The sequence below is a fragment of the Burkholderia sp. AU38729 genome (assembly GCF_020419725.1).
Lineage (GTDB): Bacteria > Pseudomonadota > Gammaproteobacteria > Burkholderiales > Burkholderiaceae > Burkholderia.
In genome coordinates, this window is the sequence record NZ_JAIZQO010000007.1 from 1 (window position 1) to 115,343 (window position 115,343).

The following is a 115,343-nucleotide window of genomic DNA, read 5'->3' on the forward strand; positions in this document are numbered from 1 at the left end:
TTCTTTCGCGATGCAGCAACAAGCGAAACGTGCCCAGGTGGCGGAATTGGTAGACGCACTAGGTTCAGGTCCTAGCGGTGGCAACATCGTGGAGGTTCGAGTCCTCTCCTGGGCACCATCTGTTTTAAAAAGGTCGGCTTCTAGCCGGCCTTTTTCATTTCCGGCCCAGGAAGCAAAGCGCCTGCGCGCTTTGCGCGAGGACTCGAAAGGCTGCGCTTGCAAGCGCAGCCGGGGTCGCGCTTGTGTGACCGAGTCCTCTCCTGGGCACCATCTGTTTTATAAAAAGGTCGGCTTCTAGCCGGCCTTTTTTCATTTCCGGCGCCGGAAACACACACCCCATCCCAGAGAGCAAACCAGTCGCTTTGGCTTTGCACACCGGTGCCAGCGAGCCCTAAGGGCATGATCCCGCAACAACCCGGCGCGACGCGCTCGGATCGCCCCACAAACCACTCTGCGCCCGATTTTCTCGATCTCCGCGATCCATCCCCGATTTCGAACACCCCCGCACCACCGTCCCGCCTCCACCGAAACCGGGATTTCCCTAGGCTGACACGCCGACGTGCGCGCGGTTAAATAAATCAACGTGATTTATTTAATGCGCTGCCGGACAGCGCACCATGGAAGGAGACGCCATGAGAAGCCCGCACTTCGGCCAGGGAAGCAACTCGGCCAACGTGCGCCGTTACAACGAGCGCCTGCTGCTGAAGACGCTGCGCCGCGCAGGCAGCGCGTCGAAGGCCGACCTCGCCCGCCTCGCGAGCATGACGGGAACGGCAGTCGGCAGCATCATCGCGTCGCTCGCCGATGCGAAGCTGATCGAATTCGCGGGCCGCACCGAAGGCCAGCGCGGCCAGCCGGCCTCGCTGATCCGCCTCGATCCGAGCGGTGCGTTCGGCATCGGCGTCCATCTCGACCGCATGCGCATCGAAACGGCGCTCGTCAACTTCGCCGGCGACGTGCTCGGCCGCCGCTCGCACGACACGCTGCTGCCGCCGCCCGCCGACGTGCTCGAGATCGTCCGCCACGACATCGACGCGATGCAGGCCCTGCTCCCCGACCACGAGCGCGCCCGCCTGACCGGTATCGGCGTCGCCCAGCCCTACAACCTCGGCGCGTGGATGCGCGAACTCGGCCTCGCACCCGACACGTTCCGCGCGTGGGAAGACGTCGATTTCGCGGCCGACCTCGGTCGCACGTTGTCGCTTCCGGTGTTCGGCGAAAACGACGGCAACGCAGCCGCGATCGCTGAGCTGTTCTACGGATACGGCCGGCAGTGCGACGACTTCGTCTACCTGTTCATCGGGCCGGCCATCGGCGGCGGCATCGCGATCGACGGCGACTGCCTGCGCGGCGTGACCGGCAATGCAGGCGACATCGCCGTGATTCCCGTGCCGCCGAGCCGGCTGGCTTCCGCGCCGCCGCCACGCGGCCCGTGGGACATCCTGCTCGCGCGTGCATCGCTGCATGCGCTGGTGCGCCATCTGCGCCATCACGGTGAAACGGTCGACAACCGGGCCGATCTCGAAGCGTGCATCGCCCGCGGCCTGCCCGCCGTCGACGAATGGATCGACGATTGCGTCGACGCGCTGGCGCCGGCATTGCGCGCGGTGCTGTGCGTGGTCGACGCGCCGGTGGTCGTGCTCGACGCCGATACCGACGCGGGCCTGCTCGACGCGGTCACGACGCGCCTGCGCGCCGCGCTCGTGGCCACCGCGCCCGAAGCGCGCGGCACGCCGGTGCTCGTACGCGGCACGTTCGGCGCCGACGCCGGTGCGATCGGCGCGGCCACGCTGCCGATGTTCTTCAACTTCTCCCCGCGGGCCGGCATCCTCAAGGGCGCCCGCACCGACTCGCAGGAGGTCAACCATGTCGCGATCTGAGTCGCCCCGCCCGTTGCTCGAGATGCGCGGGATCACCAAGACGTTCCCGGCCGTGCGCGCGCTCGACAACGTCAGCCTGACCGTCTATCCCGGCGAGATCCATTCGCTGATGGGCGAAAACGGCGCCGGCAAATCGACGCTGATGAAGATCCTGTCGGGCGCCTACCGTGCCGACGCCGGCGGCGAGATCCTGATCGACGGCGCCCGCATCGACATCGACGGCCCACTTGCCGCGCGCGATGCAGGCGTCGCGGTGATCTACCAGGAACTGTGCCTGTCGCCGAACCTCACCGTCGCGGAAAATATCTACATCGGCCGCGAACTGCGGCGCGGCAACCGGCGCTGGGGCACGATCGACCGCGCGGCGATGGCGCGCGGCTGCGAGGACGTACTCGCGCGGCTGGGCGCATCGTTCGGGCCCGACACGCTCGTCGACACGCTGTCGATCGCGGAGCAGCAACTCGTCGAGATCGCACGCGCCGTGCACACCCGCGCACGCATCCTCGTGATGGACGAGCCGACCACGCCGCTGTCGTCGCGCGAAACCGAGCACCTGTTCCGCCTGATCCGCCAGTTGCGCGAGGAAGGTCTCGCGATCATCTACATCAGCCACCGTATGGCGGAGATCTACGAGCTGTCCGACCGCGTGTCGGTGCTGCGCGACGGCGCATACGTCGGCACGCTCGAACGCGCATCGCTGTCGGCCGAGCGCCTCGTCGCGATGATGGTCGGCCGCGACATCTCCGGCTTCTACAAGAAGGAACACGCACCGTACGACCCCGGCCACCTGCTGCTGTCGGTCCGCGACATCGCCGACGGCGCACGCGTGCGCGGCTGCAGCCTCGACCTGCACGCCGGCGAAGTGCTCGGCATCGCGGGTCTCGTCGGCGCAGGCCGCACCGAACTCGCGCGGCTGATCTTCGGCGCCGAACCACGTGTGCGCGGCGACGTGAAGGTGGGCGAACGCACGTTCGGCGCGCACTCGCCGCGCGACGCGATCGACGCGGGCCTCGTCTACCTGACCGAAGACCGCAAGCGCCAGGGCCTGTTCCTCGACATGAGCGTGCGCGACAACATCAACATCTCGGTCTGCAACCGCGATGCGCGGCTCGGTGCCCTCGATCTCGCGCGCGGCGCCGAACGCGCGCGGGACGCCATTGCGTCGCTGTCGATCCGCGTGCCGAACGCGAACGTCAACGTCGGCGCGCTGTCCGGCGGCAACCAGCAGAAAGTGCTGCTGTCGCGCCTGCTCGAAACGAAGCCGCGCGTGCTGATCCTCGACGAGCCGACACGCGGCGTCGACATCGGCGCGAAATCCGAGATCTACCGGATCATCAACGAACTGGCCCGGGCCGGCGTGGGCGTGATCGTGATCTCGAGCGAACTGCCGGAGATCATCGGTGTCGCCGACCGCGTGCTCGTGATGCGCGAAGGCGAGATCGCCGGCGAACTCGGCGGCTACACGCAGACGCCCATCACGCAGGAAGCCATCATCGCGCTCGCCACCGGCTCGCAGGCCGAACTCGCCGACGCGCACTGAGCCGCGCCCTTTTCATTTCCTTCTTACATCCAGGTTACCGAAATGATCAACCCGACCAAGCAGCGGAACCTCGCTTCCGCGACGGCCCAGCCGGTGGCCACCCGTACGCCGCTGTTGCGCGGCGCCGATCAACGCGCCCGCATGCAGTCGCTGATCCGCACCGCCGGCATGCTGCCGGTGCTGCTGGTCCTGTGCATCGGCTTCGGCTTCCTGACCGACGGTTTCTTCACGCTGCAGAACCTGTCGATCGTCACGCAGCAGGCGTCGATCAACATCGTGCTCGCCGCCGGCATGACCTTCGTGATCCTGACGGGCGGCATCGACCTATCGGTCGGCTCGGTGCTCGCCGCCGCGGCCGTCGCGGCGCTGCTCGCGTCGACCATCCCGGGCTGGGGCTGGCTCGGCGTGCCGTTCGCGCTCCTCGTCGGCCTCGTGTTCGGCGCGATCAACGGCGGCCTGATCTCGTTCCTGCGCCTGCCGCCGTTCATCGTCACGCTCGGCGCGATGACCGCCGTGCGCGGCGTCGCGCGCCTGATCGGCAACGACACGACCGTGTTCAATCCGCAGTTGCCGTTCGCGTTCATCGGCAACGGCACGATCCTCGGCGTGCCGTGGCTCGTCGTGATCGCGTGCGCGGTGATCGCGATCTCGTGGTTCATCCTGCGCCGCACGGTGCTCGGGATGCGCATCTATTCGGTCGGCGGCAATCCGGAAGCCGCCCGCCTGTCGGGCATCAACGTGCGGGCGATCCAGCTGTTCGTGTATGCGGCGTCGGGGTTGCTCGCCGGCCTCGGCGCGGTGATGTCGGCCGCACGGCTCTATGCGGCCAATGGCCTGCAGCTCGGCCAGTCGTACGAACTCGACGCGATCGCCGCGGTGATCCTCGGCGGCACGAGCTTCGTCGGCGGCGTCGGCTCGATCGTCGGCACGCTGATCGGCGCACTGATCATCGCGGTGCTGACCAACGGGCTCGTGCTGCTCGGCGTGTCCGACATCTGGCAATACATCATCAAGGGGCTCGTGATCATCGGCGCCGTCGCGCTCGACCGCTACCGCCAGCGCGATTCGGCCCGCACCTGAGCCCCTGCCCGTCCATTCAACCTGGCGGCGCAGGCCGATCCCTGCGCCCGCCCGCCAAGCCACTTCACGGAGACACCACGACATGTTCAAGCACAAAGCCGCCCTGACCGCCGTCGCCTGCGCACTCGCCTTCGGCGCTTCCGCCGCGCACGCGGCCGACAAGCCGCTCAAATCGATCGGCGTCACGGTCGGGTCGCTCGGCAACCCGTACTTCGTCACGATCGTCAAGGGCGCCGAGGCGCGCGCCAGGCAGATCAACCCGAATGCGAAGGTCACGGCCGTGTCGGCCGACTACGACCTGAACAAGCAGTTCACGCAGATCGACAACTTCATCTCCGCGCACGTCGACATGATCCTGCTCAACGCGACCGATCCGAAGGCGATCGAGCCGGCGGTGAAGAAGGCGCAGGCGGCCGGCATCACGGTCGTCGCGGTCGACGTCGCCGCGGCCGGCGCGAACGCGACCGTGCAGACCAACAACGTGAAGGCCGGCGAGCTGGCATGCGACTACATCGCGAAGAAACTCAACGGCAAGGGCAACGTGATCATCGAGAACGGCCCGCAGGTGTCGGCCGTGATCGATCGCGTCAACGGCTGCAAGACCGTGCTCGCGAAAAGCGCCGGCATCAAGGTGCTGTCGAGCGACCAGGACGGCAAGGGCTCGCGTGAAGGCGGGATGAACGCGATGCAGGGCTACCTGACGCGCTTTCCGAAGCTCGATGCGGTGTTCACGATCAACGACCCGCAGGCGATCGGCAGCGATCTCGCCGCGAAACAGCTGAACCGCCCGAACATCGTGATCACGTCGGTCGACGGCGCGCCCGATATCGAGGTCGCGCTCAAGTCGAATACGCTCGTGCAGGCGTCATCGAGCCAGGACCCGTGGGCGATGGCGCAGCAGGCCGTCAACGTCGGCTACGGCATCATGAACGGCCAGAAGCCGGCCAATCCGATGATCCTGATCGAGCCGACGCTCATCACGCGCGACAACGTGAAGAGCTACAAGGGCTGGAGCACCCCGCGCTGATCGCGCCCCCCGTCCGCTCGCGCTACCGGGCAGTGCCGGACTGCGTCGCTGCATGCGACGGCCCGCACTGCCCGCCTTTTCAGATCAATCGCTGCATCGCCGCGCACACCACCGCGGCACAAGGTTTCGACATGACGACGACGTTTCCCCGCCTGATCGTATTCGGCGAAGCACTGACCGATTTCATCCGCGACGACGACCAGCACTGGCATAGCGTCGCCGGCGGCTCATGCTGGAACGTCGCGCGCGTCGGTGCGCGACTCGGCGTGCCGACGGCCTTCGCCGGCACGGTCAGCCGCGACACCTTCGGCGACGAGCTGATGCGCAAGAGCGCCGACGCGGGGCTCGACCTGCGCTTCATCCGGCAGGTCGACCGCGCGCCGCTGCTCGCGATGGTCGTGTCGAAGCAGCCGCCCCACTACTTCTTCATCGGCGAGAACAGCGCCGATCTCGCGTTCGATCCGGCGGACCTGCCCGCCGGCGCACTCGACGCGGCCGAGATCGTGCACGTCGGTTCGCTCGGTGTCGTGCGCGAGCCGCTCGCGTCGCGCCTGATCGACGTGGCGCAAGCGGCGCGCGCGGCCGGCAAGCGGATCTCGTTCGACCCGAACTTCCGCGCACCGATGGCCGCGCCGTCGTATCGCGACACGCTGCGCCGGCTGGCCGGGCTCGCCGACTGGATCAAGGTATCCGACGAGGATCTGCGCGGGCTGTTTCCCGAACTCGATGAAGCCGCCGCGCTCGCGCAACTGCGCGCGTGGGCGCCGGACGCCGCGATGCTCGTCACGCGCGGCGCATCCGGCATGCAGCTCCTGCATCGCGACCTCGTGCTGTTCCAGCCCGCGTTCCCGACCGACGTGGCCGACACCGTCGGTTGCGGCGATGCGAGCATCGGCGGCTGGCTCGCGAGCCAGCTCGCGCGTCCCGATGCATCCGCCGCCGAGCATCTGCGCTACGCAGCCGCCTGTGCGGCGGTCGCCTGTGCACAGGCAGGCGCCTATGCGCCGACGGCGGCCGAAGTGACCGACATGATCGATCGTTCCGCCGACGCCGCAGTGTCGCCATAGCACTCACCGGCGCGGCGCCCCCGCGCCGCCCCGTCACGCGGCGGTCGTGCCGTCGCTGCCGTCCGGCGGCATCCGGGCCTGCAGCAGTTGCAGGCTCTCGTCGACGCTCAGTTCGGACATCGCATCGTCGTGCAGCGTATCGTCGGCCGCGCGGCGCAACGCATGCAGCGCGTGCACCTTGAGCCGCACGATCGCGAGCCGCAATCCGCGCGCCGTGCATTCCGCCGCGAACGTGCGCAACGATTCGATCGTCGTGCTGTCGACATCCGGCGTTTCCTCGAGGCTCAGCATCACGGTATGCGCGTCCGGCGCAGCCTTCATCAACGCACGCACGCGGTTCAGCATCCGGTCCGCATTCGCGAAGAACAGTTGCGCCTCGGGCCGCACGATCAGCACGCCCGGCACCGGCTTCGCCTCGGCATGGCTCGCCACGTCGACGAAATCGTGACTGTCGCGCAGCCTGCCGAGCACGCTGACGTTCGGTTCGGACAGCTTGCGCAGCGTCAGCAGCAGGCTCACGCCGATGGCCGCGAGCAGCCCGTGCAGCACGCCGAGCACGAGCACCGCGAGCAGCGCGGCGATCACGACGAGCCGGTCGCGATGCCAGGCCCAGTACGGCCGGAATACCGACGGATGCAGCGAGTGGCTGACCGCGAAGATCACGATCGCCGCGAGCACGGGCTCCGGCGTGCGCGCGAGCTGCGGCAGCAGCAGCCAGACGATCAGCGCGACCACGCCCGCCGCCCACAGGCCGGCAAAGCGCGACTGCGCGCCGGCCGCTTCGTTCGCCGAGGTCGCCGAATAGCCGGCGCCGACCGGCATCCCGTGCAGCAGGCCCGACACGAGGTTCGCGCAGCCGAGCGCGACGAGGTCGCGGTTCGGCGACACGCTGTCGCCATGCTTCAGCGCGAAGTTGCGGATCGACCCGTACGATTCCGCGTACAGGATCAGCATCAGCGCGAACGCAAGCTCGATGGTCTGCATCCACGCGTTGCGGTCGAGGGTCGGCAGGCCGAACTCGATATGCTTGAAATCGATATGGCCGACGATCGCGATCCCGTATCGCTGCCAGTCGATCGCGTAGCCGGCCGCGATCGACAGCACGATCACGACGAGCGTCGCGGGCACGCGCGAGCTGCGCCCGAGCGTGAACAGCAACGCCAGCGCAATGGCGCCGAGCACGACGCTCGCGAGATTCGCGTGCGGCGCGCCGGTAATCAGGTCGAGCGCGACATGCGGCGCATCGCTGTGCTGCACCGAAATCGCGAGGATCTTCGGCAGCTGCTTGATGACGATCGTCAGCGCGAGGCCGAACGTGAAGCCGCGCAACACCGGCCGTGCGACGAAATCCGACATGCCGCCGAGCCGCGCGGCACCGGCCAGGATGAACAGCACGCCCGTCATCGCGACGAGCGCCGCCGCGAGCGCGAGTTGCGCGGCGAGCGCCATCCCCGATTCCGCGAGCACGGTCGCCGCAAGCACGGCAGCCGACGACGACGTCGACGACACGATCGCGAAGCGGCTGCTGCCGGTGAGCGCATAGACGACGAGCCCCGACAGCAACGCGATCAGACCGGCCTGCGGCGGCAGGTTCGCCAGCCCCGCGTACGCGACCGCCTCGGGGATCAGCAGCCCCGCGATCGACAGGCCGGCCAGCGCATCGAGGCCGATGCGTCGCGTGGGCGGCGGCGAGGCCGTGTCGAGCGCGGCGAAATGGTCGGCATGCTGCGGGCCGGCATCGGGGCGGATCGGGGCGGTCGTCATGAGGCGGTCAGGGCTTGACGGCGATGACGCCCGACCAGCCGGGCAGATAGCGTGCATCCTGGTCGTGCGCGCGATGCAGTGCGATGTCGAGCGCCTTCGCGAAGTTCTTGCGGATCTGGTCGAGCGACACGTGCTGGCGCAGGTAGTCGGCCCACAGGAATTCGCTGAACGGCGTCGCATCCTTCGCATAGCCGCCCGCCGTACGCAGCTCGCCGGCGAGGCTGCGGTACGGATCGTCCACGAGCCCCGTCAGCGCCTTCGGCAGATTCGCATAGTCACGGCGCGTGCCGTCCGCGCCGAACGGATGCACCCACTGGTTGTGTTCCATCATCCGCCAGAAGATCGTGTCGTCGAGCCACGACAGGTCCTTCAGCAGCATCGCGTTCACGCGTGCCTCGCCTTCCTCGATCAGCGCGAGGCCGAGGTGGTGGTGATCGGTGATGTAGTGCAGCCCGCCCGGGCCGAGCACGGCCGGGAACCAGTGCGATTCGATCGCGGCCTTGCGTGCCCGCTTGTTGAGCGCCTTCCAGTGCTTGCGCTTCGCCTTGACTTCGCGATAGCCGACCGTCATCTGCGTCGGACGCAGTTCTTCCAGCTTGACGGGAATCAGGTGAACATCGTTGCCGAGAGCCATGGTCGTACCCCATGTTGCGAAATTCCGGCAACGATACTCCTGATCGCGCGAGCCGTTAATACGTCATGACCTCGATACGCCTGCGGTTGACGATCTCTGACAACCGCCCGACGACCCGCCCACGCACGACGCCGCGCTACGCGCGCAGATCGTTGCGTTCGAGACGATGTCGAATGTAAGGAATGCCATCGTGCACGACACTCACGCGACGCATCCCGAGCTTGCGCGCGACATTCAGCGAGCCGCTGTTGGCCTCGGCGATATCGGCGATCACGCGCGGCAGGCGCACGGTGTCGAACGCGTGACGCACGACGGCCGCCGCCGCTTCGCTCGCGATGCCGCGCCCCCATGTCGCACGCACCAGCCGCCAGCCGATCTCGACGTCGCGCGCGCCGTCCACATAGTCGGGAATCAGCAGGATCCAGCCGACGAACGCATCGGGGGCGGCCTTCTCGAAGATCGACCAGTAGCCGAGGCCCGGCGGATACTCGCACGTGATCCGGTGCGTGACGAAGCGCCGATGCTCGACGGGATCGTGCCACGGGCCCGCGATGTGCCGCGTGACCTCGGGATCGCGATCCATCGCGACGCACGCGTCGAGATCGGCCAGCACACGCGGACGCAGCCACAGCCGCGCAGTCTCGAGCACGGGCAGCGTGGCGGCGGAACGTTCGGTCATCGGGACTCCTGATTCGGTGACGATGCGCATCGGGGCGCATTACAAAACAGCTACAAACAGCCTTCCGGAATGATACAGATGCCTGTCGCCGGCTTGGTGCGACGGCATTGCCATTTCCGAAACAGTTCATTTCCTAGGGATTATTCCCGATTCGACGTTATCGCGCCCCACATCGTCCGGCGCCGCCGCCTACACTCGATCCATGCCCCCGCACCGCGCGCAAGCCGGGCCGGCATCCGCATCCACAACGTGAGCGCGCAAGCCAACGAGGAGACCTCGGACATGAGCTGGACCCGCGAACAACGCAACGTCACGATCGCCGCCTACCTCGGCTGGACACTCGATGCGTTCGATTTCTTCCTGATGGTGTTCGTGCTGAAGGACATCGCCGCCGAATTCGGGTCGACGATTCCCGCCGTCGCGTTCGCGCTCACGCTGACGCTCGCGATGCGCCCGCTCGGCGCCCTGATCTTCGGCCGGCTCGCCGATCGCTTCGGCCGCCGCCCGACGCTGATGGTCAACATCGCGTGCTACTCGCTGCTCGAACTCGCATCGGGTTTCGCACCGAGCCTGACCGCGCTGCTCGTGCTGCGCGCGTTGTTCGGCGTCGCGATGGGCGGCGAATGGGGAGTCGGCTCGGCACTCACGATGGAAACCGTGCCGACCCATGCGCGCGGTTTCGTGTCGGGGCTGCTGCAGGCCGGCTATCCGAGCGGCTACCTGCTCGCGTCCGTCGTGTTCGGCCTGTTCTACCAGTACATCGGCTGGCGCGGCATGTTCATGGTCGGCGTGCTGCCCGCGCTGCTCGTGCTGTACGTGCGCGCGCACGTGCCCGAATCGCCGGCATGGAAGCAGATGGAAAAGCGCCCGCGCCCGAGCCTGGGCTCCACGCTGAAGCAGAACTGGAAGCTCACGATCTACGCGATCGTGCTGATGACCGCGTTCAACTTCTTCTCGCACGGCACGCAGGATCTCTATCCGACGTTCCTGCGCGAACAGCATCACTTCGATCCGCATACCGTGTCGTGGATCACGATCGTGCTGAACATCGGCGCCATCGTCGGCGGCCTGTCGTTCGGCGCGATCTCGGAGCGGATCGGCCGGCGTCGCGCCATCTTCATCGCCGCGTTGATCGCCCTGCCCGTGCTGCCGCTGTGGGCGTTCTCGAGCGGCCCGATTGCCCTCGCCGCAGGGGCGTTCCTGATGCAGATCTCCGTGCAGGGTGCGTGGGGCGTGATCCCGGTTCACCTGAACGAGATCTCGCCCGACGAGCTCCGCGCGACCTTCCCCGGCGTCGTCTACCAGCTCGGCAACCTGCTCGCGTCGGGCAACGCGACGATGCAGGCCTCGCTCGCCGTGTCGAACAACAACAATTACGGCTTCGCGCTCGCGCTCGTGGCCGGCGTCGTCGCCGTCGTGATCGCCGTGTTGATCCTGTTCAGCCGCGAGCGGCGCGGCATCGACATGACGCAATCGGTCAATACGCGTAGCACGGTCGGCTGAACCCGCGCATTGCCGCACCGCATCATCGCGCGTACCCCGTCCTGCCGAGGGCACGCGCGATACTTTCCGCATTCGCACATCGAACTAGAGGAATTTGTCCAGATTCCCCGCTTGCCCGCTCCGTCCGCGATTTTTTATCTTAATAAAAACGGCTGTTTGAATCAGACAAACAAATCACCAGTTCGCGGCCGGGCGACCGGCATGGGAGGCGGGACATGGCAGTAAGTCAGGAGGGGCGGCCATCCGCGGGACGGCCGTCCGGGGCACGGTCATCCGGCACGCGGCAGACCGGCGGGACGAAGGCGCGCATCCTCGATGCGGCCGAGGACCTGTTCATCGAGCATGGCTTCGAGGCGATGTCGATGCGCCAGATCACCTCGCGCGCGGCGGTCAACCTCGCCGCGGTCAACTACCACTTCGGCAGCAAGGAGGCGTTGATCCACGCGATGCTGTCGCGCCGGCTCGACCAGCTCAACCAGGAGCGCCTCGGTATCCTCGACCGCTTCGATGCGCAACTCGGCACGCACATCACCTGCGAGCACGTGCTCGGCGCGATGTTCATTCCGGCGCTGAAGGCCTCGCGCAATCCCGAACGCGGGGGGCCCGGCTTCCTGCGCCTGATCGGCCGTGCGTACACCGATCCGTCGCCGTTCGTGCGCAACTTCCTGACCGCGCACTACGCGAGCGTCGCTGGCCGCTTCTTCGACGCGTTCCAGCGCGCGTTGCCGCACCTGCCGCGCACGGAGCTCGGCTGGCGGCTGCATTTCGCGATCGGCGCGCTGTCCGGCGCGCTCGCGGGCGCCGAAACGGAAAGCCTGATCGACGAGTTCTCGCAAGGCCGCACGATGAACGACGTGCAGATGATCGCGCGACTGTCGTCGCTGATCGTCGCCGCGCTGAAAGCGCCGATGCCCGACAGCGCGCAACTGTCGATCTTCGCGGCCGTGCTCGACGATGCGGGGGCCAGCGAAGCGTTCGGGCTGCCGCAGTCGGCTGCGACCGCCGTCGATACGGCGACGCTGCATTCCACGAACTGAGCGCGCGAGGCCACGCGCGGCTTCCTGTTCACGATTTGATTGAAACGCGCGGTCGTGCGGGGCGTCGAGGCGCCCCGTCGATCGACCGTGCGGCACGAGGCACGGGCCGGCGCCGAAGCGCCCGCCCTCGCCGAGAGCAAAGACCGGAGACTCGTCATGTCATCTTCCGCAGCAACCGCAGCGGCCCAGCTTCCGCCGAACACCGACGGCATCTGGTACGCGTCATACCCGCCCGGCGTCCCGCATGAGATCGACGTCACGCAGTACGCATCGCTCGTGCAGTTCTTCGACGAATGCACGAGCCGCTTCGCCGAGCGCGTCGCCTACGTGAGCGCCGGCGCATCGATGACCTATCGCACGCTCGCGCGGAAAGTCGACGCGTTCGCGTCGTACCTGCAAGGCATCGGCATCAAGCCCGGCGACCGCGTCGCGATCATGCTGCCGAACACGTTCCAGTACCCCGTCGCGCTGTTCGGCACGCTGAAGGCCGGTGCGATCGTCGTCAACGTCAATCCGCTCTATACCGTGCGCGAACTCGCGCACCAGCTGAAGGACAGCGGCGCGCAGACGATCGTCGTATTCGAGAACTTCGCGCGCACGCTGCAGGACGCGCTGCCGGAAACGCAGGTGAAGAACATCGTCGTCACCGCCCTCGGCGACCTGCTCGCCGACGGCTTCAATGCGAAAGGACGCCTGATCAATTTCGTGCTGAAGCACGTGAAGAAGCTCGTGCCGGCCTACCACCTGCCGCAGGCCATCCGGTTGCGCTCGGCGCTTGCGCTCGGGGCGCGCGGCACGCCGCAGCCGGTGCAGATCATGCGTGACGACCTCGCGTTCCTGCAATACACGGGCGGCACGACCGGCGTCGCGAAAGGCGCGATGCTCACGCACGGCAACCTGATCGCGAACCTGCTGCAGGCGAAGGCCTGGATCGCCGACCAGGTCTCGGGCGACGTCGAAACCGTGCTCACGCCGCTGCCGCTGTATCACATCTATTCGTTGACGGTGAACGCCTTCATCTTCATGGGGCTCGGCGGGCGCAACATCCTGATCGCGAACCCGCGCGACATGACGATGGTGATGAAGATCATCCGCAACGAGACGTTCACCGGGATCACCGGCATCAACACGCTGTACAACGCGTTCCTCGACAACGAGGAATTCCGCAAGCGCGATTTCTCGAAGCTGAAGCTCGCGATGGCCGGCGGGATGGCGATGCAGCGCGCGGTCGCGGAGCGCTTCCAGCAGGTGACGGGCCGGCCGGTCGTCGAGGGTTACGGCCTGACCGAGTGCTCCCCGATCGTCACGATGAACCCCGTGGACCTGAACGACATGGCCGCGTTCAGCGGTTCGATCGGCCTGCCCGCGCCGTCCACCGTCGTGCGCTTTCGCCGCGAGGACGGCACCTGGGCGCCCGTCGGCGAACCGGGCGAGCTGTGCGTGCATGGTCCGCAGGTGATGCGCGGCTACTGGCAGCGCCCCGACGAGACGGCCAAGGTGATCGACGCCGACGGCTGGCTCGGCACCGGCGACATCGGCGTGATGGACGAACGCGGCTTCATCCGCCTGATCGACCGCAAGAAGGACATGATCCTCGTGTCGGGCTTCAACGTGTATCCGAACGAGATCGAGGAAGTGCTGGTGATGCATCCGGGCATCAGCGAAGCCGCGGCGATCGGCATTCCCGACGAGGTGCAGGGCGAACGGATCAAGGTGTTCGTCGTGCGCCGCGACCCGGCGCTGACGGTCGACGACGTGCTCGCGCACTGCCGCAAGAACCTGACCGGCTACAAGATGCCGAAATTCGTCGAGTTCCGCGACGCGCTGCCGCAGACGAACGTCGGCAAGATCCTGCGCCGCGCATTGCGCGACGAGGAACTCGCCAAAATCAAGGCCGCGAAGCAAGGCTGAACGATCCATCGCCCCGGGAGACGCCGTCGATGAACGAAGGAAAGAAGCGCCACGCGCGGCATGCCGCCGCCGTGGCAGTCGCGTGCATGCTGTCGCTCGCCCAGACTGGCCTGCATGCGCAGGAAGCGGCCAGCGCCGCGGGCGCGGCGCAGGAGGTCGCGCTGCCGGCCGATCTCTCGAAAGTCACCCGCGAACCGGTCGCGCAACAGGCGCGCTGGCTGCGCACGGCCGCGCAGCGCGGCACGCTCGCGCAACTCGATGACGCGACGCTCACCGCGCTCTTCAAGGCGCTCGATCCGCTCGCCGTGCCGCTCTATATCCGCAACGGTCCCAACGGCTATCCGTCCTACCAGTTCACGATGGTGCGCCAGGAACGCATCAGCGGAAAATGGTCCGATACGCCCGACCGCATGCTCGTGAAGACCACCCGCGAGCCGCTGCGCGTCTATGCGAAATGGCTGCCGGGCGGCGCGCACGCCGGACAGGAGACCATCTACGACACGACGCAGCGCAAGGACGAGATGTACGGCCACCTCGGCGGCCTGCTCGGCAAGATTCCGCTATGGACGGCCATCGACGGCGCACTCGCGCGCGCCCAGTCGAATCACCAGGTGAAGGATCTGGGCACCGAATTCATCACGAACCTGTACCTGACCGAAGGGAAGAAATATCTGGAAGCCGGCGTGCAGCGGCCGACCGATGTGGAAGCCAGAACGATCAACGGCGTGCGCGTCGTTACGCTCACCTACGAAACACCGACCGGGCGACCGCAGTTCTACGCGAAGAAGGAAATCTTGGGGCTCGACCTGCACGCGCCCTATTTCCGGACCGTCGAGTCGTATGACAACGACGGCAAGATCTTCGAGCGGATCGTCATCGAGAAAATCGCCCCGGCGACGCTCGACGACACCGCATTCGACCCGAAAAACCCCGACTACGCGTTCTGATGCGCGCGGGGCTGGCCTCGGGCTCAATCGTCATCGTCGTCGCCGTGGTGCCGGTGCCAATGCTTGTAATAGTGCTTGCGCCACTTGCGATAGCGGTCGTCGTCGTCATCGCCGTAGTAGCCGTATCCGTAGCCTGGATAGGCGACCACGGCAGGTTGCGGCGCCACATAGACCGGGGCCGGCTCGACATAGACCGGCGCGACCGGTACGCCGATGCCGACCGACAGGTCGACATGCCCCGCCATCGCACTGCCGGAAGCCAGCAACGCCACGCTCCCGACCCACGCTGCCCATCGTCTCTTGTTCATGTTCTGAATCCCTGATATGCCGGCCCGCCCGGCTCGCGCGACTAAAGTAAACGTCGCGCGCGAACCCAGGTGATACGGCCTTGCGAGAGTCGTAACGCGACGTAACGAAATGGCGTTAGCCGTTTGGCCGAATCGCGAAAATGCGCTGGAACGTCTATAGTGGGTTACGGTTCGACACAATCACGACTACGCGCTCCCCGATTGAACAGGGTAGAATCCCGCCAAACACCTTGTGGACGAACACGCCACACACACGCACAACATATTCTCTGACGCAGGCTCCTGCCGCACCTCAATGGTCAATCCCGCAGAATCCCATCCGCAAAACGACTTCATCAATTCGGCGCGCAAGGAACGTAAGCGCGTTGAAATCTATCTCGTCAACGGCATTCGTCTGACGGGGTGCATCGAGTCGTTCGACCAGTACCTGGTGATGCTGCGCACCCCCGTGGGTCTGCAAGGCATCTACAAGCGCGCGATTTCCACGATCCAGCTCGACACGGGCGGCTCGCGCCCGGGCGGCAGCGGCCCCCGCGGGCCGCGCACCGGCGGGCGCCCCGGCGGCCGTGAAGGCGGCGGTCACAGCCCGTACGGCTCGCACGGCGGCTCGCGTGAATCGCGCGGCGACGGCGGCTACGGCTCCCGCGAACCGCGTGAAGGCTATGGCTCGCGCGAACCGCGCGAGGGTTACGGCTCGCGTGAGCCGCGCGAAGGCTACGGTGCCCCGCGCGAACCCCGTGAACCGCGCGAAAGCTACGGCGCACCGCGCGACACCGGCGACGCATCCGGCAACGCCTCGCCGTCGGATGCCCGCGGCGGCAGCGGGCCGGTCATCGTGACGCGCCGCCGGCGAATCGTGCCGGACGGCCAGTAAAGCAAAAGGGCAAGCCAACCGGCTTGCCCTTTTTACTGGTGCGACCGGCGCGGCATGTCGCCGCACCGCCGCCGGGTTCAGCGTGCCGTCGTCGGCAGGCCCGCATCGGCCTCACGCTGCAACGAACGCACCTGCTGCTGCAACGCACGCAGTTGCGACTGAAGCTCGGCCTGCTGCGCCTGCAAGGCGGCCGTCTCGTTACGTACGCTCTTCTGGCGATCCGCGACCGCCGCCTGCTGCTGGCGGGCGATCGAGATATCGGCCTGCAGACGCCGCGCGCGATCCTGCGTGACTTCGATCTGCTTGTCCATTTGCGCCTTCTGCGATTCCAGCTTCGCCGCCCGCAGTTCGTTCACGGCCAGCCGCTCCGCCTGGCGCGAGAAATCGCGATAGATCGCTTCCGCACGCGTTTCGTCGTAAGTCTTGATGACGCGCCAGAACGCCTTCTGCTGGAACAGCGCGACGAAGTACCCACCGTCCTTCACGTTGAACAGCAGGCTCGCGCCGTAGCTGCCGTTGTAGCTCGTGCGCATTTCCGTGAGCGTGTGCGCCTGGATCTGGCGCTGCAAGTCGTCGACCGTGCTCGGCCCCGTCGACTCGCCCGCCTGCGGCTGCAGCGACGTCTGCGAATCGATCGCCGGAATCGCCGCCACCGGCGCCGATGCCTGCTGTACGACCGGCGCGCCGCTGTCCGCCAGACTTTGCGCGTACGCGCCCTGCATGCCTCCCGCCAGGGCGAGCAATACGCACGCCCTTCCCAACCCCGTCATATGGCTCATGAAGTTCTATTCCCGCCCGAGTCGTTGTAATTCAGCGCGATTTTATCTCATTAATTACTCGCTTTCGCGGGTCTCGGGTTCCTCGTCGAAGATCTGGTATTTGCGCATTTTTTCCCACAGTACCTTGCGGCTGATGCCAAGTTGCTGCGCCGTATCCTGACGCCGCCAGCCGTTTGCGTCGAGCGCCGCGATGACGCGATTGCGCTCGTTCATGTCCCACTTGCTGCGATCGACGAACACCTCGGCCGCACTCTCCGCCGGGACCGGCTGGGCCGAACTGCGCGCGTGCGCGATCAGCCGCTGCAGCCGCGCGGCATCCCACCCGCCCGTCTGCCGCACCGTCACGCCGACACGCTCGGCGAGGTTGCGCAGTTCACGCACGTTGCCGGGGAAATAGCTGTCCGCGACGGAATCCGTCAGCCAGTACGGCAGATCGGACAACTGAGCGAGCCGCTCCTCGCCGACGACCTGCGCGACGAACGACTTGAACAGCGCGATCTTGTCGACGGCGCCGCGCTCTTCCAGCGACGGAATGCTCAGCTCGATCACCGCGAGCCGGTAGTAGAGATCGGCGCGGAACAGGCCATCCTTCACGAGCTGCGGCAGCTTCTTGTTGCTCGCCGCGACCAGCCGGAAATCGACCTTGACCGGCGACGTCGCGCCGACGCGCAGCACCGCGCCATCCTCGAGCACGCGCAGCAGCTTGACCTGCTGGTATAGCGGCAGATCGCCGACTTCGTCGAGGAACAGCGTGCCGCCGGCCGCCTGCTCGAAATAGCCTTTATGCGCAACAACCGCACCCGTGAACGATCCCTTCGCATGACCGAAGAACAGCGATTCGAACAGGCCGTCGGGAATCGCGCCGCAGTTCACGGGCACGAATTCGCCATGCCGGTAACGCGAATGTTTTTCGTGCAGCAGTTGCGCGATGCGCTCCTTGCCGACGCCGGTTTCGCCGTGCAGCAACACGTTGGTGTCGCAATCGGCGAACGTATCGACTTCGTGCAGCAGGGCCTGCATCGATTCCGAGTGCGCGACGAGTTCGGTCGGATGCGACGTTTCGGCCGTATGCGCCCGCAACTGCGTGACGAGCTTGCCGATCATGCCGCGCAGCTCGGCACACGTGAAGTCGAGCGGCAGGATGTGCGAATACTCGGGCGGATACTGCGACGCGTCGTGATCGCGCGCCGCGCCGACCCAGACGACCGGCATGCCGATATTGGCCTGCCAGTCGCGCAGGAACGCGGCGCCGATTTCGATCATCGTCACGCTGATGATCGCCAGCGACGGCCGCAAGGCGGCGCGCTCGGGTGAGATCTCCGCGTTGTCGGCGCGGATCACTTCGACGTCGAAGCTCGCCATGCACCGGGCGACGCGGTCGACAATGTCCGCCTTGCCTTCCCAGACGTACAGGTCGAGCTCTTCGAATGCGGGCGTGGTTCTCATCGGGTGGTCTTGCTTCTCTAATTGCTGACTGTTTGCGCGACGCCGCAGGTCAGCGACATCTGATGCACCGTGGCGGCACCGAGCTGGACACCGAGCAGGTCCAGCAACGGATCGATGATACCGTCGAGCGCGGTCAAAAGCGGGCTCAGCACGGTGGTCAGGACCGACAACAGCGATGAAATGAAATTCGGCGGAATCGTGACCGTGACGATCCCGAACAGCAGACTCACGGTCGGTGTGATCTGGGCGTTTTGCAATCCCGTCAGCGCGTTGTTCACGGCCGAACCCAGCGCGTTCGTATTGGTTGTCCAGTAGTACGACGGATCGCTGCCGCCGCGCCCGTAGAACGTGTTGGTTGCGGGGCTGCCGGCCAGATTCACCGACACGTTGGAAACGGTCGCGGACACCTCCACGGCGCCGGCCAGAACCAGCACGTCGAGCACCTTGGCCGGCGTCGAGCAACTGTAGTTCGCCGGCAGGTTCAGCAGATTGCCGGCCGTGAGCGGCGGCTGGCCGATGCAGAGATTGGCGATGCTCGGCTGCGCGGTGATCGTCGCGGAATTCGGCGATGTCAGGCAGTTGGTCGACAGCAGCGTCGCACTGCCGGCACCCAGCTGCACGTAAAGCGGCAGATACACGTTCGCGGACACCACGACCGGCAGCGGATTCACGCCCAGGTTGACGACGAGATACAGGCCGACCTGCGCGTTCGTCGCAACCGTCCGCCACGCACCGTTCTTGTCCTTCCCGCCTTCGCCGACCGCAATGGTCGGCGGGCTGATGACCTGCGCCTGCAACTGGACGATCGATACCGAGTTGCCGTTCGGCAGCGTCAGCGGCACGTTGGCGCCGATCACCACGCCCGGCTTGCCGGCCTGCGAGATCTGCGCCATCGCCATCACGAGATCGAGCACGTTCACGGTCGCGTCGGCCGCCGCCTGCGTGTTCGCGAGGCCCAGCGTCAGCAGCGACGTCGCGCCCTGTCCGGTCAGGCTGGCGACCTTGAGCGCCGTGTTGCTGAGCAGGTTCAGGTTGGCGAGGGTGGTCAGTGCGCCGGTTGCGCTGGTCTGCAGCGTCGTACCCAGCGTGGTCGTCTTGTTGACGGCCGCCACCATCGCGTTGAGCAACGTGCCGACCGACGCGTTGGCATTGACCAGCCCGCCGATCGTACCGTTGCCGACCGACAGCGACTGCAGCGCGACGGCGATGTCGCCGAGCTTGACGTTCGCACAGGCGAGCCCCTGGTAGGACACGAGGTTCAGGTTCAGCGGCGTGCCGCCCTGCCCCTGCAACAACGAGCCCAGCAGCGCGTTCACCAGGCCGGGGTTCCCGCTCGGCGCGCCCGAGCAGCCGACGCCGCCCACCGCGGCCAGCGTCGCGCCGATCGAGAAGGTATCGATGTTGGTTGCCTTCGCGGTCGACGTGGCGGTCACGGTGCGGGTCGGCCCGAAGAAGAAATACGGCAGCGTCTTGGAGACCGTCACCCGCACGGCATTCAACTGCGTCGCGAGCGGCACCGTCGATTTCGACGAATAGAAGGAGCTCGCCGTCCCGGTCGCCGACGGCGCCCAGTAACCGCATTCGGCCGACAGCGACGTGGTGCCGCTGCCGTCCAGCGTGAAGCCGTTCGTCGTGGCGTTGCTGGTGGCCACGGAGGTCACGTTCGCACACGTGTCGTCCAGCTTCTGAACCGCGGCGAGCGCAGCAAGATCGGCCACGCGCTGCATGTCGCGGCGCGTGAAAAAGACGTTGCCGATATCGACCGAACCGAGAATCACCATCGACAGCAGGATCCACACGGCCGCCGTGACGACGACCGAACCCCGCTGCCGCCGCGGCGACGCGCGACCGGGTCCGGCCATCCGGTTCGATGCATGTCGAGCAATGCTCATCGCGGCTCCGCTCAATACGATTGCGATGAACCCTGCCCGCCGGACGATCCGTTGCCGCTCGAGCTGACCGGCGACCCCATCGATTCCGGAATCTTGTGCTTGAACGATTCGAGATAGCGTTGATAGGACAGCGACGCGGTATCGCCCAGTGCCGGCAACGCCGGCCCGGCCGCACGTCCGTCACGCTGGAATGCCAGCAGTGCGTTCGTTGCGTGACCGATTTCCGACGCGTCGGGCGCCGGCTGGTCGCTATACGCCGCGGTAGCGGCCCCCATGAGCACGAGAAGCGCGACACCCTGGCACACGCGTGCCACGCGACCGGAATTCTTGTTGTTCGTCATGTCAGTTCCCCCCAATGCCTTTTTTCATTGTGCAAACCGCTGCAGCAGCGGCGCAGTCGGATCGAATCCCTGGATGTTCGCCACCGGGGACGGACGCTTCGCGACATCCGAGCCCGACACGTCGACCACGCTCCCCGAACCGATCGGCGTGGCAACCGACGCCGAAGCCGGCGCCTGGGATGCGCGACGCCACGTGCGCGCCGCCGCGGTGATCCGCGCCGCGTCGTTGCGGATGTCGTTGCGAACGTCCGTCGACAGCTTCTGCTGCGCCATCAGCTTCTGCGCATCATGGGTCCGGCCGGATGCGAGCAGGTACAGCACCAGGTTGCTGATGATCTTCGGATTGCTCTGATCGAGCTCCGCGGCCTTCATCAATGGAATGCGCGCCCCGTCGACATCGCCGCTGCGCAGCTTCGCGTAGGCGAGATCCGAAAGCGTCGACGCATCGGTCGGCGCCAGCACGGTGGCCTGCGACAGCGCCTGCGCGGCGCGCGGAAAATCGCCCGCGCCGCCGGCAATCAGCCCGAGACCGCGATAGCCGCGCGCGGCGAGCGCCGTGTTGAGCAACTGCGTATACACCGCGGCGCTCGCGGCGGGCTGGTCCGTCATGCGCAACGCATCGGCGCGCAGCAGGATCGTCTGCGGCGATGCGCCGTACTGTTTTTCGTATGCGTCGATATGCGCCAGCGACGCGTAATACAGCCCTTGCGACTGCATCCGCTCGATCAGGCCGAGATACATGCCAGGCGTATCCGGCGCCGCCTGCTTCTGCGCCGCCGCGTCCATCAGCGCGGCACGCTCGGCCTGCGGACCGACGCCGTACCCGCTTTCCTTGAACGCCGAGCACGCGCCGAGCAGGCCCACCATTGCCAGCACGCCGGCCACTTTCACGATTTCATCGATGCGTCTCATCTTGCTTCCTTGGCTTCCCGGCATCAGGGCTGCGCCTGGCTCAGCGCGCGCAACACCGAGATCATTCCCGGCCCGGCCGTCACGATCAGCAGCGCCGGCAGCAACGTCAGGATCATCACGCCCGTCATCTTCACCGTCAGCTTGCCGATCCGTTCACGCAGCATCGCGCGGCGCGCCTCGCGCAACCGGTCACCGAACTGCTTGAGCGGCTCCTGTACCGCGCCGCCGTGTTTGTCGACCTGGATCAGCAGCCGCACGATCGCACGCAGATCCTCGTTCTCGAAACCGGACGACAGCCGCTGCAGCGATTGCTCGCGCGTCCGGCCGGCAGCGAATTGCCGCTGGGCGATTTCCATTTCCAGCGACAGCACGGGCATCATTCCCTTGAAGTCGTTCGTCACGACCTGGATGCTCTGGTCGAGCGACAATCCGACACCCTGCAGCAAGCGAAGCATGTCGACCAGCAGCGGCAGTTCGTCGATCACCGATTGCCGGCGCTGTGCAGCACGACGTCGCAGGTAGAGCTTCGGCAACATGAAGCCGGTGACGAGCGCGATGCCCCCGCCGGCCCGCCATTGCGCGCCGGTCAGGTGCGAGCCCATCAGCACGAGGAAAAGCAACGGCACGACGATTGCGCAGGCGAGCCGCGCGCTCAGGAACAGCCCGCGGGTACGCGTGTCGGCGTAACCGCACTGCTCCAGCAACAGCCGATCTTCGTCGGCGACGAGATACCGGCCCAGACGGGTATCGAGCAGGCGCGTCCCGACCATCGACAGGCGGTCCAGGCATTGCACGACGAACGACGGCCTGGCGCCGGCAGCGCGCTCGACCGGATTCGGCCGGGATTCATCGGACTGCTGTGCGGCCCGTGCGCCCGCTGCCTCGAGCGTCGCGGTGCGCCGCTCGAGCGCGCTGGCCAGCGTGCGATCGCTGCGCGTCTGCGCCCCCGCGCGGCGCACCGCGAGCCATGCCAGCAGCACGACGCCGAGTGCGCCGAGTGCCAATGCGAGCGAACCGAGTTGATTGGCTGTCATGCCGTCACCTGAGTTTGGCCATGTGGTACAACCAGATCCCGCCCGCGAACTGCAGCATGAAGGCGACGAACAACAGCTGACGTCCCGTGTAGTCGTTCCACATCGACTGGAGATAGAGCGGATTCGTCGCGATCACGAAACTGCCGATCGCGATCGGCAACATGACCAGCACCCACGCGGACAACCGCGTCTCCGACGACATCGCCGCCAGCTCCCGCTCGGCCTGCTCGAGGTCGCGCATGAACGTCGACATCCGGTCGAGCATGACGTCGGCGCGGCCGCCGTACCGGACCGAGAGCCGCAGCACCGAACCGACCAGTTCGAACTCCTTGGTCTGATAGACGCTCGCGATATGCCCCATCGCACGGTCGATCTCGACCCCGGTGCGCAACATCCGCGATACGTGGTCCAGACACCCGCGCAACGGCGCCTCCGTCGTCAGCAGCGCAGCCTGGAACGCCGCCGGCACGCTGTTGCCGAGCGTGACGAGACGCACGATGCCGTCGAGGAACGACGGCAACTGGCGCACGATCGCCAGGCGCCGCCGCTGAATGCGGGACACGAGCCAGAACACGAGCAGCGACGCGCCGCACACGAGCGCGGCGATGCAAGCGAGCCAGCCGCCCCGGTTACCGGCCACGAGCCCGACCGCGGCTAATCCCAATAGCGCGAGAAGCGCCTTGCCGCGTGCATCCTCGATCCCTGCACGACTCGCCAGGTTGGCGAGGTATTCCATCGCGATCTCGCGCCAGTGTGCCCAGCGCGACGCCGGCGCGGCGGATTGCGCGCGCGCCGCGCCGGACGCGGCCGCGACGTTCGGCGCCGGCCGCGCGTCGCGCTGAATCGCACCCGCCGCCCGCGCGGCCGGCTCGATGCGGCTGTCGATGAAGCGCTGCACGTCGGCTCGGCCGCGTTTCGCCTCGCCATGCCGCCACAGCATCAACGCGGCGGCCACGCAAAGCAGTGCCATTGCAAGCACGCCGGCCATCAGGCTATACATTGAAGCCCCCGCCCCCGCGCCCGAAGCCGCCACCGAAACCACTGCCGCCGCTACCGCCGAAGCCGGCGGCCTGCAGCGACTGGCGGAAGCGTGCGAGCTTCGGCGAATGCGGATGAATGCCGAGCGACTCCCAGTTGTCGACCTCTTCGCCCTCCGGCGTCACACGCGCCTCGTAGCGATACAGTTCCTGGGTCGCGATGATGTTGTCGGACAGTCCGGTCACTTCGGTAACCGAAAGAATCCGGCGCCGGCCGTTCGATAGCCGGCCGATCTGCACGATGAAGTCGATGGCATTCGCGATCTGCCGGCGCAGGCTCGATTCCGTTCCCTGGAAACCCGCGAAACCGGCCAGCATCTCGAGGCGATACAGACACTCGCGCGGCGAACTCGCGTGGACGGTACCCATCGATCCGTCGTGCCCCGTATTCATCGCCTGCAACATCTCGAGCACCTCGCCGCCGCGCACTTCGCCGACGATGATGCGATCCGGCCGCATCCGCAGCGTATTGCGCAGCAGGTCGCGGATCGTCACGACGCCGTTGCCGTCGAAGCCGCCCGGGCGGCTCTCGAGACGCACGACATGGGGGTGATTCAGCGAAAGCTCGGCCGTGTCCTCGATCGTCACGACCCGCTCGTGCTCGGGAATGTGAAACGCGAGCGCATTGAGCAGCGACGTCTTGCCGGAGCTCGTGCCGCCCGACACGAGGACGTTGCAGCGCGCCTCGACCGCCGCTTCCAGCAACGTACCGATTTCCGTATTGAACGTGCCGTTGGCGAGCAGGTCGGCCGGCTTCAGCGGATCCTTGCGGAATTTCCGGATCGAGACGACCGGCCCGTCGATCGACAGCGGCTCGATCACGACGTTGACGCGCCCGCCGTCCGGCAGCCGCGCGTCGACCATCGGGTTCGACTCATCGAGACGTCGGCCGATCGGCGCGAGGATGCGGCGCACGATCCGCAGCAGGTGCGCGTTGTCGGTGAAACGGATCGGCAGCTTCGCCAGGATGCCGTGGCGCGACACGTAGATGTCGTTGTAGCCGTTGATCAGGATGTCCTCGACGTGCGGATCGGCGAGCAGGTCCTCGATCGGACCGAACCCGGCGAGCTCTTTCGTCAGCGCCTCCGCAATCGCCCTGACCTCGGTCTCGTTCAGGGGAATGCGCCGCAGACGCACGAAGCTGTCGATTTCCAGATCGACGAACTGGTTGATCGCCTGGCGCGACCAACGGCCGAATTCGGCGCCGAGTTCCTCGATGCGCGTCAGCAGATGCTCGTGCGCGGCATTCTTGATGTCGTGAAACTGCTGCGACTGGGAGAACGGCGCTGCGCCGTCGGCAAATTGGATGTCGTGTGCCATCGCTTACGATCGCCTGGACGAAGGTTGAATGAAACGCTTCAGGGCGGACAAGCCCAATGCGGTGCGCTGGCCGGCGGAAACCGGGCCGGCCAGTCGATCTGCGAGCGGCTCGAGGGCACGCACATACGGATCGCGTTCGGCCGTATCGACGATCAGCCGCCCCTGGTTGGCCGCCTGGCCGATTGCCACGCGACGCGCCGGCAGCGTCGCCAGGTGCGAAATGCCGAGCCGTTCCGCGATCTGGGCCGGCGTCAGGCTCAGCGTCGCGTCGTACTGGTTGACGACGAGACGAATCTTGCCGATGTCGACGCCCGCATCGCGCAGCCCTTCCAGCAGGTCGACCGCCGAGACGATCGAGGCGACGCCCTGGTCGCACACGAGCCACGCCTCGTCGGCCACCGCCGTGATCTGCGCAACGAATTCATGGTTCGTGAATCCGCCGAGATCGATGATCTGCTGGTCGAAGAACGCGCGCAGCCGGTTCAACAGCCCGACGCATGCGGCGTACGACACGTCGCGCAGGTCGGCGAGATTGGGCGGCAACGTGGTCAGCGCGACGCCGCTCGCGTGGCGCGTCAGCGCGGTATTGACGAACGTCCGGTCGATGCGCCGCAGGTTGCGCACGGCTTCGACGAAATGGAATTCGCAGCGTGTGTTGAGGAACAGCGCACTGTCGCCCGCGGGAAGCCCGAGATCGACCAGCGCCGTCTGCCGCGCGTGAGGCGCGGCGACGCCGAATGCAGGCGTGCCGCCTTCCGGGTCGGCCGAACCCATGCGCTTGTGCAGCCACACGGACAGATTCGAGGCGAGCGTGCTGACGCCCATCCCCGCGCGTGCGCCGAGCAACGCGACGACTTTGCCGTGCCGGTTGGCCGGCTCGGTGCCGGTATGTTCCAGCAACCCGCGGGTGATCCGCAACGCATCCTCGGCACTCCCGGACACGTCGATGAAATCGCGTACGCCGGCCCGCAGTGCGGCCAGCGCGCTTTCCGGCTCCGAGAGCGTGCCGAGCGCGACGACCGGCAGGCCCGGATGGGCCAGCCGTACGGCAGCCGCGGCAGCGCTCGCCGCGCTGTGCGCACGGGAAAAATCGATGAAGACGATCGCGGGATTGAGCCCCGTGATGCGCTGGCTCAGCGCGCCCGGTTCGAGCGACAAGGCTTCCACCGTGCCGGCCGACACGAGTGTCTCGCCCAGCCAGCGGGCATGCTCGTCCTGCTGCGATGCGCACACGAAATAATCGGTCACGGCAGGCTCAGCCAACGATAGGGTTCTCGCGTTCATGTTGAACACCCCCGGTTACATATCGCGCGACATCTCGTCCCGCATTCATTTCGAAAATCCGGGCGCCGCATCGGGTGATGCGATACCGCCAAGATACGACCGCCACACCGGACCATCGCGCTGTTCGGACAATTCGCCCGGCGTGGTCGGCAACGGCGCGCCCTTCGCGATCGGCGCAACGAGATGCGGCGTCACGATGATCACCAGTTCCTTGTCGTTCTGCTGATAGTTCAGCGACTTGAAGAAGGCGCCGATGATCGGCAGGTCGCCCAGGACCGGCACCTTGTTGATGTTCGACATCGTTTCGCGGTCGATCAGGCCGCCGATCACGAAGCTTTCCCCGTCGCCGAGCTCGACCGTGGTGTCGGCGCGGCGAGTCGTGATCGCCGGCACCGAGACGCTGTTGATCGTGACGCCATGCTGGAAGTCGAGCTGGCTCGATTCGGGCGCCACCTTGAGTGCGATGCGGCGCTGGCTCAGCACGGTCGGCGTCAGGGTCAGGCCGACGCCGTACTGCTTCCAGTCGATCGCCGTCGAGCCGAGCGCCTGCGGCACCGGCACGGGAATTTCGCCACCGGCGAGAAAGCTGGCGCTTTGCCCGGACAACGCCACGAGGGTCGGCTGCGCGAGCACACGGGCCAGATTGTTCGCCTCGAGAATCGAAATATTGCCGAAAATGCCGCGCCCCGCCGAATTCACCACCAGGTTGAACGCGGACGCGATCGGAATGCCGCCCGTCGCCTGGAATGCCCCCGTCCCCCCGCCGGTCACCGACTGGAGACCGCCCGGCGAAAATGCGCCGAAAGCGAATCCGTTGCTCTGCTTGAAGAAATTCAGCCCCGCTTCCTTCAGCACCGAACGGCTGAATTCCACGACCCGGACGTCGACTTGCACGACGTTCCGATTGCCGACCGTCGACGCATCGATCACCGCCGCATCCTTGCCGCCCATCCGCTTGCCGACGGCAACTGCCCGCTCGTGCGCGTCAAGCGACGCTGCCGCGCCCGACACGACTGCCGCGCCGCCATACGCCCTCACGGACGGTCCCGCGCCGTCCAGCACGGCCTGTGCGGCTGCATCGACGACATTGACGTTCCACACGGTCGGCTCGTCGCGACCGCGCTCCCACAGCATCACATTCGTCGAACCCGGCGCCTTCGCAACCAGCAGCACATTGCCGGCGCGACTGCCCTTCATGACCAGCACGTCGACGACCGACGGATCGCCCACCGCGATCCGCTGCAGCGTGCGGCCGGTAGCGACCTGTCGCTGCGAGCCGACCGCCAGATCGATCGACCCGTTTGTGCCGGCGGCCCCGGACAACACGGCGAAGGTCATGGCCCAGATGGCAATCGCGTATGCAATCAGTTTTTTTGTCATTGTGTCGGAGACCGTCATACGGCCTTCTCCCTTCCGTTACTGCTGTCGATGACCGTGTTTAGGTTGTCAATAAGCGACCGTTTCGGTTCGCCCACCCCGAATCACTTCAATACTGCTCCCGCCTTCGCGCGCGACGATCGGTGCGCGCGGCGCACGCGCCGGCGCCTGCACGCGGGGCGTATTGCGTGCCCGCCCGCCTGAAAGTTCATCGAGCCACACGCCGGCGGCCGCCTGCCCGGAAGGCGTCAGGTCACCGGCCGTGCGGATCGCGACCGTCTGCGTCGCGACTTCGTCATCGCGCGGATTGCGCAGTGCCAGCGTCAGCCGGCCGCTTGCTTCCGCGAGCGTCAGCGCATCGACCTGTGCCGTCGGCACGGCGAGCACGGCGGTCCGTACCGCGCCGCCCGGGCCGCCGCTGCCGTCACGATCGGGCGTCGCGTCGCCGAACGACAGGATCCGCAGCTTCGACATCAGCAATCGCGCCTGTGAATTGGGAATTTCCGAGCCGGTTTGCGCCATCCCCGAGTTGTCGCGCCGCAAATTCAGGAACACGTCGACAAAGTTGCCGGGGCGCAACCGGTTTCCGACCGCATTCGTCTCGTCGACCTTGATGGCCACCGCCCGTTCGCCGGGCGCCACCTGGTTCGCCAGCCCCGACGTCAAGCCGCCCTCGACGACCGGCGCGGCGGCAAGAATGTCGTTCGCCGGAATACGACCGACAGGCAGCGACGGATCGCTGAAGCCGCCGGTCGGCATCATGGGTGCCGAAGCCAGCTTCAGGGCATCGGCCGGAATCGGTTGACCAGCCGGCAACAGACGCGTCGCCACGACCACCGGGACCGTCTGCACCATCGCCACGGCGGGCGCCGCGGCCGGCGGATGGGCCGGCGCGCGGCCAAGCATCCACGCATAGATTCCGAGCAGCACGGCGAGCGCAATCAGCAGCCCGGCGATGATCTTCGTCAAGTTGTTGCCCATGGTGAATGTCGAGTGCCGTAAATGTTGTTATGTCGATATGCGAACGCCGCTTGCACCTGTTACCGTGCGCTGCCCGGCGTCCGTTTCATAAAATGGTGGCCGGGTTGATCTGCACGGTTGCCGTGCCGGTCAACTGCGTCGGCGTAACGAGTCCGAGCAGGGGCAGCGACGGAACCAGCGGGTTGGTCTTGTACGGGTACGTCACCGTGACCGTCACACAATACATGGTTGCGTCGTAACTGCATGCCCCCGACACCGGCGTCGGAATCTGAACGTTGGCCAGCCACGTCGTGAGCCCGACCGCCGTCGACTGTGCCGCCTTCGCACGGTCCGTCAGCGCCTGCGCCCCCGACCCGTTGGACTCGTAGACATAATTCAGCGCCGTACGCGCGCCTTCGGTCGCCGCGAGCGTCAAGCCCTGCTGAACGGCGAAGATCAGCCCGTACGTCACGATCGCGTACATGATCAGGAAGAACAGCGGAAACACCAGCGCGAACTCGACCGCCGTCGCCCCCTGCTGACGCCGCCACGACCGCGGCCGGCACTGTCGCTTCATTGCCCCCCCCCGGTAACGACGAGATAGGCCAGCCATATCGCTGCAGGCGCGACGAGACAGGCCGCATACGGCGTCGCCCGCCGCGCACCGAGCGCGAACGTCGGCGAACCGCGCGACCACAGCGCGCCCAGCGGCGTATGGGACAGCGTCATCAGCGCGAGGACATGTATACCGGCCACCAGGCTGGCGACAACCCACAGCCACGGCAGTATCGACAAACCGCACCACGCGCCGAGAACCGCGAACACCTTCACGTCCGCCGCGCCCATCACGCGAAATGCAAAAAGCGGGAAAAAGCTCAAGAATCCGACGAGCATGCCGATCAATGCCTGCCCTACTGAAATACCAAACGGATTTGCATTGGCCAATGCACTGGCAAGCGCCACCAGGAGTCCGACGACGACAAGCGTATTTCGAACAAGCCGAAATCGAATATCACCGGCGGCAACGAGCGTCGCCCAGGCAAAAAAAATGCTGGTACTGAGAAGATGTGCCATATCGCGATCGACCGACCATGTCGACGTAAGGGCGAGCGGGCCGCGAAAACGGACCGCTCGCCACCCATCGAACTAACGAGGATCAGCCGGTCGGCAACGTATTGGCAATCGTGGTGAACAGCGCCGAGATCTTGGTACCGATAGTGGTGACGCTACCGATGATCAAGGCCGCAATCAGACCCGCAATCAGACCATACTCGATCGCGGTAACCCCGTCTTCTTCCCGAAGGAAGCGAATCATCATTGCTTTCATTTTATTCCTCGTGCCTGTATTTACGTTCTTTGGCCTTTTATACGTATACGTCCTCGCATATCTGGCCGGTTGCCCCGCTCTGTTCGCCACATCTGCTGTAGCGACAATCGGGTGCACTTTCTTTATAGATTGCCCCGAGGGGCATGGCTCAACATTTGATGCAAGTTAACATTCGCGATAGTGACCCTCCTCGAACGTTGTGTACCGAACCGTACATTTGCTTACATCTGCTGCCGATTCTATATCCGATCCCATTTAAATTCCAACCTATTTTAACGACACGGATCGAAAAAAATGACCAGGAGCACAACGTATTTGTACGGCGTTTCGGTACGACTTACACATAGGATTTACGATAGGTTAGATGTGCACACCTAATCCACCAGTAAAACAATTGCCTCGTCCACCAAGCCTGCACGCCCCCCACGTTACGCCGCACGCGTAACGCCAATGTTGTGACGTTACGTTACGAAACGCGCGAAACCGTTCTCATTCGTCTGTCCTTAAACAGATTCAACAATCTTTCAATTTCCATAACCTCCTTTTCCGACAAGGAATTGCCCCGTTTAAAACCTGTTGTCGAACCGTCGAGCATCGAAATGGCACGACAGTTGCAGAGTAGTCCGCGCACCACTCAACACAACGAAGTTCACAACACATTTTTAATGCGAGGACGAAATGGACATTAAGGTTATCCCCCATGGCGTGTTCCGGACGACTCTGATCGCGGCCACCGTTGCAGCCATGCTTTCCCTCTCCGCGTGCGGCGGTTCCGGCTCCATCAGCCAGGGGCTCGGCGGCGGCTCGAGCTCGGGCGGCGGCGATACGATCTCCACCTCCGGCACGAGCGGTACTTCGGGCACGAGCGGCACGAGCGGCACCAGCGGTACCTCGGGCACCAGCGGTACGTCCGGCACCAGCGGCACCTCGGGCACGAGCGGCACCTCGGGCACGAGCGGCACCTCCGGCACCTCCGGCACCTCCGGCACCAGCGGCACCTCGGGCACGAGCGGCACCTCCGGCACCAGCGGTACGTCGGGCACGAGCGGCACCTCGGGTGTGTCGTCGAACCCAGTGGGAACTGTCCTCGCAAGCAGCAGCAACATCCTCACGAGCGCCGGTGGAACCGTCTCGGGCCTCGGCTCCGTCATTGCCAACCAGTCGCTGCCGGGTGTCAACCCGGCCACCACGCAAGCCGCAGGCGGCGTCGTGCAGAGCGTTGGCGGCGCCGTGACCGCACTGGGCAACGGCCTTGGCAACGGTCTCGGCCAGCTTGGCGCGACGAAGGATCCGCTCGGCACCACGCTCGCCAGCACGGGCGGCGTGGTCAACCAGCTCGGCGGCGCGGTCACGCAGACGGGCAATCTGGTCTCGAGCCTCGGCAGCGGCCCGCTGACGCCGCTGGCACCGGTCACGGGCGCCGTCGGCGGCCTCGTGTCGACGCTCGGCGGCGCCGTATCGAACGGCGGCACCACCCTCACCAACGCGCTGTCGACCGGCCCGATCCAGCAAGTCACGCAGACGGTCAGCTCGGCCATCACGCCGATCACGACGATGGTCGGCCAGACGACCCAGACGATCGGCACCGCGACCGGCCTCGGCGCGCCCGTCAACACGCTGCTCGGCACGGTCGGCAACGGCCTGAACCAGGCCGGCGCCCTGCTCGCGTCGGCGGGCGGCAACCCTGTCACGACCGGCCTTGGCAACACGGTCTCGTCGACGGGCAACACCGTGAAGGCCGTCGGCGGCCTGCTCACGGGCGGCACCGGCGGGGTGACCAACCCGCTCGCACCGCTCACGGGTCTCCTCACGACGGTCACGGGTACGCTCGGCGGCGCAACGGGTGGCGCCAGCAGCCCGCTCGCCCCGGTCACCGGCCTCGTCTCCACGGTCACGGGTGCGCTCGGCGGCGCAGCAGGCGGCGGCAGCGGCCCGCTCGCCCCGGTTACCGGCCTCGTCTCGACGGTCACGGGCGCACTCGGCGGCGCAGCAGGCGGCAGCGGCGGCCCGCTCGCCCCGGTTACCGGCCTCGTCTCGACGGTCACGGGTGCGCTCGGCGGCGCAGCAGGCGGCAGCGGCGGCCCGCTCGCTCCGGTCACCGGCCTCGTCTCCACGGTCACGGGCGCACTCGGCGGCGCAGCAGGCGGCAGCGGCGGCCCGCTCGCTCCGGTCACCGGCCTCGTCTCGACGGTCACGGGCGCACTCGGCGGCGCCACGGGCGGCACGAGCGGTGGCCCGCTCGCCCCGGTCACGGGTCTCCTCGGCGCGGTCACGGGCGCACTCGGCGGCGCGACGGGCGGTGCAGGCGGCAGCAGCCCGCTCGCTCCGGTGACGAACGTCGTGTCCACGGTGACCAGCACGGTCGGCGCACCGGCATTGACCGGCGGCACGGGCGCCGTCACGAACTCGGGTTCGTCGTCGAATCCGCTCGCGCCCGTCACGTCGCTGATCGGCGGCCTGCTCGGCGGCACGCACGGCAAGTAAACCAACATCCATCAATCGACAAGACAGCGAGGAGTCCATCATGTCCCAGCAACGTTCTCTCACGACAGTCGCCCTGCGCCAGTGGCGCGCGCCCCTCACGGCCTTCGCCGCCGCCTGCCTGCTGGCCGCCTGCGGCGGCGGTGGCGTCAGCTCGCCGCCGACCAGCAGCAACAACAATAACAACCCGAGCACGAGCGGTACGCCAAGCACGAGCGGCACCAGCGGTACGTCCACCGGCACCAAGGGCGTGGTCAGCACGGTCGGCCAGACGGCCACCGACCTCGGCAGCACGGTCGGCAACATCAGCGTGCCGGGCCTCGGCGACGGCGTGACGAAGGGTGTCGGCAGCACGCTCTCCAGCACCGGCACGATCGTCGGCGCAGCCGCCGATGCGGTGAGCAACGGGCTGGGACAGATCGGCACGACCAAGGATCCGGTCGGCACGACCGTCGCGGGCCTCGGCAACGTGGTCGGCGCGACGAGCAACACGGTGTCCGGCCTGAGTTCGACGGTCAAGGCACTCGGCACCGGCCAGCTCGCGCCGCTCGCGCCCGTCACGACGCCGGTCGGCACCGTGCTCGACACGGTGGCCAACGGCTTGACGGCTGCCGGCACGACGATCGGCTCGACACTGTCGTCTGGCGCCGTGCAGCAGGTCACGCAACCGCTCAGCTCGGCAATCACGCCGCTCGTGATCACCGCCGGCCAGGTCACGCAACAGGTCGGCACGACGACCGGCCTCGGCCAACCCGTCTCGGGCCTGCTCGGCCAGGTCGGCGGCGCGATCAGCTCGGCCGGCAAGCAGGTGGGCGGCACGTCGAGCCAGCCGCTCGTCGGCGACGTCGGTCAGCTCGTCACGGCAGTCGGCAACACCGTGACCAACGCGGGTGGCCTCGTCAACCCGAACGGCCCGAACGGCGCGGCACCGATCCCCGGCCTGATCACGAGCCTTGTCGGCGGCTCGACGGCGACCGTACAGAACGGCACGTCGTCAGGCTCCGGCTCGACGAATCCGCTCGGCGGCCTGCTGTCGGGTCTCGGCTCGACGCCGCTCGGTTCGCTCACGGGCGCACTCGGCGGCGCGACCGGCGGTTCGGGCAGCAGCCCGCTCGCGCCCGTCACCGGCCTCGTCTCCACCGTCACCGGCGCACTGAGCGGTGCGGCGGGCGGCAGCGGCGGCCCGCTCGCCCCCGTCACGAATCTCGTGTCGACGGTCACGGGCACGCTCGGTGGCGCAACGGGTGGCGCAGGCAGTGCAAACCCTCTCGCGCCTGTCACCGGTTTGCTGAATACTGTCACCGGAGCAGTCGGCGGCGCAGCAGGATCCGGGGGATCGAGCCCGCTCGCACCGGTCACGTCGCTGGTTGGCGGCGTCACGGGTACGGCAACGTCGGGCAGCAGCTCGACGGGGCTGCTGGCACCGGTAACGGGGTTGCTGGGTACGCTGGGTAGCGTTGGCAAGTAAGGAGGACGGTCGCACCTTCGCAGCCGGAGCGAATGGCGCGGCCGTACAAACACAACCGGCATTGCGGCACGCGGCGCGCGGCACCCTGGTGTCGCGCGCCGGCATTACAAAGAAGACGAAGAGCAAGGCCAACGAGGAAGAACAATGAAATCCAGACTCGACAGATGGATGATGCTGCTCGCCATCGCGGCAGCAGGCACGGCACATGCACAAACGCGCGTCGGCGGTAACCCGCTCGACTCCCTGCCCCAGATCAACGCGCCGAAAACCGGCCCGAACGTGACCGTGCAGGTCGCACCGCAAGCACCGCAATTGCAGGAGTTGCTGTCGCGTCACCTGACACCGACCACATTCCAGGTCGAAGGCGTGAAATCCGTTCCGTTCGACGAGATCTCGCGTCGCTTCACCCCGCTCGTCGGCAAGGACATCACGATCGGCGAGCTGATCGAAACCGCCAACGGCGTGACGAAGCTGTACCAGGATCGCGGCTTCGCGCTGTCGTTCGCGTTCGTTCCTGCGCAGACGTTCGAGAACGGCGTCGTGCGCATCACGGTTGTCGAAGGCTATGTGTCGGACGTCAAGGTCACCGGCAAGCCCGGTGCAATGGAATCGAAGATTCGTGCGATCGCCTCGCATATCACTGCCGATCGCCCGCTGCGCCGCGCGACGTTCGAACGCTACGTGAACACGTTCGGCCTGTTGCCCGGCCTCACGGTCAAGGCGAACGTACCGCCGCCGCAAACCACCGACGGCGCCACGACGCTCGAACTCGCGGTCGACCGCAAGCCGTTCAACGTCAGCACCGGTATCGACTTCAACCACCCGGGCGTCCAGGGTCTCATCACCGCGACCGAAAACGGCCTCACGTCGTTCGGCGAGCAACTGAGCATTTCCGCGCTGGCGCCGCCGGGGCGCGACAAGCAAACTTATTTCGCATTCAGCGGCGCGATACCCGTGGGCAGCAGCGGCCTGATCACGCGCCTCGACGCGAGCACCTATCGCGGCAAGCCGACGGACAATCCTGGCTTGCCGTCGTACATCCAGCGTACGGTCAAGAACGAGAAGCTCGGTCTTTCGGCATCCTATCCGATACTGCTGAACAACCAGCGCAGCCTGCTCGGCACGGTGTCGGGCTACGCAGCGCACAACGAGGACAATTACCAGAACCAGATCACCGGCGCGACCCTCAACAATCGGTCGCAGGTTCGCGTGCTGCAACTGCAACTCGACTACACGAACGTCCAGCCGAAGCAAGTGCGAAAGTTGAGCGTCAACGTGGCCAAGGCGTTCGACATCCTCGGCGCATCGAAGTCGCAGACCGCCCAGGCAAACGGCTCGACGATCACGTACGCCGACCCGACATCACTGACCTTCGTCCGTACCGGCGCGACCTTCACGCAAACCAACGAGTGGCCGTTCCGGATCGGCACGTCGGTTTCGCTGACCGGGCAATACAGCCCCGACTCGCTGCCGACGTCCGAGCAGATCTCGTTCGGCTCGACGCGTTACGCGCTCGGCTATCAGCCGGGCGAAGCGTCGGGTGACTCGGGATGGGGGATGTCGCTGGAGGTCAACCGCGGCTTCACGCCGGGCTGGACGTATATGAAGTCCGTTACGCCGTACATCGCCTATGACATGGCGCGTGTGTACCTGCACGCAGGCACACCGTCGCCGAACCGCATGTCGTCGGTCGGCATCGGCGTGCGTTTCACCGACAGCCGCTTCTACAGCCTCGACCTGAACGTCGCGAAGCCGGTGGGTGACGCTCCCGTCGAAAGCGCGTCACGCAGCCCGCGCATCAACGCCGCATTCTCATATCAGCTCAACTGATCGGCCACCCAACAGCCCGCGCCCGCGGGCTGTTTCGATTAGAGTCCCCTCTATCAAACGTGGCGCGTTGTTTCACGTATTCTGGCGAAGCTCGCAACATGCCCCGCCCCATGCAGACGGTCGTGCGAGCAAATCGAACACGACATGCAAAACAAGGAGGACGACAATGATTCAACTGACCCGCCCGTTTCGTGCCATCGCCGTCGCCGGCGTACTGCTCGCTTGCGCCGCTCCCACGTTCGCACAAGCAGACAGCCCCATCGGCATGTGGCAGACGATCGACGACAACACGCATCAGCCGAAGGCGCTCGTGCAGATCGCCGAGGACGGTGATGGTGCGCTGACCGGCAAGGTCGTGAAGGGCCTCGGCGCGAACGATACGCCTGATCGCCGCTGCACCGCCTGCACGGACGAACGCAAGGATCAGCTCATCAAGGGCATGACGATCATCAAGGCCATGAAGAAGGAAGGCGACCACTGGGACGGCGGCAACATTCTCGACCCGGAGAACGGCAAGGTCTACAAGTGCAAGATGACGCTCGAAGACGGTGGCCAGAAACTCGTCGTGCGCGGTTACATCGGCGTGTCGCTGCTCGGCCGTTCGCAGACCTGGGTTCGCCAGCAATAATGCGGCTCGCGCTTAAATGCGCGGCTCAATGAAAAAATCGGCCTGCGACGAAGTCGTCAGGCCGATTTTGTTTTGGTGCATGCGTGGCGGGAACTGATCAACATCACGCTGCATGCTTCAGCGTGTCCGACGCATAGCTGCCCGGTGCGCGATACGCGGGCGCCGCATTGCTGCGTGCTTCCGCCGCCTTCGATTGCGTGTGCTTGCGCATCCGCGTGGACAACTCGTTGCACAGATTCACGCCTGCGTCGCCATAGAGTTCACGCATGACACTCATCAACGTGCCCGTCTCGTGCCAGACCTTGAAGCGACGATGGCAAGTTTGGTACGAAGGGTAACGACGCGGCATGGCCGACCACGTTGCACCACTGTAGATCACCCAGAGCACGCCGTTCAAGACGGCACGCGTATTGGCCAACGGGCGGCCGCGCAACTCGGTGCGCGGCTGCATTTCGGGCAGAAGCGACGCAACGCAGCGCCACTCTTGATCGGTCAGATCGCGATACGGTGTCATGGATATCTCCAGCCTTAGTAACCATGACACAACGATATCGGCTCACCTCAACAATGAATATAAGACAAATCCGAAATTACCCTGAGATTGCTTTAATTTGACCGGAATTGACGTTTGAATTCCGTCAATTGCCGGAAATCGCACTCAAGTCAGCGACGTATCGACGATGCGGCGCGGCGTTTCGATGTATTCCTTCGACTGCATCTCGACGATTCGCGAGACCGTACGCGCAAACTCGTTGGCCATCGGGCCTTCGATGTACAACTGCTCCGCCGGCACCGCCGCGGACATCAGCAGCTTGACCTTGTGGTCGTACAGCACGTCGATGAGCCACGTGAAGCGCCGCGCCTCGGACGCCATCCGCGGCGACATCTGCGGCACTTCGGACAGCACGATCGCGTGGAAGCGGCTCGCCAGCTCGAGATAGTCGTTCTGCGAGCGCGGGCCGCCGCACAGCGTCGCGAAGTCGAACCATACGACGCCGTCCGCCTTGCGCAGCGCCTTCAGTTCGCGCTTCTCGATATGCAGGAGCGGGCTTTCGTCGGGAACGGCAGCGAGCTTCTGAAACGCATGCCGCAATTCGCGATCGGCATCCGCGCCGAGCGGCGTGTGATACATCTTCACCTGCGCGAGCGTGCGCTGGCGATAATCGACGCCCGCATCGACGTTGAGTACGTCGAGCTTGGACTTGATCAGCGCGATCGCCGGCAGCATGCGGTCGCGATGCAGGCCGTCCGGATACAGGTCGTCGGGATCATAGTTGGACGTCATCACGAACTGCACGCCGTTGTTGAACAGGCGGTCGAGCAGACGGTACAGAATCATCGCATCGGCAATGTCCGACACGTGGAACTCGTCGAAGCAGATCAACCGGTAGCGCTTCGCGATGCGCCGTGCGAGTTCGTCGAGCGGATCGGCCTGCCCTTTCAGCTCCTCGAGCTCGCGGTGCACTTCGCGCATGAATTCGTGGAAATGCAGGCGCGTCTTGCGCTGCACGGGCACGACCGCGAAGAAGCTGTCCATCAGGAAGCTCTTGCCGCGACCGACGCCGCCCCACATGTAGACGCCGCGCGGAAGGTCGGGATGATTGATGAGCTTCTTGAATGCGTTCGAGCGGCGCGCCTTGTACTCGACCCACTCGTCGAAACATTGCTGCAGGCGATCGACGGCCGCGCGCTGTGCGGGATCGGACTGATAGCCGCGCGTGGTCAGTTCGCGCGTGTAGTATTCGGTGACGTTCATCGGGCAAACCGGAAAAAACGAAGGCGGGCGGGAATCCCCGCCCGCCTTCGTCATGAGACGGCTGCGCCGACCGATGGCCGGCCGGCGCTTATACCGCGCTCAGCTGTTCAGCGAGCGCTTGTCGACGGCGAGCGCCGCTTCGCGCATCACTTCCGACATCGACGGGTGCGGATGGCAGATGCGGGCGATGTCTTCCGACGCCGCCTTGAATTCCATCGCCACCACGGCTTCCGCGATCAGGTCCGACGCGTTCGCCGCGATCACGTGCACGCCGAGCAGTTCGTCGGTCTTCGCGTCCGCGATCATCTTCACGAAGCCGTCCGGCGCGTTCATGCCGAGCGCGCGGCCGTTGATCGAGAACGGGAACTTGCCCGACTTGATCTCGCGGCCTTCCGCCTTCAGCTGCTGCTCCGTCTTGCCGACCCAAGCGATTTCCGGGTACGTGTAGATCACCCACGGAATGCAGTTGTAGTCGATGTGCGGCTTCTGGCCGTCGATCACTTCCGCGACCAGCACGCCTTCGTCTTCCGCCTTGTGCGCGAGCATCGGGCCACGCACCACGTCGCCGATCGCGTACACGTTCGGCACCGCCGTGCGGCAGTGGTCGTCCACGTCGATGAAGCCGCGCTCGTTCGCCTTCAGGCCGATTGCCTCGAGGCCGAGGTTGTCGGTGTTCGGCACGCGGCCGACCGACACGATCAGGCGGTCGGCGTCGAGCGTCTGCGCGTTGCCGTCCTTGTCCGTGTAGGCGATCGACACGCCGTTCGCAGTCGTCTTCACTTCGCCGATCTTCACGCCGAGGTTGATGTCGAGGCCCTGCTTCTTGAACAGCTTGGCCGCTTCCTTCGCGAGCGCTTCGTCAGCTGCGCCGAGGAAGGCCGGCAGCGCTTCGAGCACCGTCACTTCGGCACCGAGGCGGCGCCACACCGAGCCGAGCTCGAGGCCGATCACGCCTGCGCCGATCACGGCGAGCTTCTTCGGCACCGAGTCGAACGTCAGCGCACCTTCGTTGTCCGACACGATCTTGTTGTCGACCGGAATGCCCGGCAGGTGACGCGCCTTCGAGCCCGTCGCGATGATCACGTTCTTTGCGGTGACGACTTCGGTTTCACCTTCGCCGCTCACTTCGATCTGCACGCCGGCATCGGTCTTGCCGGTGAACTTGCCATGGCCCTTCAGCCAGGTGATCTTGTTCTTCTTGAACAGGAACTCGATCCCGCTCGTCATCTTCTCGACGATCGCGTCCTTGCGGCCGAGCATCTTCGCGACGTCGATCTTCACGCCGTCGACCGTGATGCCGTGGTCGGCCAGGTGGTGCGACGTGTTCTCGAACTCTTCCGACGATGCGAGCAGCGCCTTCGACGGGATGCAGCCGACGTTCAGGCACGTACCGCCGAGCTTCAGCGCGCCGGCCGGGTTCTTCCACTTCTCGATACAGGCAACGGTCTTGCCGAGCTGCGCGGCGCGGATCGCGGCGATGTAGCCGCCGGGGCCGGCGCCGATCACGACGACGTCAAATTCCTTGGACATGACAATCCTTTCTTCTTGTGCAACCGCACGGGCCGCGCGTGTCGCGCGCCCGTGCGGTGCGGGTCAATGCGGTGAAACTCGGCTTACAGGTCGAGCAGCAGGCGTGCCGGATCTTCCAGCGCATCCTTCATCGCGACGAGCGACAGCACGGCTTCGCGGCCGTCGATGATGCGGTGGTCGTACGACAGCGCGAGGTAGTTGATCGGACGGATCACGATCTGGCCGTTTTCGACGACCGGACGCTCCTTCGTCGCGTGCACGCCGAGGATTGCCGACTGCGGCGGGTTGATGATCGGGGTCGACAGCATCGAGCCGAACACGCCGCCGTTCGAGATCGAGAACGTACCGCCCGTCATTTCCTCGATCGACAGCTTGCCGTCCTTCGCCTTCTGGCCGAACTCGGCGATCTTCTTTTCGATCTCGGCGAGGCTCAGTTGATCCGCGTTGCGCAGGATCGGCACGACGAGGCCGCGCGGCGAGCCGACAGCGATACCGATGTCGAAGTAGCCGTGGTAGACGATGTCGTTACCGTCGATCGACGCGTTCACGAGCGGGAACTTCTTCAGCGCGTGGACGGCCGCCTTCACGAAGAACGACATGAAGCCGAGCTTCACGCCATGTTCCTTCTCGAACTTGTCCTTGTACTTGTTGCGCAGCTCCATGACCGGGGCCATGTTCACTTCGTTGAACGTCGTCAGGATCGCGTTGGTCTGCTGCGACTCGAGCAGACGCTCGGCGATACGCGCACGCAGGCGCGACATCGGCACGCGCTGTTCCGGACGGTCGTTCAGCCAGGTCGCGGCCGATGCCGGCACCTTCACTTCCGGCAGCGACGGCTTCGCAGCGGCGGTCTTCGCCGGTGCGGCGGCCGGTGCGGCCTTCGGTGCGCTGCCTGCTGCCAGCGCGTCGCCCTTCGTGACGCGGCCGTCGCGGCCCGAACCTGCGACGTCGCCCGCCGACAGACCCTTCTCGGCCAGCAGCTTCGATGCGGCCGGCGATGCGGTGGTCGACGATGCGGCTGCGGCGACCGGCTGTGCTGCCGGTTCGGCTGCAACAGGCGCTGCTGCCGGCTTGACTTCGGCGGCGCCTGCCGCGGCTTCGGCTGCACCTGCCTTCGCTTCGGTGTCGATCGTTGCGATCAGCTGATCGGCAACGACGGTGTCACCGTCGTTCTGCAGCACTTGCGCGAGCACGCCCGCGGCCGGTGCCGGCACTTCGAGCACGACCTTGTCGGTCTCGAGTTCGATCAGGATTTCGTCTTGAGCAACTGCTTCGCCCGGCTTCTTCTTCCACTGCAGCATGGTGGCTTCCGAAACCGACTCCGAAAGCTGGGGGACTTTGACTTCTACGATAGCCATGTGATTTTCCTGGATGCTTAATCTGGGGTGTGACGAGGTTCGTGCGATTCCTTCGGCCGGTGCGGCGCGCGACGCGCCCGGCGGGCCAAAAGAGACGGGAAAGCGCATGGCGCCTTCCCGTTCCGCTTCCGTCGGTTATTTCGCGATCGATGCGCTCTTCAGGCGGCCGAAAGCACCTTCGATGAGGGCCTTCTGCTGCTCGTAGTGCTTCGCGTAGTAGCCAACCGCCGGCGAGGCCGAAGCCGGACGGCCGCTGTATGCCAGCTTCTGCCCTTCCTTCATGCCTTCCTTCAGATGGTGCTCGACGTAGAACCAGGGGCCCTGGTTCTGCGGCTCGTCCTGCACCCAGACCACTTCAGTCGCGTTCTCGTACTTCTTCATTTCGGCTTCGAACTGCTTGTGCGCGAACGGATACAGCTGCTCGATACGGATGATCGCGACGTCGTTCGCCTTCGCTTCGCGGCGATGGGCGACGAGGTCGTAATACACGCGGCCCGAGCATGCCAGCACGCGCTTGACCTTCTTCGCGTCGATGCCGCCGTCGGTTTCGCCCAGCACCGGCTGGAACGAACCCTTCGCGAGTTCCGACAGGTCCGACACCGCTTCCTTGTGACGCAGCAGCGACTTCGGCGTCGCGACGATCAGCGGCTTGCGGAACAGGCGGATCATCTGGCGACGCAGCAGGTGGAAAATCTGTGCCGGCGTCGTCGGTTGAACGACCTGCATGTTGTGATCCGCGCACAGTTGCAGGAAACGTTCGATACGCGTCGACGAGTGCTCCGGACCCTGGCCTTCGTAGCCGTGCGGCAGCAGCATCGTCAGACCCGACACGCGGCCCCACTTCACTTCGCCCGACGAGATGAACTGGTCGATCACGACCTGCGCGCCGTTGACGAAGTCGCCGAACTGCGCTTCCCACAGCACGAGCGTGTTCGGCTCAGCGGTCGAGTAACCGTATTCGAAGCCCAGCACCGCTTCTTCCGACAGCACCGAGTCGATCACCGTGAACTTCGCCTGGCCTTCGGCGATGTTCTGCAGCGGCACGTACGTGCCGTCGTTCCAGCGCTCGCGGTTCTGGTCGTGCAGCACCGCGTGACGGTGCGTGAACGTGCCGCGGCCCGAGTCCTGGCCGGTCAGGCGCACCGAGTAACCCGATGCGACGAGCGACGCGAACGCGAGGTGTTCGCCCATGCCCCAGTCGAGCGGCTGGTCGCCACGCGCCATGTTGCGACGGTCGTTGATCACGCGCTCGACGAGCGGGTGGACCTTGAAGTTTTCCGGGACCGTCGTGATGCGTTCGCCGAGGCGCTTCAGTTCCGCGAGCGGCACGGCCGTGTCGGCTGCATCCGTCCACTTGCGGTTCAGGAACGGAACCCAGTCGACCGCGTACTTGCTCTTGTAGTTCGACAGGACCGGGTCGACCGTGTGGTGACCGTCGTCCATCGCCTTGCGGTACGCCTTCACGAAGTTGTCGGCGTCTTCCGCGGTGATCACGCCCTGCTGCACGAGCTTCTCGGCGTACAGCGCACGGGTGCCCGGGTGCTGCGCGATCTTCTTGTACATCAGCGGCTGCGTGACCGCCGGCGTGTCCTGCTCGTTGTGGCCCAGCTTGCGGAAGCAGACGATGTCGATCACGACATCCTTGTGGAACTGCATCCGGTAGTCGATCGCGATCTGGATCGCGAGCACGACAGCTTCCGGATCGTCGCCGTTCACGTGCAGCACCGGCGCTTCGATCATCTTGACGACGTCGGTACAGTACAGCGTCGAGCGCGCATCGCGCGGGTCGGACGTCGTGAAGCCGATCTGGTTGTTGATGACGATGTGCAGCGTGCCGTGCGTGCCGTAGCCGCGCGTCTGCGCGAGGTTCAGCGTTTCCATCACGACGCCCTGGCCAGCGAAGGCCGCGTCACCGTGGATTTGCACCGGCAGCACTTGCAGGCCGTCTTCGTCGCCGCGACGGTCCATCCGCGCCTTCGCGGAACCTTCGACCACCGGGTTCACGATTTCGAGGTGCGACGGGTTGAACGCGAGCGACAGGTGGACCGGGCCGCCTTCCGTCGACACGTCCGACGAGAAGCCCTTGTGGTACTTCACGTCACCGGCCGGCAGGTCGTCGACGTGCTTGCCTTCGAATTCGGCGAACAGGTCGGCCGGCATCTTGCCCAGCGTGTTGACCAGCACGTTCAGACGGCCACGGTGGGCCATGCCGATGATGATTTCCTGCACGCCGCGCTTGCCTGCGTGCTGGACGACTTCGTCCATCGCCGCGATGAAGCTTTCGCCGCCTTCGAGCGAGAAGCGCTTCTGGCCGACGTACTTGGTATGCAGGTAACGCTCGAGGCCTTCGGCGGCCGTCAGGCGATTCAGGATGTGCTTCTTCTCGTCGGCCGAGAAGTTCGGCGTCGCGCGGGTCGACTCCAGGCGCTCCTGCCACCAGCGCTTCTGTTCCGGGTCGCTGATGTACATGTACTCGGCGCCGATCGTGCCGCAGTACGTGTCGCGCAGACCCTTGACGATGTCACGCAGCGAAGCCTGGTCGAAACCGAAGTACAGGTTGCTTGCGCTGTAGGTCTGGTCGAGGTCGCCTTCGGAGAAATCGTAGAACGCGGGTTCGAGCTCGGGAATGGCGGGACGTTCGCGACGCTTCAGGGGATCCAGATTGGCCCATTGCGAGCCAAGGAAGCGATACGCGCTGATAAGGGACTGGACGTGCACCTGCTTGCGTGCCGCAGCCAGATTGGTCGTGCTTTCGCGCGGGATGAAGGCATTGGCCTTCGCGCGCTCGGCGAACGATTCGACGATCGGAAAATGGGCGACGTCATTGGCATTCGAACCGTCCGTTGCAGGCACATTCTGCAGCGCGTCGAAATACTCTCGCCAGTTCTCCGGCACCGATGCCGGATTGTTGAGGTATGCATCGTACAGTTCTTCAACGTACGAAGCATTGCCGCCGAACAGATAGGAGTTCAGCTGAAACTGCTTCATTACATCTGACATTTTACGCTCACCTTTCTTCGAGCTTCTCGAGAAATAGCGGGTTACTCAACCTTCCGCGACACGGCCTGACCGTTTAGCGGATTGCGAATCAAGTCTTGCTTGGAAGGACCTAAAACTTGCGTGCGCGCAGCATATCACAGAACCGATACCGGAGTTCACGGCGAAATGTGCCTGAAAGCACCGCGCGACGGGGTTTTGCCGGATTGCCACGACCCGCGGGAACAGTGTTTTGCAGACAATCCGACTGCACACTGCGCAGATGCAAAAAAGGCTGCCCGCAGGCAGCCTTTTCCGTGATGCAGTGAACGGCCGGAACGCTTAGTCGACCGCGCCTTCGCGGCTCGCGCGGCGACGCTCGTGCTCCTTCAGGAAGCGCTTGCGCAGGCGGATCGATTGCGGCGTCACTTCGACGAGCTCGTCGTCGTCGATGAATTCGACCGCGTATTCCAGCGACATCTGGACCGGCGGCACGAGGCGCACGGCTTCGTCGGTACCCGACGCACGCACGTTGGTCAGCTGCTTGCCCTTGATCGGGTTCACGACGAGGTCGTTGTCGCGGCTGTGGATACCGATGATCATGCCCTCATAGAGCGCGTCACCCGGCTTCACGAACATGCGGCCGCGATCCTGCAGCTTCCACAGTGCATAGGCCACGGCAGCGCCGTCGTCCTGCGAGATCAGCACGCCGTTGCGGCGCTCGAACACCGAGCCGTCCTTGACCGGTGCGTACGAGTCGAAGATGTGGCTCATCAGGCCCGTGCCGCGCGTGAGCGTCAGGAATTCGCTCTGGAAGCCGATCAGGCCACGCGCCGAGATCTTGTACTCCAGACGCGTGCGGCCGCGGCCGTCCGACGCCATGTCGAGCATCTCGCCCTTGCGGCGGCCAAGCTCTTCCATCACGCCACCCTGATGTTCGTCCTCGACGTCGACGGTCAGCAGTTCGTACGGCTCGTGACGCACACCGTCGATTTCCTGCATCACGACGCGCGGACGCGACACGGCCAGCTCGTAGCCTTCACGACGCATGTTCTCGACGAGAATCGTCAGGTGCAGCTCACCACGGCCCGACACTTCGAACACCGTTTCGTCGCCGGTGTCCTTCACGCGCAGCGCGACGTTGTGGTTCAGTTCCTTCATCAGGCGGTCGCGGATCTGGCGGCTCGTGACGAACTTGCCTTCGCGGCCGGCGAGCGGCGACGAGTTGACGAGGAAGTTCATCGTCAGCGTCGGCTCGTCGACGGTGATCATCGGCAGCGCTTCCGGCGTATCCACCGCGCAGATCGTTGCGCCGATGCCGACGTCTTCAATACCGTTGATCAGCACGATGTCGCCCGCTTCGGCCGATTCGACCTGCACGCGCTCGAGACCCGTGAACGACAGCACCTGGTTGATCTTGCGGTTCAGCACGTCGCCTTCCGGGCCAAAGCGCATCGCGACCGGCTGACCCGGCTTGATGCGACCGCGCGTGATGCGGCCGACGCCGATCCGGCCGACGTACGTCGAATAGTCGAGCGACGTGATCTGCAGCTGCAGCGGCGCGTCCGGATCCGCCGGGCGGACCGGCACGTGCTCGAGGACTGCCTCGAACAGCGGGCGCATGTCGCCTTCGCGCGCGGCCGGGTCGAGCGACGCATAGCCGTTCAGGCCCGATGCGTAGACGATCGGGAAATCGAGCTGCTCTTCGGTTGCGCCGAGCTTGTCGAACAGGTCGAAGGTCTGGTTGATGACCCAGTCGATCCGCGCACCCGGACGGTCGATCTTGTTGACGATGACGATCGGCTTCAGGCCGAGCGCGAGCGCCTTCTTCGTGACGAAGCGGGTCTGCGGCATCGGGCCCTCGACCGCGTCGACGAGCAGCAGCACCGAGTCGACCATCGACAGCACGCGCTCCACCTCGCCACCGAAGTCCGCGTGCCCCGGCGTGTCGACGATGTTGATGTGCGTGCCTTCATACTCGACCGCGCAGTTCTTCGCGAGAATCGTGATCCCGCGCTCTTTTTCGATGTCGTTCGAGTCCATCACCCGCTCCGCAATCTGCTGGTTCTCGCGGAAGGTGCCGGACTGGCGAAGCAGTTGGTCGACGAGCGTAGTCTTGCCGTGGTCGACGTGGGCGATGATGGCGATATTGCGAAGGGCGCGGGTCATAGAAACCTGGAAATCGTTTGAACGCGCAAAAGCGCCCGCTCGTTTTTCACGGGCGCGCGCATTGCAGCTTGGAAAGCCACAAATTATAGCACGTGCGGATGTCGCGAGCTGACGGACACGTTGCGACGCAACACCAGGCGGCCGGCACGCCCTTCCCTGGAACCCGCCGGTCGGCCGAAACCCGCGCCGTTGGCAAGCCCAAAAACCTTAATGTGATAGTGGATTTATGGGCCACAAAGCGCGCCCTTTGCCGTTCGATTAACATTTGCCGCGGCAAGCAACTGTGCCTATACTGCTGCCTAGTCAACTATTGCAGCTTCAGGGTTTTATGTCGGATTCTTCCACCCAACCGCCCGTCTCGCAGCTGTCTTCATATCAGATGAACGACAGCGTCGGCTATCTGATGTCGCGCGTGAAATCGGTGATGACCAACCTCGTCACGCAACGCACGCAGGAAGAGCTCGGTATCACGGGCACGCAGGCGAGCATGCTGTTCATGATCGCGGTCGGCAAATGCTCGACGGCCGCCGAGCTCGCGCGCGAGTACGGGATCGACGCGAGCGCGGTCACGCGCCTGCTCGACCGGGTCGAGAAACGTGGCCTGCTGTCCCGCGTTCGCAGCATCGAGGATCGGCGCGTCGTGCGCCTCGAGCTGACCGACGAAGGTCGTGCGCTCGCCGAACGGCTGCCGCCGATTTTCCGCAGTGTGCTCGACCAGGTGCTGGACGGGTTTACGCCGGAAGAAGTCGGGTTCCTGAAGAGCATGCTGCGCCGCATTCTCAGTAACTACTGCGAAACCGCCGGCGGCAGCATCACGTAATAGTTGCCATAACAATTACTTTTGACAGATTAATGTAAGGAAATCCTTGCAGTGTCCATCATTCATTCCGAGTCAGGGATCAGCGCGATGAAATCCTCCCCGTTGTCCGTGCGCGCCGGGTCGTGCCGCACCGCCGTCGCCGCTGCGGTCGCCGCACTGGCGCTGGCGGGCTGCGCGAATTACATCGGCATCAAGAGCGACAAGCAGATCGCCCCCGCGTCGCAATTCGAATCCACCCAGAGCCTCCCGGCCCAGGGCGGCCAGTGGCCGGCGCTCGACTGGGCCAGCCAGTTCGGCGATCCGCAGCTGCCGAAGCTGATCGACGAGGCCCTGCAGGGCAATCCGTCGATCGCGCAGGCGCAGGCGCGCATCGCAAAGGCGTCGTCGTACATCGAATCGTCGCGTTCGAGCCTGATGCCCAAGGCAGAAGCCAGCTATTCGTGGACGCGCGAGCTGTACTCGGGGAACGCGCTGTTTCCGCCCCCGTATGGCGGCCAGTGGTACAGCGAGAACAACGCGCTCGCGAGCGCGTCGTGGGAACTCGACCTGTGGGGCAAGAACCGCGAACGCCTGCACACCGCCGTGTCGCAGGAAAAGGCGGCGGAAGCCGACATGCAGCAGGCGCGCATCACGCTCGCGTCGTCGGTCGCACGCACCTACAATTCGCTCGCGCAGCTCTATGCGCTGCGCGACATCGCGCAACGCGAGATCACCAACCGCGAGACGGTCGGCAAGATCACCGACGGCCGTGTGTCGGCCGGTCTCGACACCAACGTCGAACGCCAGACGGCGCGCGGCAATATCGCGACGACCCAGGCTTCGCTGTCGGATCTCGATGGCCAGATCACGACGGTGCGCTACCAGCTCGCCGCGCTACTCGGCAAGGGCCCGGATCGCGGGCTGCAGATCGCCGCGCCGGTGGTGAACCCGAGCGGCGAAGTCGCGCTGCCCGGCAACCTGCCGGCCGATCTCGTGTCGCGCCGCCCCGACATCGTCGCCGCGCGCTGGCAGGTCGAAGCCGCGATGCACGACGTGAAGGAAGCGAAGGCCGAGTTCTATCCCGACGTGAACCTCGCGGCCGGCTTCGGCTTCGATGCATTCGGCTGGGGCAAATTCCTGAACTTCGCGAGCCGTCAGGCGCAGTTCGGCCCGGCGATCCATCTGCCGATTTTCGACGCCGGCGCGCTGCGCGCGCAGCTCAAGGGCCGCTACGCGGACTTCGACCTGTCGGTGGCGAACTACAACCAGACGCTGATCAGTGCGCTGAACGACGTCGCGACGCAGGTTGCATCGATCCGCGCGGTCGATCGCCAGATGGGCGATGCGCAACGCGCACTCGACGCATCGACGCGCGCCTATGACCTCGCGGTCATCCGCTACAAGGCCGGCCTGTCGCCGCAGCTGCAGGTGCTGACCGCGGACAGCAACCGCCTCGCCTCGGAGCAGACGGTGACCAACCTGAAGATGCGCCGCCGCGACATGCAGCTCGCGCTGATCAAGGCGCTGGGTGGCGGGTTCGACGCGACCGGCACGCCGCTCGCCGCACCCGATGCCGACAAGCCGACAAAACAGGCCGCCAACTGATCCGGCGCCACCACTACGCAGACACTCGAAATAACGGACGGAGAAAATCGCCATGAGCGACCAACAAAACGCCGCCAGCGCGCAGCCGCAGAACAACGGCAAGCGCAAGCGAATGATGACGCTGCTCGTCGCGGTCATCGTGATCGCGGCCATTGCGTACGGCCTGTATTACTTCCTCGTCGCCCGCTTCCATGAAGGGACCGACGACGCGTACGTGAACGGCAACGTCGTGCAGATCACGCCGCAAGTCACCGGTACCGTGATCGCGGTGAAGGCCGACGATACGCAGACCGTCAAGGCCGGCGATCCGCTCGTCGTGCTCGACCCGGCCGACTCGCAAGTCGCGCTTCAGCAGGCCGAAGCCAATCTCGCGCAAACGGTGCGCCAGGTGCGCGGCCTGTTCGTCAACGACGACCAGTACCGCGCGCAAGTCGCGCTGCGCCAGTCCGACCTGTCGAAGGCGCAGGACGACCTGCGTCGCCGCCTCGCCGTCGCGCAGACGGGCGCCGTGTCGCAGGAAGAGATCTCGCATGCCCGCGACGCGGTGAAGGCCGCGCAGGCGTCGGTCGACGCCGCGCAGCAGCAGCTCGCATCGAATCGCGCATTGACCGCGAACACGACGATCGCCTCGCACCCGAACGTGATGGCCGCGGCCGCGAAGGTTCGTGACGCTTACCTGGCGAATGCCCGTAACGTGCTTCCCGCGCCGGTCACCGGCTATGTCGCGAAACGCTCGGTGCAGGTCGGCCAGCGCGTGTCGCCGGGCACGCCGCTGATGTCGGTGGTACCGCTGAACGCCGTGTGGGTCGATGCGAACTTCAAGGAAGTCCAGCTCAAGCACATGCGCATCGGCCAGCCGGTCGAACTGACGGCCGACATCTACGGCTCGTCGGCGGTCTACCACGGCAAGGTGGTCGGCTTCTCGGCCGGTACGGGCTCGGCGTTCTCGCTGCTGCCGGCGCAGAACGCGACGGGTAACTGGATCAAGGTCGTGCAGCGCCTGCCGGTGCGAATTGAACTCGATCCGAAGGATCTCGACAAGCACCCGCTGCGCATCGGCCTGTCGATGCAGGTCGACGTGGACATCAAGGACGAACGCGGCGACCAGCTCGTGAACGCGCCGAACACCGTCTACGAGACCAACGTGTTCGCGAAATACGGCGACGAAGCCGACGCCGAAATCGCCCGCATCGTCGCCGAGAACGCAGGCGGCAACGCATCGGCGCCGGCCGCGTCGAAGTCGAATGCCGTCGCGAAGATGATGTAACCGTTCCGACTCCGGAAAAACAACCGACATGGCACAGGCTCCTGTCTCTCACCCGCCCTTGCAGGGCGGGCAACTCGTGATCGGGACGATCGCGGTATCGCTCGCGGTGTTCATGAACGTGCTCGACACGTCGATCGCGAACGTCGCGATCCCGACCATCTCGGGCGACCTCGGCGTGTCGTCCGACCAGGGCACGTGGGTCATCACGTCGTTCGCGGTCGCGAACGCGATCTCGGTGCCGCTGACCGGCTGGCTGACCGACCGCTTCGGGCAGGTGCGCCTGTTCCTCGCGTCGATCATCCTGTTCGTGATTTCGTCGTGGATGTGCGGTCTCTCGCCCAACCTGCCGTTCCTGTTGGGGTCGCGCGTGCTGCAAGGCGCGGTGGCAGGCCCGATGATTCCGCTGTCGCAAGCGCTCCTGCTGTCGAGCTATCCACGCGCCAAGGCACCGATGGCGCTCGCGCTATGGGCGATGACGACGCTGATCGCGCCCGTCGCCGGCCCGATCCTCGGCGGCTGGATCTCGGACAACTACTCGTGGCCGTGGATCTTCTACGTCAACATCCCGGTCGGCATCGCCGCCGCCGCCGCAACGTGGGCGATCTATCGCAACCGGGAGTCGGCCGTGCGCCGCGCGCCGATCGACGGCGTGGGCCTCGCGCTGCTGGTCATCTGGGTCGGATCGCTGCAGATCATGCTGGACAAGGGCAAGGATCTCGACTGGTTCGCGTCGACGACCATCATCGTGCTCGCGCTAACTGCCGTCATTGCGTTCGCGTTCTTCGTCATCTGGGAATTGACTGCCGAGCATCCGGTCGTCGACCTGTCGCTGTTCCGCATGCGGAACTTCACCGGCGGCACGGTTGCGCTGTCGATCGGGTACGGCCTGTACTTCGGCAACCTCGTGCTGTTGCCGCTGTGGCTGCAGACGCAGATCGGCTACACCGCGACCGACGCCGGTCTCGTGATGGCGCCGGTCGGGCTGTTCGCGATCCTGCTGTCGCCGCTCACCGGGAAGTATCTGCCGCGCACCGATCCGCGCTTCATCTCGACGGCGTCGTTCCTGACGTTTGCGCTGTGCTTCTGGATGCGCTCGCGCTACACGACGGGCGTCGACGAATGGTCGCTGACGCTGCCGACGCTCGTGCAGGGTATCGCGATGGCCGGCTTTTTCATCCCGCTGGTGTCGATCACGCTGTCCGGCCTGCCCGGCCACCGCATCCCTGCAGCATCGGGCCTGTCGAACTTCGTGCGGATCATGTGCGGCGGTATTGGTACGTCGATCTTCCAGACGGCCTGGGACCATCGCAACAACTTCCATCACGCGCAACTGGTCGAGCAGGCGAACGTCTACAACCCGACGTTCAACCAGGCCGTCACGCAGATGGGCAACCTCGGGCTGACGCAGGACCAGGCGCACGGGCTGATCAACAACATGGCCACGCAGCAGGCCGCGCAGCTCGGCGTGAACGACCTGTTCTACATCTCGGCGGCAATCTTCGTGCTGCTGATCGGGCTGATCTGGATCACGAAACCCGAGCGCTCGGGCGGCGGCGATGCAGGTGCCGCGGCATCGGCTGCACACTGAACACGCAGCCTGGACGTAAACAAAAAGCCCGGTCGACATCGACCGGGCTTTTTTATTCCAATGGGCGCGCGTTCGCGCCGCGGCGTCAGGCCGCCGTGACGACGAGCCGTTCCGGCGCCAGTACGCCGTTCGCCTTGCGCGCCACGCCAAGCAGCCGAGTGGCGTCATAGACGCGTACACGCTCGCCTTCGGCCGCATCGATCGGATCGAGCGCTGACAGCGGCAGGCGCTGGCCGTGCAGGAAGCGTTTCGCGCTGGTTTCATCGAGACGAACCAGCGGAAACGTCGACAGCAACGCGTCGACCGGCTGGAGCCACGCATCGCGCAACGCTTCGTCTGCATCGGACAGCGCATCGAGCGTCACCGCATGCTCGAGCGTCAGCGCGCCGACGCCCGTGCGACGCAGCATCGTCAGATGTGCGCCGCAGCCGAGCGCCTCGCCGATATCCTCCGCCAGCGTACGCACGTAAGTGCCCTTGCTGCAGGACACGCGAAACGTCACGTCAGGCAGGTCGCACGCGAGCAGGTCGAGTGCGAGGATCGTCACGTTGCGGCCCTCGCGCTCGACGGTCTGCCCCGCCCGCGCATATTCGTACAGCGGCTTGCCATCGCGCTTGAGCGCCGAATACATCGGCGGCACCTGCACGATCTCGCCGGTGAAGCGCACGAGCGCGACCTCTACCGCCGCGCGGTCGCATTCGACGGGCCGCGTCTCGATCACTTCGCCTTCCGCGTCGCCGGTGGCCGTACGCTGGCCGAGACGCATCGTCGCCTCGTAGGTCTTGTCCGCTTCGAGCAGATCCTGCGAGAACTTCGTCGCCTCGCCGAAGCACAGCGGCAGCAGGCCCGAAGCCAATGGATCGAGCGTACCGGTGTGGCCGGCTTTCTTCGCGAGCAGCAGACGCTTCGCGCGAATCAGCGCATCGTTGCTCGACAGGCCGACCGGCTTGTCGAGCAGGAGGACACCGTCCAGCACGCGCCGGGGCACGCGCGGACGTTGAGGTGCTGCAGTCGTCATAGGCCGGTCGAGCTCAGTCGTCCTTGGCGGCCGAATCGGCCTCGTCGTCGTCCTTCGCGCGCGTCGAGTTCGCTTCCTTGATCAGGCGCGACATTTCCACGGCCTTCTCGATCGTCTGGTCGTAGTGGAAGTGCAGCGTCGGCACCGTATGGATGTGCAGGCGCTTGAACAACAGGTTGTGCAAGTGACCCGACGCGTGGTTCAGCGCTTCTTGCGTCTTGTCCGGATCGCCGGTCAACGCGGTGAAGTAGACCTTCGCGTGTGCGTAATCCGGCGTGAGTTCCACGCTCTGGATGGTCACGATGCCGATGCGCGGATCCTTGACCTCGCGCATGATGAGTTCCGACAGATCGCGCTGAATCTGGTCAGCGATCTGCACGTTGCGATTGGGGGAAGTACGTTTCCTGGACATGATCGATCCGTGATCCGTTTATCAGGATAAAGCGGCGGCCAGTGTTGGCACGCCACCATGAAAATGGGCGGGACAGGCCCAAGCCTGCCCCGCCCATGAGCCGATGCGCGAGGGTTACAGCGTACGCGCGACTTCGGTCACTTCGAAGACTTCGAACTGGTCGCCTTCGACGATGTCGTTGAAGTTCTTCACCGACATACCGCACTCGAAGCCTTGCTTCACTTCCTTCACGTCGTCCTTGAAGCGCTTCAGCGATTCGAGTTCACCCGTGAAGATCACGACGTTGTTGCGCAGCACGCGCACCGACGACGAGCGCTTGACGATACCGTCCGTCACCATACAGCCGGCGACTGCACCGATCTTCGGTACCTTGAAGACCTGGCGCACCTCGACCATGCCGGTGATGACTTCGCGCTTCTCCGGCGCCAGCATGCCCGACATCGCCGCCTTCACCTCATCCACTGCGTCGTAGATGATGTTGTAGTAACGGATGTCGATGCCGTTCGACTCGGCCAGCTTGCGCGCCTGTGCATCTGCACGCGTGTTGAAGCCGATGATGACCGCCTTCGATGCCGTTGCGAGGTTGACGTCGTTTTCGCTGATGCCACCCACCGCGCTGTGCACGATCTGCACGCGCACTTCGTCGGTCGACAGCTTGAGCAGCGATTGCACGAGTGCTTCCTGCGAGCCTTGCACGTCCGCTTTGATGATGAGCGGCAGGTTCTGCACTTCGCCTTCGCCCATCTGCTCGAGCATGCTTTCCAGCTTCGCGGCCTGCTGCTTCGCAAGCTTGACGTCGCGGAACTTGCCCTGACGGAACAGCGCGATTTCACGCGCCTTGCGCTCGTCCGGCAGCACGATCACTTCTTCGCCCGCACCCGGCACTTCCGACAGACCCTGGATTTCGACCGGGATCGACGGGCCGGCTTCCTTCGTCGGCTTGCCGTTTTCGTCGAGCATCGCGCGCACGCGGCCATAAGCCGTACCCGCCAGCACGACGTCGCCTCGGTTCAGCGTACCGGACTGCACCAGGATCGTCGCGACCGGGCCCTTGCCCTTGTCGAGCTTCGCTTCGATCACGATGCCCTTGGCCGGCGCCTCGACCGGTGCCTTCAGTTCCAGCACTTCGGCTTGCAGCAGCACGTTCTCGAGCAGATCGTCGATACCCGCGCCCGTCTTCGCCGAAACCGGCACGAACGGCGAATCGCCGCCGTACTCTTCCGGCACGACGCCTTCCGCGACCAGCTCCTGCTTGACGCGATCGAGATTCGCGTCCGGCTTGTCGATCTTGTTGATCGCGACGACGATCGGCACACCGCCTGCCTTCGCGTGGGCGATGGCTTCCTTCGTCTGCGGCATCACACCGTCGTCGGCTGCCACCACCAGCACCACGATGTCGGTCGCCTTCGCGCCGCGTGCACGCATTGCCGTGAACGCTTCGTGACCCGGCGTATCGAGGAACGTGATGACGCCGCGCGGCGTTTCGACGTGGTATGCGCCGATGTGCTGCGTAATGCCGCCCGCTTCGCCCGCTGCAACCTTCGCGCGGCGGATGTGGTCGAGCAGCGAGGTCTTGCCGTGGTCGACGTGACCCATGACCGTGACGACCGGCGGACGCGGCAGTTGCTCCGCATCGGTACCGGTTTCGCCTTCGACGAGCAGCGCTTCCGGATCGTCCAGCTTCGCGGCAACCGCGCGGTGGCCCAGTTCTTCGACGATGATCATCGCCGTTTCCTGGTCCAGCACCTGGTTGATCGTGACCATCTGACCCATCTTCATCATCACCTTGATGACTTCGGAGGCCTTGACGGACATCTTGTGCGCGAGGTCGGCAACCGATACGGTTTCCGGCACGTGCACTTCACGAACGATCGGTTCGGTCGGCGCCTGGAACGTCGAGCTGTCCTGGTGACGGCCGCGACCCTTCGGGCCACCGCGCCAGCCGCGGTCGACACCGCCGCTCGAATCGCCGCGCGTCTTGATGCCGCGACGCTTCGACGCGTCGTCCTGCCAGCCGCCCTTGCCTGCACCCGGCTTCTTGTTACGGTCGCCCGCACCTGCCGGCGCAGTCGTAGCCGGCGCTGCCGCACCGGCCGGCTTCTTCACGGCCGGACGCGCCTGCGCACCTTCCGGCTTTGCCGGCTTGTGCAGCGTGCCCTTCGCTTCGGCCGGCTTCGGCGGCTCGACCGGCTTCGGCGGCTCGACTGCCTTGACCACTGCCTTGCGCGGCGTGTTCATCATTTCGCGGATCGCACGCGCTTCGGCTTCTGCCGCTGCACGACGCTTGCTGATCTCTTCCTGCTCGGCGCGCGCCTTGTCCGCCGCCTCACGGGCAGCGTCTTCAGCCTTCTTCGCCGCTTCGCGCTGAGCCGCACGTTCGGCGGCTGCGCGTGCTTCGTCCTGTGCGGACTGCGTGCTGACCGCTTCCTGCTGCTCGGCTGCAGCAGCCTGCTGTGCGGCCGCCTGCTGCTGCGCCGCCGCAGCTTCGGCCGCGGCACGCTTCACTGCGGCCTCTTCCTCGGCGCGACGACGCTCGGCTTCAGCCGCTTCCTCGCGGGCGCGGCGATCTGCTTCCTCGCGCTCGAGGCGTTCCTGGCGCTCGCGAAGCTCCTGCGCCTGCTTCTCGAGCAGCTCGGCCTCACGGCGCGCTTCTTCTTCGCGACGCTTCAGTTCCGCATCGTCGTCCGCCTCGGCAACCTGCGCCTGACCCTGTTCCGCACCCTCGCTCACGTCGTCGCGCTTGACGAACGTACGCTTCTTGCGGACCTCGACCTGAATGGTGCGAGCCTTGCCCGTCGCGTCAGATTGCTTGATCTCCGACGTATGCTTGCGGGTCAGCGTGATCTTGCGCTTGTCGCCGTCGGTTGCGCCGTGCGACTTGCGCAAATGATCGAGCAGACGCGCCTTGTCCGTTTCGGACAGCGCATCGTCTTCACTCGCTTTCTGGACGCCCGCTGCCTGCAGCTGTTCGAGCAGCACACCAGCAGGCATTTTCAGTTCCGCGGCAAATTGGGCTACGTTGTTACTCGCCATTCATTCCTCTTAGTGCAAGGACCGATTCCTTGCGGTTAGCATCGGGTCAGGCCATACGGCCGCCATCAAATCAGTGCGCCATGGTCATTTCTCACTGGAACCAGTGTTCACGTGCTTTCATGATCAACGCCTTAGCGGCATCCTCTTCCATCCCGGTCATGTCGACCAGTTCATCTACAGCCAACTCGGCGAGATCGTCGCGCGTCTGCACACCATGTTCGGCCAGCTTCGCGAGCAGCTCCGGCGTGATGCCGTCGAGGCTCTTGAGATCCAGCGCTGCGTTCTCGACCTTTTCTTCGTTCGCGATGGCCATCGTCAACAGCGCGTCGCGTGCGCGGTTGCGCAGTTCGTGCACGGTGTCCTCGTCGAACGCCTCGATTTCGAGCATTTCGTTGAGCGGCACGTACGCAATCTCTTCCAGGCTCGTGAAGCCTTCGTCGATCAGGATGTCGGCAACTTCTTCGTCGACGTCGAGACGCGCCATGAACAGTGCACGCAGCCGGTCGCGCTCTTCACCCTGCTTCAGGGCGGATTCGTCCGGCGTCATGATGTTGATCTGCCAGCCGGTCAGTTCGCCTGCAAGACGAACGTTCTGACCGCTGCGGCCGATCGCGACAGCCAGCTCGTTCTCGTCGACGACGACGTCCATCGAGTGCTTTTCTTCATCGACGACAATCGACTGGACAGCTGCCGGCGCGAGCGCGCCGATCACGAACTGGGCGGGATCCTCCGACCATAGCACGATGTCGATGTTTTCGCCACCGAGCTCATTGCGCACGGCCTGCACGCGGGAACCGCGAATGCCGACGCAGGTGCCGATCGGGTCGATCCGCTTGTCGTACGCGATGACGCCGATCTTCGCGCGCACGCCCGGGTCGCGGGCAGCCGCCTTGATCTCGAGCAGGCCCTGCTCGATTTCCGGCACTTCCATCTCGAACAGCTTCATCAGGAACTCAGGCGCCGTACGCGACAGCTCGATCTGCGGGCCGCGCGCGGTGCGGTCGACCTTCGCGATATAAGCGCGCACGCGGTCGCCCACGCGCAGGTTTTCCTTCGGGATCAACTGATCGCGGCGCAGCAGCGCCTCGACACGGCCCGATTCGACGATGAAATTGCCCTTGTCGAGGCGCTTCACCGTACCCGTCATGATCTTTTCACCACGCTCGAGGTAGTCGTTCAGGATCTGCTCGCGCTCTGCGTCGCGCACCTTCTGCAGGATCACCTGCTTGGCGGCCTGCGCGCCGATGCGACCGAACTCGATCGACGGAACGGGTTCCTCGACATACTCGCCGACTTCGACGTCGGGCTTCTGCTCACGTGCCTCGAACAGCAGGATCTCGCGATCCGGCTCCTGCAAGCCTGCCTCGTCGGGCACGACGAGCCAGCGACGGAAGGTTTCGTGCTCGCCGCTTTCGCGATCGATATGGACGCGGATTTCGGCGCCTTCGTCGAACAGCTTCTTGGAAGCGGACGCGAGCGCAGCCTCGAGGGCGCCCAGCACCACATCCTTGTCGACGTTTTTCTCGCGCGCCAGCGCATCCACCAGCATCAACACTTCGCGACTCATTATTTGCGGCTCCTAAAGTCAACTTGCGGAATCAGGCGGGCTTTGTCGATATCGGCCAGCGTGAAATCCAGCATGGCCGCCTCGCCCTTCTTCCTCTCAAATTCCAAACCGATCGTTTCGCCATTCGGCGCGTGCAGAATGCCCCGGTACGTCTTGCGCCCGTCCAGCGGCTTTTTCAAGGTCACGGAAACTTCGCTGCCAGCGAAGCGCTCGAAGTCGGCCAGCTTCTTCAACGGGCGGTCGAGCCCCGGGGACGAGACTTCGAGCCGTTCGTAATCGATGTTTTCGACCGTCAAGACGTGCTGGAGCTGACGCGTGACCTTTTCGCAATCTTCGAGCGAGATGCCGGCAGGCTGATCGATATAGATGCAAAGCATGCCGCGCCCGGTGCGCTCGAGATCCACCAGCTCGTAGCCGAGCCCGGTGACCGTGGTTTCTATCAGTTCCGTCAGTTGCACTGTGTCCTCTCAGGTGTTCGCGCCCGCCGCTCGCGATTACACCCGCGGGCGCGCGCCTTAGCCGGCGCAGGAAGCGCTACCCGAGATGCCTAACCGTTTCAGCAAAAAAAAATGGGCGGAACGCCCATCTTCTTACTGGTGGTCGCACCTGAGCCGCACATTGAATCCGTACGCCCAGCGACTCCGCGATTATAGCGATTTTTGGCGCAAACGCCAAGCCAGCCGGTAAAAGCAGCGCGTCACCTGCCTTTACGGGCCCAAAAATGCGAAATCGGGCTGCACGATCAACCGGCGCCATGAAGGCAAGCCGGAGATCGGTCATGCCAGCGGCCATCCAGCACCGCGTGACATAAATACAGTCGAAAGCAATAAACGCAATGCCTCGCACCGACTGGACCCGCCAGATGCCGATCCGGCCGGCACACCGGCGGCCTTGCGCCGCATGCCTGAATGCTCAGCGGCTGCGGGTGCGGCTGCGCTGCGGACGCTGACCGCCGCGCGGGCCGCCGCCGTTGCCGGCACCCTCGGCACGATTGCCGTTCGGGTTACGGTTACCGCCCTTGCCGCCGCCACGCTTGGGGCCCGCGCCGTCGCGCTTGGGGCCTGCGCCATACGACGCGCGGTTGCCGTCGACATCGCCACGGCCACCGCCAGCGCGATTGCCATCGCGCCCGCCTCCGCCCGCACGGTTGCCATCCCGGCCGCCGCCGGCGCGATTACCGTAGCCCGACGGCGCGACCGGCAGGCTGCCGTAGCCGCTCAGACCCGGCAGGCCCGGCCCGCCGCGACGAACACCACCACGACGGGGCTGATCCAGCTGCCCGTGCGTCGTCAGCACCGGCTCACGGCTGATGAAGCCCATCGACGTCTGCATCGGATCGGGCTGGCGACGCTCTGCCTGGCCGGCACCGGCGCGCTTGCCCTTCTCCTCGGACGGCGCCTTCAGGCCGACGGTCGCCATCAGCTTGCGCACCTGCGCGTCGTCGAGCTCTTCCCAGCGACCGCGCTTCAGGCCACGCGGCAGCGGAATCGGGCCGTGACGCGTACGGATCAGGCGGCTCACCATCAAGCCGACCGCCTCGAACATCCGGCGCACTTCGCGGTTGCGGCCTTCGGCCAGCGCAACGTGATACCAGTGGTTCGTGCCTTCGCCGCCGCCGTCGCGGATGCGCAGGAAGTTCGCCGGGCCGTCATCGAGCTCGACGCCGTGCAGCAGCTTCTGCCGCATGCCTTCGGCCAGCTCGCCGACGACGCGCACCGCGTACTCGCGCTCGACGCTGTAGCGCGGGTGCATGAAGCGGTTGGCGAGGTCACCCGAAGTCGTCAGCATCAGCAGACCTTCGGTATTGAAGTCGAGGCGGCCCACCGCAAGCCATTTCGCCGTCTTCATCGGCGGCAGGCGGTCGAACACCGACGGACGGCCTTCCGGATCCGCGTGGCTGACGATCTCGCCCGTCGGCTTGTGGTACAGCAGCACGCGCGGCGGCTTGTTCGGCAGCTTGCGCTTGACCGGCTTGCCGTTGATCCGCACCTGGTCGGTCGGCATGATGCGCTGACCGATGTGCGCGGGCTCGCCGTTCACCGACACGCGGCCGGCGACGATCAGTTCTTCCATTTCGCGGCGCGAGCCCATGCCCGCTTCCGCCAGCACCTTGTGAAGCTTCGGCGCGTCGTCGTCCGGCGACAGCACGCGCTTGTTCGCCGGCTGGCTACGGCCGCGACGCAGCATCGGCGCACGCACGCCGCTGCCGCCCGCGGAGTTGTCCGCATCGAATGCCGGCGACGTCACGTAGGCGAACAGCTCGTCCTGGGACGCATCGCCCTCCGCCTTTGCCGCGCCGCCTTCAGCCTTCGGCGCGCTGCTGCGACGACCCTGGCCGCCTTGGCCGCCCTGAGCCTTGGCCGCGCCTTCGCGCTTGGCTGCCGGCTTGCGAGCACCCTTGGCCGCACCTTCCTTGCGCGGCGCACGCGTCGGCTGCTGCGCTTCGGCGGCCTCGGCCGGCTGCGCGTCAGCGCCTTCGCCGTCCTGCGGCTCGCCTTCGGCGCCCTTCGACTTGGCCGCCGCGCGACGCCGCGCGATCAGGCTGCGCGGGCCTCGCCGCAGACCGCGGCGGGGACGCTCGTCGCCGCCCTCGGTCGAAGCACCCTGCTCCGGTGCATCGTCGGCACGCGCTGCCTGTACGGCAGGCGCGGACGATTCAATATCGTGGATATCTGTCAAAACAACCTCAAAATGTCAGGTCTCGCGCCCGGCGCGGGCGCGGCAAGAAGTTGGCCGCGATCAGGCGCGACGCTGTTCAGGTTCTGCTTCGTCGTCCGGCAGCGCATCGGCACCGATGGGTGCACTGGCGCTTCGCACGGCATCGGCGAGACTGTCGGACGTGTCGTCCAGCATCTCGTCGTCCGCAGGACGGGAACGGGGGGCGTCGGCCTGGCCAGCCTCGCCGGGCATGTCGCCGGCCGCTTCCGCTCCGTCTCCGGCAACCGCTTCGGCAGCCGGTTTGCGATCTTCCTCGTTCCAATCCGCGCGCGGCGGCTCGGGCTGCACACCGGCTGGCACTGCTTCGGCGCCAGCCTGTTCCATTCGTTCCGTTTGCCCGCGAACAGCATCGAGCGTATCGCGGCTCGCGATTTCATGCGTCGACGCGACGTCCGCCGCAGGATCATCCGGCAAGCCTGCCGATTGACCGGCGGATGCCTCATCTGTTTGCGGCGCGTCGCCCGTTGCGTCGCCGGCAACCGGCAAGCCCTCGTCGAAATCCATCGCCTGCTGCGCCAGCAGCGCGGCCTCAATGTTCGCGGCCGGCTCCTCGAGTGCAGGCAGATCATCGAGCGCCTTCAGGCCGAGGTCGTCGAGGAATTGCTTGGTCGTCGCATACAGCGCCGGGCGTCCCGGCACGTCGCGATGACCGATCACCTCGATCCAGCCGCGATCCTCGAGTTGCTTGACCACCTGCGTATTGACCGTCACGCCGCGAATCTCTTCGATGTCGCCGCGCGTGACAGGTTGCCGATACGCGATGATCGCGAGCGTTTCGAGCACCGCACGCGAATATTTCGGCGGCTTCTCGGGATGCAGGCGATCCAGATAGTGGCGCATCGCCGGCTTGCTCTGGAAACGCCATCCGGTCGCCAGCGCTACCAGTTCGACGCCGCGGCCGGACCAATCCTGTTTCAGATCTTCGAGCAACGTGCGGACCGTGTCAGCCGACACGCCGTCGGCAAAGAGCTTGCGCAAATCGCCGAGCTTCAGCGGTTCCTGCGCGCAGATCAAAGCAGTCTCGAGGACGATCTTCGCCTCTTGGGTATTCATGCAGCTAGGCCAGACCCTGTGGTCAAACGAACCGGATCAACAAACAGACGAAAGGAACGGAAGACGCGCTCGCCCGATTCTGATCGGTCATATTGATGGGAGCACGAACCGGGGGCGGCGAACCAACTTCAGGCCAGGCCCAAACCGGACGGAACAGCACGGCTCAACGACGGAACCGCGTGACTGAGCGCCATATTACGCAAAATTGTCCGGTGCGTAAAGATGAGCCGAACGGGGTGCCGCCAGCACGCCTTGCCCGCTCCGGCCCCGCTTCAGCGGTCGGCCACGCCCCGTGCCAGGAACCGCCGCAACCGCTCGACACCCGCGTCGAGACGTGCCGGATCGCACGCGTAGCACCAGCGCACAAACCCTTCCCCCTCCGGGCCGAATGCACGCCCAGGCGCGAGGCCGAGCCCCGCCTCGCGCACCAGCGTCTTGCAGAACGCGAGGCTATCTGACGCGCCAGGCAGGCGCAGAAACAGGTACATCGCGCCCAGCGGGGGCGGGACCTCGACACCCGGCAGGGTGCGCAGCGCGGCGACCAGGTGATCGCGCGCATCGCGCAGCGCCGCGACGAACGACCGCACGAACGGCTCGCCATCACGCAGCGCGACCTCACCCGCGGCCTGCACGAAGCCCGGCGCGCACGACGTGTTGTATTCGACGAGCTTCGACAGGTCAGCCATCACCGCTGCCGGCGCGATGAGCCACCCCAGGCGCCAGCCCGTCATCGCCCATGCCTTGGAAAACGAATTCACGACCACGACCCGCTCGTCGCGTGACGCGATGTCGAGGAACGATGGCGCGCCGTCCGCGCCGCCTGCGTCGAAAGCGAGCCGCTCGTACACCTCGTCGGCGACCAGCCAGATGCCGTGGCGGCGGCAATGGGCGAGCACGGCTTGCTGGTCGTCGCGCGACATCGTCCAGCCGGTCGGATTGTTCGGCGAGTTGATCAGCAGCATCCGCGTATCGGACGTCAGCGCCGCCAGCAGCCGCTCGACATCGAGCTGCCAGCCCGCATCGCCATAGCCGAGCGGTACGCATTCGACCTGCGCCCCGAGGATCTTCGGAATCTCGACGAGATTCGGCCACAGCGGCGTGACCGCGACGACGCGCTCGCCCGGACCGACCAACATCTGCGCGGCCAGCATCAGCGCGCTCACGCCCGAACTCGTCACGGCCACGGTGTCGGCCGCCGTCGCACCGTGACGGGCGCTGACGTAGGAGGCGATCGCGTCGCGCAGCGGCGCAGTGCCGAGGTTGTGCGTGTAGAAAGTTGCACCATCGCGCAGCGCCGCCGCGGCGGCGTCCCGGATGAAGTCCGGCGTCACGCGATCGGATTCACCGAACCAGAACGGCAGCATGTCCGGCACGCCAAAGCCGGCGTTCGCCACTTCCCGGATCAGCGACGGACGCAACGCGTGCACGGCGTCGCGGGCCGCCGGCGAACCGGCCACCGGAAGAGAATCTGCGGAATGCACCATCGAGAACCACCTTCGAGGAACACGATCCGCGTAGTGTACCGGCCTGCAAGCAGGGCCGGCGCACGTCGATCCGCGTCAGTCGAGGTCCTCTGCCCTCGCCGGCATCTGCCGCACGAGTTCCCAGATCGCCTGCGCGGCGGGCGACAACGACCGGTCGCGGCGGCGCACGAGTTCGACCGTGCGCTCGGTGCGTGGCGTGAGCGGCCGCGCGACGAGCGTCGAGCCGGCTGGTAGCGGCAGCGACAGCCACGGCTGCACGCTCACGCCGACGCCGGCCTCGACGAGTCCGAACACGGTCGCCGAATGCCCGAGCTCCTGCATGACCGTCGCGTTGACATGATGAGCGGCCAGCGCGGCGTCGATCAGCGGCCGGCTTCCCGATGCATGATCGAGGAGCACGAGGCGCTCGCCGTCCAGCGCCGTCCAGGGCACCTCGGCACGCGCCGCGAGCGGATGGTCGGCGCGTGCGACCAGGCAGAACGAATCGGTCATCAACGATTCGCAGACGAGATCGGCCACCGTGAGCGGACCGATCACGACGCCGAAATCGACCTCGCTCGACTTCACCTTGCGCAATACGTCGCTCTGCACGTCGTCGCGCAAACCCAGCGTCACGAACGGAAACTGGCGCTCGCACGACGCAACCACGCGCGGCATCAGCCGGCATGCGATCGTCGGACTGGCCGCGACGATCACGCGCCCGCGGCGCTGCTCGCCGATCTCGCGAATCTCGCGCAGCGTGTCGTCGAGATCGTCGAGCAGACGGGACACGCTCGCGATCAGGTTCCCACCGACATCGGTCAACTGCACGTCGCGCGTCGTACGATCGATCAGCTTCAGCCCGAGCTCGGCCTCGAGCTCGCGCACGCAGCGACTGACCGCGGACTGCGTGAGCCCAATCTCGTCACCCGCGCGACTGAAGCTCTTGAGCCGCGCGACCTCGATGAAGACGCGAAGCTGGCGCAGCGTGACGTTCATTTCTGGACCTCATCAATCGTCGATATCGATGCGCGATTTTAATGCGCGAATCCGGCTTCGATGTGCGAATCACGCACCTGCCCCCATGTTTCGCTGCGGTGCAATACATCCGCGAACGCACGTGGTGCGGGCGAGCTGCACAAGATTGGTGATTGTCCCGATTTGCTGGCGGGTTATTTTGGCGTCTTATACGCCCCTAGCTGACTTAGCCGTTAGCTCGCTGCCAAGCGGCTCTCGAGGGAATTACCTCCGACATGGCACGCTTCGTGCATTACCTGGCGCACAGGGCGCAGGTTTGGTCGGACGGAAGAGCAGAAACGCCGCTGCCGGCCAACCGTACGCCCCCACCCGGCACTCGACGATCGAGTGCCTGAAGAGTGCGCGGCGCAGGGCAGCGCACCGGAGTTAGCTTCGCTGAGGTGAGGACATGATGCTGTTCGACGATTTGAGAGATAACGAGTGGGCGCTGGTCGAGGGTCTGTTTTGCTCTGAACCCGCACGGAGTGAGCGGCGCGGCCGCCCCCGCGTGGAAGCCCGCTCGGTGGTGAACGCCGTGCTGTGGGTGCTGTCGACGGGTGAAGGCTGGTCGAAGCTGCCGGGCCGCTATCCGTCGCCGCCGACTTGCCGCCGTCGCTTCGACGAATGGCAGGCGGACGGCACGCTCGCCGAAATCGTGAAGCGACTCGGCACGAGCGGCCGGCAGATCTCCCTACGCGGGCGCATCGGCGCAAGCGCCGCGAAGCCGCCCGCACCGCCGAGCCGCGACCGGCTGCGCGGCGCCTTCTGGACCAATCCGGAATCCTGGCGCGCGCCCGTCAAGATGGCATAACGAATACTCGATCGGGCGGCTTCGGCCGCCCGGTTTCTTTCAGCGACGCGACCTGTTCGCGACGCCCGCGTTGCCGTCGATTACCGTTGTCGTGCCGCGATACATCTATTTACCAAAATTTACAGCAAGCCTGCACTCCCACGCTTACCTTAGCGAAATATCAACAGGCCGCGTCGACGGCTTGAAGGGAGCCCCGCCATGAAACCAATGTCACTGCTCGTTGCATGCGGCATTGTCATTTCCGTGGCGTTGTCAGCTCCAGCCCACGCCGACGATCGCGTGAAGCCGCCCCATCGCCAGCAGGATCATCGGAACACTCTCCGCCAGCCGCCGTCCGCCAATCCGCCCAACCGGCAAACCGTGCCGCGTGGCGACCTGCGCGGCGACATCGCCAGCAACGCGCGAGCGCGCATCGGCTCGCAGCCGACCGACGTACCGCGTCATCCGTAGTCCTGCCAATTTCGGGATTTCGCCAAAGAAAATGCCCGCGGCGGGGAACTGCGCCGCATGCGACGAGTCACAACGTTGCCATGAGCACAGCGTGGCAACAGCAAAAGTATCCGGTACGCCCGTATCCTCGCGATACGGGCTTTTTTTTGGCGCATTGCCAGCCGCACGGCAATGCGCAAGGCGGGATGATCGACCGCTACAGGCGGCTTTCGAGAATCGCCACGGCACTCGCTTCGCTCAATGCGTAGTCGGCCATGCGGCGATCGGTCCAGGAAAGTAATTTCTCGTCGCGCTCGAGGCGCGAGAATTCGGCTCGACCGCTTTCGGTCAGCACGGCAATGTCGACCGGCGCATGGAAGCCCGGTGCGGGGGCAACGGTTTTCTGCCTGACCGTGTCCATCAGCCCGAGCGAACGGAGATACTCGAACACGCCCGGGCGGCGTGCCCACGGTACCTGGCGGTACTGCACTCGTCTCAATGCGTCGAGCACCGCTTCGTTGGAATACGTGGCCATCTCGATTCTTTCTTAAAGTGCAGCGACAATGCGAAGCGGCGCGCCGGGCGGTGTCTCCGCCCGCCGATACCGCCACCGATTCTGGACGCCGACGTTCGGCGTCGCGTCAGGGCCGGATCGTCAGCCGTCCATAAAAAGACACCATACCCCAATCAAATTGATTCTGTTCGATTCATTTGTACTTCTCTTCATCTGTTTCATGCTCTGCCGCAAACGGCGACGAATCATCTCGATCGCCGCCGTTGCGCTGTTCTGGCTGCTCGCGACAGGCTGGCTCGCCGCGCCGCTGATCGCCTGGACCGAGGCGGGCGTCGCCCCCGTCGAGCACCCGGACATGCATGGACGGACCACACTGATTCTCATCGGCGCAGGGACGAAGCACACCGACGCCGGGCTGCGGCCGCCACCTGACGGAACCGCCCGTATCCACAAGGTCGCAGCGCTCTACCGCACCTGCCGGCAGCAAGCCGAGCGCTGCACCGTAGTGATGTCGGGCGGCGACCCGCAGCATCACGGCGAAACCGAGGCTGCCGTTTACGGGCGCCAACTCGTCGCCGAAGGCGTCGCGCCCGCGGACCTCGTTCTGGAACCGGATAGCCGCACAACCTACGAAAACGCGAAATTCACTGCGTCTATACTACGCTCCCAGTATGACGACGCACGCATTCTCGTCACTTCCTCATATCAGATGCGCCGCGCATTGCTCGATTTCCACCGTTTCGGGATCGATCCGCAGCCCGTTTATGCGAATCGCCGGCGTGCACAAACAGGCTGGCTGCCGCGCTGGCGCAATGTAGTCAACGCCGAGCAGGCGCTGCACGAACTGGTCGGCATCGTGCAGTTCCATGTCTATCGATGGCTCGGGTGGTTCTGACGGTTCCGGGGAAACCGGAGCGCAAATGACGGCGGCGACGTCGATGGCAGCCGCGTGACGAAGCGTGCGAAGTGTTGCGCGACTTCAACGGGGCCTTGCGTCGCGCCACGATCCGGTGCACATTGATCCGTCACTTTTGTTACACTCGACACGCACTCGATTGCAGTCGCCAGACAAAACGGCAACACTCGGGTTCATCACCACTTAGCGGAGGTAAAGCAATGAAGAAGACGTCCCTGGCTATCCTGGTAGCGATGTCGGCGCTGACTGGCGCAGCGTATGCGCAAGAGAGCACGGAAATCAAGACGATTACCGATCCGGCCAAGATCTCCGAGATCGAGCAGCGCGCACAGGCGCTGCAGCAGCAGCAAGCGGCTGAAGCCGCTCAGCCGGCGGTGCAGGAAGAGCATCACCACGGCAAGAAGGCTGCTCACCACAAGGCAGCTGCGAAGAAGGCCGGCAAGAAGGCTGCCAAGGCCGCAGACGCTGCCAGCCAGTAAGTTCGGCGGCACCGCACAAGTGAAAAGCCGAATCCGGGCAACCGGGTTCGGCTTTTTTGGTTGCGGTGCCCGTGCGCTGTGCTAAAGTCGCGCACCGAAATTTTCCACCCGTGCGCACCCCGGTGCGGAGGACAGCATGAGCAACATTCAACTCGACATCGAGTGGACCGAAGCCGCCACTCGCCAGATCAAGCAACTGATGCCCCGCGGCTCGGCTGACGCGTTCCTCGCGCTGCCGCCGATCGAGTGCCTGCCGATGGAGGGCGACGTGCTTTTCCTCGGCCCGCAAGGCAAGCAGCAACCGTTCATCGTCGCCGAACGCCAGTACCATCACGACGGCGACGCCGACTGGACGATCATCCTGATCCTCGACGTACCCAACACGTCGCACTGACGCATCCCGCGACCGGACACGTCCGGTCGCCCTGCCCGGCTCAGACGAGCTTCGACAGCACGCGGATTTCGGAACGCTCGATCCAGTCCGCGGCCGCTTCCCGATAAGCGAGAATGTGCGCGGAACGCGCATGAGCAGCCAGCGCCTCCTCGCTTTCCCAGCGCTCGACGAATACGAATCGCGCCGGCTCCTTCAAGTCCCGATGCAGGTCGTACTGCAACGCTCCCGCTTCGTTGCGGGTCGGCTCGACGATCCCTTCGAGCTGGGCACGCAACTTCTCCTCCGCGCCCGGCTTCGCCACGATCAGCGCCACCACTGCAATTTCCGCCATTCCCGCTCCCCCCCTTCGTCTGGAAAAGTCCGAGAATACGCGAATCGTGCAGCGGCTGCGCCAGCACGGCGTCACACGACGGCCCCAAAAAAATAGCCCGCGCTTCAGAGAAGCGCGGGCGAAACCGTCGCCCTACGAGGATAGGCGACGGGGCCATCGAGATCCGCACGCTGGCGCGGATCGTCATCCGTTGCGCCGACGCTTGTCGCGTCGGCATTCGAAGACGTCGATACCGATGATCGGGCGCTCGCGGCGCACCCCCGGCATCTGACGCCATCCTCCCTGTTTCAACAATTCCAACATATAAAGCAGGTTGCGTGCCAGCCACCACGAACCGACCACCCCGTTGATTTAAAAGGATAAATTTTTGACCTTCGACGATGCGACATGGGTTTTGCCGCCGTAACGCGCGGATGTTACGTAACGTCACGAGGAGGGAGCGAAACTCCAGCACACATGCGCACCCGCGAGCGGCAATGAAAAAAGCCCGCCATGTGGCGGGCTTTTCATTGATGCGGAGAAACGCCGAGATCAGCGAAGCTGATTCACGAGCAGCCCCATGATCTGGCGAGCCGGCGACGACGTATCGATCACACCCGCATCGTCGACGACCGCGATGCGCGTCTGGTCGGCCGTGAGTGCCTTCACGTTGACACGGTACTGCTTCGCCTGCTTTTCCTTCTTGCCGTGGAACAACTGGCTCCAGAAGCCCTGCTCGGCCGAGGTCAGATCCTTCGGATCGACATAGCGCACGAAATACAGGCCCTTCGTGCGATCACGATCGTCGACGGTGAAGTTCGCACGATCGAGCGCGAGACCGACGTGCAGCCACGACCGGTCGTATGGCTCGCCGAGCGTGACTTCCGTCGGGACGGCAGCATCGGCCGCATCGGTGCCTTGCGCCGACGTGCGGGAGACGTTTTGCGCGGCAATCGCTGCAGCAGCCTTCGACGATGCGTCGTCGGCCTTCTTGTCCTTGGCCACCGGTACCGTGTTGTCCTTGATGTTCGCGATTGGCGGCTCGCCGTTCTTCGCGCGCTGCTCGTTCTGTGCGAGCACCGCCATCAAACGCTTCAGGTATTCGGTCTCGAGCGCCGGATCATTCGGCTTCGGTTCCCACTTGCTCGAATCGTTGTTCGAGCCCGTGATTGCTTCGCGCATCCCCTTCTGGCTGATGAACACGTAGGTGCCGCCATTCGGCGCCGAATCGAGGCGCGTACGGTACTTGTTGCGCTCGGCCGTCACGTACGAGTTGCCCATCGCCTTCGAGATCACGCTACGGATCAGGCCGTCGTTGATCTGCGGATGGGTTTCGTTCCAGTCGGTTTCCATCACGCCCTTGTCGCGCTGGTCGACGACGAGCAGGAAGCCCTGCTCCTGCCAGAAGCGGCGAACCTGCGGCCAGACGGCGGCGGGCTGCTTGCCGTCGATCACGAGCCAGCTCTCGGTGCCGTCGCGCTGGATATGCATGCCGGCGACGGCCGGAGCAACGGTGTCCAGCGCAGGCGCTGCCTGCTGGACCTGCTGAAGCGCGGACAGGGAAGTCGCGCCGCCCTGGGGCGGCAGCGAACGCTGATCGGCCGTCTCGTCGAGCATGTTGGGCGGCACTGCGAGCGACGCTTCCTTCGATTTCGAATCGCTCTTGTAGTCCACTTTCGTGGGCGACGACGTACCGCAACCGGCGACGAGCGCGCCGGTGGCGAGCACTGCAGCGAACCGCATGGTAAGACGAAGATCAGTCATGTTCGGGGAATCCTCTTCCGCTAAATCACGGCGCTTTCCGTGGATCAACCTTGCATTTTACCGGGGCCGCGCCGCGATGTGCAAAAAAGCGACCGGCAAGAAAAAACCCGCGTCAGCTTGAGCTGACGCGGGTTTTTTGTCTGGTCGGGGCGAGAGGATTTGAACCTCCGACCACCTGCACCCCATGCAGGTACGCTACCAGGCTGCGCTACGCCCCGAAAGAAAAAAATTATAACAGACAGTTTTCCGATTTAGAACGGGTCGCATGCATTTTGTGGATATTCTTGTGAAATTTTTTGGCGTGAAGGCGCCGATGCGAGCAACGACGCGCATGGCATGGACGAATTGCGCACCAACCACCCGACTCCGCCTCGCCTTCACCGCTTGCGCGCCACGCAGATGACCGTCAGCCCGGCGACGCGGTTGAAACGGAATATCGGTAACTCGATCCGACAGATCGACTTGAGCACGCCGTTGACGAACGGATGGTGACGACGCAATTGCGACGCCGGCTCGCTCGGCTGCCGACGCACCCGCTCGCCGAGCCGCAACGCTGCCGCAAGCGGAAACGTGAGACCGAAATAATAGGCGCCGTGCTCGACGTCGAGCCCCGAGCGACGCACCACGTCCTCGAGACTGCCCAGCGTATATCGGCGCTTGTGTTCGAGAAAATCGTCATGACCGCTCCAGAGGAACTGGAACGCGGGAACCGTGATCAGAAAGCGGCTACCCGAAGGCGCACCCTTTACATACTGCGTGAGCAGACCGACATCGTCGTCGACATGCTCGAGCACGTCCATCAGCAACACGAGATCGGCGTCGAATCGATCAATGGATCGCCGAAAGTGGATGGGCTTGCCGGACGCTTCGCCGTCGGTATCGTCCGCGTAGCTCGTATCGACACACCACGCCTCCGTCGCCTGCGTACGCTCCAGCAAGTGCTTCGAGAAGAAGCCCGAGCCTGCACCGACATCGAGTATCCGGTTTGCACCAGGCACCCCAAGGAACCGACGGATCGCACTCGCCTTCGACGCGTAGTACCAGTGATCGCCCACGCCCGCACCCAATACGTCGACTTCCTTGAGATCCATGACGTTTCCCCGTGATGGCTACTGTGCTTTGGTCGATACAGCCACTGATGCCGATCTTACCTCGCTGCTGCCGCCGATCCTACCTGTCGACAACGCGCAGCCGACCCCGGCAACCCGCATTCCGACCTAATCGAAAAGGACGATGGCCGGTTCGACGCAAATCGCTACCGTGCGGTTACCCGGCGCGAGATCGATGCGCATGGGCGAACCGTCCGACTGCATGCCGATCGATCCGGCCCGCCCCGGCTTTGCCGCGTCGCGTGATACAGGGGCGACTTCGGTCACCACCGCAGTCGCGACCTCTTGTAACCGTCTTCGACACAGGGCATTGAATGCATCAGAAAAACGAATTTTCCCGTCGACATTTTCTCCGGCTGGGCGCCGGCACGATAGGCGTGGCGCTGGGAAGCGCATCGCTTCTGTCGGCATGCGGAGGCGACTCGATTTCGGTCGCGCCGGTCACGACACCTCGGCTGAGTTCCGCATCGAATTTTCGCGACACGGCCGGGCCGGACGGAACCGGCTACGTGACAACGAGCGGCGCGAAGATGAAAAAAGGCGTGCTCTATCGTTCATCCGCGCTCGCGTTGTCGGCCGCGGACATCGCCACCGTCGGCACGCTCGACATCAGGCAGGTCTGCGACCTGCGCACACCCGCCGAGATCAAGACGCAACCGGATGTGCCGCTGGCGGGCGCCACCTGGCAAGACCTCAACGTGCTCGGGGCTGCCAGCATCGATCCGATCCCGACCACCGGCGCCACCGCGACGGCATTCATGTTGAGCATGTACCGCGCGTTCGTCATGTCGGACACCGCGCATGCCAGCTATCACGCGCTCTTCACCGGCTTCGCCGGCTCCGGCGAAAACCTGGTGTTCCACTGCACGGCCGGCAAGGATCGCACGGGCTGGGCAACCGCCATCCTGCACACGATCCTGGGCGCGTCCGAGCAGACGATACTCGCCGACTATCTGCTGACGAACGTCTATAGCGCATCGGAAATCGCCGCTTCGGTCGCCCAGGCGCAGAAAGCCGGCGGGCAAAATGCGGCAGACATGATGACCGCGCTGCAAGGCGCGCACACCGACTATCTGCAGGCGGCATTCGACCAGGTCGCCGCGTCGTACGGCTCGATGACGTCATATATCGCAAACGGGCTGCAACTCGACCAGGCAACGCTGAACGCAATCCGGCGGCACATGCTGGTCTGACCGCCCCGCGGCCGCTGCGACGGGGCCGGATCGCATCCCCGCTTCGACCGCCGCGGCCGCTGCCCGTTGCATTCGGCGAAACCCGCATCGGCCAAGGCTGCGGCGCATTTTCCCGGTCGCAGCAACATTCGCCGACGACGGGCCGCGCAAACCAAACGACCGTTTGATCCGGCCGCCCAACCACCCCGAATCCATTGTCCCGCAGCCCGCCGGACGGCCGCACCCCGGCGCCCGTTGTTTGGTAACGCCGCTCTAGCGCGCTATGCCACACTGCACGGCATCGACGCTCGCGCCGTGCAGTGGCGCGCGCCGCCGTCGATCACGACAAGACATGGAGACAGACGATGCGGAATGCGGTCCGGCGCGGCCATCGCTCGCCTTTGGCAATTTTCGACTGGATTTCCGGCCCGCCACGCGCGGCCCGCCCCCGCTCGCCCACGACGCCCCGCGTGTTCGGCTGCGGTGTGCTGGCGCTCGCGCTGCTGTGTGCCGGTTGCGCGGAATCATCCGCGCAGCGTGACGGCAACACGTCGGCCGCGTCGACAAAGATCGAACGCACCAAGGCCGAACGCCTCGCCCGCGAGCAGCAGGTCGCACGCACCGTGCCGTCGCTCGCATCGATCAGCCTCACGCAACCGCGCCCGTTCACGCTGCGCGACTCGGGCCAGAACGGCGCGATGACGTTCTTGCGCGACGTCGATTTCCGCATCGTCAACAACCTCGGCTTCTTCATCCATCAGCTGTCGGCCACGCTGGTACCGACGCAAGCCGGCGCGCCGATCGTGTTCGACGATCCGACCAGTTTCCAGATCGACGTGCATGAAGGCACGGTCACGCTCGACGACGCGAAGCTCACCGCCCTCTTCAACACATACATCTTCGGCTACCGCAACGCGCCGCTGCGCAAGCTCGCCGTGTCGGCCGGCGACGGCGTGATCCACCTGCAAGGCGAGATGCAGCGCGACGGCTGGGTGCCGTTCTCGCTGACCGGTACGCTCGCGATCCGTGACGGCAGCCAGCTCGTGTTCCATCCGACGGGCGTGCGCGTATCGGGCATCAACGCGCAGCCGGTGATGCGCGCGGCCAACGTGAAAATGGCCGACCTGCTGAAAGTCCAGACGCCGATCGCGCAACTCGCCGGCGACGACCTCGTGATGTCGGTCGACAAGCTGATGCCGCCGCCGCGCCTGAAACTCACGATCACCGCGCTGCGCGTGACGCCGGCCGGGCTCGACCTGAAGCTCGACGACGGCACGCATGCCGGCTTCGCGATGCCCGCGAACGCGCCGCAGCAAGCGATGTACATTCGCGGCGGCGACGTGAAGTTCATGCGCTCGATGCCGATGAACGCGGACATCCTGATCGGTCCGGTCGATTCCACGAAACGTGACCAGACTTTCGTGTTCGACCTGTATCACTATCGCGACCAGGTGTCGGCCGGCTACTTCAATTTCGACGAAAGCGGCGCGATGGCGATCCGGATGCCGTCGTATGCGGGCCCGGCCAGCGGCGCGTTGCTCGGCAACGCGACCGCGCGCCTGAACGACAGCTTCCTCGCCGCGCAACAGAGTGCGTTGCGCGACATACGCCAGCACTGGGAAGCCTACGCACTCGCGGCGAACCCCGCCCGCCCCGGCATGCAGAAGGTCGCGATGCGGCGCACGTCGACCACGCCATTCAACGAACGGCACGTGTCGAACCGCAACCCGACGATCCATCTGCGCAACGTCGACTTCAACCTGTCCGGGGATATCGGCTTTCACGTCGAGGACCTCGACGTCGAGCTCGTATCGAAGCGGCCCGGCGAACCCGTCGACCTCGACGATCCGAACCAGTACGACATCCGCATTCTCGGCGGCACCGTCGTCGAGTCGTGGAAGGCGATGTCGGCGCTCTTCAACAACTATCTGCTCGACTACTCACCCCGCTCGCTCAACGACCTGCAACTGAGCGCGGATGGCACGAACCTGCGCGTCCAGGGCGGCATCAAGCTGTGGAACCACGTGCCGGGCGTCTGGCTGCCGACCGACATGAAGGGCACGCTGTCCGTGCTCGACGACCGGCATCTCGCATTCAAACCGTCCCAGGTGTCGGTGCTCGGCATCCCGCAGGCGAAGCTGCTGCGTTCGCTCGGCATCGAGCTCGCTTCGCTGACGCCGTTGCAGCGGCGCGGCGCGGAACTGCGTGGCGACACGCTCGTGCTCGACCAGTACACGGTATTCCCGCCCCCCGTGCTCAACGGCAAGCTCGGACAGGCAACGGTCGAGCGCGACGGGCTGCGCCTCACGTTCAGGCGCATGGCAGGCGCGCCCGCGGCGCAACGGCCGCAGATCGATGCACCGAGCTACATGTGGATGGAAGGCGGCGACATGAAGATGTTCAACGTGCTCGAACTGAACGTGCGCGCGCTGATCCGGAATTCGGCCGAGGCCGGCCCGATGCGTTTCGACCTGTACGGCTACCGCAGCCAGGTCGCGCAGGGCTCGGTGCGGATGCTGCCGGACGGTACGCTGGTCGTCGACATGGGGCAGAAGAACCCGCTCGCGTCACGCTGAAACGCACGCGGCACGCATAAAAAAAGCCCGGTGGCACGCTGCCAACCGGGCTTTTCATTTCATTCTTCGCGCTTCGCACTCAGTCGTGCTTCAGTCCGTCGAGCACGTCGAGCAGCGCCTGCCGCAATGCAATGACGTCGACGGTCGTGCCTGGCTTGCCCGATGGGCGTGCATCGGCGGCCTGCGCCTCCGGCTCGACGGGTGCTGCCGCGGCCCGCTCGCCGGCCGGCGAATCGAGCCGGTTGCGCGCGCCGTTGATCGTGAATCCCTGCTCGTACAGCAACTCGCGAATCCGCCGGATCAACAGCACTTCGTGGTGCTGGTAATACCGACGATTGCCACGCCGCTTCACCGGCCGCAGTTGAGTGAATTCCTGTTCCCAATAACGCAGCACATGCGGCTTGACCCCGCACAGCTCGCTGACTTCACCGATCGTGAAGTAACGCTTCGCGGGAATCGGAGGCAAGACGACTTTCTCAACCGTAGTGGTCATCGTCGGTTAACCGTCGGTAAAGGGTGCGCGGCGGCCGCGCGGAGACGTCAGTGCGCGGGGCTTACTCCGCGCCGTTTTCGACCAGCGCCTTCAGCTTCTGGCTCGCGTGGAAGGTTACCACCCGGCGGGCCGCGATCGGAATCGCCTCGCCCGTCTTCGGATTGCGGCCCGGGCGCTGCGGCTTGTCGCGCAACTGGAAATTGCCGAACCCCGACAGCTTGACGCTCTCGCCGTTTTCGAGCGCGTCACGGATCACCTCGAAAAACGCCTCGACCATGTCCTTCGCTTCACGCTTGTTCAGCCCGACGCTGTCGAACAGCAGCTCCGCCAGTTCCGCCTTCGTCAGCGTGGGCGTCTCGGTGGACGCCGGCGCCGAAGCGTCGCGGTTCATGGCGCTGCGTTGCGCCGTCAGGAGGGCTTCGAATTCACTCGAGGTCATGTCGTTCATATCTGCCATACAGCGCGTTAAATCAAAACTTACGATCGGAAAAGGCCGCCCGCGAGCGGGCGGACCTCCTCCTTAGCCGCGCAGGCGCGCACCGGCGCGAGCCATCCGCTCGACCAGCGTCTGGATCGCCTGATCGACGACCTCATCCTGCAGCGTGCCAGCCGCGTCCTGCAGCGTCACGCGGAAGGCAAGGCTCTTCTCGTGCGCGGCAAGACCACCGGAAGTATTTGATTTTGCACGAAATTCGTCGAAGAGTACAACCTTCTGAACGAATCGGCAGGCCTCTTCGGCAAGCGCCTTCTTCATTTCGTCGAAAAGTGCCTGAACCTCGACCGCCTGATCGACGACAACGGCGATATCGCGACGAACCGGCGGGAATTTCGATACGTCGGTCGGCGCGGGCAACGCACGTGCAATCAGCGCGTCCGCGTCCACCTCGAACATCACCGGCGCGTGCGGCAGCTCGTACTTCTGCATCAAGCGCGGGTGCAGTTCGCCGACCCAGCCGACCGCACGGCCATCGACTTCGATGCGCGCGCTGCGTCCCGGGTGGAGGGCCGGATGCTCTGCCTTCACGAAGCGTGCGGTTGCGGGCGCGAGCAGTGCCTCGAGATCGCCTTTCACGTCGAAGAAATCGACCGCGCGGGTTGCCGTGCCCCATTGCTCGTCGAGCGCCGGACCGTAGGCAAGCGCACCGACGCGCTTCGGCTGCACGTAGCCCTCGACCGTCAGCTCGCCGGCCTTCGCCGCCGTATCGGCGAGGAACACGCGGCCAGCCTCGAACACGCGCACACGATCCGCGCGGCGGTTCAGGTTGTGGCGCAGCACGGAAATCAGGCTGCCGAACAGCGTCGTACGCATCACCGACAGCTGGCTCGCGATCGGGTTCAGCAGACGGATGGGTTGGTCGTTGCCCGCGAAATCCTGCTCCCACTCCGCATCGACGAAGCTGAAGTTGACGGTTTCCGCGTAGTCGCGCGCGGCGAGCGCGTGACGGATGTCGTGGATCGAACGCCGCGTCTCGTTGGTCGCGCGCATTTCGCTCGTCGCGACCGGCGGACGCGCCGGGATCTTTTCGAAGCCGTAGATGCGCGCCACTTCCTCGATCAGGTCTTCCTCGATCTCGATGTCGAAGCGATGCGACGGCGGCGTGACGAGGAATGCGTCGTCTTCACGCTCGAACGGCAGCCCGAGGCGCGTGAAGATGCTCGCGATCTCGTCGGCGCCGATCTGCACGCCGATGATGCGGTTTGCGCGCGACACGCGCATCTTCACCGGCGCGCGCTGCGGCAGGTTCACGGACTGATCGTCGACCGGGCCGGCCTTGCCGCCGCAGATCTCGAGAATCAGTTGCGTGATGCGCTCGACGTGCTCGACGGTCGTCGCGTAGTCGACGCCGCGCTCGAAGCGATGCGCCGCATCGGTCGAGAAGTTGTACTTGCGCGCGCGGCCGCGGATGCTGTCCGGCCACCAGAATGCGGCTTCCAGGTAGATGTTGGTCGTATCGAGCGTGACGGCCGTGCTGTCACCGCCCATGATGCCGGCCAGGCTTTCGACCTGACGGTCGTCCGAAATCACGCCGACCGTTTCGTCGAGTTCGACCGTGTTGCCGTTGAGCAGCTTCAGCGATTCGCCGCGCTTGCCCCAGCGCACCTCGATGCCGCCGTGGATCTTGTCGAGATCGAACACGTGCGACGGACGGCCGAGCTCGAACATCACGTAGTTCGAGATGTCGACGAGCGCCGACACGCTGCGCTGGCCGGAGCGCTCGAGGCGCTCGACCATCCACTGCGGGGTCTTCGCATGAGCGTTCACGCCGCGGATCACGCGACCCGAGAAGCGGCCGCACAAATCGGGCGCGGCAATGCGCACCGGCAGCGTTTCGTCGAGTTCGACGCGCACCGGGCGGATGTCGACCGGCGTCAGCGGTGCGCCGGTGATCGCGGCCGTCTCGCGGGCGATGCCGAACACGGACAGGCAGTCGGCCTTGTTCGGCGTCAGCTTGATTTCGAAGATCGTGTCGTCGAGATTGAGCGTCTCGCGGATGTCCTGGCCGACCGGCGTGTCTTCCGGCAGCACCATCAGGCCGCTGTGATCGTCGGACAGCTTCAGCTCGCGCGCCGAGCACAGCATCCCCTGGCTCTCCACGCCGCGCAGCTTCGACAGCTTGATCGCGAACGGCTTGCCGCCCTCTTCCGCCGGCGGCAGTTCCGCGCCGACCAGCGCGACCGGTACCTTGATGCCGGGCGCGACGTTCGGCGCGCCGCAGACGATATTCAGCGTCGCGCCGGTGCCGGCGTCGACCTGGCAGACATTGAGCTTGTCCGCATCCGGATGCTTGACGACTTCGAGCACGCGGCCGACGACGATCTTCGACGTCGGCGGCGCAGCCTTGCTCAGCGATTCGACTTCGAGCCCCGCCATCGTCAGCGCGTGCGACAGCTCGTCGGTCGTCAGCTGCGGGTCGACAAAGGTTCTCAACCAGGATTCAGGGAATTGCATGGATGTCTACGTTCGAAACAGGTTAGATCGACGCCCGGGCCCCTCGGAAACGTCCGTCGGGGCGTGCACGGGCACAGGTCGGCGCGGCGCGCGGCGTTACGCGAACTGGCGCAGGAAACGCAGGTCGTTCTCGAAGAACAGCCGGAGATCCTGGACGCCGTAGCGCAGCATCGTCAGGCGCTCGAGGCCGCTGCCGAACGCAAAGCCGATGTAGCGCTCGGGATCGAGGCCCATGTTGCGAATCACGGTCGGATGCACCTGCCCCGAACCGGAGATCTCGAGCCACTTGCCCGCGTTCTTGCCTTGCTCGAACATCATGTCGATCTCGGCCGACGGTTCCGTGAACGGGAAATACGACGGACGGAAGCGCACGAGAATGTCGTCGCGCTCGAAGAATTTTTTCAGGAAGTCGGTATAGACGCCCTTGAGGTCGGCGAAGCTGATGTTTTCGTCGATCCACAGCCCCTCGACCTGATTGAACATCGGCGAGTGGGTCGCATCGCTGTCGACGCGATACGTGCGGCCCGGCGCGATCACCTTGATCGGCGGACGGTTCATGCGCGCGTAACGCACCTGCATCGGGCTCGTGTGCGTGCGCAGCAGCAGCTGGCGGCCGTCGGCATCCTTGCCTTCGACGTAGAAGGTGTCCTGCATCGAACGCGCCGGATGGTTCTCCGGGCTGTTCAGCGACGTGAAGTTGTACCAGTCGGTCTCGATTTCGGGGCCGTCGGCCACATCGAAACCGATCGAGCCGAAAATCTGTTCGACACGCTCCCACGTGCGCATCACGGGGTGCAGGCTGCCTGCACCGGCGCCGCGGCCCGGCAACGTCACGTCGATCGCCTCGGCGGTGAGGCGCTGATTCAGCAGCGCGTCGGCCAGTGCCTGGCGGCGGGCGGTCAGCGCGCCTTCAACCTGCTGCTTCGCGACGTTGATGCGTGCGCCTTCGGTCTTGCGTGCTTCGGGATCGAGCTTGCCGAGGCCCTTCAGCAACTCGGTCAGCGCACCCGACTTGCCGAGAAATCGTGCTTTCTCGTTTTCGAGCGTGGTGATGTCGGCAGCCTGTTCGAAGGACTGCTGCGCGTCGGCGACAATCTGGTCCAGATCCATAGATCCCATCATTTCCAACGTCATTCGGTCTTGGCGAGCGAAATCGCCCACCAAACAAAAAAGGGGCTCGGAAGAGCCCCGTTTTCGCTGCAGCGGCCGAGACTACCGGAACCTCGCTGCAACTAACCACGCAGTGCTAATTTCGCAATTAGGCTGCAACGGCGGCTTTCACCTGCTTGACGATCGCAGCAAAAGCAGCCTTGTCGAACACCGCCATGTCGGCCAGAACCTTACGGTCGAGTTCGATCGACGCCTTCTTCAGGCCGTTGATGAACACGCTGTAGGTCATGTCGTGCTGGCGAACTGCCGCGTTGATACGCGTGATCCACAGTGCGCGGAACACACGCTTCTTGTTGCGGCGATCGCGGTACGCGTACTGACCAGCGCGCATCACCGCCTGCTTGGCGATGCGGTAGACGTTATTGCGGCGGCCGCGATAACCCTTGGCCAGGTTGATGATCTTCTTGTGGCGGGCCCGTGCGGTTACCCCACGTTTGACTCGAGGCATGTTTCTCTCCTTAGAGTATCAGTTAGGGGTTACGCGAACGGCAGCATCGCGCGGACGGAGTTCAGATCGGAATCATGAACTGCCGTTGCGCCGCGCAGGTGACGCTTGTTCTTCGTGGTTTTCTTGGTCAGGATGTGACGCTTGAAGGCTTGACCGCGCTTGACGGTACCGCCCGGACGCACCACGAAGCGCTTTGCAGCACTCTTCTTGGTCTTCATCTTAGGCATGACGAACAACTCCAGTTTATTAGATGGCGATGGGTGTGCGGTTGGCTTGCGCCCTTGACCCGCCCTTCGAAACCCAGTCCACTTGTGTACGGCGAACCGCTTGCGCAGCCGCCGTCATTGTTGGCGCGCCGCCTTGACCGGGCAACGCGCCGAACCTCTGCGAACCTGCGCGCGACGCGCGCGGGCCCGTTACTTCTTTTTCTTCGGCGAGAGCACCATGATCATCTGGCGCCCTTCCATCTTCGGCATCTGCTCGACCTGGCCGACTTCCTCGAGATCCGTGCGCAGACGCTCAAGCATCCGCATACCGATTTCCTGGTGAGCCATTTCACGGCCGCGGAAACGCAACGTGATCTTCGTCTTGTCGCCTTCTTCGAGGAAGCGCACGAGATTGCGGAGCTTGACGTTGTAGTCACCGTCATCGGTACCCGGGCGGAACTTGACTTCCTTGACCTGGATGACCTTCTGCTTCAGCTTCGCTTCGTGCTGCTTCTTCGACTCCTGGTACTTGAACTTGCCGTAATCCATCAGACGGCAAACCGGGGGAACCGCTTGCGGCGCGATTTCCACCAGGTCAACATCCAGTTCTTCCGATTTACGGAAAGCATCAGCGAGTTTTACGATACCGAGCGGTTCGTTCTCGATCCCGACCAGGCGCACTTCCGGCGCAGTGATTTCACCGTTGATGCGGTGCGACGACTTATCAGTAGCGATGTTACGTTTCCTCTAAAAATTAAAAAAACGAGCCGCGCTGCCAGGGCGGTTACTTGAACGAGCGCAGGTCTTCCTGCAAACGCTCAACGAAGGCTTCGACCGGCATCACGCCAAGATCGACGCCGCCACGGGCACGCACGGCTACCGTTTGCGCATCACGCTCCTTGTCCCCCACGACGAGGAGATAAGGCACCTTTTCCAGCGTGTGCTCGCGTATTTTATAGCTAATCTTCTCATTGCGCAAATCGGCCGTCACTCTAACCCCTTGTTTTTGCAACGATTGGGCCAGAGATTGCGCATATTCGGCCTGACTTTCGGCGATATTGAGCACAACTGCCTGGAACGGCGCGAGCCAGGCCGGCATCGCACCAGCGTGGTGCTCGATCAAAATGCCGAGGAAACGCTCCATCGAACCGACGATCGCACGGTGCAGCATCACCGGACGGCGACGGCTGCTGTCATCTGCGACATACTCGGCGCCGAGGCGCTCCGGCAGCACCATGTCGAGCTGCAGCGTACCGCACTGCCACGAACGGCCGAGCGCATCCTTGATGTGGTACTCGATCTTCGGACCGTAGAACGCGCCTTCACCCGGCAGCTCTTCCCACGTGAGGCCGCACGCCGTCAGCGCGTCGCGCAGGCCCTGCTCGGCGCGATCCCAGGTTTCGTCCGTACCCGCGCGCTGCTCCGGGCGCAGCGACAGCTTGATGTCGATGTGATCGAAACCGAAGTCCTTGTACACGCTCATCGCCAGCGTGTTGAACGCGATCGACTCCGAGATGAACTGGTCTTCCGTACAGAAGATGTGCGCATCGTCCTGCACGAAGCCGCGCACGCGCATCAGGCCGTGCAGCGCGCCCGACGCCTCGTTGCGGTGGCACGAACCGAATTCCGCGTAACGCAGCGGCAGGTCGCGGTACGAGCGCAGGCCGTGCTTGAACACCTGGACGTGGCCCGGGCAGTTCATCGGCTTGATCGCGTAGTCGCGCTTCTCCGACTCCGTCGTGAACATGTTCTCGCGGTAGTTCTGCCAGTGACCCGACGCTTCCCACAGCGAGCGGTCCATGATCATCGGCGTCTTGATCTCGAGGTAGCCGGCTTCGTTCACGCGACGGCGCATGTACTGCTCGACCTGCTGCCACAGCGCCCAGCCCTTCGGATGCCAGAACACCATGCCCGGCGACTCTTCCTGCATGTGGAACAGGTCGAGCTGCTTGCCGAGCTTGCGGTGGTCGCGCTTTTCCGCTTCCTCGAGCATGTGCAGGTACTGATCCTGGTCTTCCTTCTTCGTCCAGGCCGTGCCGTAGATGCGCTGCAGCTGCTCGTTCTTCGAATCGCCGCGCCAGTACGCGCCGGCGACCTTCATCAGCTTGAACACCTTCAGCTTGCCGGTGGACGGCACGTGCGGGCCACGGCACAGATCGGTAAAGCCGCCGTGCGAATACAGCTTGATTTCGTCGCTTTGCGGAATCGACTCGATGATCTCGGCCTTGTACTTCTCGCCGATGCTGCGGAAGTAGCCCGCCGCTTCGTCACGCGACACGACTCGGCGCGTCACGGGCTCGTCCTTCTTCACGAGCTCCTGCATGCGCTTTTCGATCTTTTCCAGATCTTCGGGCGTAAACGGGCGGTTGTATGAGAAGTCGTAATAGAAACCGTTGTCGATCACCGGGCCGATCGTCACCTGCGCGTCCGGATACAGTTCCTTCACCGCGTACGCGAGCAAGTGCGCCGTCGAGTGACGGATGATGTCGAGGCCGTCGGCGTCCTTGTCGGTCACGATCGCGAGCGACGCATCGCGGTCGATCACGGCCGACGTATCGACGAGCTCGCCATCGAGCTTGCCACCAAGCGCAGCCTTCGCAAGGCCGGGACCGATCGAGGCTGCAACCTCGGCAACTGTCACCGGATGCTCGTATTGTCGAACTGAGCCGTCAGGCAAGCGTATCGAAACCATAGCAATCTCCGTGATGCCGACAGTGGGCGGCAGACCAGGTACGCGATATAAAAATCACGCGGGAAAATGTCGCGACAAAAAAAATGCGGCCCCGCTTTCGAGGGGCCGCATTCGATACTTCACTCAAACTGAAAGGGCGAAAGGGTTCCTCGACTAGCGTCGCTCCGAAAAGGTTTCGGTCAACGTTCGCGGTGTCATAACCGTATTCGCCTTGTTCGCGTTGAGTTATTTGCTGCATCGAACACCCGGAGACCGGGCATTCTCAATTCGTTGGTAGGCTCGATTGGACTCGAACCAACGACCCCCACCATGTCAAGGTGGTGCTCTAACCAGCTGAGCTACGAGCCTAGTGAAGCTAAGATTATATGGAGCCGTTACCCGCTTGGCAAGTATTTTTATGCGGCCGCAGCAAAATAACGGTGTTCGAACCCCACATCAGGCCTTCCGCCCCGCCCGCACGACGCCTTGCACTTCGCCGAGCAGCGTGCATGCGCGCTGCACCTGTGCCGAGTTCGACACCTCGACCGTGAACTGCATGAATGCTGCATTGCGACGGCTCTGCGTCTTCACGCCCACCACGTTCATCTTCTCGCGCGCGAACACTTCGGAGATGTCGCGCAGCAACCCTTGCCGGTCGCTCGCCTCGATCATCAGATCGACCGGATAGACGGACGCACCGCGCCCGCCGAGCACGTCGGCCGACCAGGTCGTCTGCAGCACGCGCTCCGGCGCGCGCTCGACCATCCTGCGGAACGTCGGGCAATCGGTGCGGTGGATCGACATCCCCTTGCCGCGCGTGACGAAACCGCTGATCGGATCGGGCGGCGCCGGACGGCAGCAGCGCGCGAGCTGGGTCAGCAGCGCGTCGACGCCCACGACCAGCACACCGGTCGACGCGCCATGCGCCACGCTCGCGCCGCTGCTGCGCTTCTCGAAATCGGCAGGCGCCTCGGGCGCCGGTTCGGGCGGCGGCGCATCGGACAGCGCGTGCTCGACATTGCGCAGGCTGAACTCTTCCTTGCCGACGACCGAGAACAACTCCTCGGGCGACTTGAAGCCGAGCTTCGCGGCGAGATTGTCCAGGCTGACCGACGTCTTGCCCTCGCGTTGCAGCGTCTTTTCGACGAGCGCGCGGCCATGCGCGACGTTTTCTTCCTGCTCGATCGAGTTGAACCACGCCCGCACTTTCTGACGCGCGCGCGGGCTCTTCATATAGCCGAGCTGCAGGTTCAGCCAGTCGCGCGACGGCCCGCCCTCCTTCACCGCGACGATCTCGACCGTCTGGCCGTTTGCGAGCGGCGTGTTGAGCGGCACCATCGCGCCGTCGACGCGTGCGCCGCGGCAGCGATGGCCCAGCTCGCTGTGCAGGTGGTATGCGAAATCGACCGGCGTCGCGCCCTGCGGCAACGCGATCACGCGCGCCTGCGGCGTCAGCACGTAGATGTGATCGTCGTCGAGCGACGTCTCGCGCAATTGCGCCCACGCCTTGTCGCCCGACTTTTCCGCGCCGTCCTCGACGTCATCCTTCCACGCGAGTAGCTGGCGCAGCCATGCAATCTTCTCGTCGTACTTGTCGCTTGCCGAGAACTGGCCGCCGTAGCCGCGCGCGCCGGCTTCCTTGTAGCGCCAGTGCGCGGCGACGCCATACTCGGCGAAGCGGTGCATCTCCTGCGTGCGGATCTGCACTTCGAACGCGCGGCCATCGTCGCCGATCACGACCGTGTGCAGCGACTTGTAGCCGTTCGGCTTCGGCCGCGAGATGTAGTCGTCGAATTCCTTCGGCACAGGCTGCCACAGGTGATGCACGATGCCGAGCACCGCGTAGCAATCCTTGATGTCCGGCACGATCACGCGAAACGCGCGCACGTCGTACAGCTCGGAGAAGTCGAGTTCCTTGCCGCGCATCTTGCGCCAGATGCTGTAGATATGCTTCGGCCGGCCGCTCACGTCGGCCTGGATGTGCGCATCCGCCAGCTCTTGCTGCAATCGGTCGATCGCCTGCTTGACGTACGCTTCGCGCTCGATGCGCTTCTCGTCGAGCAGCTTCGCGATCCGCTTGTAGGTGACGGGATCCTCGAAGCGGAACGCGAGATCCTCGAGCTCCCACTTCAATTGCCAGATGCCGAGACGGTTCGCGAGCGGCGCGTAGATCTCGAGCGTCTCGCGCGCAACGTCGGGCGGCGGGTCGATCTTCGCGGCCGCGTAGTAGCGCAGCGACTGCAAGCGCGACGCGAGCCGGATCAGGACCACGCGGATGTCTTGCGCGAACGCCAGCAGCATCTTGCGCAGCGCCTCGATCTGCGTGCGCCGCTCTTCGGCCGCATCGCGCCCCGCGTCGGCCCCCGCGTTCTGCGCGGCACGCAGGCTGACGGTACCGAGCCGCAACAGCTTGCGCACGTCGGACACGAGCCGCGCCACTTCGTCGCCGAAACGCTCGGTGAGCTCGCGCTCGGGGTCGCTCAGGTGCGGCGTCAGCACGAATAGCGCGGCCGCCTGCATCGCGGACGGATCGACATTCAGCGTGCGCATGATCGACGCCGTGCCCGCCGAGTGATCGGCGAGCAGTTCGCCCGACGACAGGCGCACGTCGCCGGCCCGCTCGCGCACGAACGCGAGCACGTCGTCGAACGACGGCGCCGCGACGGGGGAGGCGGAAACGGACTCGGTCATTACTCGGCCTGGCGGGATGCGATCATCGTCGGGTTGCGTTCAGTTCAGCTCCGCTGCGCAGCGACGACCACGATCTCGACGAGCAGTGCCGGATCCGCGAGCTTCGCCTCGACGGTGGCGCGCGGCGGCGTGTTGCCGTGCGCGACCCATGCATCCCACTCCGCATTCATGCCTTCGAAGTTCGCCAGATCCGAGATGTAGATCTGAACCGACAGCAGATGCGCCTTGTCGCTGTTCGCTTCGGCGAGCAGGCGATCGATGTGGCCGAGCACTTCGCGCGTCTGGCCCTTGATGTCCTGTGTGGTGTCTTCGGCGATCTGGCCGGCCAGATACACGGTACCGTTGTGGATCGCGGTTTCGGAGAGACGGGCCCCGACGTGGTGACGAATGACTGCCATGGAATGTTCCGGTCGTAAGTGGATGGAGATTCGGGCGGCGGCACGGCCCGCGTGCCGCTGAACCGCATATTATGACGCGTTTATGCGCCGCCTTCGACGAAAAACCGCCACGCGAGCGCAATCTGGCTTGCGTCGATGAACGCCGGCGCGTGGCCCGCCCCTGGGATCTCGGCGTGTGTCACATGCCGGCCGCGACGCTCCATGTCGGCCACCGTCTCGCGCGACAGCAGGTCGGACGTCTCGCCGCGCACGACCAGCAACGACGCGTTCGTCGTCTCGATCGCGCGCCACAGCGCGGCCTCGCCGAGCGCCGCCAATTCGGGCGTCGTCGCCTTGAACGGTTCGGCGATGCGCGGATCGTAGCGAACCGTCCAGCCCCCTTCGGGCAGCTCGCGCAGCAGCGGCCCGTTGATCTCGCGCCATTCGTCGGCGGTCAGCGCCCCGAACGGCAGCGACAGCGACGTCAGATAGTCGATGCCCTCCTGCCGGGTCGCAAAGCGCGGCTGCACGCCGAGATATTCGCCGATGCGCGTGAGCGACTCGGGTTCGATGCGCGGGCCGACGTCGTTGACGATCATCCGGCGCAGCGGCGAACCCGGCAGCCCCGCGAACGCCATGCCGATCAACCCGCCCATCGACGTGCCGAACCAGTCGACCGATTCGACGTCGAGCCGCGCGATCAGCGTCACCATGTCGGACACGTATTGCGGGATCGCATAGAGCCGCGGATCGGCCAGCCAGTCCGACTGGCCGCGCCCGACGACATCGGGGCAGACGACGCGATACGTATCGGACAGCGCCGCGGCGAGCCGGTCGAAATCGCGCCCGGAACGGGTCAGCCCATGCACGCAGACCAGCACGCGCGGGTTGGCGGGATCGCCCCACTCGGTATAGGCGACGTGGTGAAGGCCGGCAGCGTTCGCACACTGCACGCGCCGCTGGCGAGGAACCTGGGAATTCGCTGGGGTCGTTGGCATCGTTGGCATCCTGTCGAACGGGGGCGACGCGCAGGGCAACGCTTGCGACGCCCGATGCAAACGATTGTAAACCGCTTCAGCCGCACGGGTCCGCTCGTCGGGCACCCGACGATCGGCCTGACGGAGGACACCATGAAAAACGCCCCGCATGCCGTCGTCCGGCATGCAGGGCGTCGACGCTGCGCGTACGCGCGGAACCTTATGCGACCGCGCTGATGTCGAGCGGCGCGCCCGTCTTCGCCTGGATCTCGTCGGCGCTCACGCCGTCGGCGAGTTCAAGCACCTTCAGGCCGGACGGCGTCACTTCGATCACGCCGAGATCGGTGATGATCAGGTCGACCACGCCGACGCCCGTCAGCGGCAGGTTGCATTCCTCGAGGATCTTGTGCTGGTCGCCCTTCGCGACATGCTCCATCAGCACGACGACGCGCTTCACGCCGGCGACGAGATCCATCGCGCCGCCCATCCCCTTGATCATCTTGCCGGGGATCATCCAGTTCGCGAGATCGCCCTGCTTGCTGACCTGCATTGCACCGAGGATCGCCAGGTTGATGTGGCCGCCGCGGATCATCGCGAACGAATCGGCCGACGAGAAGATCGACGAACCCGGCAGCGTCGTGACGGTCTGCTTGCCGGCGTTGATGAGATCGGCGTCGACTTCGTCTTCGGTCGGCGACGGGCCGATGCCGAGCAGGCCGTTCTCCGACTGCAGCCACACCTCGACACCTTCCGGCACGTGGTTCGCAACGAGCGTCGGCAGGCCGATGCCGAGGTTCACGTAGAAGCCGTCCTGCAATTCCTTCGCCGCGCGCGCGGCCATCTGGTCACGATTCCAGGCCATGTCAGTCTCCTTTCGCGCGTACGACGCGTTGTTCGATGCGTTTTTCGGGCGTCGCGTTCAGCACGATGCGTTGCACGAAAATCCCCGGCGTGTGGATGTGGTCCGGATCGAGCGCGCCGTTCTCGACGATCTCCTCGACCTCGGCGACGGTGATCTTGCCGGCCATCGCGCACATCGGGTTGAAGTTGCGCGCGGTGCGGCGAAAGATCAGGTTGCCCGACTTGTCGGCCTTCCAAGCCTTCACGAGCGCGACATCGGCCGTCAGCGACGACTCGAGCACGTAGTGGCGATCGCCGAACTGGCGCGTTTCCTTGCCTTCCGCGATCACGGTGCCGTAGCCCGTGTTCGTGAAGAACGCCGGGATGCCCGCACCGCCCGCGCGCAGCTTTTCGGCGAGCGTGCCTTGCGGCGTGAATTCGAGCTCGAGTTCGCCGGCCAGGTACTGGCGCTCGAACTCCTTGTTCTCGCCGACGTACGACGAGATCATCTTCTTGATCTGGCGCGTTTCCAGCAGCAGGCCGAGGCCGAAACCGTCGACGCCCGCGTTGTTGCTGATGCAGGTGATGCCCTTGACGGCCGTATCGCGCAACGCCGCGATCAGCGCCTCGGGAATCCCGCACAGGCCGAAGCCGCCCACCGCGAAGGTCTGTCCGTCGCGGACGATCCCTTCCAGCGCGGCAGCCGCGCTTGGATAGACTTTGTTCATCAGTTGTCCCTTCCTCTATGGAAACCAGCGAAACCGGTTCACGCGCCCACGTGGCCCGCAAGCCCGCCGCATCATTCTATGCATGCACGGCGATGCCTGCGTCGAGGCGCGCTGTTTTTATACCGCGGCAAACCGCCACGAGATGCCTGAAAGGGTACGATGCGGCGCGGATGCGGCACAATACGCAAAAATACATAAGCGTTTGCCTCCGCTTGCCTGCGCCATGCCCGCTCTCGATTACCAAACCGCCTTCCTCCTCGCGCCGCTCGGCCTCGTGCTGTCGCGCGACCGCGTGATCGAGGACTGCAACGACGCGCTCGCGTCGATCTTCCGCTGCGCGCGGGCCGACCTGATCGGGAAATCGTACGAGGTGCTCTACCCGTCGACGGACGAATTCCAGCGCATCGGCGAACGCATCGCGCGCGTGATGGCCGCGAACGGCATCTACTCGGATGACAGAATCATGAAACGGGCGGACGGCGAGCTGTTCTGGTGCCACGTCACCGGCCGCGCGATCGACCGCACCGCCCCGCTTGCGGCGGGCGTGTGGACCTTCGAGGATTTGAGCGCGACGCGCCGGGTCGCCGTCGAACTGACCCCGCGCGAGCGCGAGATCGCCGCGCAGCTCGCGACCGGCAAGACCAGCAAGCAGATCGGGCGCGTGCTCGACATCAGCTCGCGTACGGTCGACATCTACCGCGCACGGCTGATGCGCAAGTACGGGACCAACAATACGCCGGAGCTGCTGCAGCGCCTGCTCGGGCAGTGAGTGACGGCACCCGGATGACAATCGGCCGCACATGGCGGCCGATTCCGGAAACAACGGGTATGGCGTGCCGCCCCGGCGACCTTGTGCCGGCCCGGACGCGCCGACTCGACGCTCAGCCGACCTTCGCCGCGAGCGCGCGCTCGATCGTGGCGCGCAGCAACTGGGGCAGCGGCACCGACTTGCCGAGCGCGTAGTCGACCCACACGCAGCGTGCATTGCCGCGCGCATAGACATGCTGCGGATCGTCGGCGCGCGTCAGCTCGAAACCCGTGTCGAAGCTGCTGCGGCCGGGTTTTGCAGCCGACATCTTCGCGATCACGTCGCCCGGATAGTGCAGTTGCTTGAGAAATTCCATCGACGCCGTGACGATGACGGGCCCCTGCCCCTCGCCGTTGCCGCCGGCAATGCCGAGCGCCTCGAACCACGAGATCCGCGCCTGCTCCATGTAGCGGAAATAGACCGTGTTGTTCACATGGCCGAACGCGTCCATGTCGCCCCAGCGGATCGGCATCGACATCTCAAAAACGGGGGAATAATCACTCATTGCAGTCTTCTTTGTGGCGGTATGTCGTCCGCTCAGGCGAGGCCGAAGCCGTCGTCGGCGGAGATAATCGAGCCATTGATGAACTGCGACTCGTCGGCCGCGAGCAGCAACAACAGCCCGTCGAGATCCTGCGGCTTGCCGACGCGCCGGCGCGGCAGCATCGACTGCAGCTTCTGGCCCTGCTCGGTTTCCCACAGATAATGATTGATTTCGGTATCGATATAGCCCGGACAGATCGCGTTGACGTTGATCCCGTGGCGCCCCCACTCGAGCGCCATCGCGCGCGTCATCTGCACGACCGCGGCCTTGCTCATCGCGAACAGCCCGATCTGCGGAAACACGCGCAACCCGGCCACCGACGCGATGTTGATGATCCGGCACGGCGGCTTGCCGTTGCCGCTTCCGTTCGCGCGCATGATCATCCGCTTCGCGACTTCCTGTGCGACGAAAAACGCGCCGCGCGTGTTGGTGTCGAATACGAACTCGAAATCCGCCGGCGTCACGTCGACGAGCTTCTGCATCGTCGAGACGCCCGAATTGTTCACGAGGATGTCGATCGTACCGGCTTCCGTCTCCGCATGCGCGACCGCCGCCTTGATGCTCTGGACGTCGGTGACGTCGAGCGACACGACGTGCGCGGCGCCGCCCGCCGCCTCGATCTCGGCACGCAGCTCCTTCAGGCGCTCGACCCGACGGCTCGCGAGCACGACCTTCGCACCGGCCTGCGACAGCACCTGCGCAAAGCGCTGCCCAAGGCCGCTCGACGCGCCCGTGACCAGCGCAACCTTGCCTTCCAGATTGATCGACCGACCCATTTGCACTTCCCCTTTCGATATCGTTTCGCCGCCACGAGCAACATGGTCCGAGCGGCATTACCCTAGCACTAAAATAGAACGATCGTGCTAATCTAGCCGCATGCTGTTGCGGCAAGCGTTTCGTTTCGCAGACAATACGCTCCCGAATAAAAGCATTCTAACGGTTAGAGGAACGCCAATGACCCCCGCAAGCCTCATCGAGCAGTACGGCCCGCGCGAATCGATGGAATACGACGTCGTAATCGTCGGCGGCGGCCCCGCCGGGCTGTCGGCGGCGATCCGGCTCAAGCAGCTGGCCGCCGAGAAAGGCACCGAGATCGGCGTGTGCGTGCTCGAGAAGGGTTCCGAGATCGGCGCCCACATCCTGTCGGGCGCGGTGATGGACCCGCGCGCGATCAACGAGCTGTTCCCCGACTGGAAGGAACGCGGTGCACCGCTCGACGTCGAGGTGACGGAAGACCGCTTCCTGTTCCTGTCCGAGAAGAGCGCGGTCACGACGCCCAACTGGGCGCTGCCCGCGAACTTCCAGAACCACGGCAACTACGTGATTTCACTGGGCAACGTCACGCGCTGGCTTGGACAGCAGGCCGAGGCGCTGGGCGTCGAGATCTTCCCGGGCTTCCCGGCCGCCGAGATTCTCTACAACGACGACGGGTCGGTCAAAGGCGTCGCCACCGGCAACATGGGCGTGGGCAAGGACGGCGAGCCGACCGAGAACTTCCAGCTCGGCATGGAACTGCATGCGAAGTACACGCTGTTCGCCGAAGGCTGCCGCGGCCATCTGGGCCGCCAGCTGATCTCGAAGTTCAAGCTCGACGCGAACGCGGATCCGCAGGCCTACGGGATCGGCATCAAGGAACTGTGGGAAATCGACCCGGCCAAGCACAAGCCGGGCCTCGTGATCCACACGGCCGGCTGGCCGCTGAAGTCGGATACCTACGGCGGCTCGTTCCTGTATCACATGGACAACAACCAGGTCGTGGTCGGCTTCGTGGTGGGCCTCGGCTACACGAACCCGTACCTGTCGCCGTTCGAGGAATTCCAGCGCTACAAGACGCACCCGTCGATCCGCGCGTTCCTGGAAGGCGGCAAGCGCGTGTCGTACGGCGCGCGTGCGATCACGGCCGGCGGGCTGCTGTCGCTGCCGAAGACGGTGTTCCCGGGCGGCGCGCTGATCGGCGACGACGCGGGCTTCCTGAACGCGTCGCGAATCAAGGGCAGCCACGCGGCGATCAAGACCGGCATGCTGGCGGCCGACGCCGCATTCGACGCGGTGCAGGCCGGCCGCCAGAGCGACGAGCTCAATGCATACCCGGATGCCTTCAAGCAGTCGTGGCTGTACACGGAGCTGTACCGCGCGCGCAACTTCAAGCAGTGGATGGCCAAGGGGCTGTACCTCGGTACGCTGATGGTCGGGCTCGAGCAGAAGGTGATGGGCGGCAACGTACCGTGGACGCTGCATCACAAGCACGCGGACCACGAGATGCTGAAGCCGGCGTCGCAATGCCAGCCGATCGAGTATCCGAAGCCGGACGGCAAGCTGACGTTCGATCGCCTCTCGTCGGTGTTCATCTCGAACACGAACCACGAGGAGAACCAGCCGGCGCACCTGACGCTGAAGGATGCGAACGTGCCGGTGAACGTGAACCTGCGCACGTACGCGGGGCCGGAGGGGCGCTTCTGCCCGGCGGCCGTGTATGAGTTCGTGAAGAACGACGACGGCAGCGATCGCCTGGTGATCAACGCGCAGAACTGCGTGCACTGCAAGACCTGCGACATCAAGGACCCGACGCAGAACATCGTGTGGGTCACGCCGGAAGGCGGCGGCGGGCCGAATTACCCGAACATGTAATGGCCGGAACGCGCCGCCACGAGCGGCGCGCTTTTTTGGGTGCCGTAAACGAAACGGGGCGCTGCTTGATGCAGCGCCCCGTTTTGCATGCTCCGCGCAACTGCCGGCGAGACGCGCTGCGCCCCGCCCGCTTGCGTCAGGTCGCGCTGCCCGCGATCTTCGGCGTCGGCGTCTCTACATCGCCGCACTGCGCGCGATGGCGCAATGCATGGTCGATCAGCACCAGCGCGAGCATCGACTCCGCGATCGGCGTCGCACGAATGCCGACGCACGGATCGTGGCGGCCGAACGTTTCCACCGTCGCCTCCTCGCCGGCCTTCGTGATCGAACGGCGCGGCGTGCGGATGCTCGACGTCGGCTTGATCGCGATCGACACGGTGATGTCCTGCCCCGTCGAAATCCCGCCGAGCACGCCGCCCGCGTGGTTGCCGACGAAACCGCCCGGCGTCAGCTCGTCACCGTGCACCGAGCCACGCTGCGCGACGCTGTCGAAGCCCGCACCGATCTCGACGCCCTTCACCGCGTTGATGCTCATCATCGCCTTTGCGATGTCCGCATCGAGACGGTCGAACACCGGCTCGCCCCAGCCGACCGGCACACCCGATGCGACGACGTCGATGCGCGCGCCGATCGAATCGCCATCCTTGCGCAGCGCATCCATGTACGCCTCGAGCTCCGGCACGACGGCCGCATTCGGCGAGAAGAACGGATTCTCATGGACGTGCGACCAGTCGACGAACGGCACGTCGATCTCGCCGAGGCCGCTCATGTAGCCGCGCACCTCGACGCCGAAGCGCTCGCGCAGCCACTTCTTCGCGACCGCACCCGCGCCGACGATCGGCGCGGTCAGGCGCGCGGACGAGCGGCCGCCGCCGCGATAGTCGCGGATGCCGTATTTCTGCCAGTAGGTATAGTCGGCGTGGCCGGGACGGAACGTCTCGACGATGTTGCCGTAGTCCTTGCTGCGCTGGTCGGTGTTGCGGATCAGCAGCGCGATCGGCGTACCGGTCGTCACACCTTCGAACACGCCCGACAGGATCTCGACCTCGTCGGCCTCCTGTCGCTGCGTCACGTGGCGCGACGTGCCGGGCTTGCGGCGATCGAGTTCGACCTGGATGTCGGCTTCGGTCAGCCCCATTCCCGGCGGGCAGCCGTCGATCACGCAGCCGATCGCGGGACCGTGCGATTCGCCGAAGGTCGTGACAGTGAAAAGCGTGCCGAGGGTATTGCCGGACATGATGGAACCGCCCAAAGAGAAATGGACAAACCGATGCGCTGCCCGGGCCGCAGGCAGGTCGATCGTTTGCCGGTCGAGAAAAAGAGGTAAGCCGCTATTATGCCAGCCGTCCCGGGCACGCGGGCCGTGTGAACCGTTCGGACCACACCGGGCGGCCACGGGAACGGCCTTGGGCGTCGCTTGCCGACCCGCGCCGTTCCGGTCGAACGGGCCCGTTCACGGCGGCCATGACGGCCCGGGGCGATGCCGCCGGGCCCGCCCCGCCTACTTCCGCGCGCCGCGCAGTTCGGTGACTGCCGCCTGCAGCACTTCGGGTGTCGCGACCGACGCCGGGATCGGCTCGCCGACCGCCAGCGTCAGCCGGCTCATCACGCCGCGCTTGATGGGCCGCGGCATCCGCGCATCGGAATGCCGCGAAAAATAGCTGCCCCACAGCCCGCGCAGCGCCATCGGGATCACCGGCGCCGGCGTGCGGCCCAGGATCTCCGTGATGCCGTGATGGAACGTGTTGATGTCGCCCGTCTTCGTCAGCTTGCCTTCCGGGAAGATGCACACGAGTTCGCCTTCCTTCAACGCGGCCTCGCATGCGTCGTACGCGCGCGCGAGCATCGCGGGATCCTCGTGGCGCGGCGCGATCGGGATCGCCTTCGCATGCCGGAACACCCAGCTCGCGAAGCGCGTCTTGAAGATCCGGTGGTCCATCACGAAACGGATCGGGCGCGGGCTCGCGGCGGCCAGCACGAGCGCATCGACGTAACTGACGTGGTTGCACACGAGCACGGCCGCCCCTTCCGCCGGAATCCGCTCCGCGTGCACGAGGCGAATCCGGTAGAACGTATGCACGAGCACCCATGCGACGAAGCGCAGCAGGAACTCGGGCACGAGCAGGTAGATGTACGTCGCGACGATCACGTTCAGCAGCGCGGTGACGAGGAACAGCCCCGGGATGTCGACGCCGGCCTTGGTCAGCCCCATCGCCATCACGGCCGACAGGATCATGAACAGCGCGTTCAGGATGTTGTTCGCGGCGATGATCCGCGCGCGGTGCGTCGGTGCGCTGCGGCTCTGGATCAGCGCGTACAGCGGCACGCTGTAGAAGCCGCCGAACATCGCGAGCAGGAACAGGTCCGCCAGGATGCGCCAGTGGCGCGCGCCGGCCAGGAATTCGCCGACCGACAGCAGATGGCCGGGCGACGGCAGCGCATGGCTCGCGAAATACAGCTCGATCGCGAACACGCTGATGCCGATCGAACCGAGCGGCACGAGGCCGATCTCGACGCGCCGCTGCGACAGGCGTTCGCACAACAGCGAGCCGAGGCCGATACCGACCGAGAACGTCGCGAGCAGGACCGTGACGACGTCGGGGCTGGCGGACAGCACGTCCTTCGCGAAATTGAAGAACGACGTGAGGAACGTCGCGCCGACGAACCATAGCCACGAGATGCCGAGCAGGCTCAGGAACACGGTGCGGTTCTGCCGGGCGAGCCCGAGGTTGCGCCAGGTCTCGCTGACCGGATTCCAGTTGATCACGAGATCGGGCTGCGGCGCCGGCGTGGACGGCACGCGCTGCGCGACGCACCGCCCCGCGAGCGCGATGACGACGACGCTCACCGCGAGCACGCGCTCGCCGTTGCCCTCGATGCCCGCGGCCGCACCGCCGATGATCGTGCCGATCAGGATCGCGATGAACGTGCCCATCTCGACGAGGCCGTTGCCGCCCACCAGTTCGTGCTCGCCGAGATGCTGCGGCAGGTACGAATACTTGACGGGCCCGAACAGCGTCGAGTGCATCCCCATCATGAACGTGCACAGATACAGCAGCGGCGCGCTGTGCGTGACGAAGCCGGCCGCGCCGACCAGCATCAGCACGATCTCGAAGGTCTTCACGAAACGCGTGAGGGTCGCCTTGTCGTACTTGTCGGCGATCTGGCCGGACGTCGCCGAGAACAGCACGAACGGCAAGATGAAGATCGCGGAAATCAGGAAGGCCGCCGTCTTCGCATCGACACCGGCGAACCGCGCGGTGTGATAGGTGACGAGCGACGTGAAGCCGATCTTGAAGACGTTGTCGTTCAGCGCGCCGAGGAACTGGGTCGTGAAGAACGGCGCGAAACGGCGCTCGCGCAGCAGGTCGAACTGCGACGCGTGCGCGCGCCGTTCGTCACGCCGCCTGGAAGTGGCTTGCGTTTGATCGCTCATGCGGAATACGCGCGCGCCGTCTGGGCAGCGCTGCGCGGGCCTCGTGTGGTCATTGAAAAAAAGGCGGCGCAGGACCAACCTGCGCCGCCGCGTGCCGGGTGGCGGCGCCCGCGCGTGACGGCGACGGGCGCGGCGTGGTTCACGACTTGTGCGCTTCGGCTTCCGATTCCGGCCAGTCGCGGATGTATGCCTTCAGCATCCGGTTCTCGAAGCTCTGCGCCTCGACGACCGTCTTCGCGACGTCGTAGAACGAAATGACGCCCATCAGCACCTTCTTGTCGAGCACCGGCATGTAGCGCGCATGGCGCTCGAGCATCATCCGGCGCACTTCGTTGACGTCCGTTTCCGGCGTGCACGTGAGCGGCTCGTCCATCACCTTGCGCACCTGCACGTCGCCGATCGCGCCGCCGTTCACGTGCAGACGCAGGATGATCTCGCGGAACGTCAGCATCCCGACGAGATCGCCGTACTCCATCACGACGAGCGAACCGATGTCGTGTTCGGCCATCGTATCGACCGCTTCGCGCAGCGGCTTATCGGGCGTCACCGTAAACAGCGTGTTGCCCTTCACTTTCAGAATATCGCTGACGCGCATCGTAGTCCCCTCATGCTTGAATGCAAAACCTCTTTCGATCCTATCGGAAAGCCTGTCAAAAGGAAAGCGCGGGCCCGCGCGGCGGGCCGCCGCCCCCGCTTGCGGAAGCGGACTACCGGCAGCACAATGGCCCCATGAACAGCGGCCAGAGGAGACGTCCATGGCGCATACGCATTCGGAGCAATTCGCCAGCTTCGCCGATTTCTACCCGTATTACCTGAATGAACACCAGAACCGGACGTCGCGGCGGCTGCACTTCGTCGGCTCGCTCGGTGTGATCGGCTGTGTCGCGATGGCGGTCGCGACCGGCGACTGGCTGTGGCTGCCTGCGGCGATCGTCTGCGGCTACAGCTTCGCGTGGGTCGGGCACTTCTTCTTCGAGAAGAACCGCCCGGCCACGTTCCGGCACCCGATCTACAGCCTGATGGGCGACTGGGTGATGTTCAAGGATATCTGTACGGGCAAGATCCCGTTATAACGCGGCCGGGCATCCCGCTCACGCGGGGCGCGGCGGCCGCGCGTGCGGATCGGGCACGGCGCCCGGCGCCTGCCCCGGCATCGCCGTCGGCTGCGCCCCCGCAAGCCGGTGGGCGGCAATCAGCGTCGCGAGCGACACGTCGAAGCGGTCGCTCGACAGCACCGCGAGCAGCGCCGCACCGTCGACATGGCTGCGGCGCCGCTGCAGCTGGTAGGTCAGTTCCGTGCGGTCGATCACCAGCACGTCGAACAGCTGCGCAAGCGTCAGCTGCTCCGGATTCGCGAGCAGGATGTAGCGCGGCGTAGTCTCGCCGCCGTCGAGCCGCGCAATCCATTCCCGCTCCTCCATCGTCGTCAGCAGGCGCTGCGCGGTTTCCATGTCGCAGCGCAACATGGTCGCGAGCCGCATCGCCGTGTAGCCGCGCTTGCCGGCCGTGCGCGCTTCGGCCAGCCGCGCGAGCATTTCCAGCGCGTCGAGCAGGTCGCTGCCCGGGTAGTGGATGCGGTGGAACTGGCCGACGCGGATCGCCGGCAGCGCGGACGCCACCATCGCGCCGAGCAGCGCGATGAACCAGCTCAGGTACACCCACAACAGGAACACGGGCAGCGCCGCGAACGCGCCATAGACGGCCGTGTAGGTCGGAATGCGCCGCACGTAGTAGCCGAAGCCGCGCTTCGCGAGCTCGAACGCGACGGCCGCGAACAGCCCGCCGATCACCGCGTCGCGCCATGCGACCGTGCAGTTCGGCAAGTATACGTACAGCAGCGTGAACGCGAGCACCGTCAGCGGCAGCGAGACGAGCGCGAGCAGCCACTCGACGATCGACGTGGACGGCGCGGCGCCGGTAAACGCCAGCGACTGCGTGAACAGGTACGACGAGATCGACAGGCTCACGCCGAACAGCAACGGGCCGAGCGTGATCAGCGCCCAGTACGCGAGCACGCGCTGCGCGAACGGCCGCGGCTTGCGCACCCGCCAGATCAGGTTGAACGCCGACTCGATCGTCATCATCGTCATCACCGACGTGACGACGAGCACGATCAGGCCGGCTGTCGTCAGCCCCTTCGCCTTCGACGCGAACTGGTTCAGGTACTTGAAGATCTGGACGTTGAACTGCGCGGGCATCAGGTGATCCGCGAGGAACCCCTGCAGCGAGATCTGGAACGACGCGAACATCGGGAACGCGGTGAACAGCGCGAACGCGACCGTCACGAGCGGCACGAGCGCCAGCATCGTCGTGAATGTGAGGCTGCCCGCCACTTGCGGGATGCGATCCTCGGCGCTGCGCCGGGCCGCGAACTGCGCGAGGCGCTTGATGGTGTCGAGATCGACGCTCAACTTCGGCAAACGACTTCTCCTTCTTGATGCCGCGCGCCCGACGGCGCGCCGCCGCCGCGCTGCGCGACGGCTTCAGCCCCTATAATAGCCGCTCGATTCCAGCAGGGGCCGACTGCACCGGGCACGCGCGCGGCCGCACGCGGCTCCGTCGCCCCATGAAAGACATCCTCGTCCTCTATTACAGCCGCCACGGCGCCACGCGCGATCTCGCGCTCGCGATCGCGAACGGCATCGACAGCGTGCCGGGCATGCAGGCCCGCATCCGCACCGTGCCGCCCGTGTCGGCCGTCTGCGAAGCCACTGCCCCCGACATCCCCGCCGACGGCCCGCCGTACGCGGAACTGCGGGATCTCGAGGAATGCGCGGGCCTCGCGCTCGGCTCGCCGACCCGCTTCGGCAACATGGCCGCCGCACTCAAGTATTTCCTCGACGGCACCACACCGCAATGGCTGTCGGGCGCCCTGACCGGCAAGCCGGCCTGCGTGTTCACGTCGACGGGCAGCCTGCACGGCGGCCAGGAATCGACGTTGCTGTCGATGATGCTGCCGCTGCTCCATCACGGGATGATGATCGTCGGGATTCCGTACACGGAATCCGCGCTCACCACGACGCGCACCGGCGGCACGCCCTACGGCGCATCGCACGTCGCGCAGCACGATCGCTCGGCAGCCGCCGGGCTGTCGGCGGACGAAAAGGCGCTCGCGGCCGCGCTCGGCGTGCGGCTCGCGCGCGCGGCGGCCGCCCTGTCCAGCGCCCAGGCCGCCGAGACCGCATGAACGCCCCCGCCCGCCCTGCCGTCACGGCCCGGCCGCGCCACGCGCTGATCGCCACCGCGTGCCTCGTCGCACTGATCGCGCTGTCGCTCGCGTGGGAGCTGTGGCTCGCGCCGCTGCGCCCGGGCGGCTCCGCGCTGATGCTCAAGGCGATCCCGCTCGCGCTCGCGCTGCCCGGCGTCTGGCGGCGTAACATCTATACGATGCAGTGGGCGAGCATGCTGATACTCGTCTATTTCGCCGAAGGCGTCGTGCGCGGCATGTCCGATCGCGGGCTGTCCGCGACGCTCGGCTGGTGCGAGACCGCGCTCGCCGTCGTCTTCTTCGTGGCGGCGCTGGCGTACGTCGCGCCGTTCAAGCGCGCGGCGAAAAAGTCGCGCGCCGCGTCCTGACCCTTACGCGACAAGGTGATGATGTCCTCCGAAGCTTTCGTTTCCGCGTGCCGTGACGCGATCGGCGCCGATCATGTGCTGACCGACCCGCACGATACCGAACCGTTCCTGACCGACTGGCGCCGCCGCTACAAGGGTGCCGCGTGCGCGGTGCTGAAGCCCGCGAACACAGCCGAAGTCGCCGCGCTCGTCAAGCTGGCCAACGCACACGGCATCGCGCTCGTGCCGCAAGGCGGCAACACGGGCCTGGCCGGCGGCGCCACGCCCGACGCGAGCGGCAGCCAGGCCGTGCTGAGCGTTGCGCGCCTGAACCGCGTGCGCGCGCTCGATCCGCACAACAACACGATCACCGTCGAAGCCGGCGTGATCCTCGCCGACGTGCAGGCGCGCGCCCGCGAAGGCGGCCGGCTGTTCGCGCTGAGCCTCGCGGCGGAAGGCAGCTGCACGATCGGCGGCAACCTGTCGACCAACGCGGGCGGCACGGCGGTGCTGCGCTACGGCAACGCGCGCGAGCTGTGTCTCGGGCTGGAGGTCGTGACGCCGCAAGGTGAAATCTGGGACGGCCTGCGCGGGCTGCGCAAGGACAATACGGGCTACGACCTGCGCGACCTGTTCATCGGCGCGGAAGGCACGCTCGGGATCATCACGGCGGCCGTGATGAAGCTGCATCCGCTGCCGGCCGCGCAGGTCACTGCCCTCGCCGCGCTGGAATCGCCGCACGCGGCGCTCGATTTCCTCGCCCTCGCGCAGCGCGCGGCCGGGCCGCTGCTGACCGGCTTCGAGCTGATGTCGGACTTCTGCATGCAGCTCGTCGGCAAGCACTACCCGCAACTGCGCTACCCGTTCGCGCAGACGCATGCGCAGACGGTGCTGCTCGAACTGTCCGACAACGAAAGCGAAGCGCATGCGCGCGCGCTGTTCGAGAAACTGATGGAAGAAGCGTTCGAGGCCGGGCTCGTGGTCGACGCGGTGGTCGCGGAGAATCTCGCGCAGTCGCGCGCGTTCTGGGACCTGCGCGAACACATCCCGCTCGCGCAGGCCGACGAGGGGCTCAACATCAAGCACGACATCGCGGTGCCGATTTCGTCGATCGCGCGCTTCATCGACGAGACCGACGCGGCGATCCAGCAAGCCGCGCCGGGCGCGCGGATGGTCACGTTCGGCCACCTCGGCGACGGCAATCTCCACTACAACGTGCAGATGCCCGAAGGCGGCGACCCGAAAGCGTTCCTGGCCGCGTTCCAGGCGCCGATCAACCGGATCGTCTACGACAACGTGCATCGCCACCACGGCACGATCAGCGCGGAGCACGGCATCGGCCAGCTGAAGATCGACGACGCGCAGCGTTACAAGTCGCCGGTCGAAACGGCGCTGATGCGCACGCTGAAGACCGCGCTCGATCCGCGCGGCCTGATGAATCCCGGCAAGGTCCTGCGCTGAAGCCGTCCACTCCGGAGCCCCGCCCGTGAAAGTCCGCGTCCTGTCCGACCTGCATCTCGAAAGCAACCTGCCCGACGTGATCCCGCATGCCGACGCGGATCTCGTCGTGCTCGCCGGCGACATCCACAATCACGCGGAAGGCCTGCGCTGGGCCGCCGAAACGTTCGATCCCGCGGTGCCGGTGATCTACGTGCCGGGCAACCACGAGTACTACGACGGGGAATTCGGCGCGCTGGAGTCGGCGATGCGCGATGCGGCGCGGGCGCTCGACAACGTGCATTACCTGAACAACGACGTCTACGTCGATCCCGCGCAGCGCTACCGCGTGCTCGGCACGACGCTCTGGGCCGATTTTTCGCTGTTCGGCGCCGACGAAGCCAGCGTTGCCGGTTCGATCGAGGCCGGGCAGCGCGTGATGCTCGATTTCAAGGGATTGATCCAGGTGACCTGGCCGCACGATGCGGCGCTGCATGCGGCGCCGGGCACGCCGGAGCGGGATTTCTCGCCGGCGGACGCGATCGCGCTGCATCGACGCAGTCGCGCGTGGCTCGAAGCGCAGCTCGCCACACCGTTCGCGGGCCAGACGATCGTCGTGACCCACCATGCGCCGCACCGGCGCTCGCTGGCGGAGCGCTATGCGGAGGATCTTGCGTCGGCGGGATTCGTAACGGACATGGCGGAGCTCGTGCGGCCGCCGGTCAATCTGTGGCTCCACGGCCACACGCATACGTCATTCGACTATGTGGCGGACGGCGGCACGCGCGTGGTGTGCAACCCGCGCGGCTACATCCACCGGCGCACCGGCGAACTGGAAAATACCGCGTTCACGTGGGACAAGGTCGTCGAGCTCGGCTGAACGCCGGCCCGCGCGGCCGCGTTGCGCGGCCTTTTTCAACCCGGGGCGTGACGGCCGGATCAGCGGCCGGGGCGGCGTTGCTCGCGCACCCGCACCGGCACCGGCTTCATCTGCGCCTTCGCCTTCATCGCGCGCAGCAGGTCGCGGGTCGCCGCGGCGGCCGCGGCCGCGCCCAGCAGGACTCCAAGGCCGATCATCAGGTGCGTATCCATTGCTACTCCGGGGTTGCGTATCTCGTTAATTCTCACAGTATCAAACTGTCTGACACGCGTTCGTAAAAAAATGTTGCCTGAAGGACAAATCTCGTCAGATCGCGGTCAACCGCGCTGTCATGTCGCACGCGTGTACTGCTCGAGCGCGGCTTCGTCGGCGGCGAGCGTGGCCGGCAGTTCGTCGCGCAGGAAATCGACCCAGGTGCGAATTTTCGCGTCGAGGTACTGGCGCGACGGATACAGCGCGTAGATGTTCATCACGTGCGACCGGTACTCGGGCATCACGCGCACGATGTGCCCGCTGCGCAGCCAGCCGATCGCCGAATAGAGTGGCAGGCCGCCGATCCCCATCCCTTCCCGCACGGCCACCGCGAGCGCCTCGGCGACGTTCACGCGAAACGGCGGCGCCGTGACCGGCACGACCTCGTCGCCGTTCGGCCCCGACAGCGCCCATTCGTCGAAGTGAAAGCCCGGCGCGATCATCCCGAGGCACACGTGCTGCGCGAGGTCGGCCGGCCGCTGCGGCACGCCGTGCGACTCGACATAACCGCGCGACGCGCACACCACGCTGTAGCTCACACCGAGCCGCTGCGACACGAGCCCCGAATCGGGCAGGTCGCGGCCGACGACGATCGCGACGTCATACCCCTCGTCGAGCAAATCGGGCATCCGCTGCGCGAGGGTCAGCTCGACGTGCACGTCCGGGTAGCGCTCGCGATAGCGCGCGATGGCCGGCACCAGGTAGTGCTGGCCGAGGCTCGTGAAGCAATGCACCTTCAGCTTGCCCGACGGGCGCGCATGCGCGTCGCCCGCCTCGGCTTCGGCCTGGTCGACATACGCGAGGATCTCTTCGCAGCGCTGCAGATAACGCTCGCCGGCTTCGGTCAGCGCGATCCGGCGCGTCGTGCGGTTCAGGAGACGCGTGCGCAGGTGCGCCTCGAGATCCGAGACCGCGCGCGACGCGTAGGCGGTAGTCGAATTCATCTGCTGGGCGGCCGCGGTAAAACTTCCCGCGTCGACCACGCGGACGAACACCCGCATGTTTTGTAACGTATCCATCCCATTACCCGTTTGAATCCGGACGGATTGTTGCACAGAGACGAACAAGTATTGTCTCAGGATTCGTAAAAATGCCTTGCACCCTTGTCCATTTATTCAGGAATCACTGAAAAATATAATCGCATCCGACTCATCTATATCCGAAAGGGAGAAAATCGTGCAGTCTCCGGCGACAAAAGGGACGCTCGCACTGGCGGTTCTTGCAGTCTCATTAATAATGGCCGGATGCGCGAGCATGGGCGACAACAAGCCGCAGTCGGCCCGCATCGAGGCGAACGCGCTCGACGCCGGCGCCGCCATCCGCGCGGCCGACCGTGACGCAGGCTGGCCCGCGGCCGACTGGTGGCGCGCCTACCGCGATCCGCAACTCGACGCCTGGATCGCCAACGCCCAGGCCGGCAACCCGACGCTCGCGGCCGCCGAGGCACGGGTGCGCGAAGCGCAGGCGATGGCGCGCGTGGCCCGCTCGGCCGAACTGCCGCAGATCAACGGCAACCTGTCGCTGATGCGCCAGCACTGGCCGGACAACGTGTACTACGGCCCCGGCCCGCTCGCGAACACCGATACCTGGAACAACACCGGCACGCTCGGCCTGTCGTACCACCTCGACCTGTGGGGCAAGGACAAGAACGCGACCGAGCGCGCACTCGACACCGCGCATGCAACCGCCGCCGACGCGCGTGCGGCCAAGCTCGAGCTCGAAGTCAACGTCGTGCGTGCGTACGTCGGCATGTCGATGAACTATTCGCTGCTCGACCTCGCGCACGAAACGTTCGAACGCCAGCGCTCGCTCGCCGATCTGGCGCACAAGCGGCTGCAGGCCGGCCTCGGCACGCAGCTCGAAGTGAGCCAGGCGGAATCGACGCTGCCCGATTATGAGCGCCAGATCGACAGCTATGAGGAAGCGATCCAGCTCGCACGGCATCAGCTCGCCGCGCTGGCCGGCAAGGGCCCCGGCGCGGGCGATGCGATCAAGCGGCCGCAGCTGTCGCTCGACGCACCGGCCGGCCTGCCGTCGGCGATGCCGGCCGACCTGCTCGGCCGCCGCCCCGACGTCGTCGCGGCGCGCTGGACGGTCGACGCGCAGGCGCGCGGCATCGATGTCGCGAAGGCGTCGTTCTACCCGAACATCGACCTGCTCGCGACGGTCGGCGGCTTCGGCGTGACCGCGCCATTCACCGACTTCCTGCGCGCGATGAACGGCGGCTGGACGGCCGGCCCCGCGCTGTCGCTGCCGATCTTCGAAGGCGGCCGGCTGCGTGCGCAGCTCGGCGCTGCGAATGCCGGCTACGACCAGGCAGTCGAGCGCTACAACCAGACGATCGTCGGCGCGCTGAAGGACATCGCCGACCAGGTCGTGCGGATCCGTTCGCTCGATACGCAGAAGAAGGACGCCGCACGCTCGGTGGCCGCCAACGACCGCAGCTACCAGCTGTCGCGCGAAGGCTTCCGCCGCGGGCTGACCGACTACGTGAACGTGCTGGTCGCGCAGCAGCAGTTGCTGCGCGCGCAGGAAACGGCCGCCCGCATCGATGCGGAACGCCTCGCCGCGCATGCGCAGTTGATGGCCGCGCTCGGCGGTGGGGTCGAGACGGGTACCGATGTGCGGGGCGACCATCCGCCGCATGACGAATCCGCCACCGGCGCAGCCGCGCCTGCCGCCGCGTCGGGCGCGAAGCCCGTGGCGGCCGTCGCCCGGCCCGCGCAGGTGGCCGCCGCCGGTGCGTCCGGCGTGCCGGCCGCACGGTAACGCGGAGAGCCGCCATGTCAGCCTCCTCCCCCGCTTCCACACCCGCCGGCGGCCCGTTCGCGGCCTGGGCCGCCGCGTTCGGCGACTGGGCCCGCACCGACGGCGCCGCGTGGCTCTATCTGTTCAAGGCGCTGCTCGCGACCTTCATCGCGCTCGGCGTGTCGATGCGGCTCGACCTGCCGGCACCGAAGACGGCGATGACGACCGTCTTCATCGTGATGCAGCCGCAAAGCGGCGCCGTGCTCGCGAAGAGCTTCTACCGGGTCGCCGGCACGATCTTCGGGCTCATCGCGACGCTCACGTTCGTCGGGCTGTTCCCGCAGCAGCCGCAGCTGTTCCTGCTGGCGATCGCCATCTGGATCGCGCTGTGCACCGCCGGCGCCGCGCGCAACCGCAACTTCCGCAGCTACGGCTTCCTGCTCGCCGGCTATACGACCGCGCTGATCGGCCTGCCCGCGTCGCAGCATCCGGACGGTGCCTTCATGAGCGCGATGACGCGCGTCTCCGAAGTCATCATCGGGATCGTGTCGGCCGGTGTCGTCAGCGCGCTCGTGTTTCCGCAGTACACCGGCGAGCAGATGCGCACGACGGTGCGCAAGCGCTTCGGCAGCTTCGTGGACTACGTCGCATCGGCGCTGTCGGGCCAGCTCGACCGCGCGCACATCGAGACGATCCACACGCGCTTCGTCGCCGACGTGGTCGGCTTCGAGGCCGCGCGCAGCATGGCCGTGTTCGAGAATCCGGACACGCGCATGCGCAGCGGCCGGCTCGCGCGGCTGAACAGCGAGTTCATGAGCGCGTCGAGCCGCTTTCACGCGCTGCATCAGTTGATGAACCGGCTGCACGCGGCCGGTGCGCAGGCCGCGATCGATGCGATCGAGCCGTATTTCCGCGAAATCGCACCGCTGCTCACGCGCCATGGCGAACCCGTGCGCACGTCGATCGACGCCGCGCACTCGGCCGAGCAACTGCTCGCGTGGCGCGACGCGCTGCCGCGCCGCATCCGCGCGACGCGCGCGGAGCTCGAAACGCAGCCCGGCTTCCCGCTGCTCGACTTCGACACGGCCGCCGAGCTGCTGTACCGCTTCATCACCGACCTGCAGGAATACGCGGCGACCTATGCGTCGCTCGCGACCGCGACGCACGAGCGCGAACGCTGGATCGAGCGCTACGAGCCGCGCACCAACCGGACGGCCGCCACGATCGCGGGGATCCGCACCGCGACGGTGATTCTCGCGCTCGGCTGGTTCTGGATCGAGACCGCGTGGCCGAGCGGCGTGATGCTGGTGCTGAACGCCGCGGCGACCTGCGCGCTCGCGTCGTCGGCACCGCGCCCGACCGCGATGGCCGCGCAGATGGGGATGGGCACGGCGCTGGCCGTTTGCACCGGCTTCCTGCTGATGTTCGGCATCTACCCGCGGATCGACGGCTTCTGGCTGCTGTGCGCGGCGCTCGCGCCGTTGCTCGCGATCGGCATCTACATGACGCTGAAGCCGAAGCTCGCGGGCTACGGCATGGGCTACCTGATCTTCTTCTGCTTCCTCGCCGGCCCGGACAGCATCACGCACTACGATCCGATGAGCTTCATGAACGACGCGCTCGCGCTGCTGCTGTCGATGCTGGTATCGGCGATCGCGTTCGCCGTGCTGTTCCCGCCGACCGCGCCGTGGCTCAAGAAGCGGCTGCTCGCCGACCTGCGCCACCAGGCCGTCGCGGCCTGCCATGCGCGGCTCGCCGGCTTGCGCACGCGCTTCGAGAGCGGCGCGCGCGACCTGATGTACCAGGCGCACACGCTGTCGGCCGACCAGCCCGACGTGCAGCGCGACGCGCTGCGCTGGATGTTCGCGGTGCTCGAAACCGGCAACGCGGCCATCGACCTGCGCCACGAGCTGGCCACGCTGCCGTCCGATCCGCGCTATGCGCCGACGACGCCGTGGCGACGCGCGATCGAGACGATGCGCGCCGCGCTGTCGTCGCTGTTCGCCCGGCCGGACACCGAACGCTTCGACGCCACGCTCGCCGCGGTCAACGCTGCGATCGACGCGACCCGGCAGACGCTCGACGCGTTCACGCCGACGCGCGAGGAACGCCACCGGCTGCAGCGGATCCTGAGCCACCTGCATTTCGTGCGCACGGCCCTGCTCGATCCCGAATCGCCGCTCGCCGCGCTCAACCGCAACCGCCCCGTGCGTCCCCAACCAGGAGCCTCGTCATGATGCCGCGTGAAATCGCCATTCTCGATGCCTACATGCCCACGGTGGTGCTGATGTTCGTCCTCGGCGCGCTCGCGACCTGGGCCGTCGACCGCCTGCTCGCCTACACGGGCCTCTACCGACTCGTCTGGCACCCGTCGCTGTTCCGGGCCTGCCTTCTCGTCTGCATTTGCGGCGGACTGAGTCTTGCCGTTTACCGTTGATTCCGAACCATCATGATTCTCAGAAAACTCTTCGGCTTCGTCGCGACCGCCATCATTCTTCTCGTCGCGATCCTGATCGGGCGCTCGCTGTGGGTGCACTACATGGACGATCCGTGGACGCGCGACGGGCGCGTGCGCGCCGAGATCGTCAACGTCGCGCCGGACGTGTCGGGCGCGATCGTCGAGCTGCCCGTGCATGACAACCAGCTCGTCAAGAAAGGCGACCTGATCATGCAGATCGACCCGTCGCACTACCAGATCGCGGTCGAGCAGGCGCAGGCGGCCGTCGCCGCCCGCCGCGCGGAACTGCAGATGCGCCGCGACGACGCGGCCCGCCGCGCGGATCTCGATGCGCTCGTCGTGTCGAAGGAAAACCGCGAGAACGCCGCGCACAGCGCGTCGAGCGCCGATGCGCAGTACCAGCAGGCGATCGCCGCGCTCGATGCCGCGAAGCTCAACCTCGAGCGCACGCGCGTCGTCGCGCCGGTCGACGGCTACATCACGAACCTGCAGACCTTCAAGGGCAATTACGCGGTGGCCGGCCAGGCGAAGCTCGCGATCGTCGACAGCCACTCGTTCTGGGTCTACGGCTACTTCGAGGAAACCAAGCTGCCGCGCGTGAAGATCGGTGCGCCGGCCGAGATGCGGCTGATGAGCGGCGGCGTGATGAAGGGCCACGTCGAAAGCATCTCGCGCGGCATCTACGATCGCGACAACCCGCAGAGCCGCGACCTCGTCGCGGACGTGAACCCGACCTTCAACTGGGTGCGCCTTGCGCAGCGCGTGCCGGTACGCATCAAGATCGACGACGTGCCGGCCGACGTGGTGCTGTCGGCGGGCACGACCTGCACGGTCATCATCGATCCGGACAAGCAGAAGAAGTCGTAAACGCGGGACGGCCGGGCACGCTCAGGCCGCGATGCGAAAGCGCCCGACCAGTGACTTCAACGCCTGCGCCTGCTCGTCGAGCGCATTCGCCGCGGCGGCCGCCTGCTCGACGAGCGCTGCGTTCTGCTGGGTGCCGGCGTCCATCTGCGTGACCGCGCGGCCAATCTCGTCGATGCCGGCGCTCTGCTCGTCGGATGCCGCCGAAATCTCGCCGATGATGTCGGTCACGCGCTTCACCGCGCGCACGACGTCGCCCATCGTGCGGCCCGCGTCGTGCGCGAGCGTCGCGCCATTCGCGACGCGTTCGACCGATGCACCGATCAGCTCGCGGATCTCCTTCGCCGCGGTCGCCGAACGCTGCGCGAGCAACCGCACCTCGCCCGCGACCACCGAGAAGCCACGCCCCTGTTCGCCCGCGCGCGCCGCCTCGACCGCCGCGTTCAACGCGAGAATGTTGGTCTGGAACGCGATCCCCTCGATGGTGCCGATGATGTCGCGGATGTTCTTCGCGCTGTCGTCGATCTCGCTCATCGTCGCCACCACACGCCCGACGACTTCCCCGCCCGTCTCCGCGACGGCCGACGCATTGGCCGCGAGCGCGCTCGCCTGCCGCGCGTTCTCGGCGTTCTGGCGTACGGTCGACGTGAGCTGCTCCATGCTGGCCGCGGTGCGTTCGAGCGCGACGGCCTGCTGCTCGGTACGCTTCGACAGGTCGAGGTTGCCGGTGGAGATCTCGCCCGACGCCGCCGCGATCGCCTCGGCGCTGACGGCGATCTCGCCGACGGTCGCCGCGAGCCCGGTCTGCATCTCGGCCAGCGCACGCACCATGCTGTCGCGGTCGTGCCGGCCCAGCGTGATCGGTCGCGTCAGGTCGCCGCGCGCGATGTCCGCGGCGATCGCCTTCGCGTGCGCGGGCTCGCCGCCGAGCTGCGACGCGAGACGGCGCACGACGCGCTCGGCGATCACGATCGCGAGCACGATCAGCGCAACCGTCATCGCCGCGATCATCGCGAACGACGACGAGAAAATGGTGGCGGACGCATCGAGCGTCGCCTTCGACTTCGCGCCGCGCGTCTTCACGAGTTCGGCGACGAGTTTCTCGAGCTTGCCGGTTTCGACCAGCAGCGACACGTCCTGCGTGCCGACCTGCCAGTTCATCTGCGACAGGTCGAGCGGCTGCGCACGCACGAGTTCGACGAAATCGCGCAGATGCGCGCTCCAGGTGCCGACCGCCGTCGAGAACGCGTGCAGCCGCGCCGAATCGTCGGCATCGGCCGGATCCGCGTAGCGCTGCAGCGTGCCGAGCGCCTGGCCGATCGACGCGAGCCCCGCGCCCACGTCGGCGCCCAGTTCGTCGCGCTCCTTCGCGGTGGTCGCGGTCAGCAGCATCTTCTGGGCACGGCTCGCGCGCAGCACTTCGGCCCGGACCTCCGCGGCCGCGCGGCTCGCGACGTGGCCCTGCTCGTAGACCGACGCGATCGACGCATTCAGCCGGCTGATCTGCCAGAGCGAAAACATGCCGATCGCCAGCGTGCCGGCGAGCAGGATCGCGAAGGCGGCGCGCAACGTCGCCTTGACGGTCCACTGCCGGCGCTCGCGACGCGCCGCGCGCAGGCGCCGTGCGGCACGGCCGGCGGCAACGTCGGGTGCGGCGGCGGCCGCACCCGGCTGTGGATGCAAAGATGCTGCTTTCATCGAACTATCCCCGTATTGATCACGCGGCCGGAAAGGTCGGTCCCGGCATTCCCGCGATGGCTGGCCTTGCCGCGCGTCCTGCGCCCGCCCCGGCGGATAGCCGGTGCCGGGCGCGGCGCGCCTGTTGTCATTGGGTCGTTCTACGGCCGCCATCGCCGTTTCTTGAGTCCGGGAAACCACGCACCGGCCCCGGGCGCGCCCTCCCGTGACGGGCAGGCGCGCCGCCAGCGTTATACCCGGTCAAAAAAACGCGCACCTCACGATCCATCAGATGAATGTCCGATTCACGATAAAAGTTGTCCGGACATTCTCGATACGCCACATTACACTTCTTTGACGCAGCAACGATTCAAGACGCGCCAATCCCCAGCAGAGCGCGCCCACCACCTCAACTCGTTCAGCTCTCACATGGAAACCAGCCTCGACACCGGCTCCGCCGGCGCAGCCGCCGCCCAGCCATCCACGCCCCCCGTCGCCCGCACCGTGTACCCGGTGCTCGGCGCGATCAGCTTCTCGCACATGCTCAACGACATGATCCAGTCGTTGATCCTCGCGATCTATCCGATGCTCAAGAGCCAGTTCGCGCTGTCGTTCGCGCAGATCGGCCTGATCACGCTCACCTACCAGATCACCGCGTCGCTGCTGCAGCCGCTCATCGGCCTCTATACCGACAAGCGTCCTAAACCGTATTCGCTGCCGGTCGGCATGGGCTTCACGCTCGCGGGGCTGCTGCTGATGTCGGTCGCGCCGAGTTTCCCGATGCTGCTGGTGGCCGCGGCGCTGGTCGGCTGCGGCTCGTCGGTGTTCCATCCCGAGTCGTCGCGCGTCGCGCGGATGGCGTCGGGCGGCCAGCACGGGCTCGCGCAGTCGGTGTTCCAGGTCGGCGGCAACGCGGGCTCCGCGCTCGGGCCGCTGCTCGCCGCACTGGTGATCATTCCGCACGGCCAGCACAGCATCGCGTGGTTCTCGGCGGCCGCGCTCGTCGCGATGATCGTGCTCACGCAGATCGGCCACTGGTACAAGAAGCATCCGTCGATGAAGAAGAAGGCCGCGGCGGCCGGCCACCCGACGCTGTCGCGCGGCCGCGTGCTGGGCGCGATCGGCGTGCTGGTGCTGCTCGTGTTCTCGAAGTACTTCTACCTCGCGAGCATCAACAGCTATTTCACGTTCTACCTGATCGACAAGTTCCACCTGTCGGTGCAGGCCGCGCAGATCCACCTGTTCGTGTTCCTCGCGGCCGTGGCGGCCGGCACGCTGATCGGCGGGCCGGTGGGCGACCGGATCGGCCGCAAGTACGTGATCTGGGTGTCGATCCTCGGCGTCGCGCCGTTCACGATGCTGCTGCCGTACGCGAACCTGTTCTGGACCAGCGTGCTGACCGTGATCATCGGCGTCGTGCTCGCGTCGGCGTTCGCCGCGATCCTCGTCTATGCGACGGAGCTGATGCCCGGCAAGGTCGGGATGGTCGCGGGCCTGTTCTTCGGCTTCGCATTCGGCCTCGGCGGGGTCGGCGCGGCCGTGCTCGGCCAGCTCGCGGACGCGACGAGCATCCCGTTCGTCTACAAGGTGTGCTCGTTCCTGCCGCTGATCGGCGTACTCACCGTGTTCCTGCCGAACCTCGAAAGCAGCCGGCGCAAGCAGGCGTGACGCACCGGCCGCGGCGTGCGCGCCGCGGCCGGTCGAACGGCTCGAATGAAGGAATGAAGAAAACGGCGGCGGCTTCAGGCCGCCGTCGTCGCATGCAGCGTCAGGAATCGCTTGAGGATGCCCGACGAATAGCTGCTCGCGATCGCCGACAGGAAGTGCGAGAACGACTGCGTCGCATGATCGTCGGCCGTATCGGAGATCGTGCGCACGAGCGCGAACGGCACGTCGTGCTCCGCGCACACCTGCGCGATCGCGGCGCCTTCCATCTCGACCGCGAGCGCATCCGGCAGCGCATCGCGCAGCGCGACGACCTCGCGCTCGCTCGACACGAAGCGGTCGCCGCTGATGATGAGCCCCGCATGCAGCGTCGCACCGGCCAGGCCGAAACGCGCGGCGAACTGCGCGCCCTCTTCCTCGACGAACTGCGTGCACGCCGCCCGCAGGCTGGCGGTCAGCGCCGCGTCGGTCGCGAAACGCGTGATGCCGAGCAGCGGCACCTCGTAGCGCGGAAAGAGCGGCGACGCATCGAGATCGTGCTGCAGCAGCGTATCGGCCACGACGACATCGCCGACGCGCACCGTGCGCGACACGCCGCCCGCGACGCCGGTGAACACGACGCCCGCCACGCCGAACACGTGGATCAGCGCGCTGACCGTCGCGGCGGCCGCGACCTTGCCGACCCGTGCGAGCGTCACGACGCAGGCCGCGCCGTGCACGGTACCGACGTGATAATCGCGACGGCCGAGCGTGACCGTCTTCATCGCGCCGTCGGCGCGCATCGCCGCGATCAGGTCGCCGAGTTCCTCGGGCAACGCGGCCAGAATACCGAGCGGACGAGCCGCAGGCGTCACATCGAGGTCGATGCCCATCATTCCACCGCCTGCAGTTTCGCGACCGCGAGCGCGAGCCACTTCTCGCCGTGCCGCTTGAATTTCACCTGCGCCTTCGCATCGGTGCCGTTGCCTTCGAGCGCGGTGACCGTGCCTTCGCCGAACTTGGTGTGGAACACCTGCTGGCCGACCCGGAAGCCGGCATCGGCGGCGCGCTGCTTGTCCGCGAACGCCGGCAGCGGCGCGGATACGGCCGGGTCGACGATCTGCTCGCGACTGCCGCCGCTCGGCCGCGCGAACCAGTCGCGCCCGTACCCGGCGTTGTCCGACCGGCCGCCCCAGCGCGAACCGGCCTCGACCTTCGGCGTCAGCCACTTCAACACGTGCTCGGGCAGTTCGTCGAAGAAGCGCGAGCGCACGTTGTAGCGCGTCTGGCCATGCAGCATCCGGCTCTGCGCGAACGACAGGTAGAGCCGCTCCTTCGCGCGCGTGATCGCGACGTACATCAGCCGCCGCTCTTCCTCGAGGCCGTCCGATTCGAGCACGCTGTTCTCGTGCGGGAACAGCCCTTCCTCGAGGCCCGTGATGAACACGGCCGAGAATTCGAGCCCCTTCGCCGCGTGCACCGTCATCAGCTGCACGGCGTCCTGCCCGGCCTGCGCCTGGTTGTCGCCGGCCTCCAGCGATGCATGCGACAGGAAGCCGGCGAGCGGCGTCATCGTGTCGGGGTTCTGCGCCGGATCGGCGGGCGATACCGGGTCGAGCACGTCGACCGCCGGATCGTCCGTCGCGGCGCCGAGCTCGGGCGCCGCGATCGCACCCGCGCGCAGCGGGATCGAACGGGCCGGCGTGTCGAGCCCGTAGCCTTCCTCGGCGATGAACGCGGTGGCCGCGTTCACGAGTTCCTGCAAGTTCTCGAGACGATCCTGGCCTTCGCGCTCGCCCTGGTAGAAATCGGCGAGGCCGCTGGCGCGCACGATGTGCTCGACGGTGTCGGGCAGGTTCATGTGCTGCGTGTCGGCGCGCATCTTCGCGACCAGGTTCGCGAACCCGCCGAGGCTCGTGCCGGCCTTGCCCGTCACGTACGGGATCGCGGCGGCCATCGAGCAGCCGTACAGGCGCGCGGCGTCGGCCAGCTGCTCGATCGAGCGCGCACCGATGCCGCGGGTCGGGAAGTTCACGACGCGCACGAACGCGGTGTCGTCGTTCGGGTTGTCGATCAGGCGCAGGTACGCGAGCGCATGCTTCACTTCCTGGCGCTCGAAGAAGCGCAGGCCGCCGTACACGCGGTACGGGATGCCCGACGACATCAGCGTGTGCTCGATCGAGCGCGACTGCGCGTTGCTGCGGTACAGGACGGCCACTTCGCTGCGCGCCATCCCGGTGTTGATCAGCGAGCGGATCTCCTCGACGATCCAGCCGGCTTCCTGCGAATCGGTGCTCGCTTCGTACACGCGCACGGGCTCGCCGTGGCCCGCGTCGGTGCGCAGGTTCTTGCCGAGGCGGTGCGCGTTGTTCGAGATCAGCTGGTTCGCCGCGTCGAGAATGTTGCCGTGCGACCGGTAGTTCTGCTCGAGCTTGATCAGGTTGCGCACGCGGAATTCGTCTTCGAAGTCGCGCATGTTGCCGACGTTCGCGCCGCGGAACGCGTAGATCGACTGGTCGTCGTCGCCGACCGCGAAGATCGCGTTCTCGCCGCCCGCGAGCATCTTGAGCCACGCGTACTGCAGCTTGTTGGTGTCCTGGAACTCGTCGACGAGAATGTGCCGGAAGCGCGCCTGGTAGTGCGCGCGCAGCGGCGCGTTGTACGCGAGCAGTTCGTAGCAGCGCAGCAGCAGCTCGGGGAAATCGACGACGCCCTCGCGCTGGCACTGCTGGTCGTACGCCTGGTACAGCTCGACGAACTTGCGGTTGAAGTTGTCGGACGCGTCGACCTTGTCGGGACGCAGCCCCTGCTCCTTCGCGTTGTTGATGAAGTACTGCACGTTCTTCGGCGGGTACTTTTCGTCATCGACGTTCGCCGCCTTCATCAGCCGCTTGATCGCGGACAGCTGGTCGGCCGTATCGAGGATCTGGAAGGTCTGCGGCAGGCCGGCGTCACGCCAGTGCGTGCGCAGCATCCGGTTGCACAGGCCGTGGAACGTGCCGATCCACATCCCGCGCGTGTCGATCGGCATCATCGCCGACAAGCGCGCCATCATTTCGCGCGCGGCCTTGTTCGTGAAGGTCACGGCGAGCACGGTGGGCGGCGACGCGTAGCCCTGCTGGATCAGCCACGCGATGCGGGTGATCAGCACGCGGGTCTTGCCGCTGCCCGCCCCTGCAAGGATCAGCGCCGGTTCGTTCGGCAACGTGACGGCGGCGAGTTGTTCGGGGTTCAGATTGGCGAGCAGATCGGGCATGGAGCGGCAGCGAACGGGCGAGAAAAATGCGGACCCGACATTATAAGTCCGACGGGAAGCTTGCCGTTCGCGATCGCTCAAACCTGCCGCGACGGCAGCGGAGCGCCCCGACGCGGGTCAGCTAATGCCCGGCAAATATGGGTGCGTCGACATCGACAACTCGCCTTCGATATAGACGCGTCTATATAATTGTCAGATTCGGCATCCAATTCACGCATTTTTCGGCAGATTTCCAACATGAGCGACAACACGCTTGCGAAGAGCTTCGAGCCCCACACCATCGAGTCCCAATGGGGGCCGGAGTGGGAAAAGCGCGGCTACGCGGCCCCGGCCTTCGATCCGGCCCGCCCCGATTTCTCGATCCAGTTGCCGCCGCCGAACGTGACGGGCACGCTGCACATGGGCCACGCGTTCAACCAGACGATCATGGACGGCCTCACCCGCTACCACCGGATGCTCGGCGAGAACACGCTGTGGGTGCCCGGTACCGACCACGCGGGGATTGCGACCCAGATCGTCGTCGAGCGCCAGCTCGACGCGCAGGGTGTGTCGCGCCACGACCTCGGCCGCGAGAAGTTCGTCGAGCGCGTGTGGGAATGGAAGGAAAAATCGGGTTCGACGATCACCGGCCAGGTGCGCCGCCTCGGCGCATCGCCCGACTGGTCGCGCGAATACTTCACGATGGACGACAAGATGTCGGCCGCCGTGCGCGACGTGTTCGTCACGCTCTTCGAACAGGGCCTGATCTACCGCGGCAAGCGCCTCGTGAACTGGGATCCGGTGCTGCTGACCGCCGTGTCGGACCTCGAAGTCGTGAGCGAAGAGGAAAACGGCCACCTGTGGCACATCCGCTACCCGCTCGTCGACGGCTCGGGCTCGCTGACCGTGGCCACGACGCGCCCGGAAACGATGCTCGGCGACGTCGCGCTGATGGTTCACCCGGAAGACGAGCGCTACGCGCACCTGATCGGCAAGCTCGTCACGCTGCCGCTGACGGGCCGCGAGATCCCGGTGATCGCCGACGACTACGTCGACCGCGAGTTCGGCACGGGCGTCGTGAAGGTCACGCCCGCGCACGACTTCAACGACTACCAGGTCGGCCAGCGCCACAAGCTCGCGCCGATCGAGATCCTGACGCTCGACGCGAAGATCAACGACAACGGCCCCGAGCAGTATCGCGGCCTCGACCGCTTCGACGCGCGCAAGGCGATCGTCGCCGACCTCGACGCGGAAGGCTTCCTCGACTCGGTGAAGCCGCACAAGCTGATGGTGCCGCGCGGCGACCGCACGGGCGTCGTGATCGAGCCGATGCTGACCGACCAGTGGTTCGTCGCGATGACGAAGCCGGCGCCGGAAGGCACGTTCAATCCGGGCAAGTCGATCACGGAAACGTCGCTCGACGTCGTGCGCAGCGGCCAGATCAAGTTCGTCCCCG

Annotated in this window: 99 protein-coding genes, 3 tRNA genes and 1 pseudogene (1 of these 103 running past the window's edge); 39 read left to right on the forward strand and 64 right to left on the reverse strand. The window is 65.8% G+C overall.

From position 1 onward, the window contains the following. Nucleotides 1–31: 31 nt before the first annotated feature. The 6 genes from LGM56_RS19065 to LGM56_RS19090 all read left to right on the forward strand — a co-directional run bounded on the left by LGM56_RS19065 (nt 32) and on the right by LGM56_RS19090 (nt 6,594). Nucleotides 32–118, forward strand: a tRNA-Leu gene (locus LGM56_RS19065). Between the two features lie 514 nt (nt 119–632). Continuing rightward, nucleotides 633–1,880 (forward strand): ROK family protein, encoded by a 1,248-nt coding sequence (locus LGM56_RS19070; RefSeq protein WP_089494743.1) that lies wholly within the window; start codon nt 633–635, stop codon nt 1,878–1,880. Beyond that, nucleotides 1,867–3,420 carry a sugar ABC transporter ATP-binding protein gene (locus LGM56_RS19075; protein WP_226206420.1) on the forward strand — a complete coding sequence of 518 codons (1,554 nt, stop codon included), beginning with the start codon at nt 1,867–1,869 and terminating at the stop codon, nt 3,418–3,420. The genes LGM56_RS19070 and LGM56_RS19075 overlap by 14 nt, the downstream gene beginning before the upstream one ends. A 42-nt stretch (nt 3,421–3,462) precedes the next feature. After that, complete coding sequence (locus tag LGM56_RS19080) at nt 3,463–4,500, forward strand: ABC transporter permease subunit (protein ID WP_039358899.1); 1,038 nt, start codon at nt 3,463–3,465, stop codon at nt 4,498–4,500. An 82-nt stretch (nt 4,501–4,582) separates the two neighbouring features. Continuing rightward, the gene (locus LGM56_RS19085; RefSeq protein ID WP_089425243.1) at nt 4,583–5,527 is read left to right on the forward strand and encodes an ABC transporter substrate-binding protein; all 945 of its coding nucleotides are present in this window, start codon (nt 4,583–4,585) and stop codon (nt 5,525–5,527) included. Between the two features lie 131 nt (nt 5,528–5,658). Next, complete coding sequence (locus LGM56_RS19090) at nt 5,659–6,594, forward strand: carbohydrate kinase family protein (protein ID WP_226206422.1); 936 nt, start codon at nt 5,659–5,661, stop codon at nt 6,592–6,594. Between the two features lie 33 nt (nt 6,595–6,627). Here the strand turns inward: LGM56_RS19090 and LGM56_RS19095 are convergent, their stop codons facing one another. The 3 genes from LGM56_RS19095 to LGM56_RS19105 form a co-directional block, all read right to left on the reverse strand. Then, nucleotides 6,628–8,358 carry a SulP family inorganic anion transporter gene (locus LGM56_RS19095; RefSeq protein WP_226206424.1) on the reverse strand — a complete coding sequence of 577 codons (1,731 nt, stop codon included), beginning with the start codon at nt 8,356–8,358 and terminating at the stop codon, nt 6,628–6,630. Nucleotides 8,359–8,365: 7 nt separating this feature from the next. After that, nucleotides 8,366–8,992, reverse strand: a complete 627-nt coding sequence (locus tag LGM56_RS19100; protein ID WP_089425241.1) for a ParB-like protein — start codon at nt 8,990–8,992, stop codon at nt 8,366–8,368. 136 nt (nt 8,993–9,128) lie between these two features. Beyond that, nucleotides 9,129–9,671: a GNAT family N-acetyltransferase gene (locus LGM56_RS19105; RefSeq protein WP_226206426.1), complete on the reverse strand. Its 543-nt coding sequence runs from the start codon at nt 9,669–9,671 to the stop codon at nt 9,129–9,131. A 282-nt stretch (nt 9,672–9,953) separates the two neighbouring features. Here LGM56_RS19105 and LGM56_RS19110 point away from each other — a divergent pair, with 282 nt between their 5' ends. The 4 genes from LGM56_RS19110 (at nt 9,954) to LGM56_RS19125 (ending at nt 15,069) form a co-directional block, all read left to right on the forward strand. Further along, the gene (locus tag LGM56_RS19110; protein WP_226206428.1) at nt 9,954–11,174 is read left to right on the forward strand and encodes an MFS transporter; all 1,221 of its coding nucleotides are present in this window, start codon (nt 9,954–9,956) and stop codon (nt 11,172–11,174) included. 215 nt (nt 11,175–11,389) lie between these two features. Then, nucleotides 11,390–12,211: a TetR/AcrR family transcriptional regulator gene (locus LGM56_RS19115; RefSeq protein WP_089494738.1), complete on the forward strand. Its 822-nt coding sequence runs from the start codon at nt 11,390–11,392 to the stop codon at nt 12,209–12,211. A gap of 156 nt (nt 12,212–12,367) precedes the next feature. Then, nucleotides 12,368–14,122 (forward strand): AMP-binding protein, encoded by a 1,755-nt coding sequence (locus tag LGM56_RS19120; RefSeq protein WP_226206429.1) that lies wholly within the window; start codon nt 12,368–12,370, stop codon nt 14,120–14,122. A 29-nt stretch (nt 14,123–14,151) separates the two neighbouring features. Further along, on the forward strand, nt 14,152–15,069 hold the full coding sequence (locus tag LGM56_RS19125) for a DUF1571 domain-containing protein (RefSeq protein WP_226206431.1): 918 nt from the start codon (nt 14,152–14,154) through the stop codon (nt 15,067–15,069). 23 nt (nt 15,070–15,092) lie between these two features. On the opposite strand, the gene LGM56_RS19130 is transcribed toward LGM56_RS19125, so the two are convergent. After that, nucleotides 15,093–15,377, reverse strand: a complete 285-nt coding sequence (locus LGM56_RS19130; protein WP_226206432.1) for a hypothetical protein — start codon at nt 15,375–15,377, stop codon at nt 15,093–15,095. A 295-nt stretch (nt 15,378–15,672) separates the two neighbouring features. Here LGM56_RS19130 and hfq point away from each other — a divergent pair, with 295 nt between their 5' ends. Next, nucleotides 15,673–16,251, forward strand: a complete 579-nt coding sequence (gene hfq, locus LGM56_RS19135; protein ID WP_226206692.1) for an RNA chaperone Hfq — start codon at nt 15,673–15,675, stop codon at nt 16,249–16,251. Between the two features lie 77 nt (nt 16,252–16,328). On the opposite strand, the gene LGM56_RS19140 is transcribed toward hfq, so the two are convergent. The 14 genes from LGM56_RS19140 to LGM56_RS19205 form a co-directional block, all read right to left on the reverse strand. Further along, nucleotides 16,329–17,030 carry a DUF2968 domain-containing protein gene (locus LGM56_RS19140; RefSeq protein ID WP_226206433.1) on the reverse strand — a complete coding sequence of 234 codons (702 nt, stop codon included), beginning with the start codon at nt 17,028–17,030 and terminating at the stop codon, nt 16,329–16,331. 54 nt (nt 17,031–17,084) lie between these two features. Beyond that, nucleotides 17,085–18,476, reverse strand: a complete 1,392-nt coding sequence (locus LGM56_RS19145; RefSeq protein ID WP_226206434.1) for a sigma 54-interacting transcriptional regulator — start codon at nt 18,474–18,476, stop codon at nt 17,085–17,087. A 17-nt stretch (nt 18,477–18,493) separates the two neighbouring features. Then, nucleotides 18,494–20,368, reverse strand: coding sequence for a TadG family pilus assembly protein (locus tag LGM56_RS19150; protein ID WP_089494732.1), 1,875 nt, complete (start codon nt 20,366–20,368; stop codon nt 18,494–18,496). Between the two features lie 11 nt (nt 20,369–20,379). Further along, nucleotides 20,380–20,709 (reverse strand): DUF3613 domain-containing protein, encoded by a 330-nt coding sequence (locus LGM56_RS19155; protein WP_089494731.1) that lies wholly within the window; start codon nt 20,707–20,709, stop codon nt 20,380–20,382. A 24-nt stretch (nt 20,710–20,733) separates the two neighbouring features. Beyond that, nucleotides 20,734–21,621, reverse strand: a complete 888-nt coding sequence (locus LGM56_RS19160; protein ID WP_089494730.1) for a tetratricopeptide repeat protein — start codon at nt 21,619–21,621, stop codon at nt 20,734–20,736. Nucleotides 21,622–21,644: 23 nt separating this feature from the next. Beyond that, complete coding sequence (locus tag LGM56_RS19165; protein WP_226206435.1) at nt 21,645–22,655, reverse strand: type II secretion system F family protein; 1,011 nt, start codon at nt 22,653–22,655, stop codon at nt 21,645–21,647. 4 nt (nt 22,656–22,659) lie between these two features. After that, complete coding sequence (locus LGM56_RS19170; RefSeq protein ID WP_179254808.1) at nt 22,660–23,655, reverse strand: type II secretion system F family protein; 996 nt, start codon at nt 23,653–23,655, stop codon at nt 22,660–22,662. Beyond that, nucleotides 23,648–25,012, reverse strand: a complete 1,365-nt coding sequence (locus tag LGM56_RS19175; protein ID WP_089494727.1) for a CpaF family protein — start codon at nt 25,010–25,012, stop codon at nt 23,648–23,650. Before LGM56_RS19175 ends, LGM56_RS19170 begins: the two co-directional genes overlap by 8 nt. 3 nt (nt 25,013–25,015) lie before the next feature. Continuing rightward, the gene (locus tag LGM56_RS19180) at nt 25,016–26,296 is read right to left on the reverse strand and encodes a fimbrial protein (protein WP_089473244.1); all 1,281 of its coding nucleotides are present in this window, start codon (nt 26,294–26,296) and stop codon (nt 25,016–25,018) included. A gap of 45 nt (nt 26,297–26,341) precedes the next feature. Further along, on the reverse strand, nt 26,342–27,676 hold the full coding sequence (locus LGM56_RS19185) for a type II and III secretion system protein family protein (protein ID WP_089472664.1): 1,335 nt from the start codon (nt 27,674–27,676) through the stop codon (nt 26,342–26,344). Between the two features lie 66 nt (nt 27,677–27,742). Next, entirely contained in the window at nt 27,743–28,654 is a 912-nt protein-coding gene (gene cpaB, locus LGM56_RS19190; RefSeq protein WP_124575694.1) for a Flp pilus assembly protein CpaB, read from the reverse strand. Nucleotides 28,655–28,739: 85 nt separating this feature from the next. Beyond that, nucleotides 28,740–29,210 (reverse strand): TadE/TadG family type IV pilus assembly protein, encoded by a 471-nt coding sequence (locus tag LGM56_RS19195; protein WP_089494725.1) that lies wholly within the window; start codon nt 29,208–29,210, stop codon nt 28,740–28,742. Continuing rightward, the gene (locus LGM56_RS19200) at nt 29,207–29,707 is read right to left on the reverse strand and encodes a prepilin peptidase (protein ID WP_226206438.1); all 501 of its coding nucleotides are present in this window, start codon (nt 29,705–29,707) and stop codon (nt 29,207–29,209) included. The genes LGM56_RS19195 and LGM56_RS19200 overlap by 4 nt, the downstream gene beginning before the upstream one ends. An 82-nt stretch (nt 29,708–29,789) precedes the next feature. Beyond that, nucleotides 29,790–29,960, reverse strand: coding sequence for a Flp family type IVb pilin (locus LGM56_RS19205; protein WP_089472660.1), 171 nt, complete (start codon nt 29,958–29,960; stop codon nt 29,790–29,792). 678 nt (nt 29,961–30,638) lie between these two features. On the opposite strand from LGM56_RS19205, the gene LGM56_RS19210 reads away from it, so the two are divergent. From LGM56_RS19210 to LGM56_RS19225, 4 genes are all read left to right on the forward strand, one after another. Further along, nucleotides 30,639–32,444, forward strand: a complete 1,806-nt coding sequence (locus LGM56_RS19210; RefSeq protein WP_226206440.1) for a collagen-like triple helix repeat-containing protein — start codon at nt 30,639–30,641, stop codon at nt 32,442–32,444. Between the two features lie 40 nt (nt 32,445–32,484). After that, nucleotides 32,485–33,909 carry a collagen-like triple helix repeat-containing protein gene (locus tag LGM56_RS19215; RefSeq protein WP_226206442.1) on the forward strand — a complete coding sequence of 475 codons (1,425 nt, stop codon included), beginning with the start codon at nt 32,485–32,487 and terminating at the stop codon, nt 33,907–33,909. 144 nt (nt 33,910–34,053) lie between these two features. Then, nucleotides 34,054–35,739 (forward strand): ShlB/FhaC/HecB family hemolysin secretion/activation protein, encoded by a 1,686-nt coding sequence (locus tag LGM56_RS19220; RefSeq protein ID WP_226206444.1) that lies wholly within the window; start codon nt 34,054–34,056, stop codon nt 35,737–35,739. A 166-nt stretch (nt 35,740–35,905) separates the two neighbouring features. Beyond that, nucleotides 35,906–36,367, forward strand: coding sequence for a DUF2147 domain-containing protein (locus LGM56_RS19225; protein WP_046545504.1), 462 nt, complete (start codon nt 35,906–35,908; stop codon nt 36,365–36,367). Nucleotides 36,368–36,470: 103 nt separating this feature from the next. On the opposite strand, the gene LGM56_RS19230 is transcribed toward LGM56_RS19225, so the two are convergent. The 6 genes from LGM56_RS19230 to typA form a co-directional block, all read right to left on the reverse strand. Beyond that, entirely contained in the window at nt 36,471–36,911 is a 441-nt protein-coding gene (locus tag LGM56_RS19230; RefSeq protein WP_226206446.1) for a transposase, read from the reverse strand. A 114-nt stretch (nt 36,912–37,025) separates the two neighbouring features. Continuing rightward, a complete protein-coding gene (gene zapE / locus LGM56_RS19235) occupies nt 37,026–38,123 on the reverse strand; it encodes a cell division protein ZapE (protein WP_039358978.1) in 1,098 nt (365 codons plus the stop codon). Nucleotides 38,124–38,222: 99 nt separating this feature from the next. After that, the gene (lpdA, locus tag LGM56_RS19240) at nt 38,223–39,653 is read right to left on the reverse strand and encodes a dihydrolipoyl dehydrogenase (protein ID WP_089425219.1); all 1,431 of its coding nucleotides are present in this window, start codon (nt 39,651–39,653) and stop codon (nt 38,223–38,225) included. An 83-nt stretch (nt 39,654–39,736) separates the two neighbouring features. Then, nucleotides 39,737–41,011, reverse strand: a complete 1,275-nt coding sequence (gene odhB / locus LGM56_RS19245) for a 2-oxoglutarate dehydrogenase complex dihydrolipoyllysine-residue succinyltransferase (RefSeq protein WP_226206448.1) — start codon at nt 41,009–41,011, stop codon at nt 39,737–39,739. A gap of 135 nt (nt 41,012–41,146) precedes the next feature. Further along, nucleotides 41,147–44,011, reverse strand: coding sequence for a 2-oxoglutarate dehydrogenase E1 component (locus LGM56_RS19250; RefSeq protein WP_046545499.1), 2,865 nt, complete (start codon nt 44,009–44,011; stop codon nt 41,147–41,149). Nucleotides 44,012–44,329: 318 nt separating this feature from the next. Next, nucleotides 44,330–46,156: a translational GTPase TypA gene (gene typA / locus LGM56_RS19255; RefSeq protein ID WP_039358989.1), complete on the reverse strand. Its 1,827-nt coding sequence runs from the start codon at nt 46,154–46,156 to the stop codon at nt 44,330–44,332. A 328-nt stretch (nt 46,157–46,484) separates the two neighbouring features. Here typA and LGM56_RS19260 point away from each other — a divergent pair, with 328 nt between their 5' ends. From LGM56_RS19260 to LGM56_RS19275, 4 genes are all read left to right on the forward strand, one after another. Further along, nucleotides 46,485–46,976 (forward strand): MarR family winged helix-turn-helix transcriptional regulator, encoded by a 492-nt coding sequence (locus LGM56_RS19260; RefSeq protein WP_089494717.1) that lies wholly within the window; start codon nt 46,485–46,487, stop codon nt 46,974–46,976. Nucleotides 46,977–47,063: 87 nt separating this feature from the next. After that, nucleotides 47,064–48,560 (forward strand): efflux transporter outer membrane subunit, encoded by a 1,497-nt coding sequence (locus LGM56_RS19265; protein WP_226206450.1) that lies wholly within the window; start codon nt 47,064–47,066, stop codon nt 48,558–48,560. A gap of 52 nt (nt 48,561–48,612) precedes the next feature. Further along, complete coding sequence (locus tag LGM56_RS19270) at nt 48,613–49,827, forward strand: efflux RND transporter periplasmic adaptor subunit (protein WP_089494715.1); 1,215 nt, start codon at nt 48,613–48,615, stop codon at nt 49,825–49,827. A 28-nt stretch (nt 49,828–49,855) separates the two neighbouring features. Further along, on the forward strand, nt 49,856–51,415 hold the full coding sequence (locus LGM56_RS19275; RefSeq protein WP_089494714.1) for a DHA2 family efflux MFS transporter permease subunit: 1,560 nt from the start codon (nt 49,856–49,858) through the stop codon (nt 51,413–51,415). A gap of 85 nt (nt 51,416–51,500) precedes the next feature. On the opposite strand, the gene truB is transcribed toward LGM56_RS19275, so the two are convergent. The 9 genes from truB to LGM56_RS19320 all read right to left on the reverse strand — a co-directional run bounded on the left by truB (nt 51,501) and on the right by LGM56_RS19320 (nt 63,678). Then, nucleotides 51,501–52,433: a tRNA pseudouridine(55) synthase TruB gene (truB, locus tag LGM56_RS19280; RefSeq protein WP_226206452.1), complete on the reverse strand. Its 933-nt coding sequence runs from the start codon at nt 52,431–52,433 to the stop codon at nt 51,501–51,503. A 13-nt stretch (nt 52,434–52,446) separates the two neighbouring features. Then, on the reverse strand, nt 52,447–52,845 hold the full coding sequence (gene rbfA / locus LGM56_RS19285) for a 30S ribosome-binding factor RbfA (RefSeq protein WP_089425212.1): 399 nt from the start codon (nt 52,843–52,845) through the stop codon (nt 52,447–52,449). A gap of 114 nt (nt 52,846–52,959) precedes the next feature. Further along, nucleotides 52,960–55,878: a translation initiation factor IF-2 gene (gene infB, locus LGM56_RS19290; protein WP_089494712.1), complete on the reverse strand. Its 2,919-nt coding sequence runs from the start codon at nt 55,876–55,878 to the stop codon at nt 52,960–52,962. A 91-nt stretch (nt 55,879–55,969) separates the two neighbouring features. Next, on the reverse strand, nt 55,970–57,445 hold the full coding sequence (gene nusA / locus LGM56_RS19295; RefSeq protein WP_006476166.1) for a transcription termination factor NusA: 1,476 nt from the start codon (nt 57,443–57,445) through the stop codon (nt 55,970–55,972). After that, complete coding sequence (gene rimP, locus LGM56_RS19300; RefSeq protein ID WP_014897219.1) at nt 57,445–57,903, reverse strand: ribosome maturation factor RimP; 459 nt, start codon at nt 57,901–57,903, stop codon at nt 57,445–57,447. The genes nusA and rimP overlap by 1 nt, the downstream gene beginning before the upstream one ends. Before the next feature lie 454 nt (nt 57,904–58,357). Beyond that, nucleotides 58,358–60,124 carry a 23S rRNA pseudouridine(2605) synthase RluB gene (rluB, locus tag LGM56_RS19305; protein ID WP_226206453.1) on the reverse strand — a complete coding sequence of 589 codons (1,767 nt, stop codon included), beginning with the start codon at nt 60,122–60,124 and terminating at the stop codon, nt 58,358–58,360. Nucleotides 60,125–60,184: 60 nt separating this feature from the next. After that, on the reverse strand, nt 60,185–61,216 hold the full coding sequence (gene scpB, locus LGM56_RS19310; RefSeq protein WP_089494710.1) for an SMC-Scp complex subunit ScpB: 1,032 nt from the start codon (nt 61,214–61,216) through the stop codon (nt 60,185–60,187). A 272-nt stretch (nt 61,217–61,488) separates the two neighbouring features. Next, on the reverse strand, nt 61,489–62,700 hold the full coding sequence (locus LGM56_RS19315; RefSeq protein ID WP_226206454.1) for a pyridoxal phosphate-dependent aminotransferase: 1,212 nt from the start codon (nt 62,698–62,700) through the stop codon (nt 61,489–61,491). A 75-nt stretch (nt 62,701–62,775) separates the two neighbouring features. Next, entirely contained in the window at nt 62,776–63,678 is a 903-nt protein-coding gene (locus LGM56_RS19320; RefSeq protein WP_089494708.1) for a LysR family transcriptional regulator, read from the reverse strand. A 430-nt stretch (nt 63,679–64,108) separates the two neighbouring features. Here LGM56_RS19320 and LGM56_RS19325 point away from each other — a divergent pair. Together LGM56_RS19325 and LGM56_RS19330 are read left to right on the forward strand one after the other, a co-directional pair. After that, nucleotides 64,109–64,504: pseudogene (locus LGM56_RS19325) on the forward strand (transposase); the annotation flags it as partial. A gap of 201 nt (nt 64,505–64,705) precedes the next feature. Further along, entirely contained in the window at nt 64,706–64,957 is a 252-nt protein-coding gene (locus tag LGM56_RS19330) for a hypothetical protein (RefSeq protein ID WP_226206455.1), read from the forward strand. Between the two features lie 196 nt (nt 64,958–65,153). On the opposite strand, the gene LGM56_RS19335 is transcribed toward LGM56_RS19330, so the two are convergent. Next, nucleotides 65,154–65,471 (reverse strand): hypothetical protein, encoded by a 318-nt coding sequence (locus tag LGM56_RS19335; RefSeq protein WP_011351791.1) that lies wholly within the window; start codon nt 65,469–65,471, stop codon nt 65,154–65,156. Between the two features lie 157 nt (nt 65,472–65,628). Here LGM56_RS19335 and LGM56_RS19340 point away from each other — a divergent pair, with 157 nt between their 5' ends. The 3 genes from LGM56_RS19340 (at nt 65,629) to LGM56_RS19350 (ending at nt 67,239) form a co-directional block, all read left to right on the forward strand. Then, complete coding sequence (locus LGM56_RS19340) at nt 65,629–66,345, forward strand: YdcF family protein (protein WP_226206456.1); 717 nt, start codon at nt 65,629–65,631, stop codon at nt 66,343–66,345. A 221-nt stretch (nt 66,346–66,566) separates the two neighbouring features. Continuing rightward, nucleotides 66,567–66,845 carry a hypothetical protein gene (locus tag LGM56_RS19345; RefSeq protein ID WP_039339310.1) on the forward strand — a complete coding sequence of 93 codons (279 nt, stop codon included), beginning with the start codon at nt 66,567–66,569 and terminating at the stop codon, nt 66,843–66,845. A gap of 136 nt (nt 66,846–66,981) precedes the next feature. Further along, nucleotides 66,982–67,239, forward strand: coding sequence for a hypothetical protein (locus LGM56_RS19350; protein WP_021162409.1), 258 nt, complete (start codon nt 66,982–66,984; stop codon nt 67,237–67,239). Between the two features lie 40 nt (nt 67,240–67,279). On the opposite strand, the gene LGM56_RS19355 is transcribed toward LGM56_RS19350, so the two are convergent. The 5 genes from LGM56_RS19355 to LGM56_RS19375 form a co-directional block, all read right to left on the reverse strand. Further along, nucleotides 67,280–67,570, reverse strand: a complete 291-nt coding sequence (locus tag LGM56_RS19355; RefSeq protein WP_039339313.1) for a putative quinol monooxygenase — start codon at nt 67,568–67,570, stop codon at nt 67,280–67,282. A 531-nt stretch (nt 67,571–68,101) separates the two neighbouring features. Next, nucleotides 68,102–69,313: an outer membrane protein assembly factor BamC gene (bamC, locus tag LGM56_RS19360; RefSeq protein WP_226206457.1), complete on the reverse strand. Its 1,212-nt coding sequence runs from the start codon at nt 69,311–69,313 to the stop codon at nt 68,102–68,104. Between the two features lie 141 nt (nt 69,314–69,454). Then, nucleotides 69,455–69,531, reverse strand: a tRNA-Pro gene (locus LGM56_RS19365). A 159-nt stretch (nt 69,532–69,690) separates the two neighbouring features. Further along, nucleotides 69,691–70,404: a class I SAM-dependent methyltransferase gene (locus LGM56_RS19370; RefSeq protein WP_226206458.1), complete on the reverse strand. Its 714-nt coding sequence runs from the start codon at nt 70,402–70,404 to the stop codon at nt 69,691–69,693. Nucleotides 70,405–70,530: 126 nt separating this feature from the next. Then, on the reverse strand, nt 70,531–70,833 hold the full coding sequence (locus LGM56_RS19375) for a hypothetical protein (protein WP_179254790.1): 303 nt from the start codon (nt 70,831–70,833) through the stop codon (nt 70,531–70,533). Here LGM56_RS19375 and LGM56_RS19380 point away from each other — a divergent pair. Together LGM56_RS19380 and LGM56_RS19385 are read left to right on the forward strand one after the other, a co-directional pair. After that, the gene (locus LGM56_RS19380) at nt 70,800–71,615 is read left to right on the forward strand and encodes a tyrosine-protein phosphatase (protein ID WP_226206459.1); all 816 of its coding nucleotides are present in this window, start codon (nt 70,800–70,802) and stop codon (nt 71,613–71,615) included. The genes LGM56_RS19375 and LGM56_RS19380 overlap by 34 nt on opposite strands. A 344-nt stretch (nt 71,616–71,959) precedes the next feature. Further along, nucleotides 71,960–74,170 carry an AsmA family protein gene (locus LGM56_RS19385; protein WP_226206461.1) on the forward strand — a complete coding sequence of 737 codons (2,211 nt, stop codon included), beginning with the start codon at nt 71,960–71,962 and terminating at the stop codon, nt 74,168–74,170. A gap of 79 nt (nt 74,171–74,249) precedes the next feature. Here the strand turns inward: LGM56_RS19385 and LGM56_RS19390 are convergent, their stop codons facing one another. The 14 genes from LGM56_RS19390 to LGM56_RS19455 form a co-directional block, all read right to left on the reverse strand. Beyond that, nucleotides 74,250–74,663, reverse strand: a complete 414-nt coding sequence (locus LGM56_RS19390; protein ID WP_089494702.1) for a MerR family transcriptional regulator — start codon at nt 74,661–74,663, stop codon at nt 74,250–74,252. 61 nt (nt 74,664–74,724) lie between these two features. Beyond that, a complete protein-coding gene (locus LGM56_RS19395) occupies nt 74,725–75,111 on the reverse strand; it encodes an integration host factor subunit alpha (protein ID WP_006486093.1) in 387 nt (128 codons plus the stop codon). Between the two features lie 72 nt (nt 75,112–75,183). Beyond that, nucleotides 75,184–77,613, reverse strand: a complete 2,430-nt coding sequence (pheT, locus tag LGM56_RS19400; RefSeq protein ID WP_226206463.1) for a phenylalanine--tRNA ligase subunit beta — start codon at nt 77,611–77,613, stop codon at nt 75,184–75,186. 96 nt (nt 77,614–77,709) lie between these two features. Next, the gene (gene pheS / locus LGM56_RS19405; RefSeq protein WP_226206465.1) at nt 77,710–78,723 is read right to left on the reverse strand and encodes a phenylalanine--tRNA ligase subunit alpha; all 1,014 of its coding nucleotides are present in this window, start codon (nt 78,721–78,723) and stop codon (nt 77,710–77,712) included. Between the two features lie 148 nt (nt 78,724–78,871). Next, entirely contained in the window at nt 78,872–79,231 is a 360-nt protein-coding gene (rplT, locus tag LGM56_RS19410; protein WP_004192938.1) for a 50S ribosomal protein L20, read from the reverse strand. Between the two features lie 29 nt (nt 79,232–79,260). After that, on the reverse strand, nt 79,261–79,458 hold the full coding sequence (rpmI, locus tag LGM56_RS19415; RefSeq protein WP_004191477.1) for a 50S ribosomal protein L35: 198 nt from the start codon (nt 79,456–79,458) through the stop codon (nt 79,261–79,263). Nucleotides 79,459–79,647: 189 nt separating this feature from the next. Beyond that, a complete protein-coding gene (gene infC / locus LGM56_RS19420; RefSeq protein ID WP_071734130.1) occupies nt 79,648–80,172 on the reverse strand; it encodes a translation initiation factor IF-3 in 525 nt (174 codons plus the stop codon). A 49-nt stretch (nt 80,173–80,221) separates the two neighbouring features. Then, nucleotides 80,222–82,129 carry a threonine--tRNA ligase gene (gene thrS, locus LGM56_RS19425; protein WP_069247806.1) on the reverse strand — a complete coding sequence of 636 codons (1,908 nt, stop codon included), beginning with the start codon at nt 82,127–82,129 and terminating at the stop codon, nt 80,222–80,224. Nucleotides 82,130–82,400: 271 nt separating this feature from the next. Further along, nucleotides 82,401–82,477, reverse strand: a tRNA-Val gene (locus LGM56_RS19430). Between the two features lie 87 nt (nt 82,478–82,564). Beyond that, entirely contained in the window at nt 82,565–84,799 is a 2,235-nt protein-coding gene (locus LGM56_RS19435) for a RelA/SpoT family protein (RefSeq protein ID WP_226206467.1), read from the reverse strand. 44 nt (nt 84,800–84,843) lie between these two features. Then, nucleotides 84,844–85,197 (reverse strand): RidA family protein, encoded by a 354-nt coding sequence (locus LGM56_RS19440; RefSeq protein ID WP_011351776.1) that lies wholly within the window; start codon nt 85,195–85,197, stop codon nt 84,844–84,846. 80 nt (nt 85,198–85,277) lie between these two features. Then, entirely contained in the window at nt 85,278–86,174 is an 897-nt protein-coding gene (locus tag LGM56_RS19445; protein WP_226206469.1) for an alpha/beta fold hydrolase, read from the reverse strand. 199 nt (nt 86,175–86,373) lie between these two features. Then, nucleotides 86,374–87,015, reverse strand: coding sequence for a CoA transferase subunit B (locus LGM56_RS19450; RefSeq protein ID WP_011351774.1), 642 nt, complete (start codon nt 87,013–87,015; stop codon nt 86,374–86,376). 1 nt (nt 87,016) lies between these two features. Next, nucleotides 87,017–87,721: a CoA transferase subunit A gene (locus LGM56_RS19455; protein ID WP_226206471.1), complete on the reverse strand. Its 705-nt coding sequence runs from the start codon at nt 87,719–87,721 to the stop codon at nt 87,017–87,019. A 223-nt stretch (nt 87,722–87,944) separates the two neighbouring features. Between LGM56_RS19455 and LGM56_RS19460 the strand changes: the two genes are divergently transcribed. Beyond that, nucleotides 87,945–88,490 (forward strand): LuxR C-terminal-related transcriptional regulator, encoded by a 546-nt coding sequence (locus LGM56_RS19460; protein WP_011351772.1) that lies wholly within the window; start codon nt 87,945–87,947, stop codon nt 88,488–88,490. A gap of 112 nt (nt 88,491–88,602) precedes the next feature. Here the strand turns inward: LGM56_RS19460 and LGM56_RS19465 are convergent, their stop codons facing one another. Both LGM56_RS19465 and LGM56_RS19470 read right to left on the reverse strand, forming a co-directional pair. Beyond that, nucleotides 88,603–89,034 (reverse strand): acyl-CoA thioesterase, encoded by a 432-nt coding sequence (locus LGM56_RS19465; RefSeq protein ID WP_226206473.1) that lies wholly within the window; start codon nt 89,032–89,034, stop codon nt 88,603–88,605. 32 nt (nt 89,035–89,066) lie between these two features. Next, nucleotides 89,067–89,849 carry an SDR family oxidoreductase gene (locus LGM56_RS19470; protein ID WP_089425196.1) on the reverse strand — a complete coding sequence of 261 codons (783 nt, stop codon included), beginning with the start codon at nt 89,847–89,849 and terminating at the stop codon, nt 89,067–89,069. A gap of 178 nt (nt 89,850–90,027) precedes the next feature. Between LGM56_RS19470 and LGM56_RS19475 the strand changes: the two genes are divergently transcribed. Further along, nucleotides 90,028–91,701 carry an electron transfer flavoprotein-ubiquinone oxidoreductase gene (locus LGM56_RS19475; RefSeq protein ID WP_089494698.1) on the forward strand — a complete coding sequence of 558 codons (1,674 nt, stop codon included), beginning with the start codon at nt 90,028–90,030 and terminating at the stop codon, nt 91,699–91,701. A gap of 136 nt (nt 91,702–91,837) precedes the next feature. On the opposite strand, the gene aroC is transcribed toward LGM56_RS19475, so the two are convergent. The 3 genes from aroC to LGM56_RS19490 form a co-directional block, all read right to left on the reverse strand. Beyond that, the gene (gene aroC / locus LGM56_RS19480; protein WP_089425194.1) at nt 91,838–92,938 is read right to left on the reverse strand and encodes a chorismate synthase; all 1,101 of its coding nucleotides are present in this window, start codon (nt 92,936–92,938) and stop codon (nt 91,838–91,840) included. Between the two features lie 264 nt (nt 92,939–93,202). After that, nucleotides 93,203–95,137, reverse strand: a complete 1,935-nt coding sequence (locus LGM56_RS19485) for an MFS transporter (RefSeq protein ID WP_226206475.1) — start codon at nt 95,135–95,137, stop codon at nt 93,203–93,205. Nucleotides 95,138–95,276: 139 nt separating this feature from the next. Next, nucleotides 95,277–95,732 (reverse strand): CBS domain-containing protein, encoded by a 456-nt coding sequence (locus LGM56_RS19490; RefSeq protein ID WP_006755543.1) that lies wholly within the window; start codon nt 95,730–95,732, stop codon nt 95,277–95,279. Nucleotides 95,733–95,892: 160 nt separating this feature from the next. Here LGM56_RS19490 and LGM56_RS19495 point away from each other — a divergent pair, with 160 nt between their 5' ends. Then, nucleotides 95,893–96,210 (forward strand): Mpo1-like protein, encoded by a 318-nt coding sequence (locus tag LGM56_RS19495; protein WP_226206477.1) that lies wholly within the window; start codon nt 95,893–95,895, stop codon nt 96,208–96,210. An 18-nt stretch (nt 96,211–96,228) separates the two neighbouring features. Here LGM56_RS19495 and LGM56_RS19500 read toward each other — a convergent pair whose 3' ends face one another. Next, nucleotides 96,229–97,557 carry a YihY family inner membrane protein gene (locus tag LGM56_RS19500; protein WP_226206478.1) on the reverse strand — a complete coding sequence of 443 codons (1,329 nt, stop codon included), beginning with the start codon at nt 97,555–97,557 and terminating at the stop codon, nt 96,229–96,231. 146 nt (nt 97,558–97,703) lie between these two features. Between LGM56_RS19500 and wrbA the strand changes: the two genes are divergently transcribed. From wrbA to LGM56_RS19520, 4 genes are read left to right on the forward strand one after another with little or no spacing between them, the layout of a single operon-like run. Continuing rightward, nucleotides 97,704–98,324: an NAD(P)H:quinone oxidoreductase gene (gene wrbA / locus LGM56_RS19505; RefSeq protein ID WP_089494694.1), complete on the forward strand. Its 621-nt coding sequence runs from the start codon at nt 97,704–97,706 to the stop codon at nt 98,322–98,324. Continuing rightward, the gene (locus tag LGM56_RS19510) at nt 98,321–98,713 is read left to right on the forward strand and encodes a DUF2069 domain-containing protein (protein WP_089494693.1); all 393 of its coding nucleotides are present in this window, start codon (nt 98,321–98,323) and stop codon (nt 98,711–98,713) included. The genes wrbA and LGM56_RS19510 overlap by 4 nt, the downstream gene beginning before the upstream one ends. Before the next feature lie 18 nt (nt 98,714–98,731). Next, nucleotides 98,732–100,153, forward strand: a complete 1,422-nt coding sequence (locus LGM56_RS19515; RefSeq protein ID WP_089494692.1) for an FAD-binding oxidoreductase — start codon at nt 98,732–98,734, stop codon at nt 100,151–100,153. 25 nt (nt 100,154–100,178) lie between these two features. Further along, on the forward strand, nt 100,179–101,009 hold the full coding sequence (locus tag LGM56_RS19520; RefSeq protein ID WP_226206479.1) for a metallophosphoesterase: 831 nt from the start codon (nt 100,179–100,181) through the stop codon (nt 101,007–101,009). 59 nt (nt 101,010–101,068) lie between these two features. Here LGM56_RS19520 and LGM56_RS19525 read toward each other — a convergent pair whose 3' ends face one another. Then, nucleotides 101,069–101,221 (reverse strand): hypothetical protein, encoded by a 153-nt coding sequence (locus LGM56_RS19525; RefSeq protein WP_163008969.1) that lies wholly within the window; start codon nt 101,219–101,221, stop codon nt 101,069–101,071. 117 nt (nt 101,222–101,338) lie between these two features. Beyond that, nucleotides 101,339–102,280 carry a LysR family transcriptional regulator gene (locus LGM56_RS19530; RefSeq protein ID WP_226206480.1) on the reverse strand — a complete coding sequence of 314 codons (942 nt, stop codon included), beginning with the start codon at nt 102,278–102,280 and terminating at the stop codon, nt 101,339–101,341. Between the two features lie 157 nt (nt 102,281–102,437). Here LGM56_RS19530 and LGM56_RS19535 point away from each other — a divergent pair, with 157 nt between their 5' ends. The 4 genes from LGM56_RS19535 to LGM56_RS19550 are packed head-to-tail and all read left to right on the forward strand — an operon-like array spanning nt 102,438 to nt 107,334. Continuing rightward, nucleotides 102,438–104,030, forward strand: coding sequence for an efflux transporter outer membrane subunit (locus tag LGM56_RS19535; protein WP_226206481.1), 1,593 nt, complete (start codon nt 102,438–102,440; stop codon nt 104,028–104,030). A 14-nt stretch (nt 104,031–104,044) separates the two neighbouring features. After that, on the forward strand, nt 104,045–106,246 hold the full coding sequence (locus LGM56_RS19540) for an FUSC family protein (protein ID WP_089494689.1): 2,202 nt from the start codon (nt 104,045–104,047) through the stop codon (nt 106,244–106,246). Continuing rightward, nucleotides 106,243–106,446, forward strand: coding sequence for a DUF1656 domain-containing protein (locus LGM56_RS19545; protein WP_011351756.1), 204 nt, complete (start codon nt 106,243–106,245; stop codon nt 106,444–106,446). The genes LGM56_RS19540 and LGM56_RS19545 overlap by 4 nt, the downstream gene beginning before the upstream one ends. 12 nt (nt 106,447–106,458) lie before the next feature. Continuing rightward, entirely contained in the window at nt 106,459–107,334 is an 876-nt protein-coding gene (locus LGM56_RS19550) for an HlyD family secretion protein (protein ID WP_089439860.1), read from the forward strand. A 21-nt stretch (nt 107,335–107,355) separates the two neighbouring features. On the opposite strand, the gene LGM56_RS19555 is transcribed toward LGM56_RS19550, so the two are convergent. Next, the gene (locus LGM56_RS19555) at nt 107,356–109,029 is read right to left on the reverse strand and encodes a methyl-accepting chemotaxis protein (protein WP_089494688.1); all 1,674 of its coding nucleotides are present in this window, start codon (nt 109,027–109,029) and stop codon (nt 107,356–107,358) included. A gap of 408 nt (nt 109,030–109,437) precedes the next feature. On the opposite strand from LGM56_RS19555, the gene LGM56_RS19560 reads away from it, so the two are divergent. Continuing rightward, the gene (locus LGM56_RS19560; RefSeq protein WP_226206482.1) at nt 109,438–110,676 is read left to right on the forward strand and encodes an MFS transporter; all 1,239 of its coding nucleotides are present in this window, start codon (nt 109,438–109,440) and stop codon (nt 110,674–110,676) included. Nucleotides 110,677–110,750: 74 nt separating this feature from the next. On the opposite strand, the gene LGM56_RS19565 is transcribed toward LGM56_RS19560, so the two are convergent. Both LGM56_RS19565 and LGM56_RS19570 read right to left on the reverse strand, forming a co-directional pair. Continuing rightward, entirely contained in the window at nt 110,751–111,548 is a 798-nt protein-coding gene (locus tag LGM56_RS19565; RefSeq protein WP_089472629.1) for a 5'-methylthioadenosine/adenosylhomocysteine nucleosidase, read from the reverse strand. After that, the gene (locus LGM56_RS19570; RefSeq protein ID WP_226206483.1) at nt 111,545–113,908 is read right to left on the reverse strand and encodes a UvrD-helicase domain-containing protein; all 2,364 of its coding nucleotides are present in this window, start codon (nt 113,906–113,908) and stop codon (nt 111,545–111,547) included. Before LGM56_RS19570 ends, LGM56_RS19565 begins: the two co-directional genes overlap by 4 nt. A 237-nt stretch (nt 113,909–114,145) precedes the next feature. On the opposite strand from LGM56_RS19570, the gene LGM56_RS19575 reads away from it, so the two are divergent. Then, nucleotides 114,146–115,343, forward strand: partial view of a valine--tRNA ligase gene (locus LGM56_RS19575; RefSeq protein WP_226206485.1) — the 5' portion only. The gene runs 1,670 nt beyond the window's last position; the window shows 1,198 of its 2,868 coding nt (coding positions 1–1,198); the start codon lies at nt 114,146–114,148; its stop codon lies off the right edge, out of view.

Coding starts and splice junctions, on each gene's coding strand:
- LGM56_RS19200 (WP_226206438.1), bottom strand. CDS start 29,707: ATGGCACATCTTCTCAGTACCAGCATTTTTTTTGCCTGGGCGACGCTC.
- LGM56_RS19210 (WP_226206440.1), top strand. CDS start 30,639: ATGGACATTAAGGTTATCCCCCATGGCGTGTTCCGGACGACTCTGATC.
- LGM56_RS19145 (WP_226206434.1), bottom strand. CDS start 18,476: ATGAGAACCACGCCCGCATTCGAAGAGCTCGACCTGTACGTCTGGGAA.
- LGM56_RS19450 (WP_011351774.1), bottom strand. CDS start 87,015: ATGGCCTGGAATCGTGACCAGATGGCCGCGCGCGCGGCGAAGGAATTG.
- LGM56_RS19395 (WP_006486093.1), bottom strand. CDS start 75,111: ATGAACGACATGACCTCGAGTGAATTCGAAGCCCTCCTGACGGCGCAA.
- LGM56_RS19465 (WP_226206473.1), bottom strand. CDS start 89,034: ATGAGTGATTATTCCCCCGTTTTTGAGATGTCGATGCCGATCCGCTGG.
- LGM56_RS19530 (WP_226206480.1), bottom strand. CDS start 102,280: ATGGATACGTTACAAAACATGCGGGTGTTCGTCCGCGTGGTCGACGCG.
- LGM56_RS19570 (WP_226206483.1), bottom strand. CDS start 113,908: ATGCCCGATCTGCTCGCCAATCTGAACCCCGAACAACTCGCCGCCGTC.
- LGM56_RS19485 (WP_226206475.1), bottom strand. CDS start 95,137: ATGAGCGATCAAACGCAAGCCACTTCCAGGCGGCGTGACGAACGGCGC.
- LGM56_RS19460 (WP_011351772.1), top strand. CDS start 87,945: ATGCCCGCTCTCGATTACCAAACCGCCTTCCTCCTCGCGCCGCTCGGC.
- LGM56_RS19335 (WP_011351791.1), bottom strand. CDS start 65,471: ATGGCCACGTATTCCAACGAAGCGGTGCTCGACGCATTGAGACGAGTG.
- LGM56_RS19220 (WP_226206444.1), top strand. CDS start 34,054: ATGAAATCCAGACTCGACAGATGGATGATGCTGCTCGCCATCGCGGCA.
- LGM56_RS19510 (WP_089494693.1), top strand. CDS start 98,321: ATGAACGCCCCCGCCCGCCCTGCCGTCACGGCCCGGCCGCGCCACGCG.
- LGM56_RS19275 (WP_089494714.1), top strand. CDS start 49,856: ATGGCACAGGCTCCTGTCTCTCACCCGCCCTTGCAGGGCGGGCAACTC.
- bamC (WP_226206457.1), bottom strand. CDS start 69,313: ATGACTGATCTTCGTCTTACCATGCGGTTCGCTGCAGTGCTCGCCACC.
- LGM56_RS19455 (WP_226206471.1), bottom strand. CDS start 87,721: ATGAACAAAGTCTATCCAAGCGCGGCTGCCGCGCTGGAAGGGATCGTC.
- LGM56_RS19540 (WP_089494689.1), top strand. CDS start 104,045: ATGTCAGCCTCCTCCCCCGCTTCCACACCCGCCGGCGGCCCGTTCGCG.
- LGM56_RS19495 (WP_226206477.1), top strand. CDS start 95,893: ATGGCGCATACGCATTCGGAGCAATTCGCCAGCTTCGCCGATTTCTAC.
- LGM56_RS19445 (WP_226206469.1), bottom strand. CDS start 86,174: ATGCCAACGACCCCAGCGAATTCCCAGGTTCCTCGCCAGCGGCGCGTG.
- lpdA (WP_089425219.1), bottom strand. CDS start 39,653: ATGTCCAAGGAATTTGACGTCGTCGTGATCGGCGCCGGCCCCGGCGGC.
- LGM56_RS19095 (WP_226206424.1), bottom strand. CDS start 8,358: ATGACGACCGCCCCGATCCGCCCCGATGCCGGCCCGCAGCATGCCGAC.
- scpB (WP_089494710.1), bottom strand. CDS start 61,216: ATGAATACCCAAGAGGCGAAGATCGTCCTCGAGACTGCTTTGATCTGC.
- LGM56_RS19130 (WP_226206432.1), bottom strand. CDS start 15,377: ATGAACAAGAGACGATGGGCAGCGTGGGTCGGGAGCGTGGCGTTGCTG.
- LGM56_RS19160 (WP_089494730.1), bottom strand. CDS start 21,621: ATGAGACGCATCGATGAAATCGTGAAAGTGGCCGGCGTGCTGGCAATG.
- zapE (WP_039358978.1), bottom strand. CDS start 38,123: ATGAACGTCACCGAATACTACACGCGCGAACTGACCACGCGCGGCTAT.
- LGM56_RS19075 (WP_226206420.1), top strand. CDS start 1,867: ATGTCGCGATCTGAGTCGCCCCGCCCGTTGCTCGAGATGCGCGGGATC.
- LGM56_RS19090 (WP_226206422.1), top strand. CDS start 5,659: ATGACGACGACGTTTCCCCGCCTGATCGTATTCGGCGAAGCACTGACC.
- LGM56_RS19375 (WP_179254790.1), bottom strand. CDS start 70,833: ATGCCGACAGAAGCGATGCGCTTCCCAGCGCCACGCCTATCGTGCCGG.
- LGM56_RS19185 (WP_089472664.1), bottom strand. CDS start 27,676: ATGACAAAAAAACTGATTGCATACGCGATTGCCATCTGGGCCATGACC.
- LGM56_RS19195 (WP_089494725.1), bottom strand. CDS start 29,210: ATGAAGCGACAGTGCCGGCCGCGGTCGTGGCGGCGTCAGCAGGGGGCG.
- LGM56_RS19330 (WP_226206455.1), top strand. CDS start 64,706: ATGAAACCAATGTCACTGCTCGTTGCATGCGGCATTGTCATTTCCGTG.
- LGM56_RS19175 (WP_089494727.1), bottom strand. CDS start 25,012: ATGGCACACGACATCCAATTTGCCGACGGCGCAGCGCCGTTCTCCCAG.
- LGM56_RS19315 (WP_226206454.1), bottom strand. CDS start 62,700: ATGGTGCATTCCGCAGATTCTCTTCCGGTGGCCGGTTCGCCGGCGGCC.
- LGM56_RS19155 (WP_089494731.1), bottom strand. CDS start 20,709: ATGACGAACAACAAGAATTCCGGTCGCGTGGCACGCGTGTGCCAGGGT.
- LGM56_RS19475 (WP_089494698.1), top strand. CDS start 90,028: ATGACCCCCGCAAGCCTCATCGAGCAGTACGGCCCGCGCGAATCGATG.
- LGM56_RS19440 (WP_011351776.1), bottom strand. CDS start 85,197: ATGGCAGTCATTCGTCACCACGTCGGGGCCCGTCTCTCCGAAACCGCG.
- LGM56_RS19150 (WP_089494732.1), bottom strand. CDS start 20,368: ATGAGCATTGCTCGACATGCATCGAACCGGATGGCCGGACCCGGTCGC.
- LGM56_RS19165 (WP_226206435.1), bottom strand. CDS start 22,655: ATGACAGCCAATCAACTCGGTTCGCTCGCATTGGCACTCGGCGCACTC.
- LGM56_RS19110 (WP_226206428.1), top strand. CDS start 9,954: ATGAGCTGGACCCGCGAACAACGCAACGTCACGATCGCCGCCTACCTC.
- odhB (WP_226206448.1), bottom strand. CDS start 41,011: ATGGCTATCGTAGAAGTCAAAGTCCCCCAGCTTTCGGAGTCGGTTTCG.
- LGM56_RS19560 (WP_226206482.1), top strand. CDS start 109,438: ATGGAAACCAGCCTCGACACCGGCTCCGCCGGCGCAGCCGCCGCCCAG.
- LGM56_RS19515 (WP_089494692.1), top strand. CDS start 98,732: ATGATGTCCTCCGAAGCTTTCGTTTCCGCGTGCCGTGACGCGATCGGC.
- LGM56_RS19270 (WP_089494715.1), top strand. CDS start 48,613: ATGAGCGACCAACAAAACGCCGCCAGCGCGCAGCCGCAGAACAACGGC.
- cpaB (WP_124575694.1), bottom strand. CDS start 28,654: ATGGGCAACAACTTGACGAAGATCATCGCCGGGCTGCTGATTGCGCTC.
- nusA (WP_006476166.1), bottom strand. CDS start 57,445: ATGAGTCGCGAAGTGTTGATGCTGGTGGATGCGCTGGCGCGCGAGAAA.
- LGM56_RS19140 (WP_226206433.1), bottom strand. CDS start 17,030: ATGAGCCATATGACGGGGTTGGGAAGGGCGTGCGTATTGCTCGCCCTG.
- typA (WP_039358989.1), bottom strand. CDS start 46,156: ATGACCCGCGCCCTTCGCAATATCGCCATCATCGCCCACGTCGACCAC.
- LGM56_RS19350 (WP_021162409.1), top strand. CDS start 66,982: ATGAGCAACATTCAACTCGACATCGAGTGGACCGAAGCCGCCACTCGC.
- LGM56_RS19100 (WP_089425241.1), bottom strand. CDS start 8,992: ATGGCTCTCGGCAACGATGTTCACCTGATTCCCGTCAAGCTGGAAGAA.
- LGM56_RS19105 (WP_226206426.1), bottom strand. CDS start 9,671: ATGACCGAACGTTCCGCCGCCACGCTGCCCGTGCTCGAGACTGCGCGG.
- truB (WP_226206452.1), bottom strand. CDS start 52,433: ATGACGACTGCAGCACCTCAACGTCCGCGCGTGCCCCGGCGCGTGCTG.
- pheS (WP_226206465.1), bottom strand. CDS start 78,723: ATGGATCTGGACCAGATTGTCGCCGACGCGCAGCAGTCCTTCGAACAG.
- rplT (WP_004192938.1), bottom strand. CDS start 79,231: ATGCCTCGAGTCAAACGTGGGGTAACCGCACGGGCCCGCCACAAGAAG.
- LGM56_RS19120 (WP_226206429.1), top strand. CDS start 12,368: ATGTCATCTTCCGCAGCAACCGCAGCGGCCCAGCTTCCGCCGAACACC.
- LGM56_RS19370 (WP_226206458.1), bottom strand. CDS start 70,404: ATGGATCTCAAGGAAGTCGACGTATTGGGTGCGGGCGTGGGCGATCAC.
- thrS (WP_069247806.1), bottom strand. CDS start 82,129: ATGGTTTCGATACGCTTGCCTGACGGCTCAGTTCGACAATACGAGCAT.
- LGM56_RS19525 (WP_163008969.1), bottom strand. CDS start 101,221: ATGGATACGCACCTGATGATCGGCCTTGGAGTCCTGCTGGGCGCGGCC.
- infB (WP_089494712.1), bottom strand. CDS start 55,878: ATGGCGAGTAACAACGTAGCCCAATTTGCCGCGGAACTGAAAATGCCT.
- LGM56_RS19125 (WP_226206431.1), top strand. CDS start 14,152: ATGAACGAAGGAAAGAAGCGCCACGCGCGGCATGCCGCCGCCGTGGCA.
- LGM56_RS19320 (WP_089494708.1), bottom strand. CDS start 63,678: ATGAACGTCACGCTGCGCCAGCTTCGCGTCTTCATCGAGGTCGCGCGG.
- LGM56_RS19345 (WP_039339310.1), top strand. CDS start 66,567: ATGAAGAAGACGTCCCTGGCTATCCTGGTAGCGATGTCGGCGCTGACT.
- LGM56_RS19225 (WP_046545504.1), top strand. CDS start 35,906: ATGATTCAACTGACCCGCCCGTTTCGTGCCATCGCCGTCGCCGGCGTA.
- LGM56_RS19565 (WP_089472629.1), bottom strand. CDS start 111,548: ATGATGGGCATCGACCTCGATGTGACGCCTGCGGCTCGTCCGCTCGGT.
- LGM56_RS19490 (WP_006755543.1), bottom strand. CDS start 95,732: ATGCGCGTCAGCGATATTCTGAAAGTGAAGGGCAACACGCTGTTTACG.
- LGM56_RS19260 (WP_089494717.1), top strand. CDS start 46,485: ATGTCGGATTCTTCCACCCAACCGCCCGTCTCGCAGCTGTCTTCATAT.
- LGM56_RS19170 (WP_179254808.1), bottom strand. CDS start 23,655: ATGTATAGCCTGATGGCCGGCGTGCTTGCAATGGCACTGCTTTGCGTG.
- LGM56_RS19470 (WP_089425196.1), bottom strand. CDS start 89,849: ATGGGTCGGTCGATCAATCTGGAAGGCAAGGTTGCGCTGGTCACGGGC.
- hfq (WP_226206692.1), top strand. CDS start 15,673: ATGGTCAATCCCGCAGAATCCCATCCGCAAAACGACTTCATCAATTCG.
- LGM56_RS19115 (WP_089494738.1), top strand. CDS start 11,390: ATGGCAGTAAGTCAGGAGGGGCGGCCATCCGCGGGACGGCCGTCCGGG.
- LGM56_RS19215 (WP_226206442.1), top strand. CDS start 32,485: ATGTCCCAGCAACGTTCTCTCACGACAGTCGCCCTGCGCCAGTGGCGC.
- aroC (WP_089425194.1), bottom strand. CDS start 92,938: ATGTCCGGCAATACCCTCGGCACGCTTTTCACTGTCACGACCTTCGGC.
- rbfA (WP_089425212.1), bottom strand. CDS start 52,845: ATGTCCAGGAAACGTACTTCCCCCAATCGCAACGTGCAGATCGCTGAC.
- LGM56_RS19390 (WP_089494702.1), bottom strand. CDS start 74,663: ATGACCACTACGGTTGAGAAAGTCGTCTTGCCTCCGATTCCCGCGAAG.
- LGM56_RS19180 (WP_089473244.1), bottom strand. CDS start 26,296: ATGAACGCGAGAACCCTATCGTTGGCTGAGCCTGCCGTGACCGATTAT.
- LGM56_RS19355 (WP_039339313.1), bottom strand. CDS start 67,570: ATGGCGGAAATTGCAGTGGTGGCGCTGATCGTGGCGAAGCCGGGCGCG.
- rpmI (WP_004191477.1), bottom strand. CDS start 79,458: ATGCCTAAGATGAAGACCAAGAAGAGTGCTGCAAAGCGCTTCGTGGTG.
- LGM56_RS19205 (WP_089472660.1), bottom strand. CDS start 29,960: ATGAAAGCAATGATGATTCGCTTCCTTCGGGAAGAAGACGGGGTTACC.
- LGM56_RS19070 (WP_089494743.1), top strand. CDS start 633: ATGAGAAGCCCGCACTTCGGCCAGGGAAGCAACTCGGCCAACGTGCGC.
- LGM56_RS19085 (WP_089425243.1), top strand. CDS start 4,583: ATGTTCAAGCACAAAGCCGCCCTGACCGCCGTCGCCTGCGCACTCGCC.
- LGM56_RS19435 (WP_226206467.1), bottom strand. CDS start 84,799: ATGACCGAGTCCGTTTCCGCCTCCCCCGTCGCGGCGCCGTCGTTCGAC.
- LGM56_RS19080 (WP_039358899.1), top strand. CDS start 3,463: ATGATCAACCCGACCAAGCAGCGGAACCTCGCTTCCGCGACGGCCCAG.
- LGM56_RS19545 (WP_011351756.1), top strand. CDS start 106,243: ATGATGCCGCGTGAAATCGCCATTCTCGATGCCTACATGCCCACGGTG.
- wrbA (WP_089494694.1), top strand. CDS start 97,704: ATGAAAGACATCCTCGTCCTCTATTACAGCCGCCACGGCGCCACGCGC.
- LGM56_RS19550 (WP_089439860.1), top strand. CDS start 106,459: ATGATTCTCAGAAAACTCTTCGGCTTCGTCGCGACCGCCATCATTCTT.
- LGM56_RS19265 (WP_226206450.1), top strand. CDS start 47,064: ATGAAATCCTCCCCGTTGTCCGTGCGCGCCGGGTCGTGCCGCACCGCC.
- LGM56_RS19555 (WP_089494688.1), bottom strand. CDS start 109,029: ATGAAAGCAGCATCTTTGCATCCACAGCCGGGTGCGGCCGCCGCCGCA.
- pheT (WP_226206463.1), bottom strand. CDS start 77,613: ATGCAATTCCCTGAATCCTGGTTGAGAACCTTTGTCGACCCGCAGCTG.
- LGM56_RS19250 (WP_046545499.1), bottom strand. CDS start 44,011: ATGTCAGATGTAATGAAGCAGTTTCAGCTGAACTCCTATCTGTTCGGC.
- LGM56_RS19385 (WP_226206461.1), top strand. CDS start 71,960: ATGCGGAATGCGGTCCGGCGCGGCCATCGCTCGCCTTTGGCAATTTTC.